Source organism: Marinobacter sp. S6332 (assembly GCF_023016045.1).
Lineage (GTDB): Bacteria > Pseudomonadota > Gammaproteobacteria > Pseudomonadales > Oleiphilaceae > Marinobacter.
Genome location: NZ_JALKAP010000001.1, coordinates 358,159 through 473,501, shown reverse-complemented (window position 1 = coordinate 473,501; position 115,343 = coordinate 358,159). Strand labels below are relative to the sequence as shown.

104 protein-coding genes and 1 tRNA gene (2 of these 105 only partly in view) are annotated in these 115,343 nt (G+C 53.9%); 64 read left to right on the top strand and 41 right to left on the bottom strand.

Features of this window, described 5'->3' with window-relative positions; all coding sequences use genetic code 11:
- From MWU62_RS02155 to MWU62_RS02135, 5 genes are all read left to right on the top strand, one after another.
- On the top strand, positions 1-960 hold the 3' portion of the coding sequence (locus tag MWU62_RS02155) for an RNA-binding domain-containing protein (protein WP_247113204.1). It extends 234 nt beyond the left edge of the window; the window shows 960 of its 1,194 coding nt (coding positions 235-1,194); its start codon lies off the left edge, out of view; the stop codon is at positions 958-960.
- Complete coding sequence (locus MWU62_RS02150; RefSeq protein ID WP_247113203.1) at positions 957-1,430, top strand: hypothetical protein; 474 nt, start codon at positions 957-959, stop codon at positions 1,428-1,430. The genes MWU62_RS02155 and MWU62_RS02150 overlap by 4 nt, the downstream gene beginning before the upstream one ends.
- 100 nt (positions 1,431-1,530) lie before the next feature.
- On the top strand, positions 1,531-4,638 hold the full coding sequence (locus tag MWU62_RS02145; RefSeq protein WP_247113202.1) for a DEAD/DEAH box helicase family protein: 3,108 nt from the start codon (positions 1,531-1,533) through the stop codon (positions 4,636-4,638).
- Between the two features lie 277 nt (positions 4,639-4,915).
- Positions 4,916-5,812, top strand: a complete 897-nt coding sequence (locus MWU62_RS02140) for a hypothetical protein (protein WP_247113201.1) — start codon at positions 4,916-4,918, stop codon at positions 5,810-5,812.
- Positions 5,809-6,528, top strand: coding sequence for a hypothetical protein (locus MWU62_RS02135; RefSeq protein ID WP_247113200.1), 720 nt, complete (start codon positions 5,809-5,811; stop codon positions 6,526-6,528). The genes MWU62_RS02140 and MWU62_RS02135 overlap by 4 nt, the downstream gene beginning before the upstream one ends.
- A 139-nt stretch (positions 6,529-6,667) precedes the next feature.
- Here MWU62_RS02135 and MWU62_RS02130 read toward each other — a convergent pair whose 3' ends face one another.
- The 9 genes from MWU62_RS02130 to def all read right to left on the bottom strand — a co-directional run bounded on the left by MWU62_RS02130 (position 6,668) and on the right by def (position 15,336).
- On the bottom strand, positions 6,668-6,877 hold the full coding sequence (locus tag MWU62_RS02130; RefSeq protein WP_247113199.1) for a helix-turn-helix domain-containing protein: 210 nt from the start codon (positions 6,875-6,877) through the stop codon (positions 6,668-6,670).
- Positions 6,878-7,155: 278 nt separating this feature from the next.
- Positions 7,156-7,232: transfer RNA gene (locus MWU62_RS02125), tRNA-Pro, on the bottom strand.
- Between the two features lie 24 nt (positions 7,233-7,256).
- Positions 7,257-7,826: a D-glycero-beta-D-manno-heptose 1,7-bisphosphate 7-phosphatase gene (gene gmhB, locus MWU62_RS02120; RefSeq protein WP_247113198.1), complete on the bottom strand. Its 570-nt coding sequence runs from the start codon at positions 7,824-7,826 to the stop codon at positions 7,257-7,259.
- A gap of 3 nt (positions 7,827-7,829) precedes the next feature.
- Positions 7,830-9,911, bottom strand: coding sequence for a glycine--tRNA ligase subunit beta (glyS, locus tag MWU62_RS02115; protein ID WP_247113197.1), 2,082 nt, complete (start codon positions 9,909-9,911; stop codon positions 7,830-7,832).
- 2 nt (positions 9,912-9,913) lie between these two features.
- Positions 9,914-10,948 (bottom strand): glycine--tRNA ligase subunit alpha, encoded by a 1,035-nt coding sequence (gene glyQ / locus MWU62_RS02110; RefSeq protein ID WP_247113196.1) that lies wholly within the window; start codon positions 10,946-10,948, stop codon positions 9,914-9,916.
- Between the two features lie 169 nt (positions 10,949-11,117).
- Positions 11,118-12,494 (bottom strand): Trk system potassium transporter TrkA, encoded by a 1,377-nt coding sequence (gene trkA / locus MWU62_RS02105; protein ID WP_200363697.1) that lies wholly within the window; start codon positions 12,492-12,494, stop codon positions 11,118-11,120.
- Positions 12,491-13,792, bottom strand: coding sequence for a 16S rRNA (cytosine(967)-C(5))-methyltransferase RsmB (rsmB, locus tag MWU62_RS02100; protein ID WP_247113195.1), 1,302 nt, complete (start codon positions 13,790-13,792; stop codon positions 12,491-12,493). Before rsmB ends, trkA begins: the two co-directional genes overlap by 4 nt.
- Position 13,793: 1 nt before the next feature.
- Positions 13,794-14,729: a methionyl-tRNA formyltransferase gene (gene fmt, locus MWU62_RS02095; protein ID WP_247113194.1), complete on the bottom strand. Its 936-nt coding sequence runs from the start codon at positions 14,727-14,729 to the stop codon at positions 13,794-13,796.
- A 103-nt stretch (positions 14,730-14,832) separates the two neighbouring features.
- Positions 14,833-15,336, bottom strand: coding sequence for a peptide deformylase (gene def, locus MWU62_RS02090; RefSeq protein ID WP_200363690.1), 504 nt, complete (start codon positions 15,334-15,336; stop codon positions 14,833-14,835).
- Between the two features lie 409 nt (positions 15,337-15,745).
- On the opposite strand from def, the gene MWU62_RS02085 reads away from it, so the two are divergent.
- The 8 genes from MWU62_RS02085 (at position 15,746) to MWU62_RS02050 (ending at position 22,382) form a co-directional block, all read left to right on the top strand.
- On the top strand, positions 15,746-16,765 hold the full coding sequence (locus tag MWU62_RS02085) for a LysM peptidoglycan-binding domain-containing protein (RefSeq protein WP_247113193.1): 1,020 nt from the start codon (positions 15,746-15,748) through the stop codon (positions 16,763-16,765).
- Positions 16,766-16,832: 67 nt separating this feature from the next.
- Positions 16,833-17,954, top strand: coding sequence for a DNA-processing protein DprA (gene dprA / locus MWU62_RS02080; RefSeq protein ID WP_247113192.1), 1,122 nt, complete (start codon positions 16,833-16,835; stop codon positions 17,952-17,954).
- Positions 17,955-17,998: 44 nt separating this feature from the next.
- Complete coding sequence (locus MWU62_RS02075) at positions 17,999-18,571, top strand: L-threonylcarbamoyladenylate synthase (RefSeq protein ID WP_247113191.1); 573 nt, start codon at positions 17,999-18,001, stop codon at positions 18,569-18,571.
- A gap of 8 nt (positions 18,572-18,579) precedes the next feature.
- Positions 18,580-19,506: an oxygen-dependent coproporphyrinogen oxidase gene (gene hemF / locus MWU62_RS02070; RefSeq protein WP_200363681.1), complete on the top strand. Its 927-nt coding sequence runs from the start codon at positions 18,580-18,582 to the stop codon at positions 19,504-19,506.
- A 12-nt stretch (positions 19,507-19,518) separates the two neighbouring features.
- On the top strand, positions 19,519-20,346 hold the full coding sequence (gene aroE / locus MWU62_RS02065; RefSeq protein ID WP_247113190.1) for a shikimate dehydrogenase: 828 nt from the start codon (positions 19,519-19,521) through the stop codon (positions 20,344-20,346).
- An 82-nt stretch (positions 20,347-20,428) separates the two neighbouring features.
- On the top strand, positions 20,429-21,202 hold the full coding sequence (locus MWU62_RS02060; protein WP_247113189.1) for a MotA/TolQ/ExbB proton channel family protein: 774 nt from the start codon (positions 20,429-20,431) through the stop codon (positions 21,200-21,202).
- Between the two features lie 4 nt (positions 21,203-21,206).
- Entirely contained in the window at positions 21,207-22,040 is an 834-nt protein-coding gene (locus MWU62_RS02055) for a flagellar motor protein MotB (RefSeq protein ID WP_247113188.1), read from the top strand.
- A 30-nt stretch (positions 22,041-22,070) separates the two neighbouring features.
- Positions 22,071-22,382, top strand: coding sequence for a PA4642 family protein (locus MWU62_RS02050; RefSeq protein WP_247113187.1), 312 nt, complete (start codon positions 22,071-22,073; stop codon positions 22,380-22,382).
- On the opposite strand, the gene MWU62_RS02045 is transcribed toward MWU62_RS02050, so the two are convergent.
- Positions 22,379-22,915 carry a gamma carbonic anhydrase family protein gene (locus MWU62_RS02045; RefSeq protein WP_247113186.1) on the bottom strand — a complete coding sequence of 179 codons (537 nt, stop codon included), beginning with the start codon at positions 22,913-22,915 and terminating at the stop codon, positions 22,379-22,381. The two genes, MWU62_RS02050 and MWU62_RS02045, sit on opposite strands and share 4 nt — an antisense overlap.
- Before the next feature lie 207 nt (positions 22,916-23,122).
- Between MWU62_RS02045 and prlC the strand changes: the two genes are divergently transcribed.
- Together prlC and MWU62_RS02035 are read left to right on the top strand one after the other, a co-directional pair.
- Positions 23,123-25,168, top strand: coding sequence for an oligopeptidase A (gene prlC, locus MWU62_RS02040; protein ID WP_247113185.1), 2,046 nt, complete (start codon positions 23,123-23,125; stop codon positions 25,166-25,168).
- 56 nt (positions 25,169-25,224) lie between these two features.
- Entirely contained in the window at positions 25,225-25,476 is a 252-nt protein-coding gene (locus MWU62_RS02035) for a YheV family putative zinc ribbon protein (protein ID WP_247113184.1), read from the top strand.
- A gap of 487 nt (positions 25,477-25,963) precedes the next feature.
- Here the strand turns inward: MWU62_RS02035 and MWU62_RS02030 are convergent, their stop codons facing one another.
- From MWU62_RS02030 to MWU62_RS01995, 8 genes are all read right to left on the bottom strand, one after another.
- A complete protein-coding gene (locus MWU62_RS02030; protein ID WP_247113183.1) occupies positions 25,964-27,286 on the bottom strand; it encodes a Na+/H+ antiporter family protein in 1,323 nt (440 codons plus the stop codon).
- Positions 27,287-27,401: 115 nt separating this feature from the next.
- Positions 27,402-27,632, bottom strand: coding sequence for a DUF1653 domain-containing protein (locus tag MWU62_RS02025; RefSeq protein WP_247113182.1), 231 nt, complete (start codon positions 27,630-27,632; stop codon positions 27,402-27,404).
- Between the two features lie 47 nt (positions 27,633-27,679).
- Positions 27,680-28,123, bottom strand: a complete 444-nt coding sequence (locus MWU62_RS02020; RefSeq protein WP_247113181.1) for a group 1 truncated hemoglobin — start codon at positions 28,121-28,123, stop codon at positions 27,680-27,682.
- A 2-nt stretch (positions 28,124-28,125) separates the two neighbouring features.
- Positions 28,126-29,037: a DUF3034 family protein gene (locus tag MWU62_RS02015; protein ID WP_247113180.1), complete on the bottom strand. Its 912-nt coding sequence runs from the start codon at positions 29,035-29,037 to the stop codon at positions 28,126-28,128.
- Positions 29,034-31,391, bottom strand: a complete 2,358-nt coding sequence (locus MWU62_RS02010; RefSeq protein WP_247113179.1) for an EAL domain-containing protein — start codon at positions 31,389-31,391, stop codon at positions 29,034-29,036. Before MWU62_RS02010 ends, MWU62_RS02015 begins: the two co-directional genes overlap by 4 nt.
- Positions 31,391-31,984, bottom strand: a complete 594-nt coding sequence (locus MWU62_RS02005; RefSeq protein WP_247113178.1) for a methylamine utilization protein — start codon at positions 31,982-31,984, stop codon at positions 31,391-31,393. Before MWU62_RS02005 ends, MWU62_RS02010 begins: the two co-directional genes overlap by 1 nt.
- 136 nt (positions 31,985-32,120) lie before the next feature.
- The gene (locus MWU62_RS02000) at positions 32,121-32,771 is read right to left on the bottom strand and encodes a hypothetical protein (protein WP_247113177.1); all 651 of its coding nucleotides are present in this window, start codon (positions 32,769-32,771) and stop codon (positions 32,121-32,123) included.
- A 199-nt stretch (positions 32,772-32,970) separates the two neighbouring features.
- On the bottom strand, positions 32,971-34,299 hold the full coding sequence (locus MWU62_RS01995; RefSeq protein WP_247113176.1) for an MATE family efflux transporter: 1,329 nt from the start codon (positions 34,297-34,299) through the stop codon (positions 32,971-32,973).
- 206 nt (positions 34,300-34,505) lie between these two features.
- Between MWU62_RS01995 and coxB the strand changes: the two genes are divergently transcribed.
- From coxB to MWU62_RS01975, 4 genes are read left to right on the top strand one after another with little or no spacing between them, the layout of a single operon-like run.
- Positions 34,506-35,630 (top strand): cytochrome c oxidase subunit II, encoded by a 1,125-nt coding sequence (gene coxB, locus MWU62_RS01990; RefSeq protein ID WP_247113175.1) that lies wholly within the window; start codon positions 34,506-34,508, stop codon positions 35,628-35,630.
- 57 nt (positions 35,631-35,687) lie between these two features.
- Positions 35,688-37,271: a cytochrome c oxidase subunit I gene (ctaD, locus tag MWU62_RS01985; RefSeq protein WP_247113174.1), complete on the top strand. Its 1,584-nt coding sequence runs from the start codon at positions 35,688-35,690 to the stop codon at positions 37,269-37,271.
- A 12-nt stretch (positions 37,272-37,283) separates the two neighbouring features.
- Positions 37,284-37,883 carry a cytochrome c oxidase assembly protein gene (locus MWU62_RS01980; RefSeq protein WP_247113173.1) on the top strand — a complete coding sequence of 200 codons (600 nt, stop codon included), beginning with the start codon at positions 37,284-37,286 and terminating at the stop codon, positions 37,881-37,883.
- 16 nt (positions 37,884-37,899) lie between these two features.
- Positions 37,900-38,787 carry a cytochrome c oxidase subunit 3 gene (locus tag MWU62_RS01975; protein WP_247113172.1) on the top strand — a complete coding sequence of 296 codons (888 nt, stop codon included), beginning with the start codon at positions 37,900-37,902 and terminating at the stop codon, positions 38,785-38,787.
- Positions 38,788-38,820: 33 nt separating this feature from the next.
- On the opposite strand, the gene MWU62_RS01970 is transcribed toward MWU62_RS01975, so the two are convergent.
- Entirely contained in the window at positions 38,821-39,024 is a 204-nt protein-coding gene (locus tag MWU62_RS01970) for a twin transmembrane helix small protein (protein ID WP_247113171.1), read from the bottom strand.
- 53 nt (positions 39,025-39,077) lie between these two features.
- On the opposite strand from MWU62_RS01970, the gene MWU62_RS01965 reads away from it, so the two are divergent.
- From MWU62_RS01965 to hrpB, 9 genes are all read left to right on the top strand, one after another.
- Entirely contained in the window at positions 39,078-39,815 is a 738-nt protein-coding gene (locus tag MWU62_RS01965; RefSeq protein WP_247113170.1) for an SURF1 family protein, read from the top strand.
- Positions 39,796-40,446 carry a hypothetical protein gene (locus MWU62_RS01960; protein ID WP_348645618.1) on the top strand — a complete coding sequence of 217 codons (651 nt, stop codon included), beginning with the start codon at positions 39,796-39,798 and terminating at the stop codon, positions 40,444-40,446. The genes MWU62_RS01965 and MWU62_RS01960 overlap by 20 nt, the downstream gene beginning before the upstream one ends.
- A 25-nt stretch (positions 40,447-40,471) precedes the next feature.
- Complete coding sequence (locus tag MWU62_RS01955) at positions 40,472-41,596, top strand: COX15/CtaA family protein (RefSeq protein WP_247113169.1); 1,125 nt, start codon at positions 40,472-40,474, stop codon at positions 41,594-41,596.
- Positions 41,593-42,513 carry a heme o synthase gene (gene cyoE, locus MWU62_RS01950; protein ID WP_247113168.1) on the top strand — a complete coding sequence of 307 codons (921 nt, stop codon included), beginning with the start codon at positions 41,593-41,595 and terminating at the stop codon, positions 42,511-42,513. The genes MWU62_RS01955 and cyoE overlap by 4 nt, the downstream gene beginning before the upstream one ends.
- A gap of 142 nt (positions 42,514-42,655) precedes the next feature.
- Positions 42,656-43,315, top strand: coding sequence for an SCO family protein (locus MWU62_RS01945; RefSeq protein WP_247113167.1), 660 nt, complete (start codon positions 42,656-42,658; stop codon positions 43,313-43,315).
- Between the two features lie 102 nt (positions 43,316-43,417).
- A complete protein-coding gene (locus tag MWU62_RS01940) occupies positions 43,418-43,699 on the top strand; it encodes a hypothetical protein (RefSeq protein ID WP_247113166.1) in 282 nt (93 codons plus the stop codon).
- Between the two features lie 22 nt (positions 43,700-43,721).
- Positions 43,722-44,048 carry an antibiotic biosynthesis monooxygenase gene (locus tag MWU62_RS01935; RefSeq protein ID WP_247113165.1) on the top strand — a complete coding sequence of 109 codons (327 nt, stop codon included), beginning with the start codon at positions 43,722-43,724 and terminating at the stop codon, positions 44,046-44,048.
- Between the two features lie 142 nt (positions 44,049-44,190).
- A complete protein-coding gene (locus MWU62_RS01930) occupies positions 44,191-45,405 on the top strand; it encodes a YbfB/YjiJ family MFS transporter (RefSeq protein WP_247113164.1) in 1,215 nt (404 codons plus the stop codon).
- 8 nt (positions 45,406-45,413) lie between these two features.
- Entirely contained in the window at positions 45,414-47,903 is a 2,490-nt protein-coding gene (hrpB, locus tag MWU62_RS01925; RefSeq protein WP_247113163.1) for an ATP-dependent helicase HrpB, read from the top strand.
- A gap of 9 nt (positions 47,904-47,912) precedes the next feature.
- Here hrpB and MWU62_RS01920 read toward each other — a convergent pair whose 3' ends face one another.
- The gene (locus MWU62_RS01920; RefSeq protein ID WP_247113162.1) at positions 47,913-48,281 is read right to left on the bottom strand and encodes a DUF6746 family protein; all 369 of its coding nucleotides are present in this window, start codon (positions 48,279-48,281) and stop codon (positions 47,913-47,915) included.
- Positions 48,282-48,439: 158 nt separating this feature from the next.
- On the opposite strand from MWU62_RS01920, the gene MWU62_RS01915 reads away from it, so the two are divergent.
- The gene (locus tag MWU62_RS01915) at positions 48,440-49,258 is read left to right on the top strand and encodes a hypothetical protein (RefSeq protein ID WP_247113161.1); all 819 of its coding nucleotides are present in this window, start codon (positions 48,440-48,442) and stop codon (positions 49,256-49,258) included.
- 24 nt (positions 49,259-49,282) lie between these two features.
- Here MWU62_RS01915 and MWU62_RS01910 read toward each other — a convergent pair whose 3' ends face one another.
- Complete coding sequence (locus MWU62_RS01910; protein WP_247113302.1) at positions 49,283-51,547, bottom strand: fatty acid cis/trans isomerase; 2,265 nt, start codon at positions 51,545-51,547, stop codon at positions 49,283-49,285.
- Positions 51,548-51,878: 331 nt separating this feature from the next.
- Between MWU62_RS01910 and MWU62_RS01905 the strand changes: the two genes are divergently transcribed.
- On the top strand, positions 51,879-53,054 hold the full coding sequence (locus tag MWU62_RS01905; protein ID WP_247113160.1) for a type III PLP-dependent enzyme: 1,176 nt from the start codon (positions 51,879-51,881) through the stop codon (positions 53,052-53,054).
- A 143-nt stretch (positions 53,055-53,197) separates the two neighbouring features.
- Here the strand turns inward: MWU62_RS01905 and MWU62_RS01900 are convergent, their stop codons facing one another.
- From MWU62_RS01900 to MWU62_RS01885, 4 genes are read right to left on the bottom strand one after another with little or no spacing between them, the layout of a single operon-like run.
- Positions 53,198-54,388, bottom strand: coding sequence for an MFS transporter (locus MWU62_RS01900; protein WP_247113159.1), 1,191 nt, complete (start codon positions 54,386-54,388; stop codon positions 53,198-53,200).
- A gap of 6 nt (positions 54,389-54,394) precedes the next feature.
- On the bottom strand, positions 54,395-54,790 hold the full coding sequence (locus tag MWU62_RS01895) for an ectoine synthase (RefSeq protein WP_216006726.1): 396 nt from the start codon (positions 54,788-54,790) through the stop codon (positions 54,395-54,397).
- A 50-nt stretch (positions 54,791-54,840) separates the two neighbouring features.
- Positions 54,841-56,271 carry a GTPase/DUF3482 domain-containing protein gene (locus MWU62_RS01890; protein WP_247113158.1) on the bottom strand — a complete coding sequence of 477 codons (1,431 nt, stop codon included), beginning with the start codon at positions 56,269-56,271 and terminating at the stop codon, positions 54,841-54,843.
- Complete coding sequence (locus tag MWU62_RS01885; RefSeq protein WP_247113157.1) at positions 56,268-57,680, bottom strand: DUF2868 domain-containing protein; 1,413 nt, start codon at positions 57,678-57,680, stop codon at positions 56,268-56,270. Before MWU62_RS01885 ends, MWU62_RS01890 begins: the two co-directional genes overlap by 4 nt.
- An 87-nt stretch (positions 57,681-57,767) precedes the next feature.
- On the opposite strand from MWU62_RS01885, the gene MWU62_RS01880 reads away from it, so the two are divergent.
- The 9 genes from MWU62_RS01880 to MWU62_RS01840 all read left to right on the top strand — a co-directional run bounded on the left by MWU62_RS01880 (position 57,768) and on the right by MWU62_RS01840 (position 71,011).
- Entirely contained in the window at positions 57,768-58,127 is a 360-nt protein-coding gene (locus tag MWU62_RS01880) for a DUF6164 family protein (RefSeq protein ID WP_247113156.1), read from the top strand.
- Positions 58,128-58,420: 293 nt separating this feature from the next.
- A complete protein-coding gene (locus MWU62_RS01875) occupies positions 58,421-60,535 on the top strand; it encodes a D-(-)-3-hydroxybutyrate oligomer hydrolase (RefSeq protein WP_247113155.1) in 2,115 nt (704 codons plus the stop codon).
- Positions 60,536-60,672: 137 nt separating this feature from the next.
- Positions 60,673-62,085, top strand: a complete 1,413-nt coding sequence (locus MWU62_RS01870) for a sigma 54-interacting transcriptional regulator (RefSeq protein WP_247113301.1) — start codon at positions 60,673-60,675, stop codon at positions 62,083-62,085.
- Positions 62,086-62,410: 325 nt separating this feature from the next.
- Positions 62,411-63,496 (top strand): TRAP transporter substrate-binding protein, encoded by a 1,086-nt coding sequence (locus MWU62_RS01865; RefSeq protein ID WP_247113154.1) that lies wholly within the window; start codon positions 62,411-62,413, stop codon positions 63,494-63,496.
- A 79-nt stretch (positions 63,497-63,575) separates the two neighbouring features.
- Positions 63,576-64,193 carry a TRAP transporter small permease subunit gene (locus tag MWU62_RS01860; RefSeq protein WP_247113153.1) on the top strand — a complete coding sequence of 206 codons (618 nt, stop codon included), beginning with the start codon at positions 63,576-63,578 and terminating at the stop codon, positions 64,191-64,193.
- 17 nt (positions 64,194-64,210) lie between these two features.
- On the top strand, positions 64,211-65,581 hold the full coding sequence (locus MWU62_RS01855; RefSeq protein WP_247113152.1) for a TRAP transporter large permease subunit: 1,371 nt from the start codon (positions 64,211-64,213) through the stop codon (positions 65,579-65,581).
- A gap of 75 nt (positions 65,582-65,656) precedes the next feature.
- Positions 65,657-66,436: a 3-hydroxybutyrate dehydrogenase gene (locus MWU62_RS01850; protein ID WP_247113151.1), complete on the top strand. Its 780-nt coding sequence runs from the start codon at positions 65,657-65,659 to the stop codon at positions 66,434-66,436.
- A gap of 16 nt (positions 66,437-66,452) precedes the next feature.
- Positions 66,453-68,444, top strand: coding sequence for an acetoacetate--CoA ligase (locus MWU62_RS01845; protein WP_247113150.1), 1,992 nt, complete (start codon positions 66,453-66,455; stop codon positions 68,442-68,444).
- Between the two features lie 323 nt (positions 68,445-68,767).
- Entirely contained in the window at positions 68,768-71,011 is a 2,244-nt protein-coding gene (locus MWU62_RS01840) for an NADP-dependent isocitrate dehydrogenase (RefSeq protein ID WP_247113149.1), read from the top strand.
- Between the two features lie 79 nt (positions 71,012-71,090).
- Here MWU62_RS01840 and ybaK read toward each other — a convergent pair whose 3' ends face one another.
- Positions 71,091-71,561: a Cys-tRNA(Pro) deacylase gene (gene ybaK / locus MWU62_RS01835; protein ID WP_247113148.1), complete on the bottom strand. Its 471-nt coding sequence runs from the start codon at positions 71,559-71,561 to the stop codon at positions 71,091-71,093.
- Positions 71,562-71,755: 194 nt separating this feature from the next.
- Between ybaK and MWU62_RS01830 the strand changes: the two genes are divergently transcribed.
- On the top strand, positions 71,756-73,042 hold the full coding sequence (locus tag MWU62_RS01830; protein WP_247113147.1) for a serine hydrolase domain-containing protein: 1,287 nt from the start codon (positions 71,756-71,758) through the stop codon (positions 73,040-73,042).
- A 9-nt stretch (positions 73,043-73,051) separates the two neighbouring features.
- On the opposite strand, the gene MWU62_RS01825 is transcribed toward MWU62_RS01830, so the two are convergent.
- Positions 73,052-73,396 carry a hypothetical protein gene (locus MWU62_RS01825; RefSeq protein WP_247113146.1) on the bottom strand — a complete coding sequence of 115 codons (345 nt, stop codon included), beginning with the start codon at positions 73,394-73,396 and terminating at the stop codon, positions 73,052-73,054.
- A gap of 216 nt (positions 73,397-73,612) precedes the next feature.
- Here MWU62_RS01825 and MWU62_RS01820 point away from each other — a divergent pair, with 216 nt between their 5' ends.
- A complete protein-coding gene (locus tag MWU62_RS01820; RefSeq protein ID WP_247113145.1) occupies positions 73,613-73,870 on the top strand; it encodes a hypothetical protein in 258 nt (85 codons plus the stop codon).
- Here the strand turns inward: MWU62_RS01820 and MWU62_RS01815 are convergent.
- A complete protein-coding gene (locus tag MWU62_RS01815) occupies positions 73,864-74,937 on the bottom strand; it encodes a hypothetical protein (protein WP_247113144.1) in 1,074 nt (357 codons plus the stop codon). The genes MWU62_RS01820 and MWU62_RS01815 overlap by 7 nt on opposite strands.
- Before the next feature lie 164 nt (positions 74,938-75,101).
- On the opposite strand from MWU62_RS01815, the gene MWU62_RS01810 reads away from it, so the two are divergent.
- The 3 genes from MWU62_RS01810 to MWU62_RS01800 are packed head-to-tail and all read left to right on the top strand — an operon-like array spanning position 75,102 to position 79,624.
- A complete protein-coding gene (locus MWU62_RS01810; protein WP_247113143.1) occupies positions 75,102-78,605 on the top strand; it encodes a response regulator in 3,504 nt (1,167 codons plus the stop codon).
- The gene (locus tag MWU62_RS01805; RefSeq protein ID WP_247113142.1) at positions 78,605-79,156 is read left to right on the top strand and encodes a hypothetical protein; all 552 of its coding nucleotides are present in this window, start codon (positions 78,605-78,607) and stop codon (positions 79,154-79,156) included. Before MWU62_RS01810 ends, MWU62_RS01805 begins: the two co-directional genes overlap by 1 nt.
- A gap of 54 nt (positions 79,157-79,210) precedes the next feature.
- Positions 79,211-79,624, top strand: coding sequence for a response regulator (locus MWU62_RS01800; RefSeq protein ID WP_247113141.1), 414 nt, complete (start codon positions 79,211-79,213; stop codon positions 79,622-79,624).
- Positions 79,625-79,650: 26 nt separating this feature from the next.
- Here MWU62_RS01800 and MWU62_RS01795 read toward each other — a convergent pair whose 3' ends face one another.
- Positions 79,651-79,923 (bottom strand): hypothetical protein, encoded by a 273-nt coding sequence (locus MWU62_RS01795; RefSeq protein ID WP_247113140.1) that lies wholly within the window; start codon positions 79,921-79,923, stop codon positions 79,651-79,653.
- A gap of 431 nt (positions 79,924-80,354) precedes the next feature.
- Here MWU62_RS01795 and MWU62_RS01790 point away from each other — a divergent pair, with 431 nt between their 5' ends.
- Positions 80,355-80,594 carry a hypothetical protein gene (locus tag MWU62_RS01790; RefSeq protein ID WP_247113139.1) on the top strand — a complete coding sequence of 80 codons (240 nt, stop codon included), beginning with the start codon at positions 80,355-80,357 and terminating at the stop codon, positions 80,592-80,594.
- Here MWU62_RS01790 and MWU62_RS01785 read toward each other — a convergent pair.
- On the bottom strand, positions 80,584-81,075 hold the full coding sequence (locus MWU62_RS01785; protein WP_247113138.1) for a hypothetical protein: 492 nt from the start codon (positions 81,073-81,075) through the stop codon (positions 80,584-80,586). The genes MWU62_RS01790 and MWU62_RS01785 overlap by 11 nt on opposite strands.
- A gap of 149 nt (positions 81,076-81,224) precedes the next feature.
- On the opposite strand from MWU62_RS01785, the gene queC reads away from it, so the two are divergent.
- Positions 81,225-81,890: a 7-cyano-7-deazaguanine synthase QueC gene (queC, locus tag MWU62_RS01780; RefSeq protein ID WP_247113137.1), complete on the top strand. Its 666-nt coding sequence runs from the start codon at positions 81,225-81,227 to the stop codon at positions 81,888-81,890.
- Positions 81,890-82,546, top strand: a complete 657-nt coding sequence (gene queE / locus MWU62_RS01775) for a 7-carboxy-7-deazaguanine synthase (protein ID WP_247113136.1) — start codon at positions 81,890-81,892, stop codon at positions 82,544-82,546. Before queC ends, queE begins: the two co-directional genes overlap by 1 nt.
- On the opposite strand, the gene MWU62_RS01770 is transcribed toward queE, so the two are convergent.
- The 3 genes from MWU62_RS01770 to MWU62_RS01760 form a co-directional block, all read right to left on the bottom strand.
- Entirely contained in the window at positions 82,547-83,617 is a 1,071-nt protein-coding gene (locus MWU62_RS01770) for an AraC family transcriptional regulator (RefSeq protein WP_247113135.1), read from the bottom strand.
- A gap of 166 nt (positions 83,618-83,783) precedes the next feature.
- Positions 83,784-85,547 carry an ExeM/NucH family extracellular endonuclease gene (locus MWU62_RS01765; RefSeq protein WP_247113134.1) on the bottom strand — a complete coding sequence of 588 codons (1,764 nt, stop codon included), beginning with the start codon at positions 85,545-85,547 and terminating at the stop codon, positions 83,784-83,786.
- 16 nt (positions 85,548-85,563) lie between these two features.
- On the bottom strand, positions 85,564-86,466 hold the full coding sequence (locus tag MWU62_RS01760) for a WYL domain-containing protein (protein ID WP_247113133.1): 903 nt from the start codon (positions 86,464-86,466) through the stop codon (positions 85,564-85,566).
- A gap of 219 nt (positions 86,467-86,685) precedes the next feature.
- Here MWU62_RS01760 and MWU62_RS01755 point away from each other — a divergent pair, with 219 nt between their 5' ends.
- From MWU62_RS01755 to MWU62_RS01730, 6 genes are all read left to right on the top strand, one after another.
- On the top strand, positions 86,686-87,972 hold the full coding sequence (locus MWU62_RS01755) for an MFS transporter (RefSeq protein WP_247113132.1): 1,287 nt from the start codon (positions 86,686-86,688) through the stop codon (positions 87,970-87,972).
- Positions 87,973-88,144: 172 nt separating this feature from the next.
- Entirely contained in the window at positions 88,145-88,570 is a 426-nt protein-coding gene (locus MWU62_RS01750) for a MarR family transcriptional regulator (RefSeq protein WP_200363557.1), read from the top strand.
- A gap of 4 nt (positions 88,571-88,574) precedes the next feature.
- Positions 88,575-89,969 (top strand): DHA2 family efflux MFS transporter permease subunit, encoded by a 1,395-nt coding sequence (locus MWU62_RS01745; RefSeq protein WP_247113131.1) that lies wholly within the window; start codon positions 88,575-88,577, stop codon positions 89,967-89,969.
- Between the two features lie 227 nt (positions 89,970-90,196).
- A complete protein-coding gene (locus tag MWU62_RS01740) occupies positions 90,197-90,766 on the top strand; it encodes a TMEM165/GDT1 family protein (RefSeq protein WP_247113130.1) in 570 nt (189 codons plus the stop codon).
- 53 nt (positions 90,767-90,819) lie between these two features.
- On the top strand, positions 90,820-91,866 hold the full coding sequence (locus MWU62_RS01735; protein WP_247113129.1) for a L,D-transpeptidase family protein: 1,047 nt from the start codon (positions 90,820-90,822) through the stop codon (positions 91,864-91,866).
- A gap of 47 nt (positions 91,867-91,913) precedes the next feature.
- Complete coding sequence (locus tag MWU62_RS01730; RefSeq protein WP_247113128.1) at positions 91,914-92,666, top strand: SDR family oxidoreductase; 753 nt, start codon at positions 91,914-91,916, stop codon at positions 92,664-92,666.
- Positions 92,667-92,768: 102 nt separating this feature from the next.
- On the opposite strand, the gene MWU62_RS01725 is transcribed toward MWU62_RS01730, so the two are convergent.
- The 3 genes from MWU62_RS01725 to MWU62_RS01715 all read right to left on the bottom strand — a co-directional run bounded on the left by MWU62_RS01725 (position 92,769) and on the right by MWU62_RS01715 (position 95,647).
- Positions 92,769-93,050, bottom strand: a complete 282-nt coding sequence (locus tag MWU62_RS01725) for an Lpp/OprI family alanine-zipper lipoprotein (RefSeq protein WP_200363547.1) — start codon at positions 93,048-93,050, stop codon at positions 92,769-92,771.
- 203 nt (positions 93,051-93,253) lie between these two features.
- Complete coding sequence (locus MWU62_RS01720) at positions 93,254-93,712, bottom strand: L,D-transpeptidase family protein (protein WP_247113300.1); 459 nt, start codon at positions 93,710-93,712, stop codon at positions 93,254-93,256.
- Positions 93,713-93,922: 210 nt separating this feature from the next.
- On the bottom strand, positions 93,923-95,647 hold the full coding sequence (locus MWU62_RS01715; protein ID WP_247113127.1) for a potassium/proton antiporter: 1,725 nt from the start codon (positions 95,645-95,647) through the stop codon (positions 93,923-93,925).
- A 505-nt stretch (positions 95,648-96,152) separates the two neighbouring features.
- On the opposite strand from MWU62_RS01715, the gene MWU62_RS01710 reads away from it, so the two are divergent.
- Entirely contained in the window at positions 96,153-97,817 is a 1,665-nt protein-coding gene (locus MWU62_RS01710) for an OFA family MFS transporter (protein ID WP_247113126.1), read from the top strand.
- Positions 97,818-97,824: 7 nt separating this feature from the next.
- Here MWU62_RS01710 and MWU62_RS01705 read toward each other — a convergent pair whose 3' ends face one another.
- On the bottom strand, positions 97,825-98,901 hold the full coding sequence (locus tag MWU62_RS01705) for a substrate-binding domain-containing protein (protein WP_247113125.1): 1,077 nt from the start codon (positions 98,899-98,901) through the stop codon (positions 97,825-97,827).
- Between the two features lie 93 nt (positions 98,902-98,994).
- Between MWU62_RS01705 and MWU62_RS01700 the strand changes: the two genes are divergently transcribed.
- The 8 genes from MWU62_RS01700 to MWU62_RS01665 all read left to right on the top strand — a co-directional run bounded on the left by MWU62_RS01700 (position 98,995) and on the right by MWU62_RS01665 (position 110,846).
- Positions 98,995-99,531, top strand: a complete 537-nt coding sequence (locus MWU62_RS01700) for a formate dehydrogenase subunit gamma (RefSeq protein ID WP_247113124.1) — start codon at positions 98,995-98,997, stop codon at positions 99,529-99,531.
- A gap of 18 nt (positions 99,532-99,549) precedes the next feature.
- Positions 99,550-101,109: a formate dehydrogenase beta subunit gene (locus MWU62_RS01695; protein ID WP_247113123.1), complete on the top strand. Its 1,560-nt coding sequence runs from the start codon at positions 99,550-99,552 to the stop codon at positions 101,107-101,109.
- 1 nt (position 101,110) lies between these two features.
- Positions 101,111-104,032, top strand: coding sequence for a formate dehydrogenase subunit alpha (gene fdhF / locus MWU62_RS01690; protein ID WP_247113122.1), 2,922 nt, complete (start codon positions 101,111-101,113; stop codon positions 104,030-104,032).
- Positions 104,013-104,885 (top strand): formate dehydrogenase accessory sulfurtransferase FdhD, encoded by an 873-nt coding sequence (gene fdhD / locus MWU62_RS01685; protein ID WP_247113121.1) that lies wholly within the window; start codon positions 104,013-104,015, stop codon positions 104,883-104,885. The genes fdhF and fdhD overlap by 20 nt, the downstream gene beginning before the upstream one ends.
- Entirely contained in the window at positions 104,882-105,133 is a 252-nt protein-coding gene (locus MWU62_RS01680; RefSeq protein ID WP_247113120.1) for a formate dehydrogenase subunit delta, read from the top strand. Before fdhD ends, MWU62_RS01680 begins: the two co-directional genes overlap by 4 nt.
- 90 nt (positions 105,134-105,223) lie before the next feature.
- Positions 105,224-107,209 (top strand): diguanylate cyclase, encoded by a 1,986-nt coding sequence (locus MWU62_RS01675; RefSeq protein WP_247113119.1) that lies wholly within the window; start codon positions 105,224-105,226, stop codon positions 107,207-107,209.
- Between the two features lie 125 nt (positions 107,210-107,334).
- Positions 107,335-108,888: a PAS domain-containing methyl-accepting chemotaxis protein gene (locus tag MWU62_RS01670; RefSeq protein ID WP_247113118.1), complete on the top strand. Its 1,554-nt coding sequence runs from the start codon at positions 107,335-107,337 to the stop codon at positions 108,886-108,888.
- Between the two features lie 74 nt (positions 108,889-108,962).
- Complete coding sequence (locus MWU62_RS01665) at positions 108,963-110,846, top strand: diguanylate cyclase (protein ID WP_247113117.1); 1,884 nt, start codon at positions 108,963-108,965, stop codon at positions 110,844-110,846.
- A 69-nt stretch (positions 110,847-110,915) separates the two neighbouring features.
- On the opposite strand, the gene MWU62_RS01660 is transcribed toward MWU62_RS01665, so the two are convergent.
- Positions 110,916-112,226, bottom strand: a complete 1,311-nt coding sequence (locus MWU62_RS01660; RefSeq protein WP_247113116.1) for an NAD(P)/FAD-dependent oxidoreductase — start codon at positions 112,224-112,226, stop codon at positions 110,916-110,918.
- Between the two features lie 187 nt (positions 112,227-112,413).
- Between MWU62_RS01660 and MWU62_RS01655 the strand changes: the two genes are divergently transcribed.
- Complete coding sequence (locus MWU62_RS01655) at positions 112,414-112,974, top strand: TIGR00730 family Rossman fold protein (RefSeq protein ID WP_247113115.1); 561 nt, start codon at positions 112,414-112,416, stop codon at positions 112,972-112,974.
- A gap of 24 nt (positions 112,975-112,998) precedes the next feature.
- Here MWU62_RS01655 and MWU62_RS01650 read toward each other — a convergent pair whose 3' ends face one another.
- Both MWU62_RS01650 and MWU62_RS01645 read right to left on the bottom strand, forming a co-directional pair.
- Positions 112,999-113,739 carry a methyltransferase domain-containing protein gene (locus tag MWU62_RS01650; protein ID WP_247113114.1) on the bottom strand — a complete coding sequence of 247 codons (741 nt, stop codon included), beginning with the start codon at positions 113,737-113,739 and terminating at the stop codon, positions 112,999-113,001.
- A gap of 25 nt (positions 113,740-113,764) precedes the next feature.
- Positions 113,765-114,097, bottom strand: a complete 333-nt coding sequence (locus MWU62_RS01645; RefSeq protein WP_247113113.1) for an ankyrin repeat domain-containing protein — start codon at positions 114,095-114,097, stop codon at positions 113,765-113,767.
- A gap of 153 nt (positions 114,098-114,250) precedes the next feature.
- On the opposite strand from MWU62_RS01645, the gene MWU62_RS01640 reads away from it, so the two are divergent.
- Positions 114,251-114,874 (top strand): YbhB/YbcL family Raf kinase inhibitor-like protein, encoded by a 624-nt coding sequence (locus tag MWU62_RS01640; protein WP_247113112.1) that lies wholly within the window; start codon positions 114,251-114,253, stop codon positions 114,872-114,874.
- A gap of 21 nt (positions 114,875-114,895) precedes the next feature.
- On the opposite strand, the gene MWU62_RS01635 is transcribed toward MWU62_RS01640, so the two are convergent.
- Positions 114,896-115,343, bottom strand: partial view of a lipo-like protein gene (locus MWU62_RS01635; RefSeq protein WP_247113111.1) — the 3' portion only. It continues 308 nt past the right edge of the window; 448 of the gene's 756 nt are visible here — the last part of the coding sequence; its start codon lies beyond the right edge, outside the window — the gene reads right to left on this strand; the stop codon is at positions 114,896-114,898.

Below are 115,343 nucleotides of genomic sequence, written 5' to 3'. Positions count from 1 at the left end.
CGGCTGCATAGCCTGAAGCTGCAGGTGGCACAAAGTACCGAGCCCAGCATTACCTTTCGTGATATCCACGAACTACAACACGCAGATGGGCGGGTGTTGTTATTTGAAATTCCCGCGGCTCCAAGGGGCATCCCAATCTCTTGGAAGGGTCACTACCACGCCCGGGCCGGGGAAAGTCTGGTCTCCCTCAGCCTGGACAAGCTGGACGAAATTCGTCAGCAAACTCTCGCTCAGGACTGGAGCGCGCAATTGGTGCCGGCCGCCAGCCTGACCGATCTGGACGAAGCGGCTCTTGCAAGAGCACGGGAGGCGTTCGCAAAAAAGTATGCCAACCGCTTTAATGCCGAGGAAGTCATGGCCTGGCCATTGCCAACCTTTCTTGATCGGGCACGGGTCACCCAAAACGGTCAGGTCACCCGAACTGCGCTCCTGTTGCTGGGCAAGCCCGAGGCAGCCTGGCACCTGTCGCCACACCCTGCACAGATGACCTGGAAGCTGGAGGGCGCAGAGCGGGCCTATCAACACTTTGCCCCGCCCTTTCTGCTGACCACCACCCAGCTGTATCAATGCATCCGTAATATCCAGCTGCGTCTGTTACCAGAAGATGAGTTGTTGCCGATTGAGGTGTCCAAATATGACCAGAAGATGGTGCTGGAAGCCTTGCATAACTGCATCGCTCATCAGGACTACACTCTCCATGGCCGGGTGGTGGTGATCGAACAGTCCGACAGGCTGATCTTCGAAAATGTAGGCAACTTCTACGAAGGCACGCCGGATGATTACCTGGAGGGCAATCGCACACCCCACCGCTACCGCAATCCCTTTCTTGCCCAGGCCATGTCTGAGCTGAACATGATTGATACCATGGGATACGGCATTCACGACATGTACGCCCGTCAGGCTCGTCGCTATTTCCCAATGCCGGATATGACCTTGCCGAACCGAGTAGTGTGCGGTTGACCATATACGGCGGCGTGGTTGACCCCGCTTACAGCCGTCTATTGATTCAAAAAACTGATCTGCCACTGGCGGATGTGCTGGCCCTGGATCGAGTGCAAAAGAAACTGCCAATTCCTGATGAGGCCATAAGCCGCCTACGGCGAGCAGGTCTGATTGAGGGTCGCAAACCCCATTTGCACGTTTCTGCGACGGTTGCCAAGGTAACGGCAGACAAGGCCGACTATATCCGTACCCGCCCCCAAGACGATGAGTTCTATGCCAAGTTGCTGACGGATTACCTGGAAAAATTTGGGCAGGCCAGTCGAGCGGAGATCAACCAGCTGTTGCTGGATAAGCTGAGTGATGCTCTGAGCGATAAACAAAAAAGCACCAAAGTCAGCACGCTTTTGACAAAGCTGCGCCGCCGAAAAGTGATTGAGAACACCGGTTCCGACACAGCATCTTGTTGGAGGCTGACAAAGAGAACATGAAGAACTGCAAAGAGATTCGCATAAAGCCCATTACATTCAACGAGTTATAGCTCTTTGGAGCCGCCATTTTGCAAAGAGCCTGCAAAGAGAAAATTTTATTATGAAGCTCAAATTCAAAACCCAGGCTTACCAAACGAATGCCGTCGAATCCGTAGTGGACTGCTTTGCTGGTCAACCCATGCGTGACGGCCTGGCCTACCGCATCGACCCCGGCCAGCAGGCTCAGACTGGCGCCTTCGACGCGGAGGGCTTCAAGAATGCCGACCTGGCACTAGGTGAAACCCAGGTATTAGAGAACATTCAGGCCGTTCAGCGTCGGCAGAACCTCCCGACGTCATCGTCACTGACGGATTTCACCACCTACGACACCAAGAACAACCGTGTGCCGGCTAAAGCCGCCTACAAAAAGGATGCCCTGGCCGCCACACGCATCCACCTGGACGTGGAGATGGAGACCGGCACCGGCAAGACCTATTGCTACATCAAAACCATTTTCGAGATGAATAAGCGCTATGGCTGGAGCAAGTTCATCATCATGGTGCCCTCGATTGCTATCCGCGAGGGCGTGTATAAGTCGCTGCAGATCACCGCTGAGCATTTCACCGAAAGCTACGGCAAAAAGGCGCGGTTCTTCATCTACAACTCCAAGCGACTGCATGAGCTGGAAAGTTTTTCTTCCGACGCCGGCATCAATGTGATGATTATGAACATCCAGGCCTTCAACGCCCGGGGTGCCGATAACAGACGCATTTATGATGAGCTCGATGACTTTCAGTCGCGCAAGCCTATCGATGTAATCGCCGCAAACCGGCCTTTCCTGATTCTGGACGAGCCGCAGAAGATGGAAGGTAAAGCCACCATGGAGGCCTTACCCCAATTTAATCCGCTAGCAATTCTCCGCTACTCGGCCACTCACCGTACCCAGCACAACCGTATTCATCGCCTGGATGCTCTGGACGCCTACAACCAAAAACTGGTCAAAAAGATCGCTGTGCGCGGCATCCAGACACGTGGCCTGGCCGGCACCAACGCCTACCTGTATCTGGAAGGTATCGACATCTCCAAGGATGCACCGGTCGCCCGCATAGAGCTTGAAGTAAAACTCAAATCCGGCGAGATCAAGCGTCAGCTCAGGCGTCTTCGCTTCAAAGATGATCTGTTCGCGGAATCTGGTGAGCTGGATCAATACCGGGACGGCTTCACCATCAGCCAGATTGACGCCACTACTGACACCGTGGAGTTCACCAATGGGCTGGTGCTCACGGCTGGAGAGGCCAGTGGCGACGTTTCCGAAGGCGACATCCGTCGTATTCAGATCCGCGAGACCATCAAGGCGCATCTGGACCGGGAGAAACAGCTGTTCGGGCAGGGCATCAAGGTACTGTCGTTGTTCTTTATCGACGAGGTGGCCAAGTATCGTGACTACGATCAGGAAGATGACAATGGCGAGTACGCCCGCATCTTTGAGGAAGAGTATCAGCTACTGAAGAATGAATACCTGTCTGAACTGGTCATCGATAATCAGGCCTACCGCCAGTACCTGGAAGATATTGACCCGGCGAGCACTCACCAGGGTTACTTCGCCATCGATAAGAAGACCAAACGTCTGAAAGACCCCGCAGTGGGTAAGCGGGCTGTCGATTCCGATGATGTGGACGCCTACGATCTGATCCTGAAAGACAAAGAGCGTCTGCTCTCCTTTCAGGAACCTACGAGGTTTATCTTTTCCCACTCGGCGTTGCGTGAAGGCTGGGACAACCCCAACGTGTTTATCATGTGCATGCTTAAGCACAGCGACAACATGATATCCCGCCGCCAAGAGGTGGGGCGCGGCCTGCGATTGTCAGTCGATAGGCACGGCGACCGCATGGATAACCCTGCCGTCGTTCATGACATCAACGTACTGACCGTGATCGCCAGCGAGAGCTACAAGGATTTCGTTACCGGGCTGCAACAGGAAATCAGTGAAAATCTGAGTGCCCGGCCGCGTCAGGCAACTGAAGCCTATTTCACGGGCAAGCTATTGGCAACCGAGCAAGGCACTGTAGAAGTCACATCTGCCATGGCAAAGAAGATATACCGCTATCTGGTAAAGAACGACTATACCGACGATACAGACCAAGTTATCGATACCTACCATGATGCGAAGGCACAAGGCGCCCTGGCGGAGTTACCCGAGGATCTGAAGCCATTCGGTGAACAGATCTTTGCCTTGATCGACACCGTGTTCAGTGAAGGCCAGCTGCCCAAGATCGAGGATGGACGTAAACCGAAGACAAACCTGCTCAATGCCAACTTCGACAAGAAAGAATTCCAGGCGCTGTGGCAGCGCATCAATCGCAAAGCCGTGTACCGCGTCGATTTTGATTCCGATGAATTGGTGCGCAAGTGCATTGCAACGCTGGACAAGGAACTGCGGGTTACACCGCTGCAGTACACCGTACAGAAAGGCATTCAGCAAGAGGCGCTGACCGACGAACAATTGCGTAGAGGCGATGGCTTCAAGGTTGAAGAAACGGCTACCGAATACGGCGACTCCATCCACTCAAGGGTCCGCTATGACCTGTTGGGTAAGGTGTCAGAAAATGCCCACTTGATCCGTGGGACCGCAGCCAGCATTCTTCAGAGCATTCAGACCGCCGTGTTCAACCAGTTCCGCCAGAACCCGGAACACTTCATTGCCGAGGCATCACGGCTTATCACTGAACAAAAAGCCGCTATGGTGATTGAGCGACTGGCCTACGATGAAGTTGATGAACGGTACGATGTGGATATCTTCACCGCCAATCAGACTTGCCAGGACTTCTCCCGCGCCACGGAAAAGCTGAAGAACCACGTATATGACTACGCGATTACGGATTCTGATGTTGAGCGCCGCTTCGTGAAAGAATTGGATACGAGCAGTGAAGTGGTGGTTTACGCCAAGCTGCCGAGAGGCTTTCTGATTCCTACCCCCGTGGGCGATTACAATCCGGACTGGGCGATTTCCTTTCAGGCTGACAACATCAAGCACATCTACTTTGTTGCTGAGACCAAAGGGTCGATGTCGTCCATGAAACTGCGGGAAATCGAAAAGACCAAGATCGAATGTGCTAGAAAGTTCTTCGACGAGATCAATTTAAAGGTCGCTCAGGACAAGGTGAAATATGATGTCGTGACTGACTACGCGAAGCTGATGGACGTGGTGGGGGCGTCCACAACGCAGTGACGAACAGGGGCCTGGAAGCAAGAAGTACAAGTTTTGCCCTTTTGGATGGCCTATATCACCATAGGGCAACACAGGTGTTTGCTTCCCTCCGTTTCCGCTCGTTTGTTGATACGTAAAAAATCAGTCAATCCACCAGACGGCGACACATGATGGGGTAGACCCGGATACTGCGACTCACCCTGAATGTGACGCAGTTTTAAGGGCCTGCCAATTGGCGCGGATATACTCCTATCTGCATCTAATTTCTACATACTGGCGAATTTGGACTCAACTCATAATGCAAATGGACAATCTGGAACTCTCCAAAAAGGTATGTGGTCTCGCGGCCTCGACTTATCTCGCAAATAAGCACCGTGGGGGAAAGGCTGGTGGAGAGGGGGTTCAATACGAAAATTGGTTCGCCGTCTACAATGCTGCAAAGCTCGTGAGGGATACAATCCAGAACGGACTGCCAGCGCCATACCTATCGACACAAACGATGGATTTCGTCGATGACTTTGTAATTCTCTGGAACGAAGATTCTTGTCATCAGCACTTCCAGCTCAAAAATACTGAAAACGTCTCTTGGAGCTCAGGTGACCATCCGATTGCCGATGATTTCCGGTATCAGAAGCTCTTGAACGAAGGAGCTGGCGTGGGCAAAACTTCCTCCACGCTCGTCTTACCCTGCGCAGAGAAAGCAGCAAGGCTCCAAAGATCAATCCCAGAAGATATTTCTAACTACTCGGCTGTGGAACAGTTCGCCTTTGGAGAGACTCTAAACCACCTCCTCCAGATTGAACCCAAGCTCCGCGATGCGCTCGCGAGTCTGTGTGTTAACGCTGACCTCGATAAGATAGAAAGACTGGGATCTTTATTTGTCGGCGAGTGGGTGAGTAACTGTGGTACCCCCTGTAACCTCAAGGATCTTTGGGAGCGGGTTCTGCGGCACGAGCCAAATTACGTTAGATCGCTATCTAGAGTTGACATTCTTGAAAAATTTGAAGCGATACTGATGCAAATTGAAGGTTTCCACTATACTATGGGACAAGGGTTTTTCGAGTGGAGTTATCTGGAGTCAGATTCTGGCGTACTTGAGTACTCGGTGGGCTCTGAGAAGTTCTCTGAATTTCAAAGAATTATAGTCATGGAAGAACCGTCTACATTCGAAGAATTAGAGAGGCACTTGATATGAGCCGGACACTGACCGAACTCGCTAACGCCTCCATTCAATCTTTATTGGATCGTCTAGCCGCCCCTGCAACGCCCCCTGAAGAATATAAACATATCATGTATCAGCTGGGTTTTGAGCATGGTAAAGCGCTCAGGGACAAGCTCGAAGGTAAATCTGTAGGCATCGCCTGTACAGTTGAAGACGCAGATTTTCTGGCTCAGGGAATCATTGAAGGCTTGAAGGGTAGTGTTAGCTCGATTTCCGTAGCTTGCTTTTGGAACAAGCGTTTTCCTGGAGACGAAACCAGAAATATTCCCGATACAGCACCCATCCAGAGAAAGTACTCCGAACCTGCTATAAAGTCGGTAGAGAGTCTTATTGTCGCAAAATCAATCATTTCTGGTGCTTGTGTGGTAAAAACGAATCTTACGCACCTTATTCGTGAATCGAATCCATCAATGATTTATGTAGTTGCTCCGGTGATGTTTACAAACGCTAAGTTGAATCTTGAAAAAGAGTTCGCGAGCGATATTACTCGCCGCTTCTCTTATTCTTATTTTGCTCAGGACGATCAAAAATCAGCGGATAATAATGTCATACCAGGTATCGGTGGTAACGTTTACCAGCGCTTGGGGTTTGAAGATCAGGATGATAAGAATCATTACACCCCGGAATTAGTGATCAATCGCCGCAGAAACCTTTCCTCCGATGAGTCGACACCTTTTTCTCACGCCTAGACCTAGCCGCGGTTAACATTAATTCTCGAAACTCAAATCGCTCTGAATTAATTTGTAATGATGCTGTAGCCGCCCATACGTCACGAGAGTGGCGATGGGGCGCAGACTCCAGTAGAGGTCTTTGCCCCAGACGTCATGATCACTCAGTAGGCACACCCCCATTCCGGCCGAGCACCTCCTGATCGAACTTTTGAAGGTCGCTCAGTGGCCAGCGCCTGGTTCTAGAGCCCAGTTTCTTTCCGGGGGGAAACTTGCCTTCGCGAACCCAGCGCCTAATGGTGTATCGGGATAGTGAGTAGTAGTTTCCCACCTCCGTATCTGAGAAGTACATTTTCTGCGTATCTTTCATCTCCATCTCCGTTTAGTTGTGAACACGATTAAATTCTACGTGGATACGAGATATGTTTGGCTGGTGTAATTAGGCTATAACTGCAATAAGCCAAAGATTGCGTGGTAAAGTAGTAGCCAACGGAAACGAGAGCGTGCGCAGACGTGGCACGTTGAAGCGGCTTTCGATGAACGGGTGTGAACCGGGGATAGAGTGGTGGCCGGTTTATGTACCCAACCTGTACCTAGCCAGAAACGAAAAAGGGCCCACCCGAAGATGCGCCCTAAGTCGTTGATATCTGGTCGGCGTGGCAGGATTCGAACCTGCGACCCCTTCGTCCCGAACGAAGTGCGCTACCAAGCTGCGCCACACGCCGATTAACCGCCGGTATTATACGGGTTCACTTACTCTTTTCCAGCCCTGGGCCGGATAAAAACGCATCCGTGAAAGCACTAAGGTGATCGTATATTGCCACTTTAGCGCTGGGGATCGGGCGGGTTTTCAGATGGTGCTCGGTGTCTTTGCCATTGCCGGTTCTTACCAGTACAGGCTGGCAGTCTTCCGCAACGCCAGCTTCCAGATCTTTGCGGCTGTCCCCCACCATAATGGCACCCTTGAGGGTGTTCAGTTGTAGGTGATCACGGATTTGTTTCAGTAGACCGGTGAGTGGCTTGCGGCAAGCGCAACCGTCATCCGGAAGGTGTGGGCAGTATGCAATGAACTCAATGCGTCCGCCCATAGCCTCCAGCAGTTGCGTCATCTTTTCGTGCATGCCATCCAGTATGTCGGTGCCGTAGAACCCGCGGGCAATGCCCGATTGATTGGTGGCGATGGCTATGCGATGGCCCGCTTTGTAAAGCCGTGCCATCGCTTCGATACTGCCGGGAATGGGTTGCCAATCATCCACAGAGCAGATGTAGTTGCCATCGTATTCGTTGATGACCCCGTCCCGGTCGAGGATGATTAGCATCGGTCAGCCAGCGGTGGGCAGCAATGATATATCGGCAACGCGCAAGAACAGGTTGTGCAGCCGGTTCAACAATGCGAGGCGGTTATCTCGCACGGCGTCATCTTCTGCCATCACCATCACTTCGGTAAAGAAGCTGTCTACAGGCTCTTGCAGGCTGGCCAGTGATTGCAGCGCGTTGGCGTAGTTGCCTTGCTCAAACAGTGGAATCACCTTGGCAGCTTGCTGCTCTACCTGTGCTGCCAGTGTTTTCTCGGCGGCATCTTGCAGCAGGTTGCTGTTTACGCTTTCCCCAACGCTGTCTCCGCCCTGCTTGGACAGGATGTTGGAAACACGCTTGTTGGCACCGGCGAGCGCTTGGGCTTCTGGTAGCTGGCGGAAGGCTTCCACCGCCTTTACCCGGCGGTCGAAATCCAGTGGGCGTGTAGGGCGACGGGCGTGAACAGCTAGAAATACCTCGGCACCAATGCCGCGCTCATCGTAGTAGGCGCGGAACCGGTCGAGCATGTAGTCCACTACGTTGGAGGCAGTGTTATCTTCAGTCAGCCCGGAGAAGTTTTCTTCCGCCCATTCGCAGCACGTTTGCAGATCCAGCGGCAGTTCCCGCTCAATAATGATGCGCAGTACGCCCAAAGAGGCCCGGCGCAGGGCGAAGGGGTCGCGGGTGCCGGAGGGTGGCTGGCCGATACCAAATAGCCCTACCAAGGAATCCAGACGGTCTGCAATGGCGAGTGCGCAGCTGGTCATGGTTGTAGGTAGGCCATCTTTAGCGAAGCGGGGCATGTACTGTTCGTTCATGGCCTTGGCCACATCTGCAGGCTCGCCGTCGTCGGCTGCGTAGTACTGGCCCATAATGCCCTGAAGGTCGCTGAACTCCAGCACCATCTCGGTTACCAGATCCGTCTTCGCCAGCATGGCGGCACGTTCCGCCAGAGCGGGATCGCTGCCAATGGCGGCGGCGATTTTCTTCGCCAATGCGGCTACCCGCACAGACTTGTCGTAAATACTGCCGAGTTTCTCCTGAAAGACAATCGGCTTGAGCCTTTCTACGCGGTCTTCCAAACGGATCTTGCGGTCGTTTTCGTAGAAGAAAGCGGCATCCGCCAGCCGTGGCCGAATCACTTTTTCGTTGCCGGAGATAACCTGAGAAGGGTCTTTGCTCTCAATGTTCGCAACGGTTACAAACAAGGGCAGCATGTCGCCGTCGGTGCTTACCACGTGGAAGTATTTTTGGTGCTCTTCCATGGAGGAAATGAGAGCTTCTGCCGGCACTTCCAAGAAGCGTTTGTCAAACCGCCCCATAAGCGGTACTGGCCATTCGTTAAGGCCGGTGACTTCATCCAAAAGGTCTTCGTTGATCACTGCCTTGCCACCTGCCTCAGCTTCAGCAAGAGCGCTGACGCCGGAGCGAATCATTTCTCTGCGCTTGGCAAAATCGGCAATCACATAGCCTTCTTGCTCAAGAACAACTTCGTAATCGGTTGGCGTTGGGATGATCAGTGTTTTTGGGCAATGAAAGCGGTGGCCCATGGTTTTGTTGCCTGGCGTCAGCCCCATGATGGGCGTATCAATAACTTTATTGCCGAACAGCATAACCAGCCAATGTACAGGCCGAACGAACTCAGTGCGGTGAGCGCCCCAGCGCATGCGCTTGGGAATAGGCAGCGCCGCAAGCGATTGCTCAACCAGCCCGGACATCAGATCCACAGTTGGCTTGCCTTGCTCTACGGTGCGGTAAACCAACCAGGCACCTTTATCGGTTTCCAGCGTGTCGAGCTGATCCGGAGTGACGCCCAGAGAGGTGGCGAAGCCCGTAAGAGCCCGTGTTGGGTTGCCGGAGTCATCAAACGCGGCTTTCACGGCCGGGCCGCGTTTTTCAACGGGCTTGTCGGGCTGGGCATCGGCCAGATCGCGTATGCGCACAGCCATACGGCGAGGCGTAGCAAAGGCTTCTACCTTACCGAATGCGATGCCAGCTTCTTCCAGACCCTTGGTGATACCCTGAGTGAACGCATCAGACAGTGGCTTGAGTGCTTTCGAGGGGAGTTCTTCAACGCCCAGTTCGACGAGAAAATCCTGCTTTGCCATGATTATGCGTTTCCCTGTTCCTGTTGTGCCTGCTTCGCTTTTTTGCCTTTCTTGCCGTTGGCCTTGTTATCGGCGGCTTCGGCGACGGCTAATACTTCTTGGCGCAATGCTTCCGGGGCTAGCGGGAAGCCGAGTTTGCGGCGGCTGTCGAAGTACGCCTGAGCAACAGCCCGAGCCAGAGTGCGTACACGCAAAATGAAGCGCTGGCGCTCGGTAACGGAGATAGCGTGGCGGGCGTCCAATAGGTTAAATGTGTGAGAAGCCTTCAAAACCTGCTCATAAGCAGGCAACGCAAGGCCCGCTTCGATCAACCGGGCACTTTCACGCTCGTGCACATCAAAGCTCTGGAACAGAAACTCAACGTCTGCGTACTCAAAGTTGTACGTGGACATTTCCACTTCTTGCTGGTGGAACACGTCGCCGTAGGTGACTACGCCGTCCGGGCCTTCGATCCATACCAGATCGTAAACGCTGTCTACGCCTTGCAAGTACATGGCGATGCGCTCAAGACCGTACGTCAGCTCGCCGGTGACCGGGTAGCATTCAAGGCCGCCCACTTGTTGGAAGTAGGTAAACTGGGTGACTTCCATACCGTTCAACCAGATTTCCCAACCCAGACCCCAGGCGCCGAGCGTGGGCGATTCCCAGTTGTCTTCTACAAAACGAATGTCGTGCACCAGCGGGTCAAGCCCTAGTGCTTTCAGCGAATCGAGATAAAGTTCCTGAATATTGTCTGGCGACGGCTTGAGTACCACCTGAAACTGATAGTAATGCTGCAGGCGGTTGGGGTTTTCGCCATAGCGACCGTCAGTTGGGCGGCGACTCGGTTGTACGTAGGCAGCGTTCCAGGTTTCCGGCCCTATGGCCCGAAGGAAGGTAGCCGGGTGAAAGGTACCTGCGCCCACTTCCATATCCAATGGTTGAAGCACAACGCAGCCTTGCTGCGCCCAGAAATTTTGCAGAGCCAAAATCAAGCCTTGGAAAGTCTTGATGTCTGGAGTGCTGTTCGTTGCCTTGTCTGTCGCCTTCTCTTTCACAACGTTTGCCTGCTGATTCGGTCTGTGTGTAGCCACTCTTTTATATCGATCGCATTCATCGCGCCAATCTCGGGCTCATTCGCCCGCAAGAGGGTCATTCGGAAAAAAGGCGCATTATACGCTCGCCAAAGCGGTATTTCTAAGTAGTCTTCATGCTATTGATTTTGAACTAGAAGAACGTTAGCCCCACGGCGAAAAGCTTCTCAACCTCCCGTACCCGGGATTTATCTACCAGGAACAGAATAACGTGGTCGTCTGGTTGCACACGCAAGTGATCATGTGCGATCAGCACTTCATTGAGGCGAACAATTGCGCCAATGGTCGCACCTTGAGGGAGGTTGATTTCATCCAGCCGCCGGCCAACGACTTTTGAGGATTTATGATCCCCATGGGCAATGGCTTCGATTGCCTCGGCAGCGCCCCTACGCAGTGAGTGAACGTTTACAACGTCGCCACGGCGTACATGGGTGAGCAGGCTGCCAATGGTGGTTTGCTGGGGAGAAATCGCCACATCAATCTCGCCGCCCTGAATCAAGTCCACATAGTCGGGGTTGTTGATCAGGGTGAATACTTTGCGGGCGCCCAAACGCTTGGCCAGCAAAGACGCCATGATATTGGCTTCGTCATCGTTGGTAACGGCGATGAACACATCGGTATTCTCAATGTTTTCTTCCAGCAGAATGTCTTTGTCTGCAGCATTGCCTTCGAGCACAACCGTTTTGCGCAGGCTTTCGGAAAGCAGCACACAGCGCTCGTGGTCGCGTTCAAGCAGCTTTACCTGATAACGGTCTTCCAAGGTGTAGGCTAAACGCTGGCCGATGTTGCCACCGCCGCAGATAAAAATACGTTTGTAGTTTTTTACCAGCGGTTGCAGCTCGCTCATCACCGAGCGTATGTGATCGGCGCCAGCGATAAAAAACACTTCGTCGCCGTCTTCAAGCACCGTGTCGCCTTTGGGCATAATGGCTCGGTCTTTGCGGAAAATGGCGGCAACCCGGGTTTCTATTTTCGGCATGTGCGTGCGCAGATAGGACAGCTCTCGGCCCACCAGCGGCCCACCTTCGGTGGCGCGGATAGCCACTAGCCGAACCAGACCTTTGGAGAATTCCAGAACCTGCAGGGCACCCGGGTATTCAACCAACCGTGTAATGTGACGGGTAACCAGATGCTCCGGGCTGATCATTACATCGATCGGGAAGCCGCTTTCTCGGCCGAACAGTTTTTTGTTCGAAAGGTAAGCGCTAGCTCTCACCCGGCTGATGAGTTTGGGCGTGCTGTACAGAAGCGAGGCTATTTGACAGGCGACCATGTTGGTTTCGTCGCTGTTGGTGACAGCAATCAGCATGTCTGCGTCTTCCGCATTCGCCTGGCTCAGCACCGTGGGGTAGGAGGCCATGCCCTGTACGGTGCGAATATCAAGACGATCCTGCAGCTCCCGAAGCCGTATTGCATCTGTGTCTATGACGGTAATGTCGTTGGCTTCGCTGGCTAGATTCTCTGCAAGAGTACCACCCACTTGGCCAGCACCGAGGATCAGGATATTCATGATTCAGGTTTCTCCAGCACGGCATAGAAAAAGCCGTCATGGCTGATTGGATCGGGTAGAAGCTGTCGCCCTGCGCCCATATCGCGGCCCCATTGAACCTCTGGTTCAATCAGAACAGCGCTGCTTTGCTGCTTAATAAACCTTTGGATTATACGGTGGTTTTCCTGTGGGAACACGGAACAGGTGGCGTATACCAAGCGACCGCCCGGTTTGAGCACGGCCCACATGGCGTCGAGTAGCCCAAGCTGTATTGCTGCCAATGACACAATATCGGTTTCCCGGCGCAGTAATTTGATATCCGGATGGCGGCGGATTACGCCGCTGGCGCTGCAAGGCACGTCGAGCAATATGCGATCAAATGCTTGACCGTCCCACCATTGCTCTATATCTGCTGCATCGGCCTGAAGCAAATTGGCCTGCAAGTCCAATCGGTCTAGGTTTTCTTGAACCCGTGGCAGTCGCGCAGCAGATTCGTCGATAGCGACCACTTCGGCAAGCTCTGCCTGGTTTTCCAGAATGGCACAGGTTTTACCCCCTGGTGCCGCGCAGGCATCCAAAACCCGTTGGCCGGGGGCTAGGTCTAACAGTGTGGTGCAAAGTTGCGCAGCTTCGTCTTGCACGCTAACGGCGCCGTCAGCGAACCAAGGCAGCTGATCAACCGGTGCTGGACGGCCCAGTTGGATGCCGTGAGGTGCAAAGCGGGTGGCACTAGCTTCGATGCCTGCTTCGTTTAATAGCGCGAGATACTCGTCGCGACTGAAGCGCAGAGCATTGACCCTAAGCGTCATGGGAGCTTGGGCATTATTTGCTTCCATAATCTGCTGCCAATGGTCGGGCCAGTTATGGCGCAGTTTTTCCACCATCCATACGGGGTGGCTGAAACGGCTGGAATCGTCTCCCGGTTCCGGGGCACCTTCGCGTTCAGCGGCCCGCAAAATACCGTTCACCAAACCGGTGAGGTGGGGCTTGTCGAGTGCGCGACACGCTTCCACAGATTCGTTCAGAACAGCGTAAGTAGCCTGCTGGCTGAAACGGAGTTGGAAAAGCGCGACCAGCATCAGGTGGTGAACAATGCGATCCTGTCTTTTAATCGGTTTTTTGAGCCGACTATTCAGCTCGCTGTCGAGGCGGTGAAACCAGCGGCAAGTGCCGTAGCACAGAGCCTGCAGCACAGGGCGCTCGTTGGGCGCGAGACGTTGCAGAGCAGGAGGTAGGCATTGCGATAAAGACTCGCCCTCTTCTACCGCCAGCAGCACATCCGCAGCAACAGCGCGCATGGGCACATAGTAGTCGCCCATGTTAGTTCAGCTCCTGTCCGGGTAGCAGCAGTTGTTTGCCACCGTTGATTAAGTCGTTCACGCTCTGGGCCCGGAACCCTGGTAGTTGCAGGCGCGTAATGCGTAGAGTGCCGGTGCCACAGGCGATATCAATACCTTCTCTCTCCCGTCTGATGACGGTGCCGGGCGGATTTTGACTCTGCTCATCGGTGGCTGTGGCCTCGTGGATTCGCAGGCGTTGCTGCTCAAGGTCTGTATAAGTGCCGGGCCATGGGTTGAAGGCGCGAATCAGGCGCTCTATGTTTTGTGCGCTTTGGGTCCAGTCAATATGGCCTTCTTCTTTTGACAGCTTGTGGGCATAGCATGCCTGCTCGTCACTCTGCGCTTCGCCTTGAAGCTTGCCTTTTTCCAGCAGCTCCAGAGCGTTTAGGAGCGCTTGGCCGCCCATTTGTGCAAGGCGGTCATGAAGGCTGCCGCCGGTATCGTTTGATTCAATAGCCGTGGCGGATTTCAGCAGCATGTCGCCGGTATCCAATCCCTTGTCCATCTGCATGATGGTAATACCGGTATTTTCGTCGCCCGCGGCAATCGCGCGTTGGATGGGGGCTGCGCCGCGCCAACGGGGTAAAAGCGATGCGTGAATGTTGAGGCAGCCATGAACGGGTATCGCCAAAACCGCCTCTGGCAGAATCAACCCATAGGCTGCAACAATCATCACATCCGGTTGGAGGTTGGCCAGTTCTTGCTGTGCTTCTGGAGTTTTCAGGCTTTCCGGCTGAAACACCGGGATTCCGTTGTCTAGCGCAACTTGTTTGACGGGGCTGGGCTGAAGCTTGCGACCCCTACCGGCTGGCCGGTCTGGCTGGGAGTAAACGCCTACAAGGGTGTGGTGGGTGCCCAATAAAGCGCTTAGGGCGGTGGCTGCGAAATCCGGGGTGCCAGCAAAAACGAGTCGCACGGTGTTGGGTCTCTGTTTCGTTGAATACGAAAAGACCGGGCGTTGCCCGGTCCGATACTTATCAAGCGTTCTGCAATTTACTCGCGCGCCTGTCAGGCAATATTCACGCGCTCTGCTTTTGCTGCTTTTCCAGCTTCTTGCGAATGCGGTTGCGCTTAAGGTTGCTCAGGTAATCCACGAACAACTTGCCATTCAGGTGGTCCATCTCGTGTTGGATACACACCGCCAAAAGGCCCCGAGCTTCGAGCTCAAACGGCTTTCCATCGCGATCCAGAGCGCGAATAATGCAGTGTTCCACCCGCTCGACGTCTTCATAAAATCCGGGCACCGAGAGACAACCTTCTTGCATGGCTTCGCGCTCACCATCGAGGACTTCAACCTGCGGGTTGATAAATACCCGTGGCTCGCTTTTGTCCTCGGACAAATCCATCACAATGATTTGCTTGTGCACGTTGACCTGAGTGGCGGCCAAACCAATGCCGGGCGCATCGTACATGGTCTCGAACATGTCGTCGATCAGTGTGCGGTCGGCGTCTGTCAGTTCGTCTACCGGCTTGGCAATAGTGCGAAGACGGGGGTCCGGGTATTCAAGAATATCTAGTATCATAGTGCTCGTACTTTTGGCCTGTATGACGAACGTCAGAAATTTTGGCTGACATTCTGAATGACTAACGGCTTGGGCGAAATTTTAACGTTGCCTTTTGTAACTGTGTGAAAGCGATCTCTGAATTGCGACAGCAAAGAGCGCAAATTGTTCCCCTCACACTAATATTGGCGGTGCCTTGCCTATTTGCAGTACATTATCCAACAAATAGTCGATTGAGTACAAACTGATCAGGCAATAGCCAAAACCTTTCGTAAATGGCATAGAATTTACTGGAAGAACAAAAGATAACATCACAATTCGCGAGACTTCTTCTATAGTAAGTTGCATAACAACGTAATAAGCTGCAGAAAACTGGCTGCATCCTTACCAGAATGCATAGAACCAAGGCACGCGATCAAGGACTTAGACAATGAGGAAACTGCTGTACGCTCTGGCAGCCACTACGCTGCTATTCACCTCCTGGGCTCATGCTGCACCCGAACTGCGGTCTGATCATCCTGAGCGTTACACTGTTGTGAAGGGTGACACCCTCTGGGATATATCAGGGCGGTTTTTGAATGATCCCTGGTATTGGCCAGAAATCTGGCACGTAAATCCGCAGGTTGCCAATCCACACCTAATCTACCCGGGCGATCGTCTTGCTCTGGTTTATATTGACGGCCAGCCTCGCGTAACCAAGGTGGCGCACAGTAACGGCGTGGTGAAGTTGTCGCCGCAGGTGCGCTCGGAGCGGATAGAGACGCCTATTCCGGCTATTCCTCTGGATGCGATCAGCAGCTTTCTGACTGATACCCGCATTGTTAGCCCCGAGCTGATCAATAAGGCACCGTATGTTCTGGAAGGTGCAGATGGGCGTATCGTGACCGGTGCTGGCGACAGGGTGTATGCCCGCGGCGAGAAGCCTGCGGATAAAGTGGGTGTATTCCGTCGCAGCAAGGAATTCCGCGATCCGGACACCGGCGAGTTTCTGGGTCTTGAAGCTCGTAGCATTGCCCGTGGCGACGTGTCTTCTGAAGATGGCGATGTTCTAACCGTAAATCTCACGCGCTCTAGCGAAGAAGTCCGTATTGGTGATCGCTTGCTGGTCAACGAAGATCGCCGCCTGACCACCAGCTTTGTGCCCAGCGCGCCGAAGCAGAAGGTTGAGGGTAGGATGATGTCAGTGGATGGCGGTGTTACCCAAATTGGTCAATTCGATGTGGTCGCCATTAGCCGTGGTACTCGCGAGGGGCTGGAGGCTGGCAACGTAATGGCTGTTCTCAAAAGCGGCAATTTCGTTCGCGACCCGGTGACCAACGAAACCGTTGAGCTGCCCTCGGAGCGGGCCGGTTTATTGATGGTGTTTCAGGTTTACGAAAAAATGAGCTACGGGCTGGTTCTACAAGCAACGCGTCCGTTGTCTGTGGGCGACAAAGTTACTAACCCATAGTCTCTTAATCGGTTAATCAAAAGCCGGGCCAGGAAGGCCCGGCTTTGCTGTCTTCAAGGATGATGTCGTGTTTTCCTCCCTTTCTGCGCAGTGGCTGTTTCTTACCTGCTTACCTAAATTCGGGCGTACCCGTCGGCGAGCGCTTCTCGCAACAATTCCCGACCTTCCCGATCTTCTTACAAAAAATGCCGCTACCCTCCGCGCTCTGAGCTTACACGCTGAAACAATAGCGGCAATTCTGGCATGGCAGCAGCGTGATGAAACCCATACGGCGGTCAACACAGCTCGGCAGGCTCTGTTGGGCTGTGAGCGGCATGGCATTGATATCGTAACTTGGCAGAGCGCTGGTTATCCGGAAGCGCTGAGACACATCCACGATGCACCTTTGGTGTTGTACACCCGGGGTGATGCGCGTTTATTGTGCAGCGAGCAGATTGGTATAATCGGCAGCCGCAACGCCACGCCTGCGGGGCTTGATCACGCGCGCCGCTTCGCTGCCGAGCTTGGCGAACGAGGCTTGCTGGTCACCAGCGGTCTGGCCCTGGGAGTTGATGGCGCGGCCCATGCCGGGGCCTTGGATGCCGGGCATGCAACCATTGCCGTTATTGGGTGCGGGCTTGACCGAATATACCCCAACCAGCACCGCCGACTTGGCGAGCGTGTTATCGCCAATGGACTTATGGTTTCGGAGTACCCACCTGGCACACCGGCAAGAGCTGCCCACTTTCCCCAGCGCAATCGCATTATCAGTGGTCTGAGCCGGGGCATATTGGTCGTTGAGGCAGGGCTTAAAAGTGGCTCCCTGATTACCGCCCGGCTAGCGTTGGAACAGGGACGAGAGGTATTTGCTATTCCCGGGTCGATTCATAGCCCTGTGGCGCGAGGCTGCCATCACCTCATCAAACAGGGCGCCCGCTTGGTTGATCAGGTAGACGACATTCTGGAAGAGCTGGGCTGTGCTTGGTCACTGTCAGCCGGGCACCTAGCGCAAGAAGTAGCCAGCCCAACGGACGCTTTGGACAGCCGTGAAATCGCGGTGTTTGAGGCATTAGGGTATGATCCTCAATCAACCGATGCACTGTGTTCGGCAACCGGTCTTCCGGCCGACCAGCTTGTCCAATCTCTTCTGCTTCTAGAGCTTGAAGGGTTGGTGAGCTCTGTTCCCGGAGGCTTCCAGAAAATCGCCTGAATTCAGTGTGATGATTAATTCCGTTATGGTCTGACAACATCATCATGGCTGCCCCCAGTGCTTTAAATGATCAGCAGTTACAACGTGCCCGTGGCACCATTTTGAAAGGTGGCGTTATCGCCTACCCCACTGAAGCTGTGTGGGGGCTCGGGTGTGATCCTTGGAACCTTGAAGCGGTTACACGCATTCTTGAGCTCAAAAATCGGCCCGTTGATAAAGGCCTGATTTTGGTAGCTGCGACTGTAGAGCAAATTCGCTTTTTGCTCGATCCTTTGCCCGAGGAACTTCAGCAGGAGGCTCTGAGCCATTGGCCCGGCCCAGTGACCTGTTTGTTGCCCGACGTGAACAAGCAAATTCCTGACTGGGTTCGCGGTAGCCATAGCTCGATTGCCGTAAGAGTGAGTGAGCACTCGGTGGTTAGAGCCTTGTGTGAAGCCGCCGGTATGCCTCTGGTTTCTACTTCCTGCAACCCGGCCGGACTAGAGCCTGCCCGTGACGCCTCTCAGGTTAGCCGCTACTTTAAGGGCCAGCTTGACCAGATTGTGCCCGGCGCCCTTGGTGGTAATCAGAAACCCAGCCGTATTATTGATATTGTCAGCGGTAAACAGCTTCGTTAGGAGAATTCATGCCACAGCAACCGGATAGCAATGCGGTTAAACAGTATCTGCTTGGCTTACAAGACGCGATATGCCAACGATTGGAAGCTCTGGAAGACGGTACAGAGTTTGAGCGTGACGCTTGGGATCGCCCCGAAGGCGGTGGCGGTGTAAGTCGTGTGATCAGTGACGGCCGCATCTTTGAAAAAGGTGGGGTCAATTTTTCCCATGTTATGGGCGCGACCATGCCTGCGTCTGCCACCGCACATCGTCCCCATTTGGCCGGTGCGCCTTGGCAAGCCATGGGTGTATCCCTCGTCATTCACCCGAATAACCCTTACGTACCTACGTCTCACGCCAACGTACGATTTTTTATCGCCACGCCGGAGAACGGTGAACCCGTGTACTGGTTTGGCGGTGGCTATGACCTAACCCCCTATTACGGGTTTGATGAGGACTGTGTGCACTGGCACAAAACCGCCAAAGAGGCCTGTGCTCCATTTGGTGAGGACACATATAGCCGTTACAAAGACTGGTGCGATGATTATTTTTATCTGAAGCATCGGGATGAGCCCCGGGGCGTTGGCGGGCTTTTCTTTGATGATCACAACACCGGGGATTTTGAAAAAGACTTCGCGCTGATGCAATCCGTGGGTAACAGCTATATTGAAGCCTATGAGCCGATTGTTCAGCGTCGTATGGATCATGCCTACGGCGAGCGCGAGCGGGATTTTCAGCTCTACCGGCGAGGGCGGTACGTTGAATTCAATTTAGTGTACGACCGGGGCACCTTGTTTGGCTTGCAGTCTGGTGGGCGCACAGAATCTATATTGATGTCGCTGCCACCTCTGGTGCGCTGGGATTACAGCCGGGTACCCGAAGCAGGCAGCGAAGAAGCACGGCTGACTGAGCATTTTCTTACCGGGCGCGATTGGCTGGCCGGTGACGCAACGTAAACGGGGTTGTTAATGAGTAACGAGCTTTATGCAGTGATTGGCCACCCGATAAACCACAGCAAATCACCGAGAATTCATAGCCTGTTTGCTAAGCAAACAGGAGAGCCGGTTGAGTACACAGCTATTCAAGCGCCTCTGGAAGACTTCGCCGGGACGGTTCGCCAGTTTTTCGAGGGTGGCGGAAAGGGGCTGAATGTAACGGTACCTTTCAAAGAGCAGGCGTGGGCGCTGGCGGATAGCCGGGCTGCCAGAGCCGAAAAAGCGGGTGCCGCGAATACGCTGTACCAGAACAATCAAGGTCAACTCATGGCCGATAATACCGACGGTACAGGACTGGTTCAGGACCTGACAGCCAATCATGGTGTACAGCTCAAAGGCGCACGAATATTGATTCTGGGTGCTGGAGGAGCCGTGCGTGGTGTTCTCGGCCCCCTGCTTGCACAGCTGCCCGCAAGCCTGATGATCGCAAACCGTACAGTGGCCAAAGCTGAAGCTCTGGCTACACTGTTTGCAGATGAGGCGGGTGCTACGACCCTGAGCGCTTGCGGGTTTGAAGCACCAAATCGGCCATTCGATATCATTATCAACGGCACCAGTGCCAGCTTGCAGGGCGACTTGCCACCCCTTCACACAAATGTGATCAACGCTGCCACGGTTGTTTACGACATGATGTATTCTTTGCAAACAACCACGTTCAACCAATGGGCTATAGATAATGGGGCGGTTCGCGTTTTTGATGGTTTGGGCATGTTGATTGAACAGGCCGCAGAATCATTCCGTGTGTGGCGGGGAGTAATGCCAGACACTGCGCTGGTTATTGACGCCTTGCGCAACGACTGACAGCTTGCACCGCACGGGGCCTGTCTTACAGACAACAACCCGCAAGGGCTATCTAGTAAGTGCTAATCATTAGGGGCTATGCATGGACATTCTTACCCTAGTCGGGCTTGTCGCCGGTATTCTGATTGTGATTCTGGCGATGTTGGCAAACGCCTCGCTTCTCACCTTCCTAAACCTGCCGGGTTTGGCAATTGTTGTAGGTGGCACCTTTGCGGTCACACTCGTAAAGTTTCGCATGTCCTCGGTAATGAGTGCTTTCCGTTTAGCCATGAGTGCGGCGTTTACCGATAAAGTCGAACGACCAACAGAACTGATTCGTGAGGCAGGTGCGCTGGCTCTGGTAGTGCGCAAAGAAGGTATTTTGGGCCTAGAAAACCACAGTACCAAAAATGAATTTCTGCAAAAAGCCATCAACCTGTGTGTGGATGGCCACCCGCCTGAACTGGTGGAAGAGGCACTGGCCCAAGAGTCCCAGCAAATGGCAGAACGCTACGAAGTAGCGGAACGGGTATTCCGAGGCATTGGTGAATCCGCGCCAGCTATCGGTATGTTGGGTACCTTGGTGGGGTTGGTGCAAATGCTTAATTCCTTGGACGACCCCTCGTCCATCGGCCCAGCTATGGCCGTGGCTTTGCTTACAACGCTATACGGCGCCTTCATCGCTCAATTGATTGCCCTACCACTGGCGGACAAGCTTCAGCTCAAGGCAGAAGATGAAAGCCGCAATCAAATTTTGATCATCACCTCCATGCGCAACATCATGCGTGGCGAGAACCCAAGAGTGATGACCGAAATGCTATCGTCATTTGTGACGCCGGAGCACCGCAAAGGGCTGGCACCGGAGCGGGAGGCCTGAGGTTTTGCAAACAATCCGGAACGCCAGAAAGCCTCGGCAGAAAAACCAAACACCTGCGTGGATTGTTACTTTTGCCGATCTTGCCACGCTGCTGCTAACGTTTTTTATTCTGTTGCTGTCGTTTGCGGAAATGGATATTGAAAAATACAAAGCCATGGCGAATTCCATGTCCGTGGCGTTCGGTTCTGCCAATGTGTTGAGTGATGACATAGGCGGCTCACCGATTACTCTGGTGGAGTCAGATACCGTATCACTGCCAGAGCCCACGGAGTCCCAAACCCGGGAGCCTGAATTTATTGACGAGCGCGCGCCGGACTCCACAACCACGGCTATTTCCGGCGGCGTTATAGACCTAGCCAGCAGCATGATCCGCGAGCTGGAAAACGAAGTGGCGTCCGGTGCTTTGAGCGTTAACTACGACAAAAATAAAGTGGTTATCCGGTTCTCGGAAGAAGCCGCCTTCCGGTCTGGTGAGGCCGCTATCAAGCCAGAGATGATCCCCATTATTGAGCGAGTGGTTGGCGTGTTGGCGGGGTGCACCGGGGATGTACTGGTTTCTGGCTACACCGACGACAGACCTATATCCAGCAGCCGCTACCGCTCCAACTGGGACCTTTCCGCTGCCCGTGCTGTCTCTGTGGTACACGAATTGGTTATGACTCGGCAGGTCCCCGCCGAGCGCGTTGTCGCCGCTGGCCGTGCCGAAACCAACCCCCTTGCCCCGAACGATACGGCTGAAAACCGTGCATTGAACCGCCGGGTAGAAATTGCCATACGCGATCCGGAGTGTGACGAATCCGTCTCAACCAGCGACTTGCCCGTGGAAATCCTGCCTTGAGCATAAATATACAAATATAGGAGGGAAAATATGAGCGGCCCAGATAAACCCAAGGTTCTTGATGAAGAGTGGAGCGACGAGCGCGTAAAAAGCCACTTGCCAAGCGAGCCCAAAGAAGAAGGATCTGACTACACGGCCTTGCTGAAAGCATACAGAGCCATGAGAGCAGATGATTTTGAACGCTTTGTGGGCTTCTTCGTAGAAGCCGGCGGCGATCTGAACGCCACTGACGAGGCCGGTAAAACCTTTTTGGATCACGTATCCCAGCACCGCAAAGGCGCAGACTACGCCCGGGCGCTGGAACAGGCGGGTGCAAAAAGAAGCACTGTGGCCGAGCACTAAGCGTCGGCCAGATACTCGTCCTTGAGCTTCACATAGTTGGCCGCCGTGTACGCAAAAAACGAGCGCTCCTTATCGGTCAAAGCCCGTGCCTTCTTGCACGGCGAGCCAACATAAAGATGCCCGGACTCCAGTGTTTTGCCTGGCGGCACCAAACAGCCCGCTGCCACAATCACCTCATCCTCCACCACCGCACCATCCATAATGATACAGCCCATGCCCACCAGCACCCGGCTACCAATGGTGCAGCCATGCAGTAAGGCCTTGTGCCCGACAGTCACATCGTCGCCCAAGGTAAGCGGATGACCACCCGGGTTAAAATCGCTGGCATGGGTGATGTGAAGCACCGAGCCGTCCTGAATGCTGCAACGGTCGCCGATACGTATCCTGTGCATATCACCCCGCACCACGGTCATCGGCCAGATGGAGCAATCGTTTCCGGTTTTAACATCGCCGATCACTACTGCACTGGGGTCCACCAAAGTGCGCTCCCCTAAATTTGGCGTGATACCCTTGTGAGAACGTACATTCGTCATTACATATACCCTATGTTGCGTTTTTCCGGGAGCTGAGGGCGGCTGTGTAGAGGCTTTGCCAAAACCGTGCGGAGCCATGGATGGCGGAGCCGAGCCTACATGGACGTATTTACGGCGTGTTTTGGCAAAGCCTCTACACAGACGCCTTCCCCCGATGTTTGATACAAAGGAAGCTACCTCACACTTTAACAGCTGAGAAGGGGATCCATGAATAACCCGTTATTGACTAATGATTTGCTGCCAAGGTTTGACCATGTGAGACCCGAACACATGGAAACGGCGATCGACCAGATTCTCAGCGAAAACCGCGTGAAAATCGCCAGTCTGGCCCAGAATGAAGACCCCACCTGGGACACACTGGTTCAGCCCATGCAGTCACTTGAAAACAAGCTGAGCAACGCCTGGTCGGTTATCTCGCACCTCAACAGCGTGATGAACAACGACGACCTGCGCAAAGTTTATAAAAACTGTCTGGAAAAGCTCACAGAGTACAGCACCGAAGTCAGCCAGAACTCAGTCCTGTGTGAAGCCTACAAAAAGCTCGCCGCCCGGGATGATTTCAACGAACTGAGCGAAGCCCAACGCAAAGCGGTGGATAACACCCTGCGCGACTTCCACCTTGGCGGCGTCGACCTGCCCGACGATCAGAAAAAGCAGTATGCGGACCTTTCCCGTGAGCTGTCAGAACTCACGAACCGCTTCAGCGACAATGTGCTGGATGCCACCCAAAACTGGTTCAAGCATATTACCGATGTTGAAGAGCTGGCCGGTATACCAGAATCCGCTCTTGAAGGCGCGAAACAGGCGGCCAGCCAGAAAGAACTGGATGGCTATGTAATTACTCTGGATTTCCCCAGTTTCTTTCCGGTGATGACCTATTGCGACAACCGTGAGCTGCGCCACGAAGTCTACGAAGCCTTTGTTACCCGCGCTTCAGACGTAGGGCCAGATGCCGGAACCTGGGACAATACTCAGGTAATGGCCGAAATCCTCAAGCGCCGCCATGCGCTGGCCAAACTGCTGGGCTTCAACAACTATGCCGAGCGCTCGCTGGCCAAAAAGATGGCTCGTTATACGGATGAAGTTCTGGGCTTCCTCAACGAGCTGGCGGCCAAATCCAAGCCGGTTGCAGAGAAAGACTATGCAGAACTGAAAGCCTTTGCCAAAGACGAACACGGTCTGGATGACCTAAAGGCTTGGGACGTTGGCTATTACAGCGAAAAGCTTCGCCAGCAGCGCTACGACATCTCCCCTGAAACACTCCGCCCCTGGTTCCCGGTGGATAAAGTGGTACCCGGTTTGTTCCGAGTTGCGGAAAAGCTATTCGATATACAAATTGAAGCCAAATCAGATGTAGAAACCTGGCACGAAGACGCCACCGCCTACTGCATCAGCCGCAACGGCGAACCCATTGCTTGGTTCTACTTCGACTTGTTTGCCCGTCAAGGCAAACGTGGTGGCGCCTGGATGGCCGACTGCCGGGTACGCTGGCGCGACCAGCGTGGCACACTGCAACTGCCAGTGGCTTTCCTTACCTGTAACTTCACGCCACCGGTGAATGGCAAACCGTCGCTGCTCACCCACGATGAAGTAACCACCCTGTTCCACGAATTTGGCCACGGTTTGCATCACATGCTTACCCAAGTGGAAGTTATGGATGTGTCCGGCATCAACGGCGTGGCCTGGGATGCGGTAGAGCTGCCCAGCCAGTTTCTCGAAAACTGGTGCTGGAACCCAGAGTCTTTAGCCTTGATTGCCAGCCATCACGAGACCGGGGAGCCACTACCGGAAGACCTGCTGCAGAAGCTACTGGCGGCCAAGAACTTCCAGTCAGGCATGGCTATGGTGAGACAGTTGGAGTTCTCCCTGTTCGATTTCCGCCTCCATGCGGAGTTTGCCGAAGAGGCGCCTACCAATCCGCTGCACATGCACCGAAAAGTGCGTGAGGAGATAGCGGTAGTGGAAGGGCCGGAGTTCAACCGTTTCCCGAACGCCTTCTCCCACATCTTCGCTGGCGGATACGCTGCGGGATATTACAGCTACAAGTGGGCAGAGGTACTGGCTGCGGATGCGTTCTCGCTGTTTGAGGAAAATGGCATCTTTGATCCGGAAACCGGCCGGGCGTTCTTGCAGAACATTCTGGAAAAAGGCGGGTCTCAGGAGCCAATGGAGCTGTTCAAAGCCTTCCGAGGCCGCGAGCCGCAGGTGGATGCCTTGTTGAAGCAGACTGGCATCACAGACGAAGCGGCCTGACCTAATCCTCCCCGGTGGCTATAGCAGGCACTGGGGAATCAATCTGGAGTTACGTTATGGCGACCCCAAAGCGTTTTATAGCCGGTGCGGTTTGTCCCCGCTGTGCGGAGATGGACAAAATCATGATGTTCACCGACGACAACGACGAGCAGATTCGCGAATGTGTGGCTTGCGGTTTTACCGATGCTATGTCGGATACGGAGGTGCCGGCCAATCCTGAGCTCGAAACTCGGGTTAACCAGCGTGATAACCAAGATGATCACACGGTTAAGCAGGTTGTTTTCTTTAAGGCTGGGAGTGAGGACTAAGAATTGGGAGTTGGCTGCTAAAAACTTTAGTCTGCTGGAGAGGTGGTGTACGAGGCCGCGGCGATATATTTTTCTTCTGGGAAAAACAACTCGCTGCGCTCAGACATCTTTTTCCCGGCAGAAAAACATCTCCCCACGTCCTCTTGTTCTTACTGCGAGGATAGATCGGTTTAAAAGATAAAGATGTTTGGACCGTTCAGTACGGTTTGGATTCCGTATTTCAGATTCTAGATTTCAAATTCCAGATTATGGTTTCGCGTATCCGGTGTTGGCAGCATTGAAAATGTTGCAGGAACGTTTTCCCCTTTCCATTCTTTCCCTAGCGATAACTATTCTGTGTGCCTAGAGGGTGCGGTGGGTCTTTTCTGGCGGAAAAAAGATGTCTGAGCGCAGCGAGTTTGTTTTTTCCAGAAGAAAAGACCCAACGTGACCTCGTAGCCCCCAAAACCGGCAGGCTACGAAAAGAAGGCCAACTCCAAAGTCGAAGTCAGAGAACCATAGCCGCCAACCACCCAAACCCGAGCAGCGGCAGGTTGTAGTGCAGGAACGTAGGCACCACGGAATCCCAGATGTGGTTGTGCTGGCCGTCTACGTTCAGGCCGGCCGTTGGCCCCAAGGTTGAGTCGGAGGCTGGGGAGCCGGCATCACCTAGGGCACCTGCAGTGCCGACCAAAGCAACGATAGCCAGAGAGCTGAAACCCATTTCCAGCGCCAGAGGCACGTAGAGGGCGGCAATGATGGGAATCGTCGAGAAGGACGAGCCAATACCCATGGTGATCATCAGGCCGACCAATAGCATCAGGAGCGCAGCCATGGGCTTGTTGTTGCCGATTACGTCTACAGAGCTTTGCACCAGTGTGGCGATTTCGCCGGTTTCACGCATTACTTCCGCAAAACCCGAAGCGGCGATCATGATGAAGCCGATCATGGCCAGCATTTTCATCCCTTCGGTAAACAGGTCATCGGCTTCTTTCCATTTGACGACGCCAGAAAGATTGAACAGCAGGAAGCCCGCCAGAGCGCCAAGAATCATGGAACCCAGCCAGAGCTGAACCACGAAGGCGGCTATGATTGCGACAATGGCCATAACCAGTGTGCCAGAGCTGTAAGAGACGTTTACGCGCTCGGTACGGGTGATGGCTTCTAAATCATATTCACGTTCACCGCGGTAGGTGAAGAAGACGGCGATCAGCAGGCCGCAGAGCATGCCCAAGGCGGGCAGAGCCATAGCGTGCATTACGCTTAGGCCTTCTGTTTCACCACCATTGGTGCTGATTTTAGCCATTAGAATGTCGTTCAGGTAAATGCCGCCGAAGCCGATGGGCAGGAACATGTAGGGCGTGATCAAACCGAAGGTGAGCGCACAGGCTACTAGTCGGCGATCCATCTTCAGTTTGGCCATCACGTACAGCATGGGAGGGACAACCAGCGGGATAAACGCAATGTGAATCGGCAATATGTTCTGGGATGACAGCGCAATCAGGATCAGCACCCCGATGATCATGTAGCGCACACTTTTGGCGGCTGCGCTGTTTTCCTGCTGGCCGACCATAGTGAGCGTTTTATCTGCCAGCGCATGGGCAAGGCCGGATTTGCCGATGGCAACGGCGAAGGCGCCCAGGGTTGCGTACGAAAGTGCGACGGTAGCACCGCCGCCGAGGCCGTTGTTAAAGGCTTCGATGGTAGCTTCAAGGGATAGTCCGGCGATTAGGCCACCGGAAACGGCGCCTACGATTAGGGCAACAACAACGTGGATGCGGGCCAAACTCAGCACGAGCATGATCAGCACCGCAGCAACAACGGCATTCATGGGAAAACTCCGAGTACGCGTGGTGGGTTAGTCGACCTTCATGTGAAGGCAGGTATTATGAAAACGCGGTAATGTGCAGTAATTGGCTAGCTGAGTCAAAAGACTTGTGTAACGGTCAGTCCTTATCAATGCGTGCAAAACGCGCAACCTGCTCACCCGCTACGTTTACTGTTTCACGGAACATGCTAAGAGGGCGTACCCACAGGCTGTAATCGCCGTATAGGCAGCGGTAAACTACAAGCTTTTCTTCGGTTTCGCTGTGGCGGGCAATGTCGATTACTTCGTAATCTTTACCCTTGTAATGCCGGTAGCGGCCAGGCCGGATGTCTATTTTTTTCTCAGTCATGTTGGTATCTCGCCTCATGTACGTTCACCCGGCATTCCCCCGGGTTTTTAAAGATGCCGTATATCCGGGTACATTGGCAGCAGCTGTTTGATCAGCCTGTTTTGCGCTGCTGTTGGTACCTGATTTTTTTCCATGGCCAGAATAAGGTTTTCTGCCAGCGCATTAAACTGCGTATTTGTAATTCCCATATCTGCGTGTAGTTCACGCATCTCGCGCCCTGAGTAAGTACATGGGCCGCCACTGAGCTCGCACAGTTGATCGGTAAGGTTGCGGTGGAACTGAGCCACATTCATACCCTTAAACTGATGGTTAATGCGCTCGTCGGCAACAATGAGGTAAAGAAGGTCTTCTACTACATCTGCAATTCCAGATCGTTCACCGAGCTGTTGATAAAGGGTGTTGTCAGGTTCGTTGTGAAGGCTTTGGCAGCCACTTAGGACAAGCCCGGCCGTGATCAAAAGTGCAGCTATGATTGGTTTGACGTTGCTCATGCTCAAAAACTCCCCTGTATGGACAGGTAAACACCCTGCTGGTCTTCCAGCGTGGCGATATCGCCAAGATTCACGAATGCAGCCGTTACCGCTAGCCGACGATCTGGCACCCAGGCAACGAATACATCCCACCAGTCGTCTTCCCGAGCAAAACTCAGGTTGTCGGGTTTTTGTCGGTACTCGGCACCCAACAGCCAGTGTCGATTAATAAAAACGCCAGCACCGGCTTCCGACATTAGCTCGTATCCGTTATTCAAATCGCCGCCAAAACCTAACAGCCCGCCTTGGTTGGCGCGGGTACCACGTACTGTCGCGTTTACCAAAAGGTTGCGGCCGAACACCGCGGCAAAAAACACTTTGGAGCCGGAAAGATACACATCTGTGCCGCTGTCATCCCGGGCGCCGATCGCGTTTGGCACGGTGAAATCCCGTTGCCGCTTGTGTTGAATGCCTGCAGACCACTGCCCCCAAGGGCTGTAGAGAACGTCACCAGCCAGCCTTAGCTTTACACCAAAAATATCCTGATTGAGTTCATCTTGTTCTAGCCCAAAACCGTTTTTAAGGGTGAACACTAAGCTGTCCAGGTCTAGTGTCTGGCGCGCAACGGTTACCTCAACCCGGTTATTCCAGTTCAAGCCCGCACCGGTAACCGAGAGGGAGTAGTCATCCACCTCGGCTCGGCTAAGGGCAAGTGTACCGCCCCATTCCTCATCACTGGCGTAACTGCCAAGCATGGCCCAGGGCACCAAACCGCCGCCCGCACTGCCTTCTATGGTGGTTACGCCTCCGGTGGCCCAGATACGGCTGCCGATATCGGCCATGGCGGCAGGCGCTGAGAGAATTCCTAGTGTTAGCAGAGGGATAAACCTCCCGGCCACCAGTGTGTTGATGAATCCTGCGGCAAAGGGTGTCATGACAAATGCTCCGGCGAAATGTCGGCCAGCTCCTGCTGACGCTCTTTAATGGTGGCCGCTGTTTGCGCAAGGTCTGCTGCAGACACTGGGCGGCTGAGGTAAAAACCCTGACCCACGTTGCAGCCCCAGGTTTGCAGCAGCTTCCAGGTCTCGAGATTCTCGATGCCTTCTGCGACAACTTTTAGCCCAAGGCCGTGAGCCATGTCGATGGTGGATTTTACAATCAGTTGATCCTGAGGTTCTGTGTTCAGCTTTAACACGAAGGATTTATCAATTTTCAGCTCTTGAACCGGCAGCATGCGCAGTTGAGACAGCGAGGAATAACCGGTACCAAAGTCGTCAACTGAAAGCGTAACGCCGAGATTCCTCAGGCGGTTTAAGGTCGCCATGGCTTCGGCGGGGTCTTCCATCAAGGCGCTCTCGGTGACTTCCAGAGTGATGCGGTCCATGTTGTGGTGCCAGTCTTCAAAAGTTCTGGCGACGCGTTCGGCCAGCCCGGGTCTGGTTAAGTCCATTGCGGAAAGATTGATCGCCACACCTGCATCCAGACCAGCACGAAACCAAGCGCGGGCATCACCAGCAACACTCTGCAGTATGTGGTCTGTCAGATCGTGGATCTGCCCGGATTGTTCCGCCAGAAAGATGAATTCCTCCGGTGAGATAAAGCCCAGCTCAGGGTGTACCCAGCGCACCAGAGCTTCCACTTGAAGCAGCTGCCCGTTGTGGCTGTCCAGTTTAGGCTGATAATTCATGTGCAGGCCATTGTTGCGGATGGCGCTGTGAAGATCGGAGATCAGTTTGAGTTCCCGTAGGTGGTTCTCGTCACGCCCGGGTTCGTAGCGTGTGATAGCGAGGCGCTGCTGCAAAGCCTGCTCGAACGTTAGGTTCACCCGCCGTCTCAGCTCATTTGTGTTTGAGGCATCGGCGGGCAGTTGCATGGATATCAGAGTGGCACGCAATGAAAACGGCGTACGGTCGATACTTAGCGGTGATTCGGCGCTGGCGTGCAAGCTCTTCGCCTGCTGATCCAAAGTTTCCAAACTGCACGCCGGGAGTAATGCCAGAAACTCGCCGCCGCCGGTTCGTGCTATGTGGAGAGCATCGGGTAGTTCATCACGCAGTCGTTTCGAGAGGCCAAGTAGTACCTTATCGCCGAACTCGATGCCGAGAGTATCGTTAATGTCGGAAAGATCGCTCACGCGCAGCCCAATCAGACTGCAAGGCTCTCCTGACTTAAAGCTCTCATTCGCCGTGTGCATCAGTGCGTTCCGGTTACCCAGCCCGGTTACTTCATCGTGGGTTGCGGCATAGCGAATTTCTGCCTCGCGCCGAGTGAGTTGGGCCAAGGTATCCCGCAGGGTATCGCGGAGTTGCAGGAGTTCACCCCCAGTGCGGATGCTGGGGGCTTGGGGGTTTAGCCCTTGGCCGACAGCGCGGGCGTAGTCTGCAAGCTGCAACACCGGCCTGCCTAGATGCCTTGCAATGAGCAAGGCCAGCAGTGTCGCAAGTATCATGATCACGGCAACAAGTAGAGCTATCTCCAGAGCGCGTGTGTAGTAGTTCTGTAGACTGGCCTCGCGGCTGATCATCAGGATCGCCTCGAAGACACCTTGCCCAGAGGCGCCAAGGTTGAGCGTACGCGTGAAATAGCGGGCGCTTTCGATAAAGTGGCCGCCACCGGCAGAGCTGATAAGTGCGGGCTCCTCTGCCCTGTCGATGTCTGTTGACGCTGCAAAGCTGGTAAAACCGCTCGAAGCGTCAGTGCTTGTGCGGAAAATAACGGAGCTGCCACTGAGCCTCGCAATAATGTCGGCCAATTCCTGATCCAATTCAAAGCCAGCGACCAGCCAGGCCCGCAATCCGGGCGCTTCTACCGGAACTACCAGCACTTCGTAGCCACGTTGGTCGACGGTGAGCAGTGAGCGGTCATACCCATCCCTACGGGCGGTGGATAGCTGCGTGGAGGTAATGTCGGGCAGGGCTTTGGCCAGAGTGGATGCCAGAAGCTCGCCTTGTTGGCCCAGAAGTAATGCAAAATCTGCCTCCGCACGCCCACTGTGGTTTTCCAGCGCGCTGCTAAGAGTGGCGGGATCGCGGCTCGCGATGGCAGAGCGGAAGCCGAAATCCCGAACAACCACGCTCAGGCGGGAGAGCTCCAGATCCGTGCGGCGCTCGATGACTTCGTTTGTGAGGCGTTCGGCGATGCTGAGTTGTTCCAGTGCCCGGCGTTTCTCGTCCTCAAATAGGTACACCATCAACAGTGCGCCAATTAACAGGCTCACTAACGCAACCAGCGCAACCATGGCCGTGACAAGACGACCGCGAAAACCGATGCGGTTCGCTGTGCGCTCCATCAAAGCTCCTGAAAGCGTTTCTGGAGGTGGTCCAGAGGGCCTTCGTGCCTCGGCTCGGGGTCGAGCTCAATGCTCACAGTGTGCACTGGAGTGTTTTCCAGACTGGCGGAACTTAATTCGCGGACAATGGGTTTGGTGTTATCCGGTAAGCGGGGATGCCAGATATTCAAGCTTAGAGAGTCCGGTTTCGGGGCGGCACCGAAATCCAGTGCAAGCGTGAGCTCTCCCTGTTCATCGGTTTGTCCGATGGCGCGGGTGTCTGCCACTACAATAAATGCCTGCATATGGTCGTGAATGTTACAGCCCAGCTCAACAATGCCTGGCTGGTCAAAGAGTACGGGTGCCTCAGGTTTGCCCGCATAGAGTTCGAGGTTAAAGGTTTTCGCTGGCGAAAATGAATACACGTGGTGCTGGGTATTGTCTTGATTGGGAAAGTCGACGCTGGAGCCAGCAGGCAGAATCAAAACATGGGGATGAAACATGCGGTCTTTTTGAATCACTTCTGCCCGTATAGGCGCTGCGTGGCTCCCGTCATTGAGGTACACCACTGCACCAGTCACCGGGCCTGCGCCGCCCGTAAGCTGTACTCGCATTCTAAGCTCTTCCGCGATCAACGGGGTCGGTAGCAGGCAAGCGGCCACCAAACAAAGCGTTTTTACTCTCATGACGAATATGAACCTATTAATTGCGCAGCGCTCCACCCTCTAAATTCCAGCACCCCTAGCCGAATCAGGCCAAGCCCGAGCCCAGAGAAAAGCGGATGTGATTACGGACCAGAAGGTTTTCCCAGTAGCGCCGCATCCAGTCCCAGGCTTCGTTATTTACTTGTTCTACGAAGGGGTCCAGGTTGAGCTCATAGTAATCCGGCGTACCGGCAATTTGCAGCACTGTTATGGTGATGGAATTGTCCAGCTCATTTGCGAAGGGTTCGCCTATCAGCTCGTGAACCAGCAGGTTTGCACGAGTTGCTTCCATATCGACCAGGCCGCCGGTTCGAATGGAGTGATTGTTTTCGTGCATTTCTTCCATCAGGCGGTGGCAGAGGTAGGCGCGTATCAACAGGCCGTCCAAACCATCGTAGCGCACAAGCAGTGCCGAAGGCTCTGTAAAGTAACCGATGGCCGCTTTCACAAACGGATCAAACAACTGGGCCGTTCCTGCTTCACGGGCACAGGCATCCACGCATTCTATAAGCCGTGGCGCCATTTCTATGTACTCTATGGCGAACTGGAACAGGCAAGAAGCGGGTTGAAAGCCCTCGATGGTGACAGCCGAAGGCAATGCCGCTGCCTTCTCATGCAGCTGTCTCAGAAAGGTTCCCGAGCGAGCCTCCTTGCGTCGCGCGTGGTCAATGATCTCTAGGACTGCCTGTGGAGTCATTTGAGGACATGCCGGTATTTGAACAAATTGAGGTCGCAAGGCGCCTCCCGTAACGGGCAATAAAGTAACTGGACAACTAAGCGGCGGGTTACTTCGACTCACCACCGCGAGGCGCCCTTCTTTTCTGACAAGTGTAGACGAGATTTTGTGGGCTGCGATTTCTGGACTGTCAGATATTGTTAACGATTGCTCTTCTGGGCTATTGGTTACTGAACCATCGATCGTTACGGGTATGTGACCAACATAGCCAACCCATACTCGCTGCTCGGGCTAACATGAGGCAGATGAGTGAAAACCAGAGCCCGTGATTGCCCCAGCTTGTGGTGAACCACCACACAGGGGCGAAAACCCCCAAGGCGGAAAACAGCATGGTGTTTTGCATCTCCCGGGTACGGGTAGCGCCGATAAATACGCCGTCGAATAGAAACCCCCATACGGATACGAAAGGCAGCAACCAGAGCCAGGGCAAGTATTGCCAAGCGGTGGTACGCACCTCTTCAATGCCTGTCAGCAGTGCAATTAAGCCACGGCCTCCGGCAACGAACAGAATGGTCAGTAGCAATGCCCCCCACAAAGACCAGCGCAGAGCGCAGCGGAACACCACCATAAAGCGCCTTTTGCTGTTTTTGCCCACAGACTCACCAATCAACGCTTCTGCCGCATTGGCAAACCCGTCCAGAGCGTTGGAAATCAAAAGCAGGAAAGTAATCAGCACTGCGTTGGCCGCCAAAATGGTATCGCCCTGACGAGCCCCTTGAGCGGTAAAAAATGCCAATACCAATAGCAGAGCTATGGTGCGAACCATGATGTAGCGGTTCACTTGGAGGATGGCCAGGTAGTCTGAGAGGGTACCGAACAATGCCCGGGTGAGCTTTTGCCCATCAGGCATGCGCTGCAGCACGATCATAAAACCGATGATAGCAGCACCGTACTCGGCGATTACCGTGGCAATGGCCACGCCCCGGCTATTCCAGCCCAACACCGTTACGAAAAATACATCCAGCACGATATTCAGCCCATTGGCCACGATCAGCATGATCATCGGCCCACGGGCGAACTGGGTGCCAATCAGCCAGCCCACAAGCGTGTACTGGCATAGCACCGCCGGGGCGCTCCAGATTCTTATGGCCGCGTACTCGGCAGCAAGCTCGGTTACGCCCGGGCTGGGATTCATCAGCTCCAGCCCGATTCGAATTAGCGGCTGATGACATAGAATCAGCAGCAGGCCAATGCCGATGGCCAACATGACCGAGCGTAGAAGCAGTGCCACCTGGCTGAAGCTGTCGCGCTTGCCCCAGGCCTGAGCCGCGAGCCCGGTTGTGCCCATGCGCATAAATCCGAACGTCCAGTACAGAATGCTGAACAGGTTAGCGCCAACCGCCACGGCGCCCAGATACTCCGGAGTTTCCAAGTGCCCAAGTACAGCTGTATCCACCAGTCCCAACAATGGAACAGTGAGGTTGGTGAGCATTAATGGCCATGCCAGTGCCCATAAACGGCGGTCTGTTACCGATAGCTTAATTGCCATATTCGATCTGCTTCTTAAAAGAACATGCTTAGTCGTTTTGGGTTTAATTGGTTTTTAGTCTTTTTTTGATCTGTGTCTATACTCGATGGTGATGTATCCAATAAGCAGGCTTTCACTCTGCGATTTTCTGGCGAATGCGAGCGCCGGTTAACGAGTAGAGGGATTACGCAAAATCCGACAAGAATAACACTCTGTGGAGACACAGTATGCGCGTGCACGCTCAGCGGGTAGGTGCCCTTTTAGGCGGTCTATCGTTTCCCGCGTTGTCCATGGCGGACTGGACGGTAAACATGACCCCGGGGGTAACCGGTACCAGTAACGATATATTTGACCTTCACATGACCATTTTCTGGATCTGCGTCGTTATAGGCGTCGTGGTATTCGGGATTATGTTCTGGTCTATCTTCGCCCACCGCAAGTCTCAGGGCGCAAAACCGGCCAACTTTCATGAAAACACGTTGGTTGAGGTTCTTTGGACGCTCATTCCGCTTGTCATTCTCATTGTTATGGCAATTCCTGCCACAACAACCCTGATCGACATGTACGACACCACCGAGTCGGATGTCGACATCAAGGTGACTGGTTATCAGTGGAAGTGGCAGTACGAGTATATCAACGAAGACTTTGGTTACTTCTCCAACCTGACGACACCGAAAGATCAAATCAATAACCGGCAGGCCAAAGGTGAAAACTACCTGCTGGAAGTGGATAACCCGATGATTATCCCGGTGGGCAAGAAGGTTCGCTTTTTGCTGACGGCCAATGACGTTATTCACTCCTGGTGGGTGCCTGATTTTGGCGTCAAGAAAGATGCCATTCCCGGCTTCATCAACGAAGCCTGGACCCGCGTCGACAAGCCGGGCACCTACCGTGGCCAATGTACCGAGTTGTGTGGCAAGGACCACGGTTTTATGCCGGTGGTAGTGAAAGCCGTGCCGGAAGAGGAATACAACACCTGGGTTGCCGATCAGAAAGCGGCAGCCGAGAAAGAGCGTGAGCTGACCCAGAAAGACTGGACCATGGAAGAGCTGATGGAGCGGGGCGAAAAAGCCTATGTCACAGCCTGCGCAGCTTGTCATCAGGCCGATGGCAGCGGCGTTCCACCGGCATTCCCGGCTCTCAAAGGCAGCGCCATTGCTACGGGAGACATGGCCGCACACATCGATGTGGTAGTGAACGGCGTGTCCGGCACAGCGATGCAGGCCTTTGGCGGACAGCTGAGCGAAGCGGATCTTGCAGCCATCATTACTTACGAGCGTAACGCTTGGGGTAATAAGGTGGGTGACATGGTCACGCCAAAAGAAATCTTCGATTACAAGAATCAACAGTAATCTACGCCAGATAACAGATATCACCAGCCACAAACATTGGCGGTAACGGGGGTTTTCATGAGTGCGGTTGCAGGTACCCACGCACAAGATCATCATCATGGTCCGGCTCGCGGCATCAGCCGTTGGTTGTTGACCACGAACCACAAAGACATCGGGTCTATGTACCTGATATTCAGCTTCACCATGTTCCTCTTAGGGGGAACCATGGCGATGGTCATTCGTGCAGAGCTGTTTCAGCCAGGGTTGCAAATTGTCCAGCCGGAATTTTTCAACCAAATGACCACCATGCATGGCCTGATTATGGTCTTTGGTGCGGTAATGCCAGCGTTCGTTGGCTTGGCGAACTGGATGATACCGCTGATGATCGGCGCGCCGGATATGGCCCTGCCCCGGATGAACAACTGGAGCTTTTGGCTGCTGCCCTGTGCGTTCCTGATTCTGGTATCAACTCTATTCATGGAGGGCGGTGCGCCTAACTTCGGCTGGACCTTCTACGCCCCGCTCTCCACTACCTACGGGCCACCGAGCACAACTTTCTTTATCTTCGCCATTCACATCATGGGTGTGTCGTCGATCATGGGTGCGATCAACGTTATCGCCACGGTGCTCAACATGCGGGCACCGGGCATGACACTCATGAAAATGCCGATGTTTGTATGGACTTGGTTGATCACCGCGTTCTTGCTGATTGCGGTAATGCCTGTGTTAGCGGGCGTGGTTACCATGATGCTGATGGACATCAACTTCGGCACCAGCTTCTTTAATGCAGCTGGCGGTGGCGACCCGGTTCTGTTCCAGCACGTGTTCTGGTTCTTCGGGCACCCGGAGGTATATATCATGATCCTACCGGCCTTCGGGGCGATCTCTCAGATCATTCCTGCGTTTTCCCGCAAGCAGCTGTTTGGTTATGCATCGATGGTGTATGCGGTGGGTGCCATTGCCCTGCTTTCGTTCTTGGTATGGGCGCACCACATGTTCACTGTAGGCGTGCCAGTGGCTGGGCAGTTGTTCTTTATGTATGCCACCTTGCTCATTGCGGTACCAACGGGCGTTAAAGTTTTCAATTGGGTGGCTACCATGTTCCGGGGCTCACTCACGTTTGAAGCTCCCATGCTGTTTGCCATTGCCTTTGTGATCCTCTTTACCATCGGTGGCTTTTCCGGGTTGATGTTGGCGATTGCACCTGCGGACTTCCAATACCACGATACTTACTTTGTAGTGGCCCACTTCCACTATGTGTTGGTGCCTGGAGCTATATTCGGCATCTTCGCGTCGGCGTACTTCTGGCTGCCTAAGTGGACTGGCCACATGTATGACGAAACCTTAGCGAAAACCCATTTCTGGCTATCGTTTGTGGGTATGAACTTGGCTTTCTTCCCCATGCACTTTTTGGGGCTTGCGGGAATGCCACGCCGGATTCCGGATTACGCCTTGCAGTTTGCCGATTTCAACATGGTGTCGAGCGTCGGTGCCTTTATGTTCGGCGCGACCCAATTGTTGTTCCTTCTAATTGTGGTGAAGTGTGTGAAAGGCGGCGAAAAAGCGGCTGCAAAACCTTGGGACGGTGCAGAAGGGCTAGAGTGGACCGTACCGTCACCCGCGCCTTATCACACATTTTCGACGCCACCGGAAGTGAAATAGAGGTAGGCAAAAATGGCTGAGCAACAGGCAAATAGACCGACGCCCCAACGCAGCAATAAGCGGGTTATTGGCTGGTGTGTCGCCAGCGTGTTCGGCATGTTTGCCTTCGGTTTTGCCATGGTGCCTCTGTACGATGTGTTTTGTGACATTACAGGCATAAATGGCAAAACTAGCGGCCGCTATGAATCAACTGAGCGCACCGCTGCAGACATGACGCGCACGATCAAAGTGCAATTTCTGGCCCAGAACGGGCCAGACATGCCTTGGGTGTTCCGGCCGGTGGAGCGCAGTGTTGAAGTGCATCCCGGTGAAGCTACAACGGTGAACTTTTATGCGGAAAATCCGACGGACAAGGATATGGTGGGGCAAGCGGTACCCAGCCTGTCACCATCCGAAGGAACCCTGTACTTCCACAAAACCGAGTGTTTTTGCTTTAACCAGCAGCCGCTATCTGCCGGCGAGAACACCCATATGCCGTTGGTTTTTATTGTGGATCAGGACTTGCCCAGCCACATCACCAAGCTAACGCTGTCTTACACGCTTTATGATCAAGGCGAGCCGCAGGCGGCTGTAACAAGCACAACGAACACAACAATAATCGATAACGGATAAGCCATCGGAGATTGCTATGGCGGAAAATCAGAGCTATTACGTTCCCGAACAGAGCAAGTGGCCGATTGTGGCCACGGTGGGGCTTGGTGTCATGCTTTACGGCGCAGCCTCGATTATGGTCAGCAGCAATCAGGGCCAGAGCACCAGTGGTGACTGGATGATATTCGCGGTTGGCATCGCGATCATGATTTACATGCTGTTCGGCTGGTTTGGCAGTGTTATCAAAGAGAGCCGAAGCGGACTCTATAGCCCACAGATGGATCGCTCATTCCGCTGGGGTATGAGCTGGTTTATTTTCTCCGAAGTCATGTTTTTTGCGGCATTTTTTGGCGCACTGTTTTACGCCCGGGTGTTCGCTGTGCCCTGGTTGGGCGGCGAGGGTGACCGCGGCAGCTCCAACATGCTCTGGGAAGGTTTCCAAGCTACTTGGCCGTTGATCAACAACCCCGATCCTGAAGCCTATCCAGCACCAAAGTCCGTTATTGGCGCTTGGGGATTGCCACTGTTGAACACCATCCTGCTGGTTGCTTCATCGTTTACCGTGACGATAGCCCACCACGCTCTCAAAGCGGATAACCGCAAGAAAACAAAAATTTGGCTTAGCGCGACCATCATATTGGCGCTGGTGTTCCTTTTCTTCCAAGCGGAAGAATACATGCACGCCTATCAGGAGCTTAACCTGACGCTGCAATCTGGCATATACGGCAGCACATTCTTCATGCTCACCGGCTTTCACGGGTTTCATGTGATGCTGGGCACTCTCATGCTGATTATCATGCTGATACGCATACAAAAAGGGCATTTCACGGGCGACAATCACTTCGGCTTTGAAGCGACTGCTTGGTATTGGCACTTTGTGGATGTGGTTTGGCTGGGATTGTTTGTGTTCGTGTACGTTATTTGATGCAACTTGGGGTGTGGGGTGTGGGGTGTGGGGTCAGGGAGTCGGATGTAACGTCAGGCTCCCTTGCCACAAAGAAAAAAGAATAACCGCCAAAAGAAGCACGCTTAGCGTTACCCGCACAGCGAGGGAAGTCACCACTCGATTGGTTTTGCCGCCGTCCTTGATGAGAAAGAACAAACCACTGAAAAGGCTGAAGATTACGGCGAGCATGAGGAAAATGATAAGGGCTTTGAGCATAGAGACGTCTCTGGTTTTTGTTTTGATTGCTGCCAGATTTACTATAGCAGACCATGACTGAGACAAAGCAACACGCGCGAAAATGGCAGCTAAACTGGCGATTAATGGTTTTTACAGGAGCCTTCCTGCCATTGTTGATAGGGCTGGGTATTTGGCAACTGAACCGGGCTGCGGAAAAGCAGGTTCTAATTGAGCAATGGCAACAAGAAGCCCAAAACCTCGATTGGCCTGAACAGGTTGCCAGCGGGCTGGATAACGGTAGGCCGGTTACGATTACAGGGCTCTTTGGCGAACGTAGTTGGTTGTTGGATAACCGGACCCGCGATGGCATTGCCGGCTACGAAGTGCTAACGGCCTTTTACCCGCTTCAGGGGCCCGCGGTTTTGGTCAACAGAGGTTGGGTGGCGGCGCCACGAACCCGAGACAGGCTGCCCGTTGTTTCTCCCCCCAAAGGTGTTTTCAAGCTAACCGGTCGGTTAAGCTCTTACCCGGAACCGCCTTTGTTGTCTGGAGAATCAGCCGTTTCAGACAGTTGGCCCCGGCGAGTGCAGGCGCTTCCCGGAGACGTTGCGAGAGAAGATGTTCCGGGATTGCCTAGCGCAATTATTCGGCTTAGCGGTAGCGAACAGCCGGGAGCTTACCGCGCTGATTGGGAACCAGATCTCATGGGGCCACAAACCCACTACGGATATGCGACACAATGGTTTGCGCTTGCAGTGGTGCTGACTATATTGAGTGTAGTGGCGAGTTATCGAAAGACAGGAACCAATAATGACAATGACAATGGCTAACCAATTACCACAGCAAGAAGAAACAGAAGGCCCTACACCGGAACAGGTCCGCAGAGGCAGACGCACCGCTATGTTGCTGTTTGCACTTGGGTTTGGGCCGATGATTTTGGCCACTATTATGTTTTATACCGGTTGGCTAAACCCGGCAGGCCACACCAATCAGGGCGCATTGATCAGTCCGACGGTGCCTGTTGCCGCGCTTAATCTTGAGACGCTCTCGGGCGAGCCTCTGGCTGAACGCTTTAGCGCAGGCCAGACAGATCCCCAGTGGCTACTCGTGGTTGCAGCTGGCGAGTGCGATAGCCGTTGCGAAGAACTTCTCTACCTTGCCCGGCAGGCCAATATTGCACTGGGCAAAAACGCTAACCGCGTATCCCGAGCCGCCGTACTGGGTGGCATTTCCGGTGATCTAGCGGCGCGCTGGCCCACCGAATACCGGTTGATGGAGCGCCTGAGACCAGTGCCGGGTACCACACCGGGCTGGCCTGCAAGCATTAACCCGGAAAAAGAGCCGCGTATTATGTTAATCGATCCCTTCGGTAACGTGATGATGCATTATGGCCCCGAGAACTCCGGTAAGGACATGCTCAAGGATCTCAAACACCTGCTCAAACTGTCACAGGTGGGCTGAGGCACAGCCTGGAGGAACTACCTTGATGCACCTGCCTACCGACAGCCAGCCCAGAGCCATGGCAAATTGGGCGACTTTTGCAGTGGTTCTCGCCGTAGTGGTCATCATGCTTGGCGCCTGGACACGGCTGGTGCATGCCGGGCTGGGTTGTCCGGACTGGCCCGGGTGCTATGGCTTTCTGACCGTACCCCAGAGCGACACCCACATTGCCATAGCTAATGCCCGTTTCCCGGATACACCGGTAGATGTGGCTAAAGGCTGGCCGGAAATGATCCACCGCTATGCAGCGGGAACACTGGGGCTGGTGGTGTTCGGCTTGGCCGCAAGCGCAGTCCGTCAGCGCCGAAGCGGCGTGCCTTTCAAACTGCCCCTGTTTATTGCGGGTTTTATCCTGCTTCAGGGTGCCTTTGGCATGTGGACGGTTACGTTGAAGCTCTGGCCGCAAGTTGTTGCCCTTCATCTTCTTGGAGGCTTTACCACGCTGAGCTTACTGACCCTGCTGGTGCTGAGGTTAAGAAAGTTCTCGGCGGCAGAAACTGGTGCTGCTAAAACAGATCCAGAAAAACCCCTGAAGCCGTCTGTGGCTGCTTCCCGACTCGCCAGCCTTCGCCCTTGGCTTTATGGCGGTCTGCTGTTGATTGTTGTGCAGATTGCCTTAGGCGCTTGGACGGCTTCCAACTACGCCGCCGTCGCTTGCACTGATCTGCCGACTTGTCAGGGCCAATGGTGGCCGGAAGGCATGGATTTCCAGCACGGCTTTGATATCACCCAACATGTAGGCCCTAACTATCTGGGCGGGCAGCTCACAGCCGATGGACGCGTAGCTATACACGTAACCCACAGAGTCGGTGCCCTAGTGGTTCTGGCGTACTTTTCTGTACTGCTTACCTTGATTTGGCGCCGAAGCAAAAACCGCGAACTGCATCGCCCCGTGTTGCTTGTTACCGCAGCGCTGGTGGCTCAGATAACTCTGGGGCTCGCCAACATTGTGTTCCATATTCCCCTGCCGATTGCAGTCGCCCATAACGCCATGGGTGCCGGGCTGCTGCTGTCGGTGATATACCTGATCTGGCGGCACCACCTGCTGCCTCAGGCACAAGCTGTAAAAGCAACACATACAACAATAATGCATCAGGAGATAACGGCATGAGTGAGCACGTGGACGTACTGCCGGCCCAGAACACGACCAGTCAATCCTCGCGGGCTATATCCTGGCGGGATTATCTGGAGCTGACCAAGCCCAATGTTGTGGCCTTGATGATCCTGACCTCGGCCATTGGCATGTTATTGGCCACCTCCGGCCTGCCCAGCTTGAGTGTGCTGGTCTGGGGCAACCTTGGCATAGCCTTCCTTGCTGGTGCTGCCGCCGTGGTCAACCATGTAGTCGACCAAAAAATCGATACCGTCATGGCCCGTACCCGTAAGCGCCCTGTGGCAACCGGTAAAATCTCTCCGGTAGAAGCCATAACCTTTGCCACTCTGCTGGCCAGTATTGGTATGGTGGTGTTGATGTGGCAGGTGAACCATCTAACCGCATGGCTTACCTTGGCTTCATTGGTTGGTTACGCTGGCGTTTATACCCTGTTCCTAAAGCGGGCCACGCCTCAGAACATCACTATTGGTGGGTTAGCGGGGGCCATGCCGCCACTACTCGGGTGGACGGCCGTAACCGGTCAGGTAGAGGGTCATGCTCTGCTGCTCGTTCTTATCATCTTCGCTTGGACGCCCCCACACTTTTGGGCTTTGGCGATTCACCGTAAAGAAGAATACGCCAAAGCTGGCATTCCTATGCTGCCGGTCACCCATGGCAATAAATTCACCGAATTGCACATCCTGCTCTACACCCTGATGTTGCTGGCAGTCAGCCTGCTTCCTTTTGTCACAGGTATGTCCGGCTGGATTTATCTGGCGGGCGCCTTGGTTCTCGGCCTGCGCTTCCTCCAGTACGCCATAAAGCTGCTGAAAGGCGACGATCGCCGGGTAGCTCTCAACACCTTCAAATATTCCATCACTTACCTGATGGCGCTGTTTGTGGTACTCCTTGTGGATCATTACGTGTTTTTCTGACTTGGTGCAGACGCGCCAGCAGGAGGGGTGCCTTTTCTTCCGGGAAAAACAACTCGCTGCGCTCAGACATCTTTTTCCCTGCAGAAAAGGCACCCCTCCTACTGTCGCTGCGTTACCGTAGAGTTTTCCATTTGGAGCAATAATGAATCGTTCGCTGAAGGTCACCTTATTTGTACTTCTGCTCTTGGTTGTACTCGTATTTGGCCTGGTTATAGGTCGGCAGGTATTTCTGGTGGATAACGGGGAGCCAACGCCTGCTCCGGATCTTGCTGAAATGAATACCTATGTGTATGACCAGCCCCGGTCGTTGGTCGAATTCACGCTCACCAACGAAAACGGCGAAACCGCTACCCGGGACAGCCTTCGTGGCAAATGGACGTTTGCGTTCGTGGGCTACACCAACTGCCCGGATATCTGCCCGGCCGCAATGGCGAACCTGCGCCGAACCGATAAGTTACTCTCGAAAGAGCTGCCCCAGCCAGATTACCTGCTGGTTAGCGCAGACCCCGAAAATGACACGCCTGAACAGCTCAAAGCTTACACCGGTTTTTTCGGTGAGAACTTCCACGGCTTGACTGGCGATTTGGAAACACTGCGCGCACTGGCTCAAAGCCTGAGTGCGGTGTTTGTGCATCGTGATGTGGACGGCGAAACCTTGGTCGACCACAGCGGGCATTTTGCGTTGATAAACCCGGATGGCCAGCTAGCCGCATTGATTCAGCCCCCCCACAACCCCGAACATCTCGCAGAGGCTTTTGAGCGCATTTATTTGTGGGCTAAAGCCAATCGCAAGGACACATAAAAACGAATCAAGCTGAGTATCTCCATTTGGCTCGCCGCCAGCCCTGAAGTTGGCTACCCCATTGCGGGTAGTGGCCGTTATGTTCACGAAGGATTTCACTCATTGGAAGAAATAGCTGAAGGTTTGATTAAATCCATACTGCGCTTTGCGGGTCTAGTTGTTCGCTCTTTGATTTGGCTTATTTGGGAGCTTTGTTTCTGGGAGCTCGGTTGGTACGTTGGATGGCCTGTATGCCGCATTCTTAGTTTTGGTTACTTCCCCAAAGAGCCGATCAATGATCAAAGTTACGTTAATACCTTGAGCGGCTTTATAGTTTCGTTAATTGGCTTAGCTGCACTTATATCTGTGGCGGCATTGATTGCACAGTCAGTGGGGAGCGGGTAAGTGCAAGCACAAAGAGGACGTCATGTCAGGGATCGCTAAAACTCCAAATCCGCCATATTACGCGGTGATTTTCAGCTCTGTTCGCACGGATGGTGACCATGGTTACAGCGCTATGGCTGACAGAATGGTTGAGCTGGCAGCCCAGCAGGAGGGGTTTCTCGGTATCGAGTCCGCCCGTGAGGGTGTGGGTATTACCGTTTCGTACTGGTCGAGCGAGGAAGCGATTCGAAACTGGAAACAAAATGCTGAGCACCTTGAAGCTCAGCGTTTGGGCCATAAAACTTGGTATTCCGAATTCGAGGTGCGAATAGCAAAGGTAGAGCGGGCTTATGGTGTTTCGCAAGCTTAAGACGGTCATGCGGTAGATTGTAAAAGGAGCTTTTTCTCTTCAGATTGTCCGGCAACCGAGCGGTTCTGCTAAGGTCAAACTGACATCGCTGCGGTACTCGCATAAACTGCACGGCTGAAACACACTCGCCGGAACCGACAGCATGTACCAACAGAACTCCACAACCCCGAAAGAACTCTTTGGCGTTCTGGCCGCAGGTGCCATCGTACTTTTGGTGGTGCACACGCTTGGCCGTTTTGTGTACACCCCGCTGTTGCCCTATCTGATCGGCGATGGCCAGCTCACCGCACCAGAAGGTGCCGCCATCGCCACCTGGAACTACTTCGGCTATCTAGTGGGTGCCATGTTGGCGATTCGTTGGCATCGGGTTAGCCATATCCGTATTTTGTTGCCAGCCTTTCTTGTGGTGCATGTGTTAACCACCATCTTCGTTACCCAAACAGACAACCTCACCGCCATTTCAACTGCACGCTGGCTGAACGGCGTGGCCAATGGTGTTGTTTTCGTACAGGCGCCTGCGCTGATTCTTGAATGGTTGGTCTTGCGCAACCGCTCTAGCATGAGTGGGTTGGTCTACATTGGTGTGGGCTTGGGTTTGTTGCTCTCCAGTGGGCTGGTTACCGGCACCGCTGATTGGCTGGAAGGCGCTGAGCGTTGGTGGCCTGTGGCACTGGCATCCATTCCTTTGGCCATTTGGGGCGCTTACCGGCTGATGAAGTTAGAAGTGCCAGACCAAGAGTCGGCAAAAAATGGCAAAAGCACAACCAACACCCCGCTTATAGACCGTGCCAGCATCCCCTTGTTTCTCTCATACGCGGGTGCAGGGCTGGGGTACATCCTCCCCATGACTTTTCTGCCATTGTTGGCGAAGCTGGAACTGGATGCTGAGCATTGGCTGCTGGATGGCGCTTGGCTAATTGTTGCCCTGAGCACCATTCCCGCCGCATGGGTCTGGAACAAACTCGGAAGCAAAATGGGTGACATACCTGCACTCAAATTGAACTTCCTTATTCAGTTGGTAGGGGTTGTGGCCGCCGTCGTTTTGCCCGGTGCTCTGGGCATAATGCTGTGCGCAGCACTGGTAGGCGGCACTTTTCTGGGTACCGTATTGCTGACCCAACGCCTCGGCCGCGCCCTGCACCCACATCAGGGCCCACGTTTGTCAGCGGCCATGGTTGCCCTCTACGGTTTCACCCAAATGGTCGGCCCATGGCTCACCAAACAATGGCTCGATGCGGGTGGCACGCTGGTATCTGCCTTCGGAATCGGCGTAGGCGCGCTGGTTTTCGGCCTGATCTTCGTCTTCTTTGTGCCCCGCCCAGAAGCTTGGCACGCAAGAACGATTCAGCACGATTGAAGCCAAACGTGCTCCCAATAGACCACATTCTCCCAGAGTTGAAACACACTCTGGAACAGACCACCACGGCGCTTTTGCAAGCACCCCCTGGCGCAGGCAAGACGACGAGAGTGCCCCTCGCATTGCTGGGCGCTCCATGGCTGCATGGTAAAAAGATCCTGATGTTGGAGCCACGGCGGCTGGCAGCCCGCTCGGCTGCAAGGTTTATGGCGTCGCAGCTGGGTGAAAAGCCCGGGCAAACCATCGGCTACCGCACTCGGCTGGACACCAAAGTGTCTGGCACTACGCGTATTGAAGTCGTCACCGAGGGTATTCTCACCCGGCTGATCCAGAGCGATCCCATGCTGGAAGACTACGCCGTTGTGTTGTTCGATGAATTTCATGAGCGTTCCCTTCAGGCGGATCTCGGTCTTGCGTTGGTGCGGGAAACACAAGAAGCGCTGCGAGAAGATCTACGGGTGCTGGTGATGTCCGCGACATTAGATACTGCGCCCATTGCCCGTATGCTTGGAGATGTACCTGTTTTAAGCAGCGAAGGGCGAGCCTTCCCGGTGGATGTGTTATATCGCCCTGTACCTGCCACCCATCGCAATCCACGGCTGGTGGATCACACAGTGGCGGTCATCACCGAAGCCTTGGCGCAGCAGCTGGGTTCAATACTGGTGTTTTTGCCGGGCGCAGGTGAGATTCACCGGGTGGCCCAGAGTTTATCCGGGCAGGTGGCTTCGAATGTAGTGATTGCGCCCTTGTTTGGCAATCTCAAAGCAGCAGAGCAGGATCAGGCCATTGCGCCAGCTGCGGCAGGCACCCGCAAAGTGGTACTAGCAACCGCCATTGCCGAAACCAGTTTGACCATTGAGGGCGTGCGCGTGGTGGTGGATAGCGGCCAGCAACGCAGGGCCGTGTTTGACCCGAACAGCGGCATGACGCGTTTGATAACCGGCCGTGTGTCCAAGGCTTCCGCAGAGCAGCGCAAAGGCCGCGCAGGCCGTGTGGAGCCGGGCGTGTGCTATCGGTTGTGGAGTGAGTCTGAGCAATTCGGGCTAGCGGAATTTACGCCACCGGAGATTCGCGAGGCCGATCTCGCGCCTTTGGCGCTTGAGCTGGCGCAATGGGGTGCCCGAACACCGGATAACTTGGTGTGGATAGATCCGCCACCGCCAGCTCATTGGCAGCAGGCCGTGGAACTGCTGCAGTGGCTGGATATGCTAGACGACGATGGCGCGATTACCGAACACGGTAAGTCTGCCCGAGCCTTGGGCATCCACCCACGGCTTGCGCACATGGTCCTATTGGGCAGGTCGCTTGAATTGGGCCGGTTGGCAGCTGAGCTTGCCGCGTTGCTGGAAGACAGAGACATACTGGGGCCGGGCGCCGGGGCCGACATGCATGAGCGCATTCGAGTCCTTCGTGGCGAACGTGGGTCGCAACGTATAGATCCACACCGTCTTCACGCGCTGCGCCAACAGGCTAAACGCCTATCCGTGTCTCAGGCGAATGGAAACAGCGAACAGGAAACTATGCCCACGGCCACAGAAGTTGGACGTTTGTTAGCACTCGCTTATCCGGATCGCATTGGCAAACGTCGCCCCGGAGATACACCGCGCTATCAACTCAGCAACGGCAAAGGCGCCCTATTGCGGGATGACGATGGGCTTGCGCGGCACGAGTGGCTGGTGGCTGCAGATCTAGACGGCAAGGCCCGCGAAGCAAGGATCTATTTGGCTGCGCCAGTGGACTTACCCACGTTGGAAACGGATCTGGCCGCCCATATAAAAGAGCAAGACGAAGCAGAATGGGATGATAAACGCGGCACAGTCATTGCGCGTAAAACCCGACGGTTAGGGGCACTGCTTTTAGCGGAGAAACCACTAACCAAGCCGTCACCCGAGTTGATTCAACAGGGCATACTCGCAGCGGTGCGGCGTAAAGGTTTGGACAGCCTGCCGTGGATGCCTGCCGCCAAGCAGTGGCGGGCAAGGGTATCGCTGCTGGCAAAGCACTACCCTGAGCAATGGCCGGATGTAAGTGACAAGGCTTTGGCAGAGTCGCTGGAACAATGGTTGGCCCCCTTTCTGGCGGGCATTCATCGCTGGTCTGATTTGGCGCGTCTGAATATACAAAACGCCCTGAACAGCCTGTTGGATTATCCGCAACAGCAGCAACTGGCTGAGCTTGCGCCAACCAGTCTGACCATCCCCACTGGCAGCTCCGTTACACTGGATTATTGCGTTGAGAATGGCCCGGTTTTGGCGGCCAAGTTGCAGGCGTTGTTTGGTTGGACGAAAACGCCCGAAGTGGCCGGGGGCAAGGTGCCGGTATTGATACACCTGTTGTCTCCAGCCCAAAGGCCGCTGGCGGTCACCGCTGATCTGGCCAGCTTTTGGGTTAACGTGTATCCGCAGGTGCGCAAAGACACCCGCGGCCGTTATCCTAAACATCCTTGGCCGGAAGATCCGCTAACCGCTGTTGCCCAGCAGGGCGTCAAAAGAAAGTAACGCCCACTACTAGTTTACGAGCTTTCGGCTTTTGCTGAGGTATTGCTCGCCAGCAGAGCGCACGGTACCGGGGTCGGCGTGCTCAGAAGCTTTGTGAACTTTCTCAAGGGTCTCCTCAAGTGCATCAATCTCGTCATCCAGTTTTTGTAGCGCGTTTTCCAGTGTGTATGTTAGTTGGTGCACTTCGTTCATAGCTTCTGGCGTTAGATCCCCAGCCAGCACTTTTTCTAGCTTGTTGTTGTATTCGGAGAAGTTGGCAACGGCTTGCTCTAGGGTGTGTGATGGCTGACCTTTGAAGTGATCACTATCGCTTGCAAATGCAGGGACAGCGATCAGCAAGGAGGCGGCTACAGCGGTAAACTGTCGAAGAATGGTCATAGTGTGCTCCGTAATAAGTTAACTCAAAATATAATGCGAATTATTATCAGATGCGCTTTTAAAAACCATGACCACCGTCAATTCGACTCACAAAAAATACTTGCACCCAGGTTAAAACTGCTTAAAACTTACCCACTTTGACCAGCGCGACCCCGCCCATGAACTTCGTATCGTTTAATGTCTTCCGCACCCTTGGCTTTCCGGATACCACTGTATTGAAGCCGGAGAATTACTTGCGCCATAAGGAACTGCTGCGCAATGCAGATTGGGTGTTGTTCCCGGAATACTGGCAACTCAATGCGCTAGTGCATGGTTTGAAATGTCGGGTTTTCCCCAGTGTTGCCAGTTATCTCATTGGCCACGATAAAGTGGAAATGACCCGGGCGTTTGAAGCGGTTGCGCCGGAGCACATCCCCTGGACAATCATTGAAGCCAACGGCCCGGAGGAACGTGAGCACATCTGGAGTGTGATGGTGCTGCCCTTCGTGGCGAAGCTGCCAAAGGCCAGCATGGGCGAAGGTGTGTGGCTGATTGAAACCCGTGACGACTGGCGCAAATACTGCGAGCGCACGGATGTTTTATATGTTCAGGAATACCTGCCGCTGGACCGCGACGCGCGCATAGTAGTGGTGGGCGATAAAGTTGTCACAGCCTACTGGCGTACTCAGGCCGATCAGGGCTTTTATAACAACGTATCCAAGGGTGGCAAGATTGACAACAGCCCGGTGCCCACGGTGATGACCGATCTGGCGCTGCGGCTTGCCCGGGATTTGGGCGTAGACCATGCTGGCTTTGATATTGCTCTGGTGGAGGGATATCCCTTCGTGCTGGAGTTCAACCGCTTATTTGGCAATCAGGGGCTGGGTCAGGGCAGCGACTTGAAGAACGCCATCCTAGAATACCTGCAACAAGAGTCTGAGCCCCGCGACCCCGGAGGCTCTACCACCCCCGAGCCCTTCCGCCCTGTAGCGGTGTGAACCCGGAGGCGGCACGCTGGCCTATTAAAGATTCTTGTAGCGGTTGATATCGAACACACCCGCCTGCAAGGGCTGATGCTCGCGCTGCCAAGCGGTAATATCGTGAAGAATCTCCCAGAATTGCCTGTGGGTGCGGCGAACGCCCCATACACCCACTAAGGCCTCAAAGGCTTTTGGCTCTTCTGCCTTCAGGGCTTTCATTCTGTCTTTAAACAGTCCGAGTTGCGACGCGGGAATGTCGAACATGAAGTTTGGGTAGCTGCCAATGATGCCCGGATAAATGGTCAGCTTGTCGTTTTCGGGCTGGTAGCGTAAATCCTCTCCCAGCAGAAAAGCGACGTTGCTGTGGGCGCGGTCGCGGATAACCGTGTATACCGTTCGCTTGCCTTTCTCATTATAAACCCGCAAGAAAGTGACGTTTGGTAGGTAGTTGATGGCAGGGAGGAATTCCGCCCGGGTAGCGGCCAGTTCTGACAGCACCTGATCCGCCTCGCGAATCCATTCGGGCTCGTCTTTGCGGCCACAATCACTGCCGCCACAGCGGTTGATGGGATCGTCCCGCTCTGCATTCAGTTCGTGGAATTTCAGCAGCAGTCGCGCCCCCAATTCTTCATTGAATGCCGAGGTGGCATAGGGCACCTGTGATGGGGCCGTCTCGTCCATGTTGGCATAGCTATAATCCAGCTTGAATTCGCCTGCGCCCTGATACCAATGGTGCAAAACCTTGTTGCGTTCACCGGGCGGAATTAGGCGGAGATAGTTCTGCTCGCCGCCGTTACGGATCAGGTCAAAGTAAAGTCGCGTCTGGGCTTGATGAGCCACGTTGCCGAACACGTCAAAATTCACCACCAGTTCGTAGTAGGTGCGTTCGAACAGAGGATAATCCATCCACCAGCTGGTTAATGGCGCCTGGCCAATCAGGCCGCGCTGTACAGAAGCATTGTCGTGATGGCGGAAAACAGTGAGTAGCGCATTGGTATTATGGCCGTCACCGTCCCAGATATGATTAAGTGAGGCACCTTTGGGGTAGGCCTCGCCGTAGGCCTGGTTTCGCAGTTTGTGATACTGGTTACGCTTGCCTTTGTAGTCAGCCCAGTTGTCGCCCAGATCAAGCAGGGCGCTATCCTGTCCCGGCAAGGCCAGCAACGGCGTTACCTTTTCGCGATACTCTGCATTGGTTAGATAAAGGTCGTTTTCCGGGTCGTGGTAGGCCACCCAAAACTGGTCACGGATCACGTCGGTAGCAATTTGGCCGCGGCACACCGGCCCTCGAATAAAGGTACGGGTGAAGTACTCGGCGTTGTCCAACATGAATTGGTAGCGGGCCTTTGCAGGGATGGCGGCAAAGGTGACAAAGGGGTTAGCGCGGTTTTCACGGCTGTAGTCCGGGAGGGTTTCTACTTGCCAATCGCCAGTTTCAAACAGCTCGCGGGTGTGCTCGAACTGTTTTTCTCCAAACTCGAAGGTGATATGGCGCTTGTGCACAATGCTGCCAGATACCGGGCGCAGGCGATAATACACCGAGCCTTCGGGGTCGTCGTTGGGGCGACGGGTTGCCACCATGTCGATGGGTGTGCCTGGCATTGTGTAGGAGCGCACAATTTCGAAGTAGCGGGTGCTGGCGCCCTTATCTTCAAAATACAGGTGCGCGAGGTAGAGGTGTTCGTAAATCCATCGACTGGTCAGTTGTTGGCGTAGGCTGTGGTCATTTAGCCAGCTTTCCCAACGCTTGATGTGGCTTTGCTCGGCGCCATCTACCTTGGTAACCAACGGGCTGATGGCGCCGCCTTGGTTGAGCCAGCCGGTGAGGGTGGCGTACTCGTCGTCGGTGAGGCCAGTTACTGCTAGAGGCATGCCCTCGTAGGGGTGGTCGCTGGCGTAGTCGGAGAAATTCTCGTTGCTTACACACTGATTGGCCCGAGATAAGCCCAGCTCTATGTCTTCAGGCAATTTGCTGTTGGGAGCAAATTCATACTCCTTGCCCAAGCGAATCATGTTTTCAAATAAGCTGTGGGTTTGATCGCCTCTGGCTAATACCGAGTAAAAGCCTAACTCTCGCCATTGTTGTTCAGTTTGGGCGTCTATTCTCAAGCGGGTGGTTTTTTGGGTTTCGAAGCGCGCGCCATCGTAAACCGCGTCTTTGTGGGCACCGCGAATCAAGCCGTCGGAGTATTCCATTTTGAGCTGGCAGGGCGCGTCAAAGCAGCTGTGGCAGGCTAGGCATTTTGCTTCTACGATGGGGCGTACGTCGTCGTTGAAGCTGACCGGTTGCTGGGTTGCGGTGGGCAGTGCTTGTTTGAATGTTGGCGGTGTGGTGTTTTCGGCACAGCCTGCCAGAAACAGCAGGGTCAGGAATATTGCTGCAATGAGTCTCGTCACTGGGGGTTCCTGTGGTACGTGTTTGTTATGACTGAAGTATAGAGGGTTGAGTTGTTGATCGCTAAGGCCTCTTTGATTGGGGGCTTTTTAGAGTTCTGGTTTTTGTTCGATTTATGGGTAGATTTGCTGATATCTGTGAGGCAAAGAAAGTCTGATTATCGCGCTTCTTGGCCAGGGCCATTCAGGTTCTGGCATTCGCGTTCGCGCACTGTTTTTTTGCCCCAAGGGGGAAACACGATCCATGACCGAGTCAGCCAACGCTAACATCGCCGATTACTACACTGCCGAGACTTTTGAGCGGATCAAAGCATTTGCGGATACCAAGGAAACACCGTTTGTAGTGATTGATACCGCTACCATCGATCGTCAGTACGACGAGTTGGTGGACGGTTTTCCTTATGCCAATGTGTATTACGCAGTGAAGGCCAACCCGGCTTCGCAGGTTCTGACTATGCTGCGGGATAAGGGAGCGAGCTTTGATATTGCGTCGGTTTATGAGTTGGAAAAGGTGATGGCTCTTGGTGTGACCGGCGACCGCATCAGCTACGGCAACACCATCAAAAAGGCGCGAGATATTCGCACTTTTTATGAGAAGGGTGTGCGTATGTTCGCCACGGATTCTGAGGCGGATTTGCGTAACATTGCCAAGGCGGCACCCGGCTCGAAGATTTACGTACGTGTTCTGACCGATGGCACGCAGACCGCAGACTGGCCGCTTTCCCGCAAGTTCGGCTGTGAGAATGATATGGCCATGGACCTGCTGATCCTGGCGCGTGATCTTGGCTTGGTACCTTACGGTGTGTCGTTCCACGTGGGGTCCCAGCAGCGCGAGATCGGCGCGTGGGATTCGGCTTTGAACAAGGTGAAGGTCATTTTCGAGCGCTTGAAAGAAGAAGACGGCATCGAATTGAAAATGATCAACATGGGCGGGGGGTTTCCGGCGAACTACATCAACCGTACCAACGAGTTGGCGGTGTATGCCTCTGAGATTACTCGCTTCCTGAAGGAAGATTTCGGTGATGATTTGCCGGAAATCATTATCGAACCGGGCCGTTCGTTGATTTCCAACGCCGGTGTTCTGGTAAGTGAGGTAGTTCTGATCGCCCGTAAGTCCCGCACGGCTCTCCATCGTTGGGTGTTTACTGACGTAGGTAAGTTCAACGGTCTGATCGAGACTCTGGATGAAGCGATCAAGTTCCCCATCTGGACGGACAAGAAGGGTGAAGGCGAAGACTGCGTAATTGCCGGGCCAACGTGCGACAGCGCGGACATTATGTACGAGCATCACAAATACCCGTTGCCACTGAACCTGGCTATTGGCGACCGTATGTACTGGCTTTCCACAGGAGCCTATACAACAACCTATAGTGCCGTGGAGTTCAATGGGTTCCCTCCGCTAAAGGATTACTACATCTAAAGTCTGAGGGCCTGCTTCATTGGGGTGGGCCGCGAAGCGGGGTGTCTTTTCTTCTGGGAAAAACAACTCGCTTCGCTCAGACATCTTTTTCCCGGCAGAAAAGACACCCCGCTCCCCGGCTTCTGGCCATTTGAGGAGGCGCTTTACTGACGTTGAAGGTTTAGTTTGATGGCTAGAGGAGAAACCAGTATTCCGTAGGCGATCATTACGGCAATGGCGTGTCTTATGTCGCCTGTCCAGTCAGACAGTAAGCCGCCCAGCATGGGTACTGCGAAGGCCACTGTGTAGCCCACCAGAAAGTTGCCGGCGGATAGTCTTCCGGTTTCGCTGGCGGGCACCAGAAGCGGCGGTAACGCCACCATCATGATTAGCAGTATGCCAGCGGTGAAGCTCATGAATGTGGCGCTGGCGATTGCCCACCATCCTGTAAACACCAGAAGCCCCAGAGTTCCCAGCAGGCTGAGTATCAGCATGGTGATTAGCGGGACTTTTTTGCCTATCCAGTAGCGGGCCATTTTCAGCATCAAAAGCGACGCAATCACTTGGGCAAAGTTGTACCAAAAAAGAGCTTCGGTGAGGTTTTCGAATTCGCCTCTTTGCTCCAGCAAGGCCGCCAGGTAGGCGTTTACGCCGAAAAACAGGGAGCCGGATACGCCGAGCAGCAGGCCGAGTTTTAATGTGAGCGGGTTTTTCCAGTCCGGGAGCCAGGCGACTTTGCGGGTGGGCCTGACCAAGTCGCGTTTGGGCAGGAACAGGGCGGCGGCGACCAGCAATGCCGGTAGTGACCAGGCCAGCATGGTTGCGCGCCAACTGTTGTCCAGTAACGGCATGATGACTGGCAGGGTGATGCCTGCGCCGATGAATTCGCCCATCAGCATGCCGTTCATGTAGATGGCGGAGCCTAGTGCCAGGTTTTTGGGTTCCAACCAGCGCGGTAACAGGGCCGGTAGCGCGGGCTGCATCATGGCTATGCCTAGGCCCATAACGGCGCTAGTGAGCATCAGAGTGATGGTGTCGGGCGCCAATCCACGACCTGCGGAGCCGATGACCATAACGAGCATGGCCAGTGCAAGAGTGTTGCGTGGACCCATTCGGGATATGGACAGGGAGCCCGGCATGGCGCCAATGGCAAGCATGAGAATGGGGAGAGTTGTCAGCGCGCCAGTGAGGGTCTGGGAGAGTGCCAGCTCGTCACCGATAAACGGTGCTAGCGGTGGCGCAACCAGTATCGGGATGCGCAAATAAACCCCGGCCAGCCAAAGCAACAACGCCACCGGCAGCAGGCTCGCTGTCGATGGCGGTGCGGATGGTGCGGGGTGTTCTGTTACAGACAAGAGCGATCAGTCTTCGCTGGTATCCGGCAGATAGGCGCCGTCTTCGTCGTGAACTTCCTGGCCCGTAACGGGCGGGTTGAACGAGCAGATAAGACGCATGTCTTCAGTGCCACCGCGGAGTGTGTGTTGGTCGTGCTTGTCGAGAGCGTAGAGGGTGCCGTCGGAGATTTGGTGGGTTTCACCAGTGGCTTTGTCTGTGATGCTGCCATTACCGGCTACGCAGTAAACGGCTTCCAGATGATGCTTGTACCACAGGTTAAGCTCGGCACCTGCAGGAATGATCGTTTCGTGGAAAGAGAAACCCATGCCGTCTTTTTTCAACAACATGCGACGGCTTGTCCAGCCGGGGCCATGTACTTCACGTTCGGTACCGATGATGTCCTGGACTCGTACAATTTTCATTAGCATTCCTCGTTTTGTGATGGAATAGCCATACAGTATAAACACTCCTTTCAGGTCCGGTTCAACCGCCAGTCGTCATAAATTGCCATGCACTGTTCAATAGCTCCATGAAATCTGTATCGCTGGTTTTCGTCCAAGGGTTGTTGTTTTCGGCACTTGTCGAGGGTTTTCTGAATGGTTTGGCGGTTTGTTTTATCGAGGTTATCCAGCCAGTGATGATCTGCGGGTTGCAGGTCGAGCAGTTCTCTACCTGCATGGTTGCGATGGCTAATGTGCCACCAATGATCCACGGCCCGTCCCAACACTACGTAGCCAAACTGGCTGTCTTGCACCGGGCCGAAGGTGGCTGTCTTCAGGCCGTCTTGAAGCAAGCCAATGTTTAAAACTGGCAGAGTGAATCGGCCTCCGTACATGTAACTACCTGCAGCGCCGATAATACCGCCCACCAGAGCACCGGCGCCCAGAGATGAGCCTAGAGCGAGAGCGTCCAGCCCGGCACCGCTAACGGCGCCAGCACCAAATCCGGCCGTCGCCAGATAGCGTCGGCTAACGGCCCAGTGTTTGCGGCTGTCTTCCGAGAACAGGTCGTGATCACTGTGCCATTCCAGCTCGGCTTCCTGCCGTTGGATACTTTGATGTTGATACAGGTGTTCTATCTCCACTCGCAGGGACTGCTCCCGTTGCCGTTGATGCTGGTACCAGCGCTGCCGGAGCTGATCCGCTAGGGTGCTGTCGCTGGTGCCTGCGGTTTGATCCAGTGTGAGCGTGCGCTTTTCCTGAAACGACATCATGTCTTTCAAGGCTTTGGCAATAATGCCAGCAGCCTGATGCTGACGTTGCTCCCGTTGAGCCAATAGATAATGGGTAGCTTGATCCAGAGGCTTTTCCCAGTCTGGCTCAAGCTGGCCGAAGGCCCGTAACAAGCTTAGGTGTTGCTCGAACGGGGCGCGAACTGCGTCGAATTTGCGTACAACCTGAAAGAACTGCCCCAGTGCGGCCTGCCAGATGTCACTGTAGTCGTCGGTTCCGATGCTGTTGATCAGCGCCAGACTGGGCTGGCCGGTCCAGCGTAGGATGGTCATTTCTGCTTCATGCTCGGCACTGTATGGCGCGGAGCCATCAACCACGTAGATGATCCCCGCCCCCTCAATCAACGGTGCTAGCAGCTCACACTCGTCTGTAAAGCGGCCATCACCCTGATGCTGTTGAACAAAGGCTCGCACTGTTTCGCTGTGATCAGATGCTGACACGCTGTGGGCTTCAAGCCATTCCAACACCCGTCGGGGGCGCTGAAAACCGGGCGTATCAACCAGTGTATAAAGAACTCTGCCATCTACGCTTAGTGGGTAGGACTGGCGCTTACGTGTCGTGCCCGGCTCCAAAGCAATGGCTATGGCATCGTTCTGAGACAGGGTTGCCACCACGCTGGATTTGCCTTTGTTGGGGTGGCCTACAACGGCAAAAATAGGTGCGGTACTCATTGCATAATTCCCCCGTTCACATCCGGAAGGGTTCCGTGCGTTGGTATCAGGCTAACCGTTACAAACTCCGGCCCGACCCGCTTGGCAAATCTCAGCCATTGCTGCACCTGATGGGCATCCGGTTCACGCTCAATGCGGGTAGCCAATGGCACCAAGGCAATCTGCGATGCTTCAGGCCAGAGTTCCCGTGCAGACATCAGAAAATCTTCCAACTCTCCCGTAGGAGGCTCCCAGCTGCGTGTTATCAGAAGGACGGATTCGTTGTGTGTCTGTGTCAGTTGTTTGGCCACCTGCTCTAGAACCTGCCGGTCTTGCGCGAGCGTCATCCGCCCGCCCACTTTGGCAATCAGGCTCTTGCCTGCACTGAGTGCATCCGGTAACTCCGGGTCGCCCGCGCCTGCCCAGCACAGGGCAGTACTGGCCTCAGGCAAAGGTTTTAGTGTGAGATGTGTTTCGGTGTCCGGCAAATCCGAGGCATCGTTATGGTCGTTGCCCGTATCCAGAGCTGGCGTTTCCATACGATACAGCAAGGCTCGCATAGCCGGGTGGTTAGCCAACAGATACCGAGCCTTGCGCCGGATTAGAACATTCGCCAGTAGGGCAAGGACAAGTCGCGGCAACAGTGTCCAAGTTGTCCATAGCATAGCGATAAAGGGCCACCACTGGCCCCAACGTGCCGGGTCCATGCTGCCTGCGACCGCGTTAGCGCGAAAGAACCGTGTGGCTTCCACAAGTGCAAGGTCCGGTGCAGCAGCTGGCAAAAACCAGGCCCAAGGCGCTGCAACCGCAACAATAAAGCTGTGATAGCGGCTGGCATCGGTCTCAAGAGTAGTGCTCCACCCAAAAGCTAGATCCTGTAGTACCACCATAATCAGCAGGGTTGCCAAACCGGTCAGCGCAAAACACAGCCCACCCAGTTGTGCGGCCTTTGCCATAAGGACCGGTTGGAGTTTTACCGACACCTCAGATTCGGGATTGTTGCGAAAGCGCCGGAGCAGTGTTCCCCAAGGCTGCCAGCCCACCAGAGACTGCGCCGTAGTTAGCAGCGCCAGTAAAAGCTGGAACGCCACAAAGGCCAAAAAAACCGTAATGTTGATGCGTTGGCCACCGTCGTAAAACAGTAAGCCGAGCATAGTCAGTAAACCAAACAGGGTGCCCGAAGCCATAAAGCCACTGTTGATCCGACGCCAGAAGCCCAAGGTGTGCTCCGTTGGCGATGCGCTAGCCCCCGGGCCGCTCAGATGGTTGATGTGGGCCAGCCAGCGCTTCGGAGTGGGCGCAACCTTTTGCTGCTCGCAGGTCAGTGCAAACTTGCGATCCCGCCGGTGCAAAAATGCCGGGGCCTGGCCTTTATCTCTTTGGGCGCAGTTGTCGAAATCCAGCAGCAGGCGGAGGGGGTGATCAGTCATGAAGGGTTCCGGTGGTGAATTCGGTCTTTGGGTCTATGGTGTTAGGATATCGGTATTACCCTGTCCGATACCAGATAACGAGCCTTCATGCCGCACCACCTGATGAATTTGCGCCACGTGCCAGATGACGAAGCCGACGAAATAAGGGCGTTATTTGACGCCCACGATGTGCGCTTTTACGAGACGCCGCCAAGCCGTTGGGGTATTAGCATGGGTGGTTTTTGGGTGCACGACACAGACGAAGCGAACCGGGCGAAAGCCTTGCTGCACGAATATCAGCGCCAGCGCATGGAAAGCCAGCGTGAAGCCTATGAGGCTCGGCGACTGAGTGGCGAGAGCGGTGGTGCTTGGCAAATGCTTCGACACAAGCCTGTTCGCACTCTGGCCGCTTGCGTAGCCATACTGGTGATCATGGGCCTAAGCCTGCTGCCGTTTATCCGAATTTGACGGTGGGCTGCAGGTGTGTCGCTTTAATCGGCTGTCCGCCAAACACGACGGTGTCCGGGATTCAGGACAATCCGGCTGTGCTAGCGCCTATAACTGGGTGATTCCGTGCAAGCCCGAGAGGAAAGGGGGCCAAGGTTGTCCGGAAGTCTGGACAAGTTCCGTCTTGCATATAAGAGTTTCGAAAAAAGCCCATAAAAAACAATAAGATAAAATTATGGCATAGGATGCGCATAACAATGGTCTCGGGTCGTGGTCCCGGCCCGTTCTAAACAACAACAAAATAAGGAACGACCATGAAACGCATCATGATCTGTGCGCTGATCGGCGCCACAGGCTTTGGCCTTAGTGGCTGTAATGACAGCAATAACAGCAGCAACGATAATCCGCCTGCCGCAAACCCGATTCCCGGATTTATTCAGGGCGATATTCAGCATACCCAATACGATGGTGTGACAGATGACCTGCTAACCGCAGGTATGGGCGCCACAGGATTAGGCAGCCCTACTGCGCCCACGTTCTCCGATGCTCTCAACCCCTCGCCTAGTGAGTTGCGCAGGCTTGCCATCTACAATAATTACCGTGCCTTGGTCGATACATCGGCTGGTGGAGGCTATGGCGAGTTCTTTGGCCCCAGCGTAGGCAGTGGCACCGAAGGAATGATCTCTGGGCATGAATACATCGCCTTCATGACAGTTCCGGGGAGCGACGTGCCCGTTACGGTTATGGCCCAGATACCTGACAGCTTTGACCCAAGTAGCCCGTGTATGATTACCGCGCCATCATCGGGTTCCAGAGGTATTTACGGGGCGATTGGTACAGCCGGGGAATGGGGCCTGAAAAAAGGCTGCGCGGTGGTTTACACCGATAAAGGTAGCGGCACGGGTTCGCATAACCTTGAGAGCAATGCCGCTCAGCGTATTGACGGCACACTTACAACTGGAGATGACCTCGTACAGTTCCGCGCAGATCTTACCGATGCAGAGCGCGGAGATTTCAACGCTCTGTGGCCCGATCGTTTGGCTTGGAAGCACGCGCACTCGAAAACCAATCCGGAAGCGGATTGGGGGCAGCATGTGCTGCAATCAATTGAATTCGGGTTCTGGGCGCTCAATAAGCAGTTCGGCAGCGACGGCGACAGCAACGCGATTACGCCTCTGAATACTTTGGTTATCGCGTCCAGCGTTTCCAATGGTGGCGGTTCTTCCGTCCGCGCTGCAGAACAGGATATCAACGGGTTGATTGATGGCGTGGCGGTGTCCGAGCCCAATGTGAACCCGGTTGTGGATACTAGCTTCGCCATTGTTCAAGGTTCCGGCGCGGCAGTTGCTGAGCATAGTCGCAGCCTGCTCGAATACACCACGGCGCTTGCGGTTTATCAGGGCTGTGCAAATCAGGCGCCAGCTATCCGCGATAGCGCGCCACTGAACGCGCTTAATGTGGCTCAGGTGCGCGAGAATATCTGCAACTCACTGTTTAACAAAGGCCTTGTAACAGGTGCTGACACTGACGCGCGTGCAACAGATGCGCAGCGAATCCTGAATCAGGACTTCGGCATCCAGCCCGAGCAGAATCTGCTTGCACCAGTGCACTTTGCCTCCAAAGTCGCCCAGAGCATTGCCATGACTTACGCCAATGCCTATGGCCGTGCGGGTGTGGAAGACCGAGTGTGCGGGCTCAGTTTTGCCGCAACAGACACTGCGGGCGCGGTGACGTCTTTCACGAATGCCAGGGAGGCTGCCGCCTTTGCAGCCAGTAACGGTATCCCACCCACTGCTGGCGTCGATATTGTATACGATGACGCTGAAGGCCAGCCCACGGCGCTTCCTACAAGTGTGTCCCCAAGCAGTAGTCAGGTTGATTACGGCTTGGACGCCTTGTTGTGCCTGCATAGCTTGGCTTTGGGCCGTGATGCCATCACAGGGGATGTCTTGACGGGCGCTGATGCCACACTGGCTTCAGCAATCGCTGAAGGCATCGAAGACATCAGAGCAACCGGAAACCTCCGTGGCAAGCCCACAGTGTTTGTGACGGGTCGGGCGGATGCCATTTTGCCCATCAACCATACATCCCGGCCATACTACGGACTTAATCAGCGGGTTGAGGGCGCTGCCAGCGAGCTTCGCTATTACGAAGTGCTCAACGCTCACCACCTCGACATCCTGAACCAGTTCGCGGGTGTAGGTGATCGCTATGTGCCGTTGCACCATTACTATTTTCAAGCTCTGGACTTGGTATGGGAGCGTTTGACCAACGGCACCGAACTGCCGCCGAGTCAGGTAGTCCGCACTACGCCGCGAGGAGATATGGCAACGCCTCTGGCCGAGAGCAACCTTCCTGAAATTGCAGCGCAACCGGCAGATGGAGATTTAATTCTCCTGATTGATAGCGAGTTGCGCATCCCGGAGTGACAGCCTTTTTGTGATCGCGCGTGCCCTCTCATTTGCTCACGCTGCCGAGAGGGCCATATACTTCCGACGGAATACTCGGCTTGCCGGGTGTCAGGGCTTTCAACATGAATGATATTGAACCCGGCGGTACGCGCTACATGACACAGTTGTTTGGTGAAAAAAATAAAACCGGGCTTACTCGGGATCTTATTGAAGCACTATTTCCCATGTTTGAGGAGGCTAGTGCCGGTGCGATTGTCGTTGACTGCGACGCCCGCATCACTTGGATTAACAACAGTTATTCGCAATTGCTTGGCGTGAAAGATCCGGCGAGTGCTATCGGCCGCCCAGTGCGTCAGGTGATTCCCGGAACCCGCATGCCTGAAGTGGTGGAAACCGGCAACCCCTTGTTGTTGGATATCATGGAGCATCAACAGCAACAGCTGGTGGTTACCCGTTTGCCTTTCTATGACGAAGGTGGGCAGATAGAAGGCGCTGTAGCGTTTGTGCTCTACGATGATTTGCAACCGCTAACGCCTCTGGTCAGCAAGTATCGACGCTTGCATCAGGATCTCGCGGCGGCGCGCAAAGCGCTGGCAAAAAAGGAAAGAAGTACACGATACAGCCTCGGCGATTTCATTGGGGCCAGCCCCGGAGCCCTTGAAGTGAAACGTCGCGCCCGCTTGGCTGCCGGTCGTGAGATGTCCGTGCTTTTACTGGGCGAAACCGGCACTGGTAAAGAGGTGCTGGCTCAGGCAATCCATGCTGTCTCCAGACGCGCAGAAAAGCCCTTTGTGGGCGTAAACGTGGCAGCCATCCCGGACAATCTTCTCGAAGCTGAGTTCTTCGGCGTCGCCCCAGGTGCTTTCACCGGTGCAGACCGCAAGCATCGCGAAGGCAAATTCCAACTCGCTAACGGCGGTACCTTGTTTCTGGATGAGGTCGGCGACATGCCTCTGCCGTTGCAGGCCAAACTGTTACGGGCGTTGCAGGAGGGGGAGGTTGAACCGCTTGGCTCCAACAAGGTTGCATCGGTGGATGTCCGCATTATCGCGGCAACCAGTCGCAACCTTGAAGCCATGATTGCCGACGGCACGTTCCGCTCAGATCTATACTACCGGCTCAACGTTCTCGAAATTCCCATACCTCCCTTGAGAGAGCGGTTGGCAGACATTGGCCTGCTCTGTGAAACCTTGCTCTGGGAGATTAGCGAAGGGCTGGACATGCGCGCGGAAATAACCGACGCCGGCGTTGCGGCTTTGGCCAGTTACGACTGGCCCGGTAACATTCGCGAGCTACGTAATGTGCTTGAGCGCGCCCTGACCATGAGTGAGGAAGGTGGCGTTCTGGATGCTGACGCCATGTTCAAGGTTTTGCCGCGGGCTGGGGTTCGCCCGGCCTTGCGGGTTTCGTCGCGCCCCATCAGGCCATTAGCTGAAACACTGGCTGAGGCGGAAGCTCAGGCGGTTGAAGAGGCACTGGTCGCAAGCAGGGGCAACCGTACCAAAGCTGCCCGGCTCTTGGGCATTTCCCGGTCCGTGCTGTATGAGAAGCTCGCCAAAATGTCCTGAATTCCGGACAGGTGTATTGATATCTGTACAAGTACGTACGCTCATTCCATGATATTGTCCGGTTCTCAGGACGCTTCACTACTTTAGAGTTTTTGTTTTCTTCTATGTTATTGATTTTAAAATAAAAAATGGTATTGGCACGGTCTCTGCTAATTCTTGGATGCAAGACGTCAGAGCAGCGCGGGAAACAAGACTGACGCTTCCGTAGGACTCAAAATACATAAATGTCCGTCTAGTTTCTTGCGATGTCTGACAACATTCAGACCAGGCTTACCAGGGAAATTATCCTGACTGGCCAACTACAACAACAAGAAGGATCATCTTCATGTCTATCAAACAAAAGCTATCGGGTTTGACTCTGGGTATTACTGCAGCGGCGTTCATGACTGGCGCCTTGGTCAGCAACGATGCTTTGGCTTCAGAAAAAGTTCGCTGGCAGGTGCCTCTGGCTTTTCCTTCACATCTTATAGGACTGACAACGCCTGTAAAACACCTGACCGAAAACCTCAAAGCCATATCCGGTGGTGATATTCAACTGCGTTACTATGAGCCGAACGAGCTGGTTCCGCCGTTTGAAATTATGGATGCCGTAGGTGGTGGTAAATATCCTGCTGGCTACACTTGGGTTGGTTACGATCAGGGCACTATCCCTGCCTTGCCGTTATATTCTGGTGCTCCCTTCAACATGGAGCCGCCCGCTTATCTGGCATGGTACTACGAGGGTGATGGCCGTGCATTGCTGGAAGAAATCTATGCCAAGCGCAACATCCACCCTATGCTGTGCAGCATCATCGGTCCTGAAGGCGCAGGTTGGTTCGCGAATCCGGTCAAGGGCGTGGAAGATTTTGACGGACTAAAAATCCGCTTTGCCGGTATTGGTGGCAAAGTTCTAGAAAAGCTCGGCGCTTCCGTAACCATGGTTCCGGGCGGCGAAATTTATCAGGCACTTGAGCGTAAGACGATTGATGCAACTGAGTTCTCTCAGCCAGCCATCGACAAAATGCTGGGTCTGGACCAGATCATCAAGAACTACATCATGCCCGGTTGGCACCAAACTTTGACCACTTCTCACCTGTTGGTGAATAAAGATGTTTGGCAGAAGCTGGAGCCACAAAGTCGCGCGCTCATCGAAATGGGCTGTGAAGCCGCTACGCTGAAAGGCTTTGCTCAAAGTGAGTGGGCCCAGCCAACCGCGCTGCGTGAGTATGAGAAAGAAGGCGTAAACGCTCAGACGTTGCCAGAACCTGTTTTGCGTGAGCTACAAAAGATCACCAACGAGGTGCTGGATGAAATTGCTGCCGAAGATGAGATGTTCAATCGCGTACTGACCAGTCAGCGTGATTTCATGGAACATCACTCCATTTGGCACTCCAATGGCTACCTGCCACGGGATTTCTACAAGTACGACTGATCCACGGATGATATTTAACGCGGGTAACGGCTAATCGTTACCCGCCTCCTGCCCTGCATCCGAAAAATCCGAGGTTTTTGTGACTGATACCAATGTCTCAGGGGATAGCAATGCCCCAACATTCGACACTGAGTTGCTGCCAGTCAACACCCTGTCTTGGCATCTAGATCGATTGGTTGTTGCTGTTGGCCGCTTTGCGTCCTGGTTATGGATTGCTGTATTGATTGTTATCTTGATAAACGTGTTTTCCCGCTATGCGCTATCCCAAGGCTCTATTGCTCTGGAAGAGCTGTCCTGGCACCTGTTCGGAACCGCTACCATGCTGACCTTGGGGTATGCGGTTGTGCGGGATGACCACGTGCGTGTTGATGTGCTGAAAGAGAAGTTCAGCCCCAAAACACAGGCCATTATCGAACTTTTTGGAATTCTGCTGTTGGCGCTGCCCATCATTGCTTTGATGATCAGTTCGCTCGTGCCATACGCATGGACAGCATGGATTTACACAGAGCACTCCCAAGCGCCTAGTGGGTTGCCCTACCGGTTTATATTCAAAAGCATGCTGCCTTTGGGGCTGGTGTTTGTAATGATCGCGCTGCTGTCCCGCGCCACTCGTTGCACCACATACCTGTTCCGATTTCCTAGAGCTATTGAGCCTCCTTACGATGATCGGCGCTCCGCCGGCCACCCCAATCCCTGAACCTTGAGGCTAACGTCATGGGTGTAGAAGCGATTCTTGTTATCGCCATGTTCGCCAGCTTTATGGTGCTCTTGCTCTCGGGTTTCCCGGTTGCCTGGTCACTGGCGGGTATTGGTCTTATATTCGGTATTATCGGCCACGTGATGGTCGAGTATCTCGATTCCCCTCTTTGGTTTACCTGGCAGGGAACCATTGGCGTTCTGGACGCCAGAATTTATGGCATCGTTGCCAATGAACTGATGGTCGCGTTGCCCATGTTTATTTTCATGGGGATCATGCTTGATCGTTCAGGTATTGCCGAAAAACTGATGCACAGCCTCGTTCGGGTACTTGGCGGGTTACGCGGCGGCTACGCAATTACCGTTGTTCTTGTTGGTGTATTGCTTGCTGCCTCTACTGGTATCGTTGGTGCGTCGGTCGTATTGCTGGGCATGTTGTCCCTTGGCCCCATGATGCAGGCCAACTACAACAAATCACTGGCCGTGGGCACGGCGTGCTCTGTTGGTACTCTCGGGATCTTGGTGCCACCAAGCATCATGTTGGTGTTGATGGCGGATCGCATGGGCACCTCGGATGCATCTGTAGGCAAGCTGTTCATGGGAGCGCTGATTCCCGGAGTGATGCTCGCCATGCTGTACATTCTTTACATCATTATTGCCTCGTATATTAAAAAAGACTTTGCACCAGCACCCAAGAATAGACAGCGCTTGGATGCCCGGGCATGGTTTGGTGTGTTCTGGGCGATCTTGCCGCCAATGGCACTCATCATTTCTGTGCTCGGTTCTATCTTTTTCGGTATAGCCACAACGACAGAGGCTTCCGCCGTAGGTGCAGGTGGTGCGCTGTTGATGGCATTTGTCAGCAAGCGCCTAGATATGGCCACCTTGAAGGAATCTCTCTATCAGACCAGCCGCACCTCAGCGTTTATCTTTGGCATTTTTATTGGTGCCACGGTGTTTGCTTCCGTACTGCGTGGGCTCGGTGGTGATGAAGTTATTGAAGGAGCCATTACCGGCCTGCCGTTTGGGACTACTGGTGTGCTGCTGACTGTGCTATTGATCACGTTTTTGCTTGGGTTTTTCCTCGACTGGGTAGAGATTACCTTGATAGTTTTACCGCTAGTTGCACCTGTGCTGTTCAAAATGGGTGTTGAGCCGGTGTGGTTTGCCATTATGTTTGCCATGTGTTTGCAGACGTCTTTTCTTACGCCGCCAGTAGGTTTCTCGTTGTTTTACATAAAAGGTGTGTGCCCACCGGGTATAACCACCAAGGATATCTATTTGGGTGTGCTTCCATACATTGCCTTGCAACTGTTGGCACTGGCGTTGGTTTTCTACTTTCAACCGTTGGCAACATGGTTACCTAATGAAGTGTATGGTGGCGGATGATGTAGGGGTATTTATAAGCTCTCATTAGCTGTTCTACGTAACCGTTTTAAATAACAAAAAAGGGAGACAAACATCATGCGTCTCGAAAATCGAGTTGCACTGATTACAGGAGCTGGGCGCGGTATCGGCCGGGCAATCGCAGAACACTATGGCCGTGAAGGCGCCCGCGTGGCTGTCGCCGATCTTACGCTGGAAAGCGCCCAAGAGGCTGTTGACGCCATAGAAAAAGCTGGCGGCACAGCAATGGCTCTGGCCATGGATGTGACCGATGAGGTAGCCGTCGATGCCGGTGTTGCCAGCATTGTGGAAGCATGGGGCGGTCTGGACATTGCCGTGGCCAATGCAGGTATTCAGCATATAGATCCGGTACATAAACTGGCTTATGCGGACTGGCGCCGGGTAATCAATGTCCATCTTGATGGCGCCTTTCTGGTAACCCGTGCTGCGCTCAAACAGATGTACTCAGGTGGTGGAGGTACTATGCTGTATATGGGGTCTGTGCATTCACTGGAGGCCTCACCCCTGAAGTCGCCTTATGTGGCTGCAAAGCACGGCATGCTGGGTTTGTGCCGCGCGGTTGCTAAAGAAGGTGCAGAGCACGGTGTGCGCAGTAATATTATCTGCCCTGGCTTTGTAAGAACGCCGCTGGTTGACAAACAGATTCCGGAACAGGCAAAAGAGCTTGGTATTTCTGAAGAGGAAGTCATCAGCAAGGTTATGTTGAAGAACACAGTGGACGGCAAGTTCACTACCTTGGAAGATGTTTCCGAAATGGCCGTGCATCTTGCGGCCTTTCCTTCGGCCGCACTCACTGGCCAATCTATCGTTGTCAGCCACGGCTGGCACATGCAGTAAGTAACAGGAGCGACGGATGAGCCTTACAGAACAATCGCCCGTAGTCTGGACCCCCTCCGAAGACGCGGTAAACACAACCCAAATAGGCCGTTTCAACACCTGGCTGGAAAATCAGGGTTATGGCCCTTTTGCGGATTATCACGCGCTGCACCAGTGGTCCGTTGAAGATCTTGAAACCTTCTGGGGGAAAGTATGGGATTACTGTGGCCTGATCTGTGAAACCCCGGCCAATAAAGTGCTGGGCAAGCGGGACATGCCCGGCGCCGAGTGGTTCCCGGGGATGAAGTTGAACTTTGCCGCTAACTTGTTGCGACCGGCAGAGGGCGAACATGCCAGCAAAGAAGCCGTCGTGGCCTACTGCGAAACGCGCCCGGTTCTGCGCCGCACTTACAGTGAACTGAAAGCTGATGTAGGCGCCTTGGAGGCCTTCCTGCGCAGCAAAGGTATCGAAAAAGGCGACAGAGTGGCCGGTGTTGTGACCAATGGCTACGAAGCCCTCGCTGGTATGCTGGCAGCAACCAGTCTTGGTGCCATTTGGAGTTCTGCCTCGCCGGACTTTGGTATCGGTGCCATTCTTGACCGCTTTGGCCAGATTGAGCCCTCGGCTTTGATTGTGGTAAACGGCTACGGCTATGGCGGTAAAACCTTCGCCCGCCAGAAGGATTTTGCAGAACTGATTGCAGGCCTGCCAACACTTAAATGCGTTGTCAGCGTTGAACAGCTCCCGGGCGAAGCAGCAGTTCCCGGTGAAATGGTGACCACCTGGGACGAAGCCCTTGCCTCTGGCGCTGGACAGGCGCCTTCATTCACTCCGGTCGATCCAGGCCACCCGGTTTACATCCTCTATTCCTCCGGTACCACCGGCAAGCCCAAGTGCATCGTACACGGCACTGCAGGCCTGCTGATTAACCATGCCAAAGAACTCATGCTGCACGGCGATGTAGGTCCGGAAGATCGGTTCCTCTACTTCACCACCTGCGGCTGGATGATGTGGAACTGGCAAGCCTCCGCACTACTAACCGGCGCAGCTGTCATCACGGTAGATGGTTCACCTGGCTACCCCAGCCTAAGCTTCCTGTGGGACACCGTGGCCAAAGAACGCGTAACCCACTTCGGCACCAGCGCAAGGTTCATTGCGGGCTGCCGCAAAGCTGAAATGGCCCCGGCCGAAACTCTTGATCTGAGCAAGCTGAGAGTCGTGTTCTCAACCGGCTCGCCCCTGCTTCCAGAAGACTACGACTGGGTATACAGCCATGGCGCCCCCAAAGCCCTGCTCGGCTCCATTGCTGGTGGAACCGACATCTGTGGCTGCTTCGTAGGCTCCACCCCACTGCTGCCCGTGCGCCGTGGTGAAATACAATGCCGGTTTCTGGGAGTGGATGCCGTTGCTTACGGCGACGACGGCCACCCGGTTAACCAAGGCCGCGGTGAACTCGTCTGCCGCCAGCCTTTGCCTTCCATGCCCGTTGCCTTTTGGGACGACGCTAATGGCGAACGCTACCGTGCAGCCTACTTCGACACCTTCTCCGGCGTATGGGCGCATGGTGACTTCATAGAGTTCACCGAACACGGCGGCGCCATCATCTACGGCCGCTCCGACGCCACCCTCAACCCCGGCGGCGTAAGAATTGGCACCGCTGAAATCTACCGTCAGGTAGAAACCGAAGCAGCCATAAAAGACAGCCTCGTAGTAGGCCGCCAGATCGATGGCGACGTAGAAGTTGTTCTGTTCGTAGTGCCAGCAGATGACCAAACACTCACCGACGAATTACTAAAACAGCTAAAAACCCGAATCCGCCAGGGCGCCAGCCCACGGCACGTTCCTAAACACATCGTTCAGGTGCCAGACATCCCCTACACCCGCAGCGGCAAAAAAGTAGAACTGGCCGTCGCCCGCCTGATCAACGGCTCCACCAAAGCCGACAACCGCGATGCCCTGGGTAACCCTGAAGCCCTGGACCAGATTCGCGAGCGGCTTGCTGAGGAGAACTTGTTACCTCAAGATTAAGAGGGCGGGGCTCCTTGCGCCACATGGATGTGCCGCAAGGAGCGTGTTTTGGGAGACGTTAACCCCAGCGCGCTACTCCCGAGTTAATCACCCAAATGTTAGAAAGTTTCGTAAAATCCCACCTTTTGTTCGCCCAGTTACCGAAGATCAAGGGTTTTTAGTCCGTTCTTATACTAAGATCGTAACCAGAGATTCCAAAAAAATGCTATCTTAGTAGGTCTATCAAAAGTTTAAAAAATCAGTCATTGCATAGACCTACCGTTCACAAGACGGAAGATCCAGCCATGACCGTCCTGAACCCACCTATTAGCCTGAGGACGAAAATGACATCATCCAAAGCAAAAATTATTTACACACTGACCGACGAAGCACCTGCCCTCGCTACCCGGTCACTTTTACCCATACTGGAAACCTACGCCAAGCCAGCTGGCATCGAATTTGGAACCAGCGACATATCTCTTGCGGCGCGCATACTGGCCACCTTTCCGGATCACCTTGAGGAAAACCAGCGCGTACCCGACGCCCTGTCAGAGTTGGGTGAATATACCAAAGACCCAGACGCCAACATTATCAAACTGCCGAACATTTCTGCCTCTATCCCGCAGTTGCGCGCAGCGATTAAAGAGCTGAATGATCAGGGTTACAAGGTTCCCGAATACAAGGAAAACCCGCAAACCGACGAAGACAAAGAGATCACAGCCCGCTACGCCAAAGTACTTGGTAGTGCCGTGAACCCGGTTCTGCGTGAAGGCAACTCCGATCGCCGAGCACCCACGGCGGTCAAAGCCTTTGCCCGTAAATATCCCCACACCATGGGTGAGTGGAGCCCGGCTTCACGTACTCACGTGGCGCACATGCGCGGCGGCGACTTTTACTCTAACGAGCAGTCCATCACCCTCGACAAGGCCACTAACGCCCGCATTGTGTTCGAGAACAAAAAAGGCGAGCAGACGGTTCTCAAATCTGACCTTCCCCTGCTTGAGGGCGAAGTGCTCGACGGCATGTTCATGAGCAAGAAAGCACTGTGCCAGTTCTTTGAAGAGGCCATTGCAGATTGCGAAAAAACCGGTGTGATGTTCTCCCTGCACGTAAAAGCTACCATGATGAAAATCTCCCACCCGATCGTGTTTGGTCACGCGGTGAAGATTTACTACAAGGAGCTTTTCGATAAGTATGGCGAGCTGTTTGACGAAATCGGTGTAAATCCGAACAACGGCCTTTCGTCCGTGATTGAGAAGATTAAGCAGCTGCCGGAGTCTAAGCAGGAAGAGATCCAGGAAACCCTGCACAAGACCTACGAGCACCGCCCGGAAATCGCCATGGTTGATTCCGTAAAAGGCGTGACCAACCTGCACGTACCGAGCGACGTGATTGTTGATGCCTCCATGCCCGCGATGATTCGTAACTCCGGCAAGATGTGGGCCCGCGATGGCAAGCTCAAGGACACCAAGGCGGTGATGCCTGAGTCCACCTACGCCACGATTTATCAGGAAATGATCAACTTCTGCAAAACCCACGGTGCTTTTGATCCCACCACCATGGGAACCGTGCCGAACGTAGGCCTGATGGCGCAGAAGGCAGAAGAATACGGCTCCCACGACAAGACCTTTGAAATCAAGGAAGACGGCATTGTCCGTGTTGTCGCTGAAGACGGCACCGTGCTGACTGAGCACAATGTAGAAAAAGGCGATATCTGGCGCGCTTGCCAAACCAAAGACCTGCCAATCCGCGACTGGGTCAAGCTGGCCGTTAGCCGTGCCCGCGCCACCGGCATGCCAGCCGTGTTCTGGCTTGACGACGAACGCCCGCATGACGCCGAGCTGATCAAGAAGGTAAACACGTACCTGAAAGATCACGACACCGAAGGCCTGCACATTCGCCTCGAGTCTCCTGTGCGGGCCATTCGCTGGACAATGGAGCGCCTGATTCGCGGTCTGGATACGATTTCTGTAACCGGCAACGTACTGCGTGACTATCTCACCGACCTGTTCCCAATTCTGGAATTGGGAACCAGCGCCAAGATGCTGTCGATTGTGCCTTTGCTGAATGGTGGTGGCCTCTATGAAACCGGCGCTGGCGGCTCTGCACCTAAGCACGTGCAGCAGTTATTGCAGGAAGATCACCTGCGCTGGGATTCTCTGGGTGAGTTTCTGGCCATCGCCGTATCACTGGATGAGCTGGGTGAGAAGCACGATAACAACCGTGCGCGCCTGCTGGGCCAGACGTTGGATAAGGCTACCGAGCGCCTGCTGGAAAACAACCAGTCGCCTTCACGGGTCACCGGTGAGCTGGACAACCGTGGCAGCCATTTCCACTTGGCGCGTTACTGGTCAGAAGAACTAGCTAATCAGGACAGCGACAAGGAGCTGAAAGAGTTCTTCAGCAGAATGTCGAAGCAGTTGGAAGAAAACAAGGACAAGATTCTGGAAGAAATGAGCGTTATCCAGGGTCAGCCGGCGGATATCGGTGGTTACTACCATCCACCTGCAGAAAAAGTGGAAGCCGTAATGCAGCCGAGTGAAACCTTCAACCGGATTCTGAAGGATGCTCGCGCATCGGTGAAGTAATCCCAGAAGGCACCGGGCCTTACGCCTGAGCGCCCGAGATAAAAACCCGGAAAGCCGTCATTTGGCTCTCCGGGTTTTTTTATGCTTGCTGTAGTGGCGCCAGCTTTCCGTTAGTCAGCCTGACCAAATCATCAGGCGAGAGCTCGATCTCCAACCCGCGTCGGCCAGCGCTAACGTAGACGGTTTCGAAGCCTTCAGCGGAGGAATCAATGAAGGTTTTTAAACGGTTCTTCTGGCCTAGTGGGCTAACACCCCCCAATACATAGCCGGTGCGGCGCTGGACTTCTTGTGGGTCGGCCATGACCGCTTTTTTGCCGCCAGCTGCCTTCGCAATCAGCTTCATGCTTAGCATGCCTGTCACTGGAACCACGCCCACAGCCAAGGTTTTGCTATCCACAGCGACCACCAGCGTTTTGAAAACCCGCGCCGGATCAACGCCCATTTTTTCGGCGGCCTCGTTGCCATAGCCAGTGCTGGCGGGATCGTGATCGTACTCATGGATGGTGTGAAGAATGCCAGCTTTACTGGCCGCATCGATACCTGGTGTCATAAACAGCTCCAGAAACGGTTGGTTTGGCCCCTGATAAGCTGCTTATAATAGCGCTTGAGCTGGCTCGAAATACATTCTGGACCGGTTTCGGTGTACCCGTTGACGCACAAACTGACTGTTTGCAGCCAATGAAGCGGAGAGCGACCACCGTGAAGATAGATTAAAATTAGTCACCACTATTCAAGGCGCACCTGATGAACCCAATAGCCCGTCGTGCACTGCACAGTTGCAAGGTTCCCAAGGATTTATCTACCGTTACCCAGCGCGATATCATGGGTGAAAACCCGGAAGCCGTGGGCATAGACACCCGCACAGTAGACACCATCTGGAAAAGCGTCGAAGCCTTATATCGCACTGGTGTCCACCCTGGCATCCAGATATCCGTTCGCCACAGGGGTGAACAGATACTGCATAGAGCGATTGGCCACGCCAGCGGGAACGGCCCCCATGAGCCCTCCGGCACGCCAAAAATAGCCATGACCACCGATACGCCCGTCTGCTACTTCTCGGCATCCAAGGCGGTTACCGCACTGCTGATGCATATGTTGGTTGAACAAGGTCTGGTGAACTTGATGGACCCTGTGTCCTATTACTGCCCGGAGTTTGCACAAAACGGCAAACGTACCATCACGGTGCATCAGATCCTGTCTCACAGGGGCGGCATTCCTTCCATTCCAAAAGACACACCCATCGAGGTATTGTGGGATCAAGAGGAAATCTGGCGCTTGCTGTGCGAGTCCAGAGCCGTGGCGGTAGATGGTGCCAAGGTGGCCTATCATGCGATAACTGGCGGCTATGTTCTGCAGCGGGTGCTTGAAAAAGTCACCGGCGACACCATCGAAAACTATCTCGACAAGCATATCCGCCAGCCCATGGGCATGAAGTGGTTTACCTACGGGATCGAGGCGGCGAACCTGCATGAGTTGGCCACAAATTACGCGACCGGGCCAACGCCGCGTTTCCCGGTGTCGTGGATTGTAAATCGCGCTCTTGGTGGCGACATATCAACCGTGGAACAGGTAACCAATAACCCGCTGTTTCAGGAAGCGGTGATCCCCGCCGGTAATCTGTGCGGCACCGCTGAAGAGATGGGCCGATTCTTCCAGATGATGCTCAATGGCGGTACCTGGAACGGTAAGCGCATCTGCAATGAGATTACCGTTCGCCGGGCCATTCAGCAGTTCGGTTCCTTGCAGATTGATCGCACCATGATGATTCCCATGCGCTTCAGCGCTGGCATGATGCTAGGCGGCAACCCGGTTGGCTTGTGGGGACAAAGAAGCCGGTACGCTTTCGGCCATGTGGGGCTGATCAACAAGCTGTGCTGGGCTGATGCAGCGCGGGACATCTCGGTAAGCCTTATTAATACCGGTATCCCGATTGTGGGCCACCACATTCCTGCGCTAGGCAAATTTGTATACACCATCGCCCGCCAATTCCCCCTGCGCCCGGAAAACGAGCGTCCGGTGGTCGCCTGTTGAGGCGCCCCCTCACAGGGTTCTGAGTTGGTCCTCAAGAATGCCGAGCACCGATGACAAGATGTCGCGGAAGTCAGTCAGCGTCTGAGTGCGCTGAATAACTTCCTCGCGGCTTTCGTCCAACTTTTCCAGCTTGGGCACAACCCGCCGAATGCCTTCAGTGATCATCTCGTAAGGATAGTGGTGATCCTGAATGCTGAGCTTGTTTATCTCAGAAACCTCCTGACTAAAGATGCTAATAATGTCGTACAGCATGTCTTTATGGGCAATGCTGGAGGCTTCCCAATAGGCGTCGTCTAGTAATTCGAGCAGAGAAAGGTATTCCCTGAGGGTATCCGCAACGGATGTCTGGCTCATAAACAATCCTGATCGCTATATAAACGGTAACGGGAACTATAGCAGTGGATTCGTCAGGATTCTCGGGTGTGGAGGCCGTTGTGTGGTCGCTACTGCGAAGAAGCAGGCAGCGACGATAAGAGTGAAGCTGTGTTCATTTTGTTGCACTTTGTCAGACAGTTGTGCAAACTACCTTTTGATTAAGGAAAAACTGCAACTCAATGGACGAGATACGCAATGGATAACTTCGAAAATCCCCGCAATGAACAGCCTCCGACAACCAGACAGGTTCGTCTGGATCATCACGACAGTGTGCGAAACCATGTGCACCAGAGAGTGAGCACCGAAGTGGAGAGATTAGAGCGTCGAATTGAGGCTTTACGTCTGGCCAAAGCGCCCCATGTAGCCGTTATGATCTCAGCCTACGAGCGCATGATTGACCACAAAAAAGGCTTTTTGCAGAATTGGGAACTGGATGAGTGGCGCCATTACTGACGCTCGGGAGACCCCGCTGCAGACCAGCTTACGATAGCTTCGCTATCTGGCAGATTGTCGCAATAGGCTGGGTTTGGGCTGGTTTTGCTAGGGTTATCAGTGGTCGGAGTCTCAAGCGCTGCTGGCTCGCCGTTGGACGTAAAAATTCTCACGGTTGAGGTCACATAGTTCAGGTCAACTCTCAGGCAGTCAGGGCTCGAATCGCTTAGGTTTACGCTGTCATAGCGATTCAGCCCCAACACTTGATTGTCAGCGCTTTTGATGAAAAGCGTGTCGGTTTTATTCCGAATGAACTCTTGCCTTAGTTCGATGCTCCCAAAATTGCGGCTGGCATAGTCTGCGGTAGCAAACTCGGGCTTGTTGTAGCCGCTGGTGACAAAACTGTTGGCATCAAAACGGCTTCCAGCTAGGACGCTGACCAATTCTGGCTGGGCATCAATGTCTTCTGGCTCCACGCTCCGGCTGACATACTGGATTGTTCGGTAAACCTTTTCTTCCAGACTATTGCCTTCAGCGTTAGCGGGTAAATATCTCCAGTCCAGCGTTGGGTAAACCCAAAGCTTTTCGTTCAACGCCAGATCTCTCAGCGCGGCATCCTGTTCGGTAAATCGGATAAGAGCGCCATTTCCTCGAGTGTTGTAGGTGCCGGCCTCTCCATCAGCTATGCGTTGGCTGATGTACTTTCGGCCTTCCCGGAAATTCGTGCTTTGGTTCGATGCAATTATCTGATTGATTAGGTCTAGAGGATTGCGTACTTTTCTATAGTTATTGCCATCCTCAGTACGGGTTGCTCGAATAAACCTGTCAACATGGCTGCGAATCTCGTTTGCCGTCTCGCTGTTATCGGAATTGCCGTCACTGCCGCTGGGTTGAATGCCCTGATAGAAATCCCAGAATCTGGTGTGCTTGAGGTTGTCGGGTGCTGCTTCGGTATTTTCAATGTCAAATGTTGAAAAGCCCAAGTCTACGTTAGTGGCAGGGTTGAATGCGCTTGGGCCTGTATCCTCCATCCCGCACCCGCTTAGGAGTGTGAGTGAGATGGCAGCGAAAAAGTAAGAGTGTCTCATTTCAGAAGGCCCTGAGGTGCGAAATCAACCATAAACGACTAAAGTGAATACCCGCGGGGCGCTATGCCCCGATCCGACTGCTGACAATAAACTATAAGACAGGCACCTGCCCTCGCGGAGATCACATTTTGCAGCAACGGTGTAAACCGGCGTCAGGCAAAGCCATGCGATGGCTTCTTGTCGCGATAGTTATGATCGCTACTCTAGCGCCCGGACTGGCAGGCGCTCAAGAGCAGTGCGTGAATGGCCAGCTTGTTCTAAAAAGCAATACGGACAGCGTTCGCGATTTTGGCGGCTGCATTTCCTATCTGGAGGATGCCGGTCAGCTCTATCTTTTGCCAGATATTCTTACCATGGAGCCTGAGCGGTTTACCCGACATGAAAGCGGTGTGTTGAACTTCGGCTACACCGAGTCGGCATACTGGACCCGGTTTGATGTGCGCGCAGACGCCGGAGAGACTGGTTCAGAGTGGATTCTGGAGCTTGCGCTGCCGCTTGTGGACGAGGTTGTGTTGTACTTGGTGCGCGATGGCGAATTGATTGATCAGCGAAAGGCTGGCTATCACGACGACTGGGCAGAGCGTGATCTAGCCGTACCCAACCCCACATTCCGGCTAGATCTAGAGCCAAATAGCGTTACCTCAGTGTACTTGCGCATTATCAATACCAACACCTTCCGTTTGCCCATTAGCCTTTGGAGCCCTGACAGTTACATCGAAAAAGTATCGGTGGACGAAATTATTCGCGGTGCGCTGCTCGGGAGCCTGTTAGCCATTTTGGCGTATAACTTGTTTGTGGCAGTGTCGGTTCGCGAACGCAGTAATATCTATTACGTGCTTTATTTGGTCTCGGCGGCGGTGTTCATTTCAACCGAGCAGGTTCACGGCATCCAACTTTTAGACAGTCGCCCGGCGCTGTTTAATAAAGAATATCTGCACTTTCAAATCATCATGACCTGGTTCTGGGGGCTTCTAATGGCCAGAGCCTTATTGGAAACTCGCACGCGATCAGTGGATCTGGACCGGATTCTAATCATGTGCCTGTATTCAGTCATTCTTACCTTTGCGCTGTCGGTGTTCGTTCCGTATCACATAGCAATGGAATGGATTGTTATTGGTTCGATGTTGCTTTGCCTTATTTTGATTGTGGTCAGTTATCTATCTTGGCGCTATTACAACCCGGCTGCGCGCTCATATTTTTTCGCCTGGACGCTGGCGCTCATTGGCTTTAGTATTTATGCCCTCACGGTTATGGGCTACTTGCCGCTGAATGCGTTCACTGGTTACGCCCCCCAAATCGGGCTTACGGCGCAGATTATTTTGTTCTCTTTCGCTTTGGCCGACCGCATCAAACAGGTTCAGGGTCAGGCATTAAACTGGAGCCGGCGAGCACTGGCTAACCTTCAACGCTACCAATCACTCTTTGATAACGCCATTGAGGGCGTATTCCAGATGTCGGCCGGGCGCCAGTTTGTAACGGCTAATCCCGCTATGGCGCGTTTAATGGGCTATGGCAGCAGCCGGGAACTGTTGCAAAGCAATCCAGATGTACTGGAGGCATGCATTGCTGATGACCGGCTGCGGGAATTGGTGGTTGAGCAGCTGGAGGCTAGGGGCACAGTAAAGGGCGTAGAGGCTCGCTACTTAACCCGGTCAGGGGAAGAGCGCTGGGCTATTATCTCCCTACACACCGCTTACGACACCAGAGGTGAACCCACACATCTTGAAGGGACGTGCGTGGACTCTACGGAAAGCCACCGACGCCAACGTATTGAGCGCGAGCGAGAACAGGAGCGGCTAGAGAAAGAGTTGGCTCGTAACTCTGCAGAAGCCAAAAGCCAGTTCCTCGCCAATATGAGCCATGAGATTCGCACACCCTTGGCCGCCATCATCGGCTATGGCGAAACGCTGATGGACCCGGATCTTAACGAGCAGGAAAAACGCAGTAGTGCTGAAACAGTTGTCCGGAGCGGGCGGCACCTGCTGGAACTGGTGAATGACATTCTCGACCATTCCAAAATTGATGCGAACAAGCTGGATGTGGATATAGTTTCAGTAAATCTCCCCGAGCTCCTAGATGAAATTCGCGCCTTTTTTGCACCGCGAGCCCGGGAGAAAGGATTGGATTTCAGTATTTTCTCTGAATTTCCCATGCCCGAGCAAATTCAAACAGACCCAACCCGTTTGCGTCAGGTCATCATAAATTTGTGCGGAAATGCCCTCAAATTTACAGAAAAAGGGTCTATCTCCCTTTCGGTTCGATGTGATCGCGAAGACGAGACTCTGGTTGCGAGGGTTGTGGATACAGGTATTGGCATGAAGCCGGAGCAGATAGATCGTCTGTTCGATCCGTTTGCTCAGGGCAGTGCGGCGATTTCCCGACAGTATGGCGGCACCGGCCTTGGCCTCAGTATTTCCCGCAGGCTCGCCGAGATGCTTGGTGGCAGTATCCGTGTTAGCAGCACATACGGAGAAGGCAGCGAGTTCGAGCTATCTATTCGCACCGGGCCGTTGGAGCAGGTTCATTTCCTGCGCGACGCTTCTGAGCTAAGCCAGCGTCGGCGAAGTATCCCAATGACGGTAGCGCCGCGTCTTTCGGGGCGTATACTTTGTGCAGAAGACAACGATGTAAATCGCCGTCTAGTTTCACTGCTGGTAGGTCGCACTGGCGCTGAGTTAGTGCACGTAGGTAACGGCGCTGAAGCTCTGGAAATGGCTATCCGGGAATCGTTCGATCTGGTTCTTATGGACATCCAGATGCCGGTTATGAACGGCCGTGATGCCACCGCAGCTTTGCGGGAGGCCGGAGTGAATACGCCGGTGATTGCGCTGACAGCGAATGTGATGACTGAAGATATTGCTGATTACCGGTTGGCTGGCTGCAACGAGCACTTGGCAAAGCCCATCGATAAGCAACGCTTTTATGAAGTTTTGGCGCGTTATCTAGAGGTCCAGTCTGACCGCTCAGGCATGTCAGCGCAGCAATACCATGGCCGTGTGTTGGTGGCTGAAGATAATGCCGAGAACAGGCAGCTGGTGGAGCGCATGTTGAGCCGTCTGGGTTTGGAGGTGATGTCCGTTACCGCAGGCGACGAAGCTGTGCGCACGGCCCTTTCGGAGCCTGTGCAATTAGTCCTGATGGATAGGCATATGCCCATCATGGGCGGAGTAGAGGCAACCCGGCTGCTCCGGCAGGCGGGATTTAGGCGCCCGATTATTGCGTTTACCGCTGGCGACCAGCAAGAAACCGACGCGCTGCGTGAAGCAGGCTGTGACGGGGTGTTGGAGAAACCGATAGATGAGTACCGCCTACAAGCGCTGCTGAGTCGCTTTTTGGACTCTGCGCCAGCGCGAGAGCAAGAAGACGCAGAAGAAAACGAGGCTATCAGTCGCCTGAAAGCCCAATTTCTGTCAGGGTTGGGTGAGCGCAGACAGCGAATGAGCCAAGCGATAGCAGACAAAGACAAGGCCATACTTGAATCTGAAACGCATCAAATAAAAGGTTCAGCCGGGGCTGTAGGTTACCCTGAAATGACCCGGCAGGCCGGTATTGTAGAGGGATTGTTGAAGGTCGCAGACCCGCAATGGCACCTGATACGCAGCGAGTTTGCGGTATTGGATGGGATGATCGAGCGTGAACTACCACAGAATAAGACAGGATTGAGCTAATGAGTGAGCGTCAACTGCACCGTGAACAGCATTCAATGAGCATGATGTATGGCACCTATGCCGATATCTTGTTCGTGCTTTTTCCGTTCCTTGTTATCGGTATGCAGCGCCTTTGGGATGGCCGTCTTTATGAGATGCTAATGCATGCAGATTTGAGCATAGCGGCAGCCATACTTGCCGGGTTGGCTATCGGCAAGTTCGTGCTGGGGCTGGTGACCAACCGGGACCTTGGACGCTACAAGGAGCGTATTGTATTCTTCATAGCTCTAACGCTATTTGTGGTGCTTGGGCCGGCCATCATCCTTATACTTAGTATTATGAGCGGCGCGGAAGTTCCGGGTTTTGTTGCCTTTGTGCAGCCAACTTTGCTGATTATCGCAATTTCCCTCTATTCAACAGCGGTCGGTATCAGCAATATTTTAACCCGCGAAGAGGATCACGAGCTCTATGCCACGAGTGATGATGACCACGCAGATGGTTATGCCAGCGCGAATCGGGTCGGGCATGCACCGTTAGATCTGCCCCGGAACACGGGTACAGATTCTTGGTAACGGCTGCCCTGCAGGAGCACCAAACAACCTACGCCCGGTTAAAAGGAGATAAAAATGGATAAGTTGACGGTACTGGTTGTGGAAGACGAGCCTGTGATGCGTGAGCGGCTAGTTGATATGCTTCATAGAGCTGGGGCCACCAGCGTAACCGATTGCGAGAGCGCTGCTCTGGGCCGTAAGGCTTTTGACGATGGCAAATTCGACATCATACTTCTGGATCTTGGCTTGCCGGACGGCGATGGTCATGAATTGATGAAGGAGTTTAAAAAGGCGCGAGAGGGGCAGCACATTGTCTTGGTTACTGCAGATGATTCTATAGAGAGTATACAGCGGGCAATCAGCGCTGGTGCAAACGGCTATGTTGTTAAGCCTTACTCCCAAGAAAAAATTCACGATGTGATCAGCAACTATACGGTGGTACACGGTGGTGATGCGGCCATCATGCAGGGTCTGAACCGGCACCACTGAGCCGGTTCAGACCTCGTTCTTAGGTGCTACGCCACCTGGCGAGCAATCCAGGAGCTGTGGCGGGTAGCCAGTGCACGAACGTAGCGGGCTTCCGCGCTGCCCAAAGTGGCTAGCACACCATTAAAGATCCAGCCCCTCTCGTACAATCCAAGTACGCTCTGTTCGTCATCCAGATTAACGCGCTGGTTCAGCTTCTTGCAGATGGCATCCAGCAGCGGCAGTTGTTCCGGGCGGCGTATGGCCCCAGACCGGTTATTCATAGGCTGGTTGGCTGCACGGGTTGTGTGTGGTCTTCTCATGCTGATCTCCTTGTCGTTTTGCGACGGCAAAAACAAAACCCCGGAGCTGTGAGCAACCGGGGTTTGGCGGAGACGCTGACCCGGTCGCTGCAAAGGCTCCCGGGAACTGACCGAAAGCCGTTAGATATCGTTTACCAACGCACGCACAGAGGGCCTTTTGAGGCGGTCTGCAGCGGCATTCATCATAAGCTGTGGATTCATTCGGTTCATATTCGGCGTTTCTGGTGTATTTGATTCAATAGTGTATCCGTTAACCTAGTGTTTGCAATAGCCTAATGCTTCGGTAAACCCTTACAGGCGCAGGGTATGGGGGCGGTAGTGGAAAGTCCGTAGCCACTAATTCGTACAGATACTCCGGGCTGGATGGGGGATAATTCGTATACTAACTAAACACCCACGTTGATAAATAGTAGAGGTTGAAATCTAAGAAAATGTCCGACGAATCCGGATCTGCCCGTAACAAGTTCCGTTTCCATTTTGTCGTAGAAATTGTTTTGATAGCCGCATTGGCCCTATACATGGTGTTAGCCAAGGGGCAGGTGGTTGGTGACGATCTTGCCTTCACCGTTGCCGGAGCTGGCTTGATGGCGCTGGTTACCTACTGGACGCTGTCGACTCTGAGGGGCGGTCTGGAAATAATGGCTTTGAGAGCGCGGTCACTCAGGCACTGACGTATTCCCATGTTTTTTGCAGGATCAGCGCGTCGTTTGCAGCCCGGTGAACGGGCAGGCCAAGGCTCGAAATAACCTTCTGGCGCGCAGACTGCCATTGTTCTACCTGCTGGGGACTGAGCAGCGCCGAAATAGATTCCAGATGAAATCCGGGCTCCACATTGGCAGCCCGGAATAGCCGGTAGAGCCAGAAACTGTCAAATGTCCAGGCGTCACAGAACACCTGCCCAGACAGCAATCGGTTCAGACGCTGGGCCACCTCGGTTACGTCCTTCCCCTCTGTTATAAGACTGGTTCTGGAAATACCATGGACCTGTTCCGAGCTCTCTGACCAGTCTTTCCAAAGTGCGTGAGGCGCGATCAGCCAGCTGTGCAGAGTGCTATCGGGCATGCAAACGCCCACCTCAATGGGATAACTTGTAATCAGGCTCAGGCTTGATGCCTCGAAGTCGATGAACGCCGGTCGCTGTTCTGTGGTCATTGGCAGTCTGGCTTGTAGTTTTATTTAGTGGCAGTTTACCCGCCCACCTTCGCGGACGCGAACCCAACTTGCTTCTGCGCTGATACAATAGGCCCACTTTATTGCGCAGCCTTTACAGTAGCCTTTATTCCCTTTTGCCAGGAGCCTGCATGACTGACACCGTGGTTGTAATCTATTCCGGAGGTATGGACTCCTTTACTCTGCTTCACAGTGCCCGGGCCCAAGGGTTGCGAGTGCATGCGCTATCCTTCAACTATGGCCAGCGCCATGTGCGTGAACTGGATGTTGCGCGCTCGGTATGTGCTGCTTTGGATATCCCCCACAAGGTTATTGATATCCGCGCCATGAGTGAGGTTATGTCTGGCTCTGCGCTTACATCAGACAGCGAGATACCCGAAGGCCACTACGAAGAAGAAAACATGAAAGCCACAGTGGTGCCCAACCGCAACATGATTCTGCTCTCACTGGCCACGGGCTATGCGGTAACGGTGAGCGCTGGCGCGGTTTGGTATGGCGCTCATGGCGGGGATCACGCAATTTACCCTGATTGTCGGCCAGAATTTGTAGAAAAATTGGACGCTGTATGCCGGGTTGCTAACTACGAACCCGTAGGCATTGCGGCACCCTTTATGCACATGACCAAGGGCGAAATTTTGGCTGAAGGCCTGAAGCTCGGGCTCGACTACGCCCAAACCTGGACCTGCTATAACGGCCGTGAAAAGGCTTGTGGGCTCTGTGGCTCATGCGTAGAGCGGCTTGAAGCGTTTTCAGAGAATGGCCTTGTAGATCCATTGGCCTACGAGGCAGGTCGCTGATGTATAAAGTAAAAGAAGCCTTTTACACCTTGCAGGGCGAGGGTGCCCAAGCCGGTCGCGCTGCGGTATTCTGTCGTTTCAGCAAGTGCAACCTTTGGACCGGCCGGGAAAAAGATCGGGCGACTGCGGTGTGTAATTTCTGCGATACAGACTTTGTGGGAACCGATGGTCAGAACGGTGGGGCTTTTGAAACCGCAGAAGCTCTGGCTGCTCACATTCGCAGCCTTTGGCCGGATGCACCGGGTGCGCCTTATGTGGTTTGTACCGGAGGAGAGCCATTGTTGCAGCTGGATGAAGAGCTGATTGAAGCCTTTCATCACATGGGCTTTGAAGTGGGTGTGGAAACCAATGGCACCCTGCCCGCGCCAGCTGGTATTGACTGGCTATGTGTGAGCCCCAAGGCGGATGCCGCCGTAGTGATTGAAACCTGCGATGAACTGAAGCTGGTGTACCCCCAGCCCAAAGCCATGCCGGAAAGGTTTGTGCACATCAACGCCCGGCATTTCTTCCTATCGCCTATGGCTTCTCCGTCTGCGCCTGATGGCGGATCAGATCCAATTAAGCAGAGTAATACTCGTAAAGCCACAAATTATTGTCTGGCTCATCCTCGCTGGCGGCTGACACTGCAAATGCACAAAATTATCGGCATCGACTGATTACGCGTGAACCGGGGTTCGCGCCTGTCGAACCATGCCACTGGATTGCCGCTCCACGCCTCTGAACTGGCTTGGGCTTGTGCCCGTCCAACGTTTGAAGGCGCGAGTGAAGTTTGCGGCATCTGCATAGCCTAAAACGTCTGCAATTTGGTTTAGGTTCATGTTGGTGCCGGTGAGCAGTTCCCGCGCGCGATCCAGTCTCACTTGATCCACCAGAGTCTGAAAACTGGCGTTTTCTTCGTGCAGGCGGCGTTTTAATGTGCGCTCGGATACAAACAGAGTTGCAGCCACCCTAGCTAGCTTAGGAGGGAACGGATGGCTGGTTTCAATCACCCGCCTTACCCGGCAGTCGAAACCGGCATCTTCGGTAAGCTGCTTCAGTGCTTTCTCGCACTGCGCGCGAGACGACTGTGCAAGCTGGTCATCGCTAAAGCGTATAGGCGCTGACAGAGCTGCATGGGGGATAACCAACGCATCCTCCTGAGAGCCATAGTCAACCGGTATCATGATTGACTGCCGGAAGCGGCGGAAATATGAGGGTTCCGGCCCTTTTCTCAGAATTCCAGCGCCTGTAATAGCCGTACCGATAAGCTGTGCCCCCATAAAAACGCAGCCGAACAGCATGGCATCCATTAAGAAACCTTTCAGCGGCCCTGGGTCACCCTCACAAACAATGGTGTAATGCATAGCACCGCTATTCTCGCGGCAGCTGACGCTGAGGTTCGGCGCGCGCAACGTAAGGTAACGGGTCATCAGATCCAGCGCATCTTTCAGTGTGCGGCTGCTCATAACCGCCACGCCTAAAGCACCGTGCAGAGGCAGCTTTAGCTCGCGGGCTAGCATAACGCCAAGGCCGGGCTCTCCACTTTCGATAATGGCGCGGGTCACGAACTCACTGGCTTGAGCATGGCTTACTCGAAGGTCTGTAGATTGCAACCGAACCGGGTCCAGTCCAACCCTAAGCAGCAGATTACGCTCGTCCAAACCGATGGTCTTCAGCAGTTCGGCCAGTATATGCAGGTAGATGGCCGGTATACCCAGATCCTGTGTAGCGGAGGCAGAAGCACCCATGGGAATCCTTGCAATAAGCGGTTCTTGTTGTCTGATTTAATAGAGTCGCTTGGATTATGACCTTTGCAGCTCCTCTCCCCCATGACTTCAATGACGGGTTTGCGGGCCCACGAGGCCAATCGGGCGGTGGAATGGCGCAGTCGTGTGGGTGTTTGAGGGGGTTATGTCAAAGCTGGATATCGGTAATTATCGGGTTGTGATCGGAGGAGCGCCAAGGCGATACGGCGGTGCCCGGCAGATTGTTACGGTAACCCAGAACCGGTGGCTCGTCGGCGTTGATGGCCCATGTTTGGGCACTGAGAACCCGTGGTATGAGCGACGAGGATGCAAGGGCGTAGTCCAGTGATCCCTTTTCACCTTTGTACCTATAGGTGTAGTGATCGCACTCTTGTGCTGTGCACGGATGGAAGTGGTGTACCATGCTGGTGAAGCCTGCACGTTGCAGGGCTTGAAGTGGTGCTTCGCGGAAATAGCTGTTGAGATCGCCGGTGATCAATGTGCCCGCTAGGTCGGGAACTTGCGGAAGTTGCTCAAGCCATTCCACAAGCGCTCGGGCCGCGTCTACGCGGCGCTGAGCATAGCAGCCTTGGCCATCGTTTCTGTCTTGATCTCTACCCGTCGCGCCTTTGCAGGATTTTGATTTCAGGTGGGGTACCGCCAGCTGAATAGCAAGGCGCTGCCCTTTGGGCCTAAATGTCTGCGCCAATGGTGGACGGCCTTGCTCTTTGAAAGGGCCAGTATTGAGGCGCACGGGCTGGGCTTCGGCGACCATGCGGTCATGGCGGTAAAGTATACCGGTGCGGATCTGGTCGCGGCCGTCAGCCTCAGGCGTAGCTACAAACGCCCACTCAGGCCCAAGGGCTTCCGTAAGCTGTGCTATTGCGCTGGTTTCACTGTAACCGTCACTTTCCAGCTCGCTTATCGCCAGAATATCCGGGTCCGGGCGCCGTATAGCCTCTACTAGCCGCCTGTGCTGCACCCCAAGTGCAAGAGCTGTCGGTGCCCCACGGGAAGTCGGAAAGCCTGTGCCTTTACCGTCACCGTTGAAGTAATTCTCCAGGTTTATCGTCATAACCCGGATGTGCGGGGTATCTGGTCGTGCTGGCGCGGGGCGGCGGGTATTCACCGTCTCGAAAACCGGCGGGCGTTCCGGCTGTACCCGCCAAGCACCAAAACGGTAATCAAGAATACCGGATATGTTATGGATTCTGTCGCCACTGCGGATAGTGTTCTTGCTGGTTAGACCATCCGGGGGCCAGGGAATCGGATCGGGCTCCCGCGCGCCACGACCATCGTCGAGAAGCAGGCGTTGTTGCCGGTTACGCCCGGCAATCTGCGCCGCCTGCGGGCCAGGCTCCATATACTCGGTAGGCACAACCTGATCGCCGGCCGCCAATGTGAGTTCACCAAAACGTGCGAGATTCCAGGAGTCGATAATCGTTAGCGGTTGAGTGACACGCACTCGCATGTTTTCTAGCGATTCCAGAGCATTGGGCCATAACAGGGGTAAATCTTGAGCTTTCGGAAGATCGGCTGGGCCACACGACTCAATGGTTTTAATATCGACCAGTTCGGTCAGGGTATGAAATTCTTTTACTGTGCCGGTAACCCGCAAGCGCTCTCCCGGTATTCCGGTTTTTTTGCGGGTATAGATAAACAGGGCTTCTGAGGTTTCCGGATTATTATCGGTTTCACCGTCGGCCTGTTGTAAATAAAAGCCGTCAAAGCCACCTTCCATGCGGGCATCGAATGTAAGAACGCCTTCAACCGTAACGCGGTGGCCAACCAGCGGTGAGGTGTCTCCCCGGCCCTGAATCTCAGAAACCGGAGTCGCGGCACCGCCACAGTTGCTTGCTGCCAGCACCAGTGGGGTTGGCAGCAGTAACAGAGACAGGGCTAAGGCACGAATACAGTCTGTGCTTGACGTCATAGTGGCCGGCTTTTGGTTAGCGGTGGCCCGCAACCGCTTTCAAGGCGCGTTCGCGTTTGCTGCCAAACCCGAGTTGGTCCGGGTTGGTTAGCTCAAGCTGCTGAATGAGTGGGTCAGGATGTTGGCTATCAAGTGTGATGCCAAGCCGCGACAATACATAGGGTGCCAAGGCCGCCCGTGTTTCAACACTCAAACATCCGTTCTCCATTCCGTAATCCAGCGCTATGATTTTCTGCTGGGCATCGGTCAAACGATGGTCGGGGGAGATAGACATGGTGACGTTGCGGTTCCAGTCATCATCTTGCTGCACGGAATGCTTGGCTTTTTGCCGAAGCGCTACCGGAGCTGAGTGGAACCGGCTAAGAGCAAAATCCCGGTATTCACGGTTGGAGTCGCACCAGGCGCGGAGGTGCCAGTTGGTGCCTGTGCATACCAGAGTGTGTGGCTCAAGAATGCCTTCTACAGCCTCGGGGCGGCTTAGGGAGGAATAGCTGGCTCTGAGCTGGCGTCCATGGCGTGTGGCTGCCACAACAGCGCGCATTATTTGGGGGGCTATAACGCGGTTCGGACTGAAAACAACCGTGCTGTCGGGCAAGCCAATATCGAGAGTTTCAAACGTATTGCTGAGGCTCTGTTGGCGGGCGAGCAAATCCATGTATTCGTTCACATGCCCCCGAGTTACAACTGGCTTATATCGGGCCGAAGGCACATAGCCTTTCAGGTGTCGATCATAAACTAGATTGCCTGGAGCAAGTTCGCGTAGGTATGTGTTTATATCCTTAGATGCCTGCTGCCGACCGATACCAAAGCTGTGGCATATGTGGTTCGTCGTCAGGCGACCCTCCCACAGTGCGATGGTCTCGATGAGTCGGTAGCGAAGCAACAAATCCCATCGGATGGGCCAGTCCGTTTTTTTCATAACCAGACGCTCACGAGTTCATTGAGTAATAGCTTCCTATATTACCCCCTAAGGGTGTTTGGGTATGTTACGGCGCATTAATGTAAAATTCTGTGAAACAGTGTTTTGGCGGGGTCTGATGCATGTTGGTATCGCCTTGCGGCTTCGGGAAGTGCTTAGTAGTCACGGCCCCGGCGTGCTGTTGTAATACCTAGCTAGAAAATCCCCGGAGTTTCCCCCATGACCCGAATGGTCGCCTCGCTTTCTGCGCTTCTTTTGAGCATCGTTTTGCTGGTTAGCGGGAACGCGTTTCTGATGACGTTGCTGGGTATCCGCCTGAGCATTGAGTCGGTTTCACCCGATGTTATCGGTTGGGTGTTGGTGTGTTATTCCATAGGTTTTGTTCTGGGCACCCTATACGTGCATCAAATCATTGGCCGTGTAGGTCATATTCGAGCCTTCGCTGCATTTGCAGCGATTGCGGCCGTTACGTCATTGATGTACCCAATGGCCCTATCGGTAGTGTTTTGGGCGCTCCTGCGGGTGCTTTCGGGCTTTACGATTGCGGGCGTGCTTGTTGTTATCGAAAGCTGGTTCTCCAGTCGCGCCAGCAACAGCAACCGCGGCGCGCTGTTCGCTATCTACCAGATTGTTTTTTATCTCTCAGCGGCGGGCGGCCAGCTCATTATTAATGTGGGCGACCCTGCCAACTTCATGCCGTTTTCCATAGCAGCTATTCTGCTGACACTGGCGCTAGTTCCCCTATCGCTTACCCGCATGGAAGCTCCGGTTATCGAGCAAGTTCAACGCATTTCATTTTTCACGCTGGCCCGAGAGTCGTTCACCGGTGTTGCGGGTGCCCTGATTTGCGGCGTGCTGATTGGAGGCTTTTATGCGTTAGGGCCGGTGTATGCAACTCTGGTGGGGTTAGATGTCGCCAAAACATCGTCATTTATGGCAAGCGCCATAGTTGCAGCCATGTTGCTTGCATGGCCACTTGGCCGATTGTGTGACCGCTTTGACCGTCGCCGTGTAATGTTTTGGGTGGCGTTTTTTGCGGCCCTCGCGGCGGTTGGCGTTAGCTTCACGGGTGCTGACAACCTTTGGTTGCTCACGCTTCTTGTGGGCGCTTTTACAGGCCTCTCGGCAACAATTTATCCGATCTCTGTCGCCATAACCAATGACCGCATGGAAAGCACCCGCATTGTGGCCGCCAGTGCTACGTTGTTGCTCAGTTACGGTGTGGGCAGCGTCATTGGCCCTATCGCTATGGCAGAACTGATCAATCTACTGGGCCCGAAAGGCTTGTTTTTGGGTAACGCCGGGTTTTTGCTGATTCTTGCTGTAATTACTTCCCTGCGCATCACCTACACAGAAGATGTGGCCGTGGAAGATCAGGAGCATTACGTGCCTGCAATGCCGGAAACCTCGCCTGTGCTGACAGAACTTGATCCACGAAATACCGAGTTTCAGGAGTCCCCCGAGATTGAGGAGATAAACGAGGAATCCTTGCGTCAGACAGGCTGATTTCAGGTTGCAGCACCGCTTTTCGGTTTTTCCGGATTTTGTTTTTGCTTTAATATCTGTTTTTATCTCAATGGTTAGCTTACTATTGGTAGCTTTCCTGTAATGTGAGCCTTTTGGTCGGCGCTGTGTGACTCGCGGAGCGCGATTCCGGCCCTGGAACGGAGTAGTCGTTATGAAAGATCAGTTCCCTTTTGCCGTCGCTCGTGTAACCCGTCGGTGGCGCAAACTATTGGATGAACGCCTGAAAGACTTGGGTGTTACTCAGGCGCGTTGGACCACGATGGTCTACCTGCAGCAAGGCGGTGAAGGCCTAACTCAGCGTGAGTTGGCCGGGTTGATGGCCATCGAGAACCCTACGCTCGTGCGATTGCTCGACAGCCTTGAACAGCAGGGTTTGATTGAACGTCGGGCCTGCCCGAACGATCGCCGGGCCCGCCGGCTGCACCTCACTGACCCCGGGCGAGATTTTATGGCTGTTCTTACAGCCCGCGCTGATACGTTGCGTGACGAAATGCTCGATGGTGTGGACCTTGCCGATATCGAAATCGCGCTCAAGGTGTTCCATAAAATCATGGATAATGCTGAAAAGCAGAAGTAATCACTTGAGTGATAACTCTGTTGATGGCCTGATTGCCCGTTATGGTGCGAAGTGGCGGTGGTTAGCAGTCTGTACGGTAATGGTGGGAACCATCGCGACCGTATTGAGTGCCACCGTGGTGAACGTTGCGCTCCACGAAATCATGGTGGAGTTCGCTATTCGTCAGGGTCAGGTGCACTGGCTGGCAACCGGGTTTATTGCGGCCATGACAACCACCATGCTGGCGTCTTCATGGTTGCTTGATCACTTCGGCGTGCGCAAGACACTGGCGGTTGCCATGGCCGCCTTCACGCTGATTTCAGTAATTGGCGGCTTTGCCAACACGCCAGAGCAGTTAATTGCAGCCCGCATCGGGCAAGGTGCCATGGCTGGCCTTATGCAGCCCATGGGCATGTATTTGGTGTTCCGCATTTTCCCCCGTAATCGACGCGGCCAAGCTATGGGCATCTATGGCATGGGTGTTGTACTGGCTCCAGCGCTTGGGCCGGTTCTAGGTGGTTTTCTGGTTGACCAGCTGGATTGGCGTTTTGTGATGTTTGCACCGGCGCCGGTCACCTTTATCGGGGTGTTTATGGCGCTTCGGTTTTTACCCACGCCAGCTTCCCGGCCAGCGCCCTACCGATTTGATTTGCTCGGTCTGGTGTTGCTTGGAGCCACTGTGGGGCTTTCTCTGGATACTCTGAACCGCCTACAGAATCTTGAGGGGCAGGAAGCTCGAGTGGTGATCGAAGGACTGATGGCACTGGTGCTATTGGTTATGTTCATATTGCGCGAAAAGCGCATAAAGCATCCTTTAGTGAATGTTAGTCTGCTGCGCAAGCCAAGCTTTTTGTATGCCAATCTAGGGGCCATGGCGCTCGGGTTGGCCCTGTTTGGTTCTACCTACTTAATACCCTTGTACGTTCAGACTGCTTTGGGCTACACAGCAACTCAAGCGGGTCTACTGATGCTGCCCGCGGGTATTGTTTTGGGGATGACATTTCCATTGGCAGGAAAGCTGGCCGACCGTGGCGGTGATGCACGCAAACTGGTGATTTTCGGAATGGCGATGTTTGCCTCGTCAGCCATTCTATTTGCGTTATCGAATCTTACCTTGGCTTTCGGCTGGCTTATGCTTTGGACAGTGTTCGGCCGCATAGGTATAGGGTTTATGTTGCCGTCTTTGTCTATCGGCGCCTTGAATCCGCTCGAACCCGAGGAGCTGGGCGCGGGCTCGAGTACCATCAACTTTACGCGCCAGCTGGGTGGGGCATTTGGGGTGAACATAGTGGCCCTGACCATTGAGTTCGGTGAGCACAGCGGTGGGGTGCCCACCATCAATGCGTTCCACGCCGCTTGGTGGTTGGTTGCCCTATTTGTTGCCGTTGCGGCGCTGCCGGTTTGGCGCATGCGGGCTTAGCGTGTTTGCCATGCCCACTATGATTAACTAATATGGACCAACTCTTCAGGGGAGTAGCCTCCGCATCCGGTGCCCGGATAGGACGGTAGTCAACATACTTGGGGCCCAACCCCATGGCTATCGTGTTTCACTTGGTTCTAGTGAAATTGGCAAGACCTGAGGCAGTTTCACCTCCAAGGGCGGAAGGTGGGCTGTCTCATGTCTGATTATCCGCCCCGGAAAAACCCATGGACGCGTTTCTCACTTCAACAGTAGCCGTTGCCATTGCCGAAATTGGCGATAAAACCCAGCTACTCTCGCTCTTTCTTGTTGCTCGTTACACCCAGCGCCTTCCTATTGTTTTGGGCATACTTGTTGCGACCCTCGTGAACCATGCAATCTCGGCTTGGCTGGGCGCCTGGGTAGCGGCCTGGATTCCTTTAAACTGGCTGCCTTGGGTTCTAGCTGTGAGCTTCGTGTTGATCGCTTTGTGGCTGCTTGTGCCAGACAAAGATGACAGCAATAACTCCCGGTTTCTGGGAATGGGTGCCTTTATGGCAACGACCGTTATGTTCTTTTTGGCGGAGATTGGCGATAAAACGCAGATTGCCACGGTTGTACTGGCGGCCCGTTTTACCGACACAATCTGGGTTATCATCGGTACAACAGCGGGTATGTTGCTGGCCAATATACCGGTTATCATGGCCGGGCACTGGTTAATGAAGCGTTTGCCACTGGCAACCGCCCGGGTATGTGCAAGTATGTTGTTCGCAATGATGGCTGTTGTGACTCTCTCATCGGTCGTTTGGAACTCCTGAGATGGGCCGCTGTCACTGCCCACAAAGAAGTAGGCTTATGTGGAATAGGATTTATGGGATTTAAAACGTCTTTGGTATTGCTGTTAATTGGAACATTGGCCTTGCAGTCTGTGTGGGCCGCAAAGCCCAGCAGCACAGTTGAAAAAACTGCGGTGGAAGCAGCAACGGATCGTAGCCCGCGGGTACCCACCTTTAAAATCAATGGTGACTTGGCGGGTCGCTTGGGGGCATTTACCACCCAATACGAAGATACCTTTGCCGAAGTGGGTAGCCAACTTGCGATGGGCTATCTTGAGCTTGTGAAAGCCAATCCGGGTGTTGATCCCTGGCTGCCCGGAGAGGGCACCACGATTACTCTGCCGCAGCAGTACGTTATTCCAGAAGCTCGCCGTGAGGGCATTGTTATTAATCTGGCGGAGTACAGGCTTTACTACTTTTCCGAAAACGGTGTGCAGGTTTACCCGGTTGGTGTCGGCACGTCTGAAAACCCGTCCCCTTTGGCTGATGCAAAGGTCACTATGCCGCTGGAATCGCCTGCGTGGTACCCGCCCCAAAGTATCCGCGCTGAATATGAAGCTTCTGGCGACTTTTTGCCCCGAATGATCCCGCCCGGGCCCGATAACCCCTTGGGTACCCATGCTCTTTTGCTGAGTGAGAAGGGGTATTTAATTCATGGCACGAACAAGCGGTTTGGTGTTGGCATGCCGGTCAGCCATGGCTGTTTCCGCATGTATAACGAAGACATTTCCCGTTTTGTGTATCAGGTCGCTAAGGGTACATCGGTTCAAATTGTGAACGACCCTGTAAAAATGGGCATTTCCGAGGGCGAGGTTTGGCTTGAAGTTCACCGCCCCCACGAAGACTACAGTCAGCAGGATAGGGATCGCCTCTGGCATGAAGTAACTCTGGAAGTAGAAGCCTTCCGCCAGAAGTATCCGGGTGTAGAGGTGCAACGCAAGGCGATTGAGCTGGCCGTAGATCAGGCGAACGGAATCCCGGCTATGGTAGGCGAGCAGGTTTCACGGCTGGCATCAGATAAAACATCAAACGATAAACAGCGTCCGCCATCGGAAGAACCGGAACAGCAATTGTATTTCTGATTCTGCAGCTGCCCGATTATCCAGATAACGATAAAACAGGAGAATCCATGAAGCGCACCATACTGATCACCGGAGCCAGTTCCGGGCTTGGTGAGGGCATGGCCCGTGAATTTGCGGCCAGAGGTGATAATCTAGCGCTGTGCGCCCGTCGTACCGAACGGCTGGAAACATTACGTGATGAGCTGGCGGGCAAATACCCTCAGATTATCATCAGTATTCGTGCTCTCGATGTGAACAACTACGAACAGAATTTCGAGGTTTTCCGAGCCTTTCAGCAGGAATTCGGCACTCTTGACCGGGTGATTGTTAATGCTGGCATTGGCAAAGGCCAACCTTTGGGCACCGGTGCGTTTAACGCCAACCGCCAGACCGCAGAAACAAACTTCGTTGCCGCCTTGGCGCAAATGGAGGCGGCTATGGAGATTTTTCGCGAGCAAAACCGGGGGCATCTGGTTACCGTGTCGTCAGTAACAGCTGTTCGTGGTATGCCGGGTAATGTGAACACCTACGCGGCCACCAAGGTGGGCCTTGCGGCGCTTTCAGAAGGTTTGAGGGTTGAGCTGAAAAAGGCGAAATCACCAATCAAGGTGACAACGCTGTATCCGGGCTACATCAGAACGGCAATCAATGAGAAGGTAAAGAATGCACCCTTCATTGTGGATGCACAAACCGGTTGTAAAGCTATGGTGAAGGCTATTGAATCCGGTAAAAGCGAGAGCTTTGTTCCTACCTGGCCTTGGGCGCCCATCGGTTTTCTAATCCGGCGCTTACCGGTTTCTGTGCTCGCCAAAATGTTCTAGCACGCCCTTCGACATTACCCTATTGAGGAGTGCCACAAAAGGTAGTGTCATAAAAAAAGGCCGGGGTTCCCGGCCTTTTTTCGTAGTGCTTCAGCTCAAGTTTTACTTCTTGCTGGCACGGTCGAGCATACGCTTGGCGCGCTCGTTTGCTTCGTCAGCAGACTTCTGAGCTGCTTTCGCTGCTGCCAGAGCACGGTCAGCAGTTTGCTGCGCGGAACGCGCGGCGCTGGCGGCACTGTTAGCTGTGTTCATTGCTTTGTCTGCAGATTGCTCGGCAGAGTTAGCAGTTGCATTGGCTTCGTCAAGAGCGCCCTGGTCGCTAGTTGCACAGCCTGCAGTTAGAGCGGTAGCCAGTGCGATTCCGGCGATCGTCAGTTTACGCATTGTAAATCCCCTTATTGGTCGAGTTATTTCCTGTTGATCCGAAAGTCAGTTCAAACGACTTCCTGTCAGCTTCGGCCCGATAGGCGTTGACTACCGGAGTCGTGAAACAGTGTAAAACACTCTAAGCAGAAATGTTAACTAAGTATACGTAAATTTTCTTAGGTTATGACAACAACTTAATGCTTGTGTCATGGGGGAGGTACTCAGGGGATGATGCGTATTGGCGTGCCGTCGTTTACCAGTTGCCAGATTTCATCCATTTCCTGATTGTTGACGGCAATGCAGCCGTTGGTCCAATCCAAACCTGTATAGGCAAACGCCATATCACCTGCACCATTAGGTAGGCCGTGGATCATAATGCTGCCGCCAGGGTCCAAACCCCAACTTTCTGCCATCTCACGATCTTTGGCGCTGGGGTAGGAAATATGAATGGATTTGTAAAAATCACTACCGGAATTGCGCCAGTCTAGGGTGTAGTCGCCTTCCGGCGTGCGTTCGTCGCCCTCATAGAGTTTATGCCCCTCAGGGTTGTCTCCAAGCGATATACGATAGCTACGGACGATTTCCTCACCGTTCATCAGATAAAGTCGGCGTTGCCCTTTTTTTACCAATACCCGGTTTACCACCAAGGAGTCGACGGGAGATTCCTCAATGACCGGCATGCGGGTATCTGCTCTGGCAAGTAACTCAGAACCGTAGGCGGGAAGGCTCAAAGCTATAAAAAAAGCCAAAAAGCAGCGAGTTAATAAACGAGGAATAGCCATAACCTTAACTTACCAATGATTAATCTTTGCGCAGAACCGTTTATAACATAACCGATGCGCTAGATGTTAAGGGGTTTTGTTAACTTTTATGGCTATCCGATGAACCGGTCACACATTTTGCGACTTATCCATTTTTAAACCAACTTTGGTCACTTGGTCTGCCTCTGTCGCCCTCGCTACCAACGTAACCGGGCCTAGTACAACGGTATCGCCAATCACCGGGTGGCCTTTGGTGCGTTTTGCAAAGCACTCGGCCAAAGACAAATTCGGCGACAGTTCATCAAATTCGATGCCATAAACTTGTTCCACATCGCCAAGCAGCGCATCGCCATTGAGCACGAAGTCCCCGAAGAAGGCTCTTTCAGCCAGATACTTGGGTGTGTGGCGCCCGCTTAGTGATTTGCCCAGTTCCTTCATTACGCTGGGCGTGGCAAACATGGCCACCATGTCGCCACTGGAGACTTCTAGATCAGCCTCTGGCTGTAGACAAACCCGGTTACGGAACACTCCGGCAACGGCTGTGTTTTCCGGAAACCGTAGTTGGCCCAGCACTCTTGGGGTCTCCCAGTTCTCGCCCCGCAGAGGGAACAGCATCAGTTCGTGATCACCAGCGGCCGGAGCATCCAGCGGCAATCGACGAAAAGGCTCGCCGTTCGCGGGGACTTCCAAGCGCAGCAAGCGTGCCAGCGGGGTGATAGTGGTGCCCTGAACCAGCAGGGAAACCAGTACGATAAAGAAGGCGGCATGGAACACCAGTTGGGCTTCCGGAAGGCCTGCGATGATTGGGAACAGTGCCAGCACAATCGGTACGGCACCGCGCAGGCCTACCCAGCTGATAAAGCCCAGCTCCCTGCGGTTAAAACCGAAAGGCCAGATAGTGGCCATAACGGTGATCGGCCGGATCACGAAAATCAGGGCGAGCGCAAGCACGAGACCACTTCCCGCAAGGGGCAGTAGGTCGGATGGATTAACCAACAAACCAAGAATGAGGAACAGGCATAGCTGAGCCAGCCAGGCCAAACCGTCGTGTACCTGCAGGATCATTGGCATCATCCGCACCTTGCGGTTACCGATCACAACACCGCAGAGGTAGATGGCCAGAAATCCGCTGCCGCCGAACAGGTTAATCACAGAGAACAAAAGAATGCCTGCTGCTACTACCAGCAGTGGATAGAGTGATGGCATCAGACGGATGCGATTGGTCAGTTCGGAAATCAGGAAGCCGCCAAGAACACCACCAATACCACCAATGCTGAACTGCTTGAACAACAAGATCAGTGAGTCTTGAATGGCATGATCACCGTCGCTGGCAATCAGGGTGACCATCATTAGCGTAAGGAAGATCGCCATGGGGTCGTTACTGCCTGATTCGATTTCCAGAGTGGCGCTAACCCGTTCATTCAGGTGCAGCCCACGACCCTGCAGCAATGAAAATACGGCCGCTGCGTCGGTGGATGAAATGATGGCACCCACCAATAATGCGGTCATCCAGCTCAAATCGAAAACCAGCCAAGCGACAAGTGCAGAACCTAGGGCCGTCATGGCAACGCCAACTGTCGCAAGAAGCATGGCTGGTTTAAGGCCTACCCGGAAGGTTTCTGCCCGGGTGCGCATACCACCATCAAGCAAGATCACGCCCAGCGCCAAGCTGGCCACAAGAAAAGAAAGTTGGAAGTCGTCGAATTCAATGCCGCCAGGGCCGTCTTTGCCCATCATCATGCCTACTGCTAGGAATACAAGCAGTACTGGCATACCTACCCGGCTGGAAAGTGGACTCAAGAGGATGCTGATGACAAGCATCAGAGCGCCGACCAGAGTAAGCATTGGATCCATCAGAACTCCGTATGTGAGTGCCCGACAAAACTAGTGGAAGCGTCGGCATTGTGCAGGTAATCAAGCTGTTGGGCGAGCCCGGTTCGGTGCCTTCACCCGCCCGCCCCAATCGTTGGTTCTGTTTGCGTCGGGCAACCCCGCCCATTTGCACCAGCGATAGGATATCAGACTCCCAGCTTGTCACGTAATTCGTACCACCAAGAGTCCGTCACCGGATAGGGCACGCGGAACACAGGGCTTCCCAAGAACGGGTACCAAGATTCAGCGGGTTTACTCTTTTCTGGGCATTGAGGCAGACGTGTGTTGCTTGTGCGCTATATAAGCACAGATATTCATAATACGTTTAGCTAGTTGATGTTTTTCATCCCAACTAATCAAATCATTGCCAGACGATTAGGCGTTTATTAAGAGATTATATAGGCACGTGACTGCATATATAAGTCTGTGACAGAGCGTAATGTCGTTATCGCCAATAACAAAATGACAAAAACAAAAGGGTTTGTTTATGGATGGGATAGCCGAAGACCGCCTGTATGGTGGCGATACCTCGCGCTCAAAGCCGGGCTTTTTCGATCGGGAAAACACCGTTGCCGGTCCTAACTTTAACCGCTGGCTGGTACCCACCGCGGCGCTGGCAATACACCTTTGTATCGGGATGGCTTATGGCTTTTCGGTATTTTGGTTGCCAATGGCAAACCTTGTGGCTGACGCAGATCCGGTCGCCTGTGCAGACATCAGTTTTTTTCAAGCGCTGACGACCACCTCATGTAACTGGGCGGTCAGCCACGTTACCTACACCTTCGGAATATTCATTGCCATGCTCGGCATTTCGGCCGCGCTTTGGGGTGCATGGTTGGAACATGCAGGCCCGCGTAAAGCCGGAGCGATTGCGGCATTGTGCTGGGGTGGCGGTATGATTCTGGGCGGTGTGGGTGTTATGACCCACCAGCTTTGGTTGCTTTATCTCGGTTGTGGCGTACTTGGTGGTATTGGTCAGGGGCTGGGCTATATCACTCCGGTTTCAACGTTAATCAAGTGGTTCCCGGATCGCCGAGGTATGGCCACCGGCTTTGCTATCATGGGCTACGGCGGTGGCGCCATGGTGGGTGCGCCTTTGGCAGTATGGCTGATGAGTTATTTATCTGCAGGCGGCGCCGCCGGTGTAGCTATGACGTTGGTGGTTATGGGCGTTATCTACTTTTTCGTCATGATGGCTGGTGCGCTGGGTTTCCGGGTACCACCGAATGGCTGGAAGCCGGAAGGTTGGGAGCCACCCAAAGGTCAGCAGGCCGACGCGATGATTACCCACGGTCATGTTCACCTGAAAAAGGCTTGGAAAACCAAACAGTTCTGGTTGATCTGGAGTGTGCTGTTCCTAAACGTAACCGCAGGCATCGCCGTTATCTCCATGGCCAGCCCGATGTTGCAGGATGTGTTTGGCGGGGCGCTTGTGGGTATTAAAGACTCAGCTGTGGCGCTTACTGAGGCGCAGAAAGCCGCCGTGGTGGCGGCAGCTGCCGGTTTGGTGGGGCTTATCAGCTTGTTCAATAGTGTTGGGCGCCTGTTCTGGGCTTCGCTATCTGACAAGCTGGGTCGCAAGAACACCTATCTGACTTTCTTTGTGCTAGGTATTGCCCTTTACTGCCTGCTGCCAACTTGGGGCCACATGGGTATGGCTGGCATGTTTGTGATCTCCATCTGCATCATTTTGAGCATGTACGGTGGCGGCTTCGCAACAGTACCAGCTTACTTGGCGGATATCTTTGGTACGCAAATGGTAGGCGCCATCCACGGTCGCCTGTTAACCGCCTGGACAGCCGCAGGCCTTGTTGGCCCAGTGGTGATTGCGCTGATTCGTGAAGTCCAGTTGGATGCGGGTATTGAGCCAGCTCTGGTGTATGACCGCACGCTGTACATTATGGCTGGCCTACTGGTGTTGGGGCTGATCTGCAACGCTTTGGTGCGCCCGGTGGACTCGTCGCTGCACATGACCGATGAAGAGCTAGCCCACGAGCGCATGTTGCAGCGCGATAACGGTATTTCCTCAAAAGCGAAAACAGCCGCGCGCGGGGCGTTTGGGCTTACCGGTGTGTTGGCTTGGTTGGCCGTGGGTGTGCCTTTCATGGTCGGGCTTTACATCGCAATTGCCAAGGCCGCTGCCTTGTTTTGATGTGTGTTCAGGGCTCCCCGGCGGTCAGCGCCTCAAACGTGGTGACTTCTCCGGGGTTGTCCGGTGCGTAACCGGGTACCTGGTTGATGCGATCAATCAGTGCCGGAGATTTCAGTAGCGCAGTTAACTGATCCAGTGTTTCGTGAGGCAAACGATCTTTACGGAAAATCAGCATGTAGTGCTCGCTGGCCATTTCAATAAAGTTCAAATTGAATTGTTCGGCTGCCGCTTGCACACCAAAGCCAACCTCTGCCATGCCAGAGGCCACAAAGGCCGCTATGGCTGTGTGAGTGAACTCCTGCTGGGCGGTGCGGTTAATGCTGTCTTCTGCCAAACCCTGTTGTTTGAGCAACAGGTTGAGAAGAATGCGGGTACCTGAGTGGGAGTCGCGGCTGATAAAGCTGAGTCCCGAGGTACTTAGATCCTGCAGGGTACGAACGTGTGGGTGCTCCCCTTTGCGCATCATCAGGCCTTCGCGCCGGGTGACAAAACGAATCAGGCGGTGATGGTTGCTGTCCAGATGCCGCTGGTAATGATGAATGATCTGCTGAGCCAGCACTGGGCAGGTAGGTAGGTGAAAGCTGGCAGCATCGCACTCGCCACGATTGAGGGCAGAAAGAGCTTCTTCCGGGTTGCGGTATTGCAGGTTCACGTTGATCTGTTGGGATAACTCCGGCAGCAGCGCCACTGAGTAGCCATGGCTGGCGTGTAGTCGCAGTGTGGGCTTGGCACCGGCTAGCAGTTGTTGAATCTGGTCGTTCAGTTCGGCAGTCATGCTGTCGATTTGTGGCCCCAATCGGGCTTTTACCCGATGCTCAGCCCACAGCAGTTGTTCGCCCAGAGCTGATAGCTTGCTGCCGTGGCCTTTGCGCATAACCACTAATGGCAAGCCTAGGGTGTCGCCGCCACGGTTGAGAAGGTTCCAGGCGTGCCGGTAGGAGATGCCAGCGGCTGTCGCGGCCATCGTGAGTTTGCCGGTATCGCGAATGCTCTCCAACAAGCGAAACAGCACCGGCTCGAAAAATTCGTTGGTGTCGGTACGAAAGACCCAGGCGGGGGATATGTTTAGTTTTTTGTTATGCATATGTGTTCATATTCCGTGATGGTGTCTGGAATGCTAATTTTGCGTTATAACAAGCTTGGTACTGTATCAGAATAAAAATAGGTAAGAACAATTATGCATATTTCAGAGAGAGCCAACCCGAATGAAGCGGGGGTAATTCCTCCCGGTGGCAGTGAATGGAGCCCAGAGACGATCCGTGAAGAGGTGGCTGCCCTGCAGCACGAACCCGGTGCGCTGTTACCTATTCTGCATGCTATACAAAACCGTATTGGCTATGTTCCGGAAGGCGCCGTGCCCATTATTGCGGACATGCTGCAACAGACCCGCGCTGATGTGCATGGGGTCATCAGCTTTTACCATCACTTCCGCACCCGTCCGGCGGGCAGCAACGTGCTTGAAATATGCCGTGCCGAAGCCTGCCAGGCTAGGGGTGGCCGTGCGCTAGAGCGCCATGTGCAGGAAAAGTTGGGTGTGGGCTACCACCAAACCACTGCCGATAACGAGTTCACTCTGGAGCCGGTTTATTGTCTGGGTAACTGTGCCTGCGGCCCCTCTATTCGCGTGAACAATGAAACCATTGGTCGGGTTACCCCGCAAACCTTTGATCAGCTGGCGGACAGCCTGACAACCTCTGTTCTGCAGCTAAAATAAAGGTAGGAGCCAAACACCATGACAACAACAATTTACGTGCCCTGCGATACCACAGCCCTGTCTTTAGGGGCCGACCGCGTGGCGAAACAGCTACAGAACCTTGCTGAGCTGCAAGATCTGGATATTCATCTGGTTCGCAACGGCTCCCGCGGCCTGTTCTGGCTGGAACCGCTGGTAGAAGTGCAAACTCCCTATGGCCGTGTGGCCTATGGCCCGGTAGCGCCCCATCAGGTGGAAGAACTGGTGGTTGCTGGTTTGTTTGAAGGCAACTCCGAGCATCCGTTGTATCTGGGCGATATCGAACAGCACGCCTATTTGCAGCGCCAGCAACGCCTTACATTTGCCCGCATCGGTATTACCGATCCTGTTTGTATTGAAGATTATATTGCTCACGGCGGTTTTGCGGGACTGAAAAAAGCCGCAGCACTGACGCCCCAAAGCATTGTGGATGAAGTAAAAACCTCTGGACTGCGCGGCCGTGGCGGGGCTGCCTTTCCAGCAGGCATCAAATGGCAAACTGTGCTGGATGAGCCACAAAAACAGCAAAAATACGTGGTGTGCAACGCCGATGAAGGCGATTCCGGCACCTTTGCTGATCGTCTGGTGATGGAGTGTGACCCCTACATGCTGATTGAAGGCATGGTGATTGCTGGCTTGGCAGTGGGTGCGACTTTGGGCTTCATATATGTTCGTTCGGAATACCTGTTGTCCAAAAAAATGCTGGATGAAGCCATTCGCAGGGCAGAAGCCCACGGCTATCTGGGCGATAACGTGTGCGGCAATGGCCGCTCGTTCCGTTTGGAAGTACGTTTAGGCGCTGGCGCTTATATTTGCGGTGAAGAAACCTCACTGTTGGAAAGTCTGGAAGGCAAGCGCGGACTGGTGCGCTCCAAACCACCTTTGCCTGCTATCAAAGGCCTGTTCGGCCAGCCAACCGTAGTGAACAACGTACTGTCCCTGTCTGCCGTTCCATACATCATGGCCCACGGGGGCAAAGCCTACGCCGATTACGGCATGGGCCGTTCATTGGGCACCTTGCCTATCCAGCTGGCAGGTAATATCAAACAGGGCGGTCTGATTGAGCTGGCCTTCGGCGTAACCCTGCGCAAAGTGCTGGAAGACTTTGGCGATGGCACCTTTACCGGCCGGCCCATCAAAGCGGTTCAGGTCGGCGGCCCATTAATGGCCTACATGCCGGAAGAGCAATGGGACACCCCCATGGATTACGAAGCCTTCGCCAAACTGGGCGCGGGCATCGGCCATGGCGGTGTGGTGGTGTTTGACGACACAGTGGATATGGGCGAGCAGGCCCGCTTTGCCATGGAGTTCTGCGCTGTGGAATCCTGCGGTAAATGCACACCTTGCCGGATTGGTTCAGTGCGCGGCGTGGAAGTGATTGATCGAATCCGAGCTGGCGAAAACCGGGACAGTAATCTGGAATTGCTGGAAGACCTGTGTGAAACCATGGTGGACGGCTCCCTCTGCGCCATGGGTGGCATGACCCCTTTTCCGGTACAGAGTGTGATGAAGTATTTCCCCGAAGACCTGATGGCCAGCCCGCGCCCAGTGGAGGCATGACATGTTGCATTATTATGATCCGAGCATCCAAAGCTACGAGCCTGGCAAAAACGGCCTGAATCCGGATTTTGATTACGGTACTCCAGCGAGTGTGTCCGAAACTCTCGTGTCCATTTCTGTAGATGGCAGAGACATTACTGTGCCAGAGGGTACCTCTATATTGCGTGCTTCCGCGCTGGCGGGCATTAACATTCCCAAACTTTGCGCCTCTGATAATCTGGAGGCCTTTGGTTCCTGTCGCTTGTGCGCGGTCGAAATCGAAGGCCGTCGTGGCTACCCGGCATCCTGCACCACACCGGTGGCAGAGGGCATGGAAGTGACCACTCAAACCGGCCAGTTGGCCAAACTGCGCCGCAACATCATGGAGTTGTACATCTCCGACCACCCGCTGGACTGCTTGACCTGTCCGGCCAACGGTAACTGCGAACTGCAGGATGTGGCCGGTGCAGTCGGCCTGCGGGAAGTGCGTTACGGATTTGAAGGCGAAAACCATCTGGATGCGGAAATAGACGATTCCAACCCGTATTTCAGCTTCGATCCCAGCAAATGCATTGTCTGCTCTCGCTGCGTGCGGGCCTGCGAGGAAGTGCAGGGCACCTTTGCGCTGACCATCGAAGGCCGGGGGTTTGATTCCAAAGTCGCTGCCAGCCAGAACGACCCGTTCATGGATTCTGAGTGTGTGTCTTGTGGCGCCTGTGTGCAGGCTTGCCCTACATCTACGCTAATGGAAAAGAGCGTGATCGACGCTGGTCAACCAGAACACAGCGTGGTTACCACCTGCGCTTACTGTGGTGTCGGCTGCTCATTTAAAGCCGAAATGAAGGGCGATCAACTGATACGCATGGTGCCCTACAAGGGCGGTGAGGCTAATCATGGCCACTCCTGTGTGAAAGGCCGCTTTGCCTTCGGTTATGCCACCCACGACGACCGCATAAAAGAGCCGATGATCCGCGATTCCATCAACGACCCCTGGAAAGTGGTGTCCTGGGACGAGGCGCTGGCGTTCTCCGCCAAAAAGCTCAAGGGCATTCAGGCTAAGTATGGCCGTGAAAGCATCGGCGGTATTACGTCCTCACGCTGCACCAACGAAGAAACCTATCTGGTGCAAAAACTGGTACGCGCAGCTTTCGGCAATAACAACACCGATACCTGCGCTCGGGTATGCCATTCCCCCACCGGATATGGCCTGAAAACTACACTGGGTGAATCCGCCGGTACGCAAACCTTCGATTCGGTGATGAAGGCCGACACCATCATGGTGATCGGCGCCAACCCAACCGATGCCCACCCGGTATTTGGCTCGCTGATGCGTAAGCGTTTGCGCCAGGGTGCCAAACTGATCGTGATAGATCCGCGCCGTATTGACGTGCTAAACACGCCACACGGTGGTGAAGGCATTCACCTGCCTCTGCGCCCTGGTACCAACGTGGCCATTGTGAACGCGCTGGCCCACGTAATCGTGACCGAAGGGCTGGAAGATAACGACTTCATTAACAGCCGCTGCGATACAGACGCCTATAACATCTGGCGCAGCTTTATCGCCGAGGAACGCAATTCCCCGGAAGCCATGGAAGCGGTCACCGGTGTAGCGGCAGATAAAGTTCGTGAAGCCGCCCGCCTCTATGCACAGGCAGGCAATGGCGCCATCTACTACGGCTTGGGCGTAACCGAACACAGCCAGGGATCCACTATGGTGATGGGCATTGCCAATCTGGCATTGGCTACTGGCAACATAGGCAAAGAAGGCGGCGGCGTTAACCCGCTGCGGGGCCAGAATAACGTGCAGGGCTCTTGCGACATGGGTTCCTTCCCTCACGAGCTACCCGGTTACCAGCATGTTAATGACCCGAAAGTGCGTGAGCGCTTCCAGTCTGTGTGGGGCGTACCGATTGATGACGAGCCCGGCCTGCGCATACCTAATATGTTTGATGCGGCTATCGCTGGAACCTTCAAGGCGCTGTATGTGCAGGGCGAGGACATTGCCCAGTCGGACCCCAACACTCAGCACGTAGAAGCGGCGTTGAAAGCTTTGGATTGCCTGATTGTGCAAGACATCTTCCTGAACGAAACCGCCAAGTTTGCCCACGTATTGCTGCCGGGCTCCACCTTTTTGGAAAAGAACGGTACCTTCACCAACGCGGAGCGCCGCATCAACCGCGTGCGTAAAGTGATGGAGCCCATTGCAGGAATGGAAGATTGGCAAGTAACCATGGCGTTGTCTAACGCTCTGGGCTACCACATGCACTACAACCACCCTTCTGAAATCATGGATGAAATTGCCTCACTAACCCCCACATTTACCGGCGTGAATTACGACAAGCTGGAGCAGCTAGGCAGTATTCAGTGGCCCTGCAATGATGAGCATCCGGATGGTACGCCCACCATGCACACGGCGGATTTCCCCATTGGCAAGGGCCGTTTTGCTGTTACCGAGTACCTGGCGACTGAAGAGCGCGCCAGCCGCCGCTTCCCGCTATTGCTGACCACAGGGCGAATCCTTTCCCAATACAACGTTGGTGCTCAAACCCGCCGCACCAGCAATAGTGATTGGCACGAAGAAGACGTGTTGGAACTGCACCCAAGTGATGCAGAGCTGAGGGGGGTAAAAGACGGTGACTGGCTGGGTATAAGCAGCCGTGTAGGCCACACGGTGCTGCGGGCAAAGCTGAGTACCCGCATGTTACCGGGCGTTGTTTACACCACCTTCCATCACCCGGGCAGCGGGGCCAACGTGGTCACCACGGACAACTCCGATTGGGCAACCAACTGCCCGGAATACAAGGTAACCGCCGTTCAGGTAGAGAAAGTGTCCCAGCCCTCGGATTGGCAGCGTGATTTTGTGGATTTCGACAAGCGCCAGCAGGCTCTGCTGAAACCGGCCATGGGACAGCAGGAGGGCAGCCATGCAAACGCTCTCAAGTAAACAGGGGGTCGCTGCCATGGATGACACAGCTGCAAGCGCTTCACCCCCGGTGAGTGAAGCGCGGGTGAGTGTACGCGGTGGTATTGCAGGCGCCCGTTCTCAGGATCTTGTTGCGGAAGAAGTTCCGGTGGCCATGGTCTACAACGGTGTATCCCATGCGGTGATGATGGCTTCCCCCTGCGATCTCGAAGACTTTGCCCTGGGCTTCAGCTTGAGTGAAGGCATTCTGCAGCAGCCGGATCAGCTGTTCAGTATTGAGATAAAACCGGGTGAAGACGGCATAGAAGTGGACATGCACATTGCCGGCGATTGCTACGCCCGTTTGCGGGAGCAGCGCCGCAACATGGCGGGTCGAACCGGGTGCGGGCTCTGCGGTACAGAGTCCCTTGCCCACGTGGTGCGAATCCTAGAGAACGTCGCTCCAGCGCCAATCCCCGACTACAAAGCTGTGCAGGCTGCACTGAACAATTTGAAAAAGCAGCAGCCGTTACAACTGCAAACCGGAGCCACCCATGGCGCAGCCTGGTGCGATTTTCAGGGCCGCATAGTGCTCGCCCGGGAAGATGTTGGAAGACATAACGCACTGGATAAACTGATTGGTGCCCGGCTACGACAGCATGGCGACCAAGCCTTCGATGACGGCTTTGCCCTGATCTCTAGCCGAGCAAGTTTTGAAATGGTGCAGAAAAGCGCTAGCGTGGGGATAAGCAGTCTGGTGGCAGTGTCTGCCCCGACTGCTCTGGCGATTCGAGAGGCCGAAAAAAGCGGCATGAATCTAATTGGTTTTGCCCGCCCTGGCCGACACGTAATCTATGCCTCTGGCGATGCAAAGGCTCAGGAGAGAGAGTTGTGAGTGATCAGCAGTTGAACAACCTGATTAAAATGCTCGACCAAATAATAGCCAACAACCGGCATCATGGCGATGAAGACAAGGTGACAGATGTGGCAGCCGACCACCTGCACAAATTCTGGGCCCGCAGCATGAAAAAACAAGTCATTGCATACGCTAACGAGAACCCGGAAGCCTTGTCGGAGTTGCCGCGAATGACGATTGGAAAGCTGGCATGCGTAGCAGATAGTAAGGAACAGCCTGCCTCATAGATGACCTGTGAAGTCCCTGATGTAGACAAACCTGCTTAAGTGTCCATACTTGCAATTATTACATAAATAATAGGGCGTTCGCGTTGAAGCATGTTGGATAGCAGAAGTCAGCATCAGGGATTCATTAAGTCTGCTCTGGCCACAGGCTTGATTTGCACCTTTATTTTTACCCTTGTCGTATATGGCGTTGCACAGTACCGGGCCAACCAGCAGGTCGAACTGCTGAAAGCTCAGGAAAACGCCAAAGTTCAACTGACGAAATGGTTGCTCACGCAAGGCTTTGATTACGCCGCCAGCGACCTGCAAGCCATTGCGCAATTGCCCGTCACCCGCTTATACAATCGTACCCGTAGCCCAGAATACAAGCGCCAACTGGAAAAAATCTTTAGCGTACAGCTCGAACAAAAGCCCACCTACAGCCAGCTTCGTTTTCTTGATAGTGGTGGTGTTGAGCTTGTCCGTCTGGATTATATGTATGGGCGTAGTTTGGTCACTCAGGACCATGAACTGCAGTCTAAAGCCGGTCGTTATTACTTCAAAAACATTCGGGCTTTGGCAGATGGAGAGGTGTACGTCTCTCCTCTTGATCTAAATGTGGAAAAAGGCCTGATCGACGTGCCCTATCTACCTACTCTGAGGTTTGGGGTGCCGGTTTTGGATCAGAGCACCGGTAAGGGCGGTATGGTAGTGCTCAACGTAGGCGGTGAATTGCTGCTGGACACCTTCCGCCTGAGTATGACGAATGTATACGATGCCTTTTTGCTGAACAGTGAAGGCCACATACTCCACGGGCCTGATAGTGATCAGGAATGGGGGTTTATGTTTGGTTTGCCGCCCGCCTTCAAACGCGAATACCCGGAAGCTTGGGAAAAAATCATGAAAGCCGACAAGGGTAATGTGTATACCCCCGCTGGCTTGTTTTTGTTTGAAACGGTTTACCCTTTGGAACGAATCGGCGCTCTGCCTGCGGTGAATGCGGGAGAGGATAAGGCGGAAAGCTATTATTGGAAAACCGTCACTTTTATTCCTAACAACGCATTACCCGGCTTGAACTTCTACCGTCAGCCTTTGCTCGTGGTTGGGTATTTGGGTGGTCTTCTGCTATTGCTAACTCTGGTTTTCTATCTGCGCTTTTCGCAATTCAAACGCAAGCAATTAAGGCGCGAGATTGCGCAGCAAGCCAGACGCTTTGGGGAGATATCCAGTGTTTTGGGTGAAGGCCTAATTGTGATGAACAGGGCGGGCATCGTTACTTATGTGAACCCTGAGGCAGAGCACATTCTGGGCTGGAGCGCTGCGGAACTTGAAACCCAGAATGGGCATCAGGTATTCCATGTGCATGCTGAAGGAGAGGCTGGCTGCCCCATCCTCAATGTTATGAAAACTGGAAAAATCTACCGCAGTAAGGAAGACACTTTCCGTCGCAAAGATGGCGCGCATATATCGGTGAGCCTGAACGCTGCGCCGCTAAACGATGAAACGGGCGATGAAGGCGTTGTGGTTTCATTTCAGGATTTTACCGAAATCAAAGATTACCAGAACAAAATCCACACACTGGCGTACCAAGACAGCCTCACAGGCCTTCCTAACCGAAGAGTGCTGGAAGACCGCCTACAACATGCGGCTGATATGTCAGAGCGGCATGGCCGCTTGCTGGCATTGATGTTTTTGGACCTTGATCATTTCAAAGAAGTGAATGACAGGTATGGCCACGATGCGGGCGACCTGCTGCTTAAAGAAGTTGCCGTTAGGTTAATACACTGTGTTCGCAAAACCGATACCGTTATACGTATGGGTGGCGATGAGTTCATCATACTGCTCGCAGAAGTGTCCGCGCCTGAGAGTGTTTCACTGGTCGCAGAAAAAATCATTCAAACTGTGGGCAAGCCAATATTACTCCCAGAGGGTGAAGCCCGTGTGGGCGTAAGCATTGGCATAGCAGTTGCCTACGGTAAAGGCTTTACCAGCGAGAGTATAATGCAAAGTGCCGATGCAGCCATGTATGACGCAAAGCGGGCAGGCAAAAACCGGTTTTTCATTCGGGAGCATCCTCCTAAAGCCTCGAAAAATAGTTAGCAAAGTCACTCAATGCGTGAACCACAATTCATTTTTTGGGAATAATTTTCATGCGCAATTAATTTGCATATCGGTGGCTGTGTACCAAATTGAGGGTATTAAAGTCATCAATGCAGGTGCTCTACGTGAGAAAGAACTTACCGGTCACAGATACTGAGTACACCTTCGCCGAGTTCCAAAAGCTCATATCGTCGACAGATTTAAGAGGTAAAATCCGCCACTGCAACCAAGCCTTTGTGGAAGTCAGCGGGTTTACACGGGAAGAACTCATCGGCCAGCCACACAACATTGTTCGCCATCCCGATATGCCCCCAGACGCCTACGAAAACATGTGGTCGCATCTGAAAGCGGGCACGTCTTGGATGGGCATGGTTAAAAACCGGCGCAAGAACGGTGACTATTATTGGGTCAGTGCCTACATAACCCCTATTACTGAAAATGGTTCAGTTATTGGGTATGAGTCGGTTCGTTCCTGTCCCTCTAGAGCGGATATAAAGCGAGCAGAAAAACAGTACGCCAAAATTCGACAGGGCAGATCACACAAGTCGCTTTCGAAAAGGTTCTCGCCGGAATCTCTGTTTCTGGCGGCTATTCTGGCTATCGCAGTGCTCACATTTTTTACCGGCCAAGCGTTGATATCGGAAGCTGTACTTTTGTTTGGTGTGGTTACTTATATTCTCTGGGCGCGGCGCTCACAGCGCCGGTTGATAGACTCAGCGATGCAGCTTCTCGAAAAAAGCTTTACAGACGACCTCGCTGCGCACAGCTATACCGATGATGACCTTGAGACTGGGCGCATGAAAGTCGCAATAATGGCGCAGAAAGCCCATCTGGACGCTGTGCTTACGCGCTTGGAAGAGTCAGCCGGGGAAGTGAAAAGCGGTGCCGTACAGGGGCTTGAAGTAACCCATGAGTCCCATGAAGCCCTCAGAAAACAGCAAGCGGAAATCAGCAATGTGGCGGCCTCTGTGCATGAGGTGTCCCAAACCATCACCGAAGTGTCTTCCAACGTTCAGAATACTGCCCAGAAAGCTGAGGAATCCCGCTCGTTGACGGATCGAGGGGCGAGTGTTATCGGAACAACCCGTGAGGTTATTGAGAGCTTACAAACCACCGTGCACAGCATCAGTGAATCGGTTGGCGAGCTGGCGACTGAAACCCAGAGAATCGCAAGCGTTGCCAAGATCATTGAGGAAATCGCAGAGCAAACCAACTTACTCGCCTTGAATGCGGCTATTGAAGCAGCCCGGGCGGGAGAGCATGGGCGCGGGTTTGCCGTTGTGGCGGATGAAGTGCGAGGTCTTGCCAAGCGGACACAGGATTCAACTCAGGAAATTCACGGCATCATCGAAGCCTTACTCTCAAGAACCTCCACCTCTGTGCGTGCGACTGATGAAGGTAAAAAGTCGGCTGATAGCGGGCTTGCCCACATGCTGGAAGCCGAAACCACACTTGGGCAAATAGCCGAGTCAGTTGGCACCATTGCAGAAATGTCTATCCAGATGGCAGCAGCCGTAGAAGAGCAAGCTCAGGTGTTTGACCAAATTAACGAGCAGGTTGAACACATCTCCAGTTTGGGCTCAGATAGTCTCCACAAAGGCGAGTTGGCGATAGAACGGGTTCAGCAGATGGAGAATATTGCCGGGCAACTGCATGAGTTGGTGGTGAGGTTTAAATAGGCTGCCTTTAGTGGTGCGAATCCGACGGGGGTATATTCAGAGGTACCTGAATAGTCAGGATGGCCGAGTAAATAATGATCAAGCAGTCTTTTAAGCTATTGCGACATTTCAAGATAGAGTGGATGGGCTTGGGTGCCGCATCGCTCGCTCTTGCGGCTCTGCTAACTTTTCACATGCTTGAGCGGCACGACTGGTTGTTGGAGCAAGAGAAGACGCAAATTTCCCACTCCGCTGCTGCCGCAGAAATGGTCATCAGTAAGCAGCTTGAAAGCATCAGCTTCACCCTAAGCAACCTCCGCTCTGCATTTATACCTGGCTGGGAAAATCAGGAGACGAAAAGGCAATTCATGGAAGAGCGGCTAAAAACCTTCTCTTCTGTCATACCTAATGTAAGAGCGGTGACCATACTCGATAAGAGCGGAGTGGTGGTTGCATCAAGCGCTCAGACACTTATCGGGCAATCTTTTGCTTATCGTGATTATTTTCGTACCCCAGCAGCAACACCGACCCAAGATACGCTCTATGTATCCCCGCCCTTCAAAGGTGTATCCGGAGATTGGCTGATTGCCCTATCAAAAGTTATTTTCGGGAAAGATGGCCATTTTGATGGCCTTGCGCTGATTTTTCTCGATTCCGCTGGGTATAAACAATCCCTGAATGCGCTACGCCCTTCACCACAAACATGGGCTGGCTTAGCTCATGCAGATGGGATTCTGTTTGCTTGGGAACCGAATAACATAGGCTCTACCGGCCAGAATCTGGCCATACCGGGAAGCCTTTTTACGAGACACATGCACAACGGCAAAACCGTATCTTTTTTTTCCGATACTGTTTACGCCAACAAAGAGCGGTCTCTTGCAGCTATTCGCACTATAGCGCCCGAACATCTACATATGGATAAGCCTCTTATCTTGGCTGTTGGCCGTAATCTGGATGCTCTGTCGCAAGCATTTCAGCGAGATATCGTTTTTGCTTTTACCATTTTCTTGCTTACCCTTCTCACCGCTGGTTTTGGGCTTTTCCGGTCGCAGCGTGCCCGCTTGGCGTCAACTGCGGCGACCGAAGATGCTCAAGCTCATATGCGAGAGCTCAGTCAGCAATTGACCAGCTTTTTTGAGCTGACCCCCAGCCTCATGCTCTTAACCGATAAACATGGTACATACAGGAAGCTCAACCCCGCTTTTGAAAAAGCACTCGGGTATACCAAGGATGACTTCAAGGAAACGTCTTTGTTCGATTTTATTCATCCTGATGAACGGGAGCGCATTCGCGAAGTCTCGGACAACCTGCAAGAAGGGCGACCAAGCCAGACGGCATTGCTCAGATTCCGCAGCAAAAGTGGCTCATATAGGTATCTGGAGGTTTCTATTGCACTGCAAGGTGAGATGTTTTTTTTGGCGGCTCTTGATGTGACAAACCGGGAAGTTGAAAAGAAGCGCCTCCGCACACTGGCGTACCATGACCGCCTAACCGGCCTGCCCAACCGGGCTTTGATGTTCGACCGCCTGCAGCAAGTTATTAATATGGCCTCCCGCGAGAGAAAGAAAGTAGCGCTGCTGTTTATTGATTTGGATGGGTTTAAGGCTATCAACGACTCCCATGGTCACGATGTCGGAGATGCGGTTCTAAAGACGGTCGCCCGGCGGCTACTAGAATTGGTTCGCAGCTCTGACACTGTGGCTCGGCTAGGCGGTGATGAGTTCGTCATCATTTTGCATGAGGTGAAATCGGAGGCGGACGCCTCGAGGGTGGCCCAGAAAGTTATAGACGTGGTGGGAGAAGACATGCCTTTAGATTCTGGTGTAACCGCCCGGGTTGGCACCAGCATCGGTGTCAGCATATGGCCCGACAGCAGCACCAGTCCGGATGACTTGCTTGCTATGGCTGACCAAGCCATGTACCAGAGCAAGAAGAATGGGAAAAGCAACTTCACCATAGCAGCTGGTACTTTTGATTGAAGTTGATGCTTGAGCTACATATTAAGTGGTTTATTCCTGTTTTCTCGGATGGCATCCGTTAAGTTGCCATCAATGCAACTTCATCCGCGGCTGCATCGCCCTTCCAATCTTATCCATAAACCAGATCACGCCAGTGCGCAGAAAGCCGTGCAAAGCCACTTGATGCATGCGGTACAGCGAAACGTAAAATAGCCGGGCTACTTTGCCTTCGATGTACATGCTGCGGCCCGAGAGGTTGCCCATCAGGTTGCCTACGGTGGTGTAGTGGCTGAAGTTGATCAGTGAGCCGTAGTCGTTATACACGAAGGGTACTGCGTCTTTGCCTTCCAGCCGGTTACACAGCGTTTTAAACAGAGTGTCGGCCTGCTGGTGTGCGGCTTGGGCGCGGGGTGCTACGGGTCTACCAGAATCTGGTTGTGGGCAGGCGGCGCAGTCGCCAAAGGCGAAAATGTTGGCGTCTTGAGTGGTTTGTAGAGTCTGGTGCACGATCAACTGGTTGCCGCGGTTGGATTCCAGACCATCAAGGTTGGCAAGGAAGGCGGGCGCTTTAATGCCAGCAGCCCAGATCGTCATTTCCGAAGGCAATTCGGTGCCGTCTTTCAGTACGACAAGGCCAGGGCGAATCTCGCTGACGGGCTGGCCGTTCAAAACCTTCACATTTTGGTGCCCGAGCTCTTTGGTGGCTGCTGCCGATAATCTGCCGGGAAGTGCAGGCAAGATGCGGTCGGCTGCTTCAATCAAAGTGATCGATACATCAGAGGCTTTCAGATGGTTCATGCCGTACACCGGCAGCTCACGAGATGCCGTCCTCAGCTCTGCTGCTAGTTCAACGCCGGTAGCGCCTGCGCCTATAATACTGATATTGAGCTGGTGATCCCGGCCGTGTAGGCCTTCGTGGTTTTTACGCAGGAAGGCATTGAGCATCAAATTGTGAAAGCGCCGTGCCTGCTTCAGGCTGTCGAGAAATAAGCAATGTTCTTGTGCGCCGGGGGTGCCGAAATCGTTGGCGGTGCTGCCCACGGCAATAACCAGCGTGTCGTACTTAAGGTGGCGCTCGGGAACCACTTCGTTGCCGTCTTCATCAACAAAGGGGGCGATGACCAGCTCCTTGGTTTCACGGTTGAGACCGTTCATGCGCCCAAGCTGAAATTCGTAATGGTGTTTGCGAGCGTGGGCGCGGTAGTTCACTTCGTTGGAATTGGCATCCAAGGAGCCGGAGGCAACCTCGTGCAGGAGGGGTTTCCAAACATGGGTAAGACCAGCGTCTACCAAAGTAATCCGGGCTTTGCCTTTTTTGCCGAGTTTCCGGCCTAAACTCGTAACAAGCTCGAGACCGCCAGCGCCACCGCCGACCACAACAATATGGTGTAGATTATCCATAGCACTCAGACCTTTAAATAATGAAAGCCAAATGCTCTTGCGGAAAAACACTTGGCTGTCGTCACTGAGGCCAGCTTGCAGGTAGGATACGGACGCTTAGGAGTGAATACTAACGCGCTCCGGTCAGCCCGCACAATTGGTCGGAATACCCATTGACTACTCACTACATAGCTAGAGACAGAAAAATATGAAAGTAGCAGTTTACTGTGGTTCACGTTCAGGTAACGAGCCGTTATATGCCGAGAAGGCCAGAGAAATGGGCGAGTTCTTCGGTAATAACGGTATAGACCTCGTGTTCGGCGGCGGGCATGTTGGCCTAATGGGCATTATTGCTGATGCGGTGCTGGCAAACGGCGGCAAGGTGTATGGCGTCATCCCGCAGCATCTGGTTAATCGGGAGCTTGCACATCCGGGCCTTACCGAGCTGTTTGTGGTGGGGAACATGCACGAGCGCAAAGCGAAGATGGCAGAACTGGCCGATGGTTTTGTAGCGCTGCCAGGTGGTATTGGTACCTTGGAAGAAATCTTTGAGGTTTGGACCTGGGCCCAACTCGGCTTTCACAAGAAGCCCTGTGCATTTTATAACGTGAATGGCTTTTATGATTCGTTGCTAGACATGGTAAGAACCATGGTTGCGGCCGGATTTGTGAAGCAACAATACCTCGATATGATCGTATTGGCGCATACCCCGAAAGAACTGGTTGATGGTTTTAGCGGCTACGTTCCGCCGCAGGAAAAGTGGGCTTGAGCTTACGCAGTGTGCTACTCGCTCCTAAAGCCTACTGACTCTGCTCATGAGTCGACTCCAATCGATAGGTAGGCGTTTTTCGAGGCTGGCCAGTACCGGATCTTTCGGGTGTATGGCCTCGAAGGGCTGTTTGCTGGCGTAAACAACGGTGTTGTTGGTTTTGCTTTTAAACACTAGCAGCTCGGAAAAGTGCTTTCTAAGCTGGCGGAAGTAAGGCCCTTCGGGGTCCGGCGTACGGTGGTAATTCAATACCAGCCACCCCTTGGGGCTGAGCGCTCGGCTGCAACTTTCCACAAACTGGCGCTGTGCCTGTGCTGGGCTCATACGGTCTGCGCTGTAAAGGTCGGCTAAAATGATATCGGTGCTGGCGTTCGGCAGTTCGTTTAAGGCATTGCGGGCATCTGCAATGGTTACTTCTAGCCGCTCGCTGCTCGGCAGTCCAAAATATTCCCGAGCTACATCCAACACCGCTTGGCGCAACTCAACGGCGTGCACTTGGCACTCCGGGAAAAGATGATGAAAGGCGCTGGCCATCACGCCGCCGCCAAGCCCTAGTATGGTGACGTGTTGTGGGTTGCTGAAGGCTGCGGGAAGTAACATCGCCCGGCTGTACTCATGCACGGGCACGTGCGGGTATCGCCGATCAATCTTGCTTTGCTCAAACACCGAATTGAAGGTTAGTACCCGATGTTTGCGGTAGTCGATCACCAAAATGCTACCGAGTTTGTCCCGGCTGTGGTGAATAATCTCGCCTTTGTTGAACATAGGGTGCTCTTATAAGAGGGGCGTGCTAGGGGCTCAGGTGCTTGATGGCTTCTTTGGCATCCATGGCCTGTGCAAGGCTCAGTGCCGTATTGCCTTCTGCGTCCTGCAGTTCAGGGTTGGCGCCTTTTTCTAACAGAAGCTGCACCGTATCTGCGTGGCCGTTGCTGGCGGCAAGCATGAGTAGGCTTTTGCCATCGCTGGTGCGCATGTTCACGGGTACACCTGCTTCTAGCATTGGGCGCAACATGCTAGTACCGCCGTTCCGTGCCAGTTCAAAAATGCCTTGGGCGAAGGCGATGGCGTCTTTATCCATTTGATTTTCTGGCTGCTGTGGCTGGCCGGGTTGGTTTTCGCTCATCTGGGCTCCATTGAAAGCAGTGGTGAACCGTGGCTGTAGACATGGGTAGGATACCGTTGATACAACCTTTTATCACAGAATGAGTTAGTCTCAGACATAATTGCTGGAATAGAATTCAGCTGATAATGGCAATCATTGAAAGGAGAAAGCACCATGAAACTGAACGTTGAGGGTATTGAAGAGGGCAAACCCGTCCCGGATATATTCGCGTTCGGCGTATTCCACCCGGAAGATCGCATGAGCTTTGGCCCTAACCGTAACCCGGAAATGTCTTGGGAAGATGTACCTGCTGGCACGAAAAGCTTCGTGATTATGATGTTTGATCCGGATGTGCCTAGTGTGGCAGACGATGCGAACCAGGAAGGCAAAACCATTTCAAAGGATATTCCACGTGTGGATTTTTTCCACTGGTTGCTGGTGGATATCCCCGCCCGTGTTAGCCGTATTCCCGAAGGCGAAGACAGCGATGGCGTTACGCCCAAAGGCAAAGATAGCAGTACCGGCCCGTTTGGCCTACGCGGTGTAAACAACTTCACCCAGTTTCTGGCTGGCAATCCCGATATGGCTGGAACCTACTTCGGCTATGACGGCCCCTGCCCGCCTTGGAACGACGAGCTTCTACATCACTATCATTACGAAGTGCACGCACTAGACGTGGAGTCTTTGGGCCTTTCCGGAGAGTTTGATGGTGAGGCGGTACGTAAGGCTATGACTGGCCATATTTTGGCCAGTGCGCGAGTTACTGGAACTTACACGCTGAATCCTGATTTGCGTTGATTCTTGCAGCAACTGAACAGCTTATAAGTCTGCCCAGTTAATAGCCCTGAAATCAAAATCGTTTTCCAGCGTGGGTTTGATAATCCGAAAGTATGGGGATGCATCAAAATCCCTGGGTGTGAACAAGGATGTTTGCCGGATTCGGTAGTGCTCACGAATACAGTCCCGGCAGTTGGGGTCGTCCGAAGGAATGGTGTCGATGGTTGGAAGTATGGGGTAGCGCAGGCGCTGGAAGCCCTCGGCAATAAACGTGGAGCAAATCGTACGTGTAGGGTCGCCGCTTCCAAGCGACAACAATTTGTGCCTGTGCCGTGAAGGAACAGGAGGTGTCTGTATCAGGTACCGAGCCAGATCAAACACGTTTTTCAGATCGTATTGGTTGCCCAGTCGGCTCAACGCATACTCGCCGAGCATGCTTATATTGTCATCAGTAAGCCCCACGGGCCGGCAGATTCGGGTGTGACTGTTG

What these genes read in the sequence shown, in the direction of transcription:
- MWU62_RS02145 (WP_247113202.1), top strand. Translation starts at nt 1,531, where the DNA reads ATGAAGCTCAAATTCAAAACCCAGGCTTACCAAACGAATGCCGTCGAA.
- MWU62_RS02140 (WP_247113201.1), top strand. Translation starts at nt 4,916, where the DNA reads ATGCAAATGGACAATCTGGAACTCTCCAAAAAGGTATGTGGTCTCGCG.
- MWU62_RS02135 (WP_247113200.1), top strand. Translation starts at nt 5,809, where the DNA reads ATGAGCCGGACACTGACCGAACTCGCTAACGCCTCCATTCAATCTTTA.
- MWU62_RS02130 (WP_247113199.1), bottom strand. Translation starts at nt 6,877, where the DNA reads ATGAAAGATACGCAGAAAATGTACTTCTCAGATACGGAGGTGGGAAAC.
- gmhB (WP_247113198.1), bottom strand. Translation starts at nt 7,826, where the DNA reads ATGCTAATCATCCTCGACCGGGACGGGGTCATCAACGAATACGATGGC.
- glyS (WP_247113197.1), bottom strand. Translation starts at nt 9,911, where the DNA reads ATGGCAAAGCAGGATTTTCTCGTCGAACTGGGCGTTGAAGAACTCCCC.
- trkA (WP_200363697.1), bottom strand. Translation starts at nt 12,494, where the DNA reads ATGAATATCCTGATCCTCGGTGCTGGCCAAGTGGGTGGTACTCTTGCA.
- rsmB (WP_247113195.1), bottom strand. Translation starts at nt 13,792, where the DNA reads ATGGGCGACTACTATGTGCCCATGCGCGCTGTTGCTGCGGATGTGCTG.
- def (WP_200363690.1), bottom strand. Translation starts at nt 15,336, where the DNA reads ATGATACTAGATATTCTTGAATACCCGGACCCCCGTCTTCGCACTATT.
- MWU62_RS02085 (WP_247113193.1), top strand. Translation starts at nt 15,746, where the DNA reads ATGAGGAAACTGCTGTACGCTCTGGCAGCCACTACGCTGCTATTCACC.
- MWU62_RS02075 (WP_247113191.1), top strand. Translation starts at nt 17,999, where the DNA reads ATGGCTGCCCCCAGTGCTTTAAATGATCAGCAGTTACAACGTGCCCGT.
- hemF (WP_200363681.1), top strand. Translation starts at nt 18,580, where the DNA reads ATGCCACAGCAACCGGATAGCAATGCGGTTAAACAGTATCTGCTTGGC.
- aroE (WP_247113190.1), top strand. Translation starts at nt 19,519, where the DNA reads ATGAGTAACGAGCTTTATGCAGTGATTGGCCACCCGATAAACCACAGC.
- MWU62_RS02060 (WP_247113189.1), top strand. Translation starts at nt 20,429, where the DNA reads ATGGACATTCTTACCCTAGTCGGGCTTGTCGCCGGTATTCTGATTGTG.
- MWU62_RS02050 (WP_247113187.1), top strand. Translation starts at nt 22,071, where the DNA reads ATGAGCGGCCCAGATAAACCCAAGGTTCTTGATGAAGAGTGGAGCGAC.
- MWU62_RS02045 (WP_247113186.1), bottom strand. Translation starts at nt 22,915, where the DNA reads ATGACGAATGTACGTTCTCACAAGGGTATCACGCCAAATTTAGGGGAG.
- prlC (WP_247113185.1), top strand. Translation starts at nt 23,123, where the DNA reads ATGAATAACCCGTTATTGACTAATGATTTGCTGCCAAGGTTTGACCAT.
- MWU62_RS02035 (WP_247113184.1), top strand. Translation starts at nt 25,225, where the DNA reads ATGGCGACCCCAAAGCGTTTTATAGCCGGTGCGGTTTGTCCCCGCTGT.
- MWU62_RS02030 (WP_247113183.1), bottom strand. Translation starts at nt 27,286, where the DNA reads ATGAATGCCGTTGTTGCTGCGGTGCTGATCATGCTCGTGCTGAGTTTG.
- MWU62_RS02025 (WP_247113182.1), bottom strand. Translation starts at nt 27,632, where the DNA reads ATGACTGAGAAAAAAATAGACATCCGGCCTGGCCGCTACCGGCATTAC.
- MWU62_RS02020 (WP_247113181.1), bottom strand. Translation starts at nt 28,123, where the DNA reads ATGAGCAACGTCAAACCAATCATAGCTGCACTTTTGATCACGGCCGGG.
- MWU62_RS02015 (WP_247113180.1), bottom strand. Translation starts at nt 29,037, where the DNA reads ATGACACCCTTTGCCGCAGGATTCATCAACACACTGGTGGCCGGGAGG.
- MWU62_RS02010 (WP_247113179.1), bottom strand. Translation starts at nt 31,391, where the DNA reads ATGGAGCGCACAGCGAACCGCATCGGTTTTCGCGGTCGTCTTGTCACG.
- MWU62_RS02005 (WP_247113178.1), bottom strand. Translation starts at nt 31,984, where the DNA reads ATGCGAGTACAGCTTACGGGCGGCGCAGGCCCGGTGACTGGTGCAGTG.
- MWU62_RS02000 (WP_247113177.1), bottom strand. Translation starts at nt 32,771, where the DNA reads ATGACTCCACAGGCAGTCCTAGAGATCATTGACCACGCGCGACGCAAG.
- MWU62_RS01995 (WP_247113176.1), bottom strand. Translation starts at nt 34,299, where the DNA reads ATGGCAATTAAGCTATCGGTAACAGACCGCCGTTTATGGGCACTGGCA.
- coxB (WP_247113175.1), top strand. Translation starts at nt 34,506, where the DNA reads ATGCGCGTGCACGCTCAGCGGGTAGGTGCCCTTTTAGGCGGTCTATCG.
- ctaD (WP_247113174.1), top strand. Translation starts at nt 35,688, where the DNA reads ATGAGTGCGGTTGCAGGTACCCACGCACAAGATCATCATCATGGTCCG.
- MWU62_RS01980 (WP_247113173.1), top strand. Translation starts at nt 37,284, where the DNA reads ATGGCTGAGCAACAGGCAAATAGACCGACGCCCCAACGCAGCAATAAG.
- MWU62_RS01975 (WP_247113172.1), top strand. Translation starts at nt 37,900, where the DNA reads ATGGCGGAAAATCAGAGCTATTACGTTCCCGAACAGAGCAAGTGGCCG.
- MWU62_RS01970 (WP_247113171.1), bottom strand. Translation starts at nt 39,024, where the DNA reads ATGCTCAAAGCCCTTATCATTTTCCTCATGCTCGCCGTAATCTTCAGC.
- MWU62_RS01965 (WP_247113170.1), top strand. Translation starts at nt 39,078, where the DNA reads ATGACTGAGACAAAGCAACACGCGCGAAAATGGCAGCTAAACTGGCGA.
- MWU62_RS01960 (WP_348645618.1), top strand. Translation starts at nt 39,796, where the DNA reads ATGACAATGACAATGGCTAACCAATTACCACAGCAAGAAGAAACAGAA.
- MWU62_RS01955 (WP_247113169.1), top strand. Translation starts at nt 40,472, where the DNA reads ATGCACCTGCCTACCGACAGCCAGCCCAGAGCCATGGCAAATTGGGCG.
- cyoE (WP_247113168.1), top strand. Translation starts at nt 41,593, where the DNA reads ATGAGTGAGCACGTGGACGTACTGCCGGCCCAGAACACGACCAGTCAA.
- MWU62_RS01945 (WP_247113167.1), top strand. Translation starts at nt 42,656, where the DNA reads ATGAATCGTTCGCTGAAGGTCACCTTATTTGTACTTCTGCTCTTGGTT.
- MWU62_RS01935 (WP_247113165.1), top strand. Translation starts at nt 43,722, where the DNA reads ATGTCAGGGATCGCTAAAACTCCAAATCCGCCATATTACGCGGTGATT.
- MWU62_RS01930 (WP_247113164.1), top strand. Translation starts at nt 44,191, where the DNA reads ATGTACCAACAGAACTCCACAACCCCGAAAGAACTCTTTGGCGTTCTG.
- MWU62_RS01920 (WP_247113162.1), bottom strand. Translation starts at nt 48,281, where the DNA reads ATGACCATTCTTCGACAGTTTACCGCTGTAGCCGCCTCCTTGCTGATC.
- MWU62_RS01915 (WP_247113161.1), top strand. Translation starts at nt 48,440, where the DNA reads ATGAACTTCGTATCGTTTAATGTCTTCCGCACCCTTGGCTTTCCGGAT.
- MWU62_RS01905 (WP_247113160.1), top strand. Translation starts at nt 51,879, where the DNA reads ATGACCGAGTCAGCCAACGCTAACATCGCCGATTACTACACTGCCGAG.
- MWU62_RS01895 (WP_216006726.1), bottom strand. Translation starts at nt 54,790, where the DNA reads ATGAAAATTGTACGAGTCCAGGACATCATCGGTACCGAACGTGAAGTA.
- MWU62_RS01890 (WP_247113158.1), bottom strand. Translation starts at nt 56,271, where the DNA reads ATGAGTACCGCACCTATTTTTGCCGTTGTAGGCCACCCCAACAAAGGC.
- MWU62_RS01885 (WP_247113157.1), bottom strand. Translation starts at nt 57,680, where the DNA reads ATGACTGATCACCCCCTCCGCCTGCTGCTGGATTTCGACAACTGCGCC.
- MWU62_RS01880 (WP_247113156.1), top strand. Translation starts at nt 57,768, where the DNA reads ATGCCGCACCACCTGATGAATTTGCGCCACGTGCCAGATGACGAAGCC.
- MWU62_RS01875 (WP_247113155.1), top strand. Translation starts at nt 58,421, where the DNA reads ATGAAACGCATCATGATCTGTGCGCTGATCGGCGCCACAGGCTTTGGC.
- MWU62_RS01870 (WP_247113301.1), top strand. Translation starts at nt 60,673, where the DNA reads ATGACACAGTTGTTTGGTGAAAAAAATAAAACCGGGCTTACTCGGGAT.
- MWU62_RS01865 (WP_247113154.1), top strand. Translation starts at nt 62,411, where the DNA reads ATGTCTATCAAACAAAAGCTATCGGGTTTGACTCTGGGTATTACTGCA.
- MWU62_RS01855 (WP_247113152.1), top strand. Translation starts at nt 64,211, where the DNA reads ATGGGTGTAGAAGCGATTCTTGTTATCGCCATGTTCGCCAGCTTTATG.
- MWU62_RS01850 (WP_247113151.1), top strand. Translation starts at nt 65,657, where the DNA reads ATGCGTCTCGAAAATCGAGTTGCACTGATTACAGGAGCTGGGCGCGGT.
- MWU62_RS01845 (WP_247113150.1), top strand. Translation starts at nt 66,453, where the DNA reads ATGAGCCTTACAGAACAATCGCCCGTAGTCTGGACCCCCTCCGAAGAC.
- MWU62_RS01840 (WP_247113149.1), top strand. Translation starts at nt 68,768, where the DNA reads ATGACATCATCCAAAGCAAAAATTATTTACACACTGACCGACGAAGCA.
- ybaK (WP_247113148.1), bottom strand. Translation starts at nt 71,561, where the DNA reads ATGACACCAGGTATCGATGCGGCCAGTAAAGCTGGCATTCTTCACACC.
- MWU62_RS01830 (WP_247113147.1), top strand. Translation starts at nt 71,756, where the DNA reads ATGAACCCAATAGCCCGTCGTGCACTGCACAGTTGCAAGGTTCCCAAG.
- MWU62_RS01825 (WP_247113146.1), bottom strand. Translation starts at nt 73,396, where the DNA reads ATGAGCCAGACATCCGTTGCGGATACCCTCAGGGAATACCTTTCTCTG.
- MWU62_RS01820 (WP_247113145.1), top strand. Translation starts at nt 73,613, where the DNA reads ATGGATAACTTCGAAAATCCCCGCAATGAACAGCCTCCGACAACCAGA.
- MWU62_RS01815 (WP_247113144.1), bottom strand. Translation starts at nt 74,937, where the DNA reads ATGAGACACTCTTACTTTTTCGCTGCCATCTCACTCACACTCCTAAGC.
- MWU62_RS01810 (WP_247113143.1), top strand. Translation starts at nt 75,102, where the DNA reads ATGCGATGGCTTCTTGTCGCGATAGTTATGATCGCTACTCTAGCGCCC.
- MWU62_RS01805 (WP_247113142.1), top strand. Translation starts at nt 78,605, where the DNA reads ATGAGTGAGCGTCAACTGCACCGTGAACAGCATTCAATGAGCATGATG.
- MWU62_RS01800 (WP_247113141.1), top strand. Translation starts at nt 79,211, where the DNA reads ATGGATAAGTTGACGGTACTGGTTGTGGAAGACGAGCCTGTGATGCGT.
- MWU62_RS01795 (WP_247113140.1), bottom strand. Translation starts at nt 79,923, where the DNA reads ATGAGAAGACCACACACAACCCGTGCAGCCAACCAGCCTATGAATAAC.
- MWU62_RS01790 (WP_247113139.1), top strand. Translation starts at nt 80,355, where the DNA reads ATGTCCGACGAATCCGGATCTGCCCGTAACAAGTTCCGTTTCCATTTT.
- MWU62_RS01785 (WP_247113138.1), bottom strand. Translation starts at nt 81,075, where the DNA reads ATGACCACAGAACAGCGACCGGCGTTCATCGACTTCGAGGCATCAAGC.
- queC (WP_247113137.1), top strand. Translation starts at nt 81,225, where the DNA reads ATGACTGACACCGTGGTTGTAATCTATTCCGGAGGTATGGACTCCTTT.
- queE (WP_247113136.1), top strand. Translation starts at nt 81,890, where the DNA reads ATGTATAAAGTAAAAGAAGCCTTTTACACCTTGCAGGGCGAGGGTGCC.
- MWU62_RS01770 (WP_247113135.1), bottom strand. Translation starts at nt 83,617, where the DNA reads ATGGGTGCTTCTGCCTCCGCTACACAGGATCTGGGTATACCGGCCATC.
- MWU62_RS01765 (WP_247113134.1), bottom strand. Translation starts at nt 85,547, where the DNA reads ATGACGTCAAGCACAGACTGTATTCGTGCCTTAGCCCTGTCTCTGTTA.
- MWU62_RS01760 (WP_247113133.1), bottom strand. Translation starts at nt 86,466, where the DNA reads ATGAAAAAAACGGACTGGCCCATCCGATGGGATTTGTTGCTTCGCTAC.
- MWU62_RS01755 (WP_247113132.1), top strand. Translation starts at nt 86,686, where the DNA reads ATGACCCGAATGGTCGCCTCGCTTTCTGCGCTTCTTTTGAGCATCGTT.
- MWU62_RS01750 (WP_200363557.1), top strand. Translation starts at nt 88,145, where the DNA reads ATGAAAGATCAGTTCCCTTTTGCCGTCGCTCGTGTAACCCGTCGGTGG.
- MWU62_RS01740 (WP_247113130.1), top strand. Translation starts at nt 90,197, where the DNA reads ATGGACGCGTTTCTCACTTCAACAGTAGCCGTTGCCATTGCCGAAATT.
- MWU62_RS01735 (WP_247113129.1), top strand. Translation starts at nt 90,820, where the DNA reads ATGGGATTTAAAACGTCTTTGGTATTGCTGTTAATTGGAACATTGGCC.
- MWU62_RS01730 (WP_247113128.1), top strand. Translation starts at nt 91,914, where the DNA reads ATGAAGCGCACCATACTGATCACCGGAGCCAGTTCCGGGCTTGGTGAG.
- MWU62_RS01725 (WP_200363547.1), bottom strand. Translation starts at nt 93,050, where the DNA reads ATGCGTAAACTGACGATCGCCGGAATCGCACTGGCTACCGCTCTAACT.
- MWU62_RS01720 (WP_247113300.1), bottom strand. Translation starts at nt 93,712, where the DNA reads ATGCCGGTCATTGAGGAATCTCCCGTCGACTCCTTGGTGGTAAACCGG.
- MWU62_RS01715 (WP_247113127.1), bottom strand. Translation starts at nt 95,647, where the DNA reads ATGGATCCAATGCTTACTCTGGTCGGCGCTCTGATGCTTGTCATCAGC.
- MWU62_RS01710 (WP_247113126.1), top strand. Translation starts at nt 96,153, where the DNA reads ATGGATGGGATAGCCGAAGACCGCCTGTATGGTGGCGATACCTCGCGC.
- MWU62_RS01705 (WP_247113125.1), bottom strand. Translation starts at nt 98,901, where the DNA reads ATGCATAACAAAAAACTAAACATATCCCCCGCCTGGGTCTTTCGTACC.
- MWU62_RS01700 (WP_247113124.1), top strand. Translation starts at nt 98,995, where the DNA reads ATGCATATTTCAGAGAGAGCCAACCCGAATGAAGCGGGGGTAATTCCT.
- MWU62_RS01695 (WP_247113123.1), top strand. Translation starts at nt 99,550, where the DNA reads ATGACAACAACAATTTACGTGCCCTGCGATACCACAGCCCTGTCTTTA.
- fdhF (WP_247113122.1), top strand. Translation starts at nt 101,111, where the DNA reads ATGTTGCATTATTATGATCCGAGCATCCAAAGCTACGAGCCTGGCAAA.
- fdhD (WP_247113121.1), top strand. Translation starts at nt 104,013, where the DNA reads ATGCAAACGCTCTCAAGTAAACAGGGGGTCGCTGCCATGGATGACACA.
- MWU62_RS01675 (WP_247113119.1), top strand. Translation starts at nt 105,224, where the DNA reads ATGTTGGATAGCAGAAGTCAGCATCAGGGATTCATTAAGTCTGCTCTG.
- MWU62_RS01665 (WP_247113117.1), top strand. Translation starts at nt 108,963, where the DNA reads ATGATCAAGCAGTCTTTTAAGCTATTGCGACATTTCAAGATAGAGTGG.
- MWU62_RS01660 (WP_247113116.1), bottom strand. Translation starts at nt 112,226, where the DNA reads ATGGATAATCTACACCATATTGTTGTGGTCGGCGGTGGCGCTGGCGGT.
- MWU62_RS01655 (WP_247113115.1), top strand. Translation starts at nt 112,414, where the DNA reads ATGAAAGTAGCAGTTTACTGTGGTTCACGTTCAGGTAACGAGCCGTTA.
- MWU62_RS01650 (WP_247113114.1), bottom strand. Translation starts at nt 113,739, where the DNA reads ATGTTCAACAAAGGCGAGATTATTCACCACAGCCGGGACAAACTCGGT.
- MWU62_RS01645 (WP_247113113.1), bottom strand. Translation starts at nt 114,097, where the DNA reads ATGAGCGAAAACCAACCCGGCCAGCCACAGCAGCCAGAAAATCAAATG.
- MWU62_RS01640 (WP_247113112.1), top strand. Translation starts at nt 114,251, where the DNA reads ATGAAACTGAACGTTGAGGGTATTGAAGAGGGCAAACCCGTCCCGGAT.